Source organism: Candidatus Dependentiae bacterium, assembly GCA_018266175.1.
Taxonomy (GTDB): Bacteria; Babelota; Babeliae; order Babelales; family RVW-14; genus JAFEAY01.
Genome location: JAFEAY010000016.1, coordinates 1 through 89,888 on the forward strand (window position 1 = coordinate 1; position 89,888 = coordinate 89,888).

The following is an 89,888-nucleotide window of genomic DNA, read 5'->3' on the forward strand; positions in this document are numbered from 1 at the left end:
ACAAGCCAAGGCATCGCAATGGCGTTTGTTTTGTATAAAATTGCCAAGAATGCGCTCAAGACTATGCTGTGCTTGCGGCGCGTCAAGTAAGTGACATAACGGATTGCTAACTTCAATTGCTTGCTTAAAATCACCAAACAATTTTTTAATTATTTTAATTTTTCCTTTGATCAGATCGGTATCTTTAAGCTCCATGAATTCCAAAAGAATTGCCGGATCTTTTTCTATTTTTTTACAGAGTTTTTTGTATGCGTTGTTTATCACTTCAAAATTTGCTTGAAAATTTTCAACGCCTGGATTTTCTTGCACATTCACTGCACATGCTTTAAATACCTTGATTACAGGATTAAAGATGTTGAGCAAGCGCTCAACTCGTTGGTGCATTCCCTGCTCAAAGAAATTACTGTTCATGGCATGCATACTGCTTATAAACGGTGTTGCTAAAACGAGTGAGAAAAAAATAATGGGAATTTTCATAGTAAAAACCTTTACAGCATAATAAAAAAGATCTCGTATATCTACACTAAAAGTTTGCACACGTCAAAAAAAATTCTATGTAGAAATCACAAAATCCTATACCGCTATGCCGTACTTTATGCTATCTTAAAAAAGAAGGAGCCAAGTCAGTATGAAGAAAATAAAAATAATTGAGACCAGGTATTATTTAAGTCAACTATCAAAAATAATTCATAAGGGGCAAAATGAGGAAACATTACGCAATGAAATTAGAGAATTGATTAGCCAAGACCCATCAGAGGGTGACCTGATTCCAGGAACAGGTGGTTTACGAAAAATTCGCTATCCAATACCTGGAAAAGGAAAAAGCGGTGGATGCCGAATAATCTATTACTTCTATAACGAAAAAAACCCGGTTAGCCTCCTTACAATATATGCAAAAAATAGAGCGGACGATTTAAGTCCTCAAGAAAAAAAAGCGTTTTCTAAGATTGCTCAAGAGCTTAAAGCGATCTATAAATAGGAGTTGATGATGAAAAAACTAGCAAAAGAAATTCTCTCCGGCCTTGAAGATGCTTTAGCATATGCTCAAGGCGATAAAACTAGAGGTGTTGAAACAATCGTCACTGTGTCAAAAATTAACGTTAAAGCCATTAGACAAAAGACGGGTCTCACTCAAGAAGCATTTTCTCAACTTTTTGCTATAAAAGTTAGAACGCTTCAGGATTGGGAACAGCACAGAAGAAATCCAAGCATTGCAGCGCGTATCTTTTTATCATTAATTGATCAACATCCATCAACAGTCAAAAAAACGTTAAAGTCTCTGGGCTATCCCCTTAAATCTTCTGTCGGCAAAAGCAAAGCAATATCCAAGCCCAAAGTAAATAAATCTTCTAGAAAAATTGAGGATCCTCGACCAATTAAAAATAAATTGCGGCTTCGTTAATTACCAAAGTCGCGTTGAAAAGTTGAAATTCAGGTCACAGCATGTACTTCTGCGCTCACGCTGTGGCCTAAATTTCATTTTTTGGTCTCAGATGTATCTGAACTTAGACAGAGCCAAAAAAATTTATGCAACAATTGCACTGAAACAGCTACTCACCAATTGAAAACGTTTTTGAAAATAATCTGGCAATGTTACAAAAACATGACGCCAACCATCACCAAGATTAACAACCTCGCTTTGTTGATAACATCGCTCAAGCTGAACAACCAGTGCAATCTGTTCAAACGAAAGGTCTGGATATAAATTCCACACCTTAATCGTTCCATCAGCAGAGGCAAAAACCAGTCCACCATCATTCAGTTGCTCGATACATCTAGCCCAAACTCTATGCTCATCAAGTGGGGCAATGCATCTATTGGTATTTAAATCCCACACCTTAATCGTTCCATCACAATAATCAGAGACCAGTCGACGATCATCCAGTTGATTGATGCAACTAACAAAACGTGTATGCGCCTCAAGCGTGACAACGCACCTGTTGGTATTCAAATCCCACACCTTAATCGTTCCATCATCAGAACCAGAAGCCAGTCGACCATCATCCAGTTGCTTGATGCATTTAACCAAACGTGTATGCGCCTCAAGTGTGGCAACGCACCTGTTGGTATTTAAATCCCACACCTTAATCATTCCATCACCAAAACCACAAATCAGTCTACCATCTTTCCGTAGCTTAATGCATCTAATCCAATGTTTATGCCCCTCAAGTGTGGCAACGCACCTGCTAGTATCCAAATCCCACACCTTAATCGTTCCATCATCAGAACCAGAAACAAGTCGACCATCATCCAGTTGCGTGATGCAATTAACCCAATCTGTATGCCCCTCAAGTGTGGCAACGCATCTGTTGGTGTTTAAATCCCACACTTTAATCGTGTTATCATTTGAACAAGAAACCAGTCGACCATCATTCAGTCGCTTGATGCATTTAACCGAACTTGTATGCCCCTCAAGTATGGCAACGCATCTGTTGGTATCCAGATCCCAAATCTTAATCGTTTTATCTTTTGAACAAGAAACCAGTCGACCATCATCCAGTTGCTTGACGCAATTAACCCAATTTGTATGCCCCTCAAGTATACTCACACTCACTTCAGCTCCTTCATTATCACCTACCATTAAGCATTCTGGAAAATAGTGGGCATACGATGTCATTGATGATTCACTAAAACTGTGCTGCATCACATCATACCGGCTTGCTCTGCCGATCTCCCGATTCATGAGCATCGAAAAATTGTTCGGCACTTGCGCAGAAAGCCGATCAAAGAGTCCCTGATCCAGATCTTGGGTTATGTCGACATGATTGATTATCTGTTTGAGCTGTGCAACAAATTGCGTGTCACTGGTTGCTCCAGAAAAAATTCTTGCGCCTTTTTTGCAATGTTGATCATTAACCAAAGCTTGTGATGGAAAGTTTTCATCTGAATATTCAATCATTTCTATCTCTGAACTTTCACAAATCAGATTTTCTTTTTGCGCTTCTTGCTCACGCGCTTCGCGTTCATGCATAAGCTCAAGATTCAATTGCAGCTGCAATGCTTGCGCCAGCTTTTCATCATCTCCAACATCCGGTTGCACCGCAATTTCAATGCCGCATGCTGATAAATCTCCCATACTCTGCAACGCTTCCAAACTTTGAATATTTCCACAAGCCAAAGCATCGCAATGGCGTTTGTTCTGTATAAACTCGCAAAGAATGTGCTCAAGACTATGCTGTTCTTGCTGCACCTCAAGCAAGCGACATGACGGATTATTAACCGCAATTGCTTGCTCAAAATCCACAAAAAATCTTTGCATTATTTCAATTTTTCTTTTGATCAGATCGGTATCGTTAAGCTCCATAAATTCCAAAAGAATTGTCGGATCTTTTTCTATTTTTTTACAGAGTTCTTTGTATGCACTGTTTATCACTTCAAAATTTGCTTGAAAATTTTCAACTCCTGGATTTTCTTGCAAATTTTCAGAGCACGTTGTAAAAACCTTGATTGCAGGATTAAAGATGTTGAGCAAGCACTTAACTCGCTGGTGCACCCCTTGCTCAAAGAAATTTCCATTCATGGCCTGTGCTGTATTTGCCAATAAAACAATCGTAAGAATAAGCATCAACCGTGTAACCATAAAAAACCTTGTATTCTATAAAAGAGAAAATCAATGCCGTAAATCAACCAACAACCGATTGAAAGCGTTTTTGAAAATAGTCTGGCAATGTTACAAAAACATCTCGCCAGCCATCGCAAAGATTAACGCGGTTGTCATCTTGATAACATCGCTCAAGCTGAACTATCAGTGCAATCTGTTCGAATGAAAGGTCTGGATATAAATTCCACACCTTAATCGTTCCATCACCTGAACACGAAGCAAGTCGACCATCATCCAGTTGCTTGATGTAATTAACAAAACTTGTATGCCCCTCAAGTGTAGCGATGCACTTATTAGTATTTAAATCCCATAACTTAATCGTTTCATCATCTGAACAAGAAACAAGTCGCCCATCTTTCAGTTGCTTGATGAATAAAACCCCTTCAAGATGCCTCTTAAGTGTGGCAATACACCTAATTTCATTGAGATCCCACACCTTAATCCATCCATACCTTTGTTCATCGTCATCGAAGTACACACCGCTCTCATCTGATGAACAAGAAACAAATCGAGCATCATCCAGTTGCTTAATGCAATTAATTGTATCTGTATGCCCCTCAAGTGTAGCGATGCACTCATTAGTATTTAAATTCCAAAGCTTAATCATTCCCTCATCTGAACTACCATCAGATTCCTCATCTGGACGAAAACTAGAGCCAGAAGCTAGTCGATTCTCATTCAGTTGCTTGATACAACAAACCTCTGCAAAATGACCTTCAAGCGTGACAAAGCACTTGTTGGTATGCAAATCCCACAACTTAATCGTTCTATCATGAGAGCCAGAAGCAAGTCGACCATCACTCAGTTGTTTGATGCAACTAACTAAATCTGTATGCCCCTCAAGCGTGGCAACGGATGTATTTGTATTCAAATCCCATATCCAGATCATATTATCACTTGAACCAGAAGCAAACCGACTATTAGGCAGCAGAGTTATGCAATAAGCCACACTTCTATGCCTTTCAAGTGTGGAAACGCATGTATTTGTATTCAAATTCCATACCCTGATCGTTTTATCACTTGAGCCAGAAGCAAGACGACCATCAGGCAGCAGGGTTATGCAATAAACCCAACCTCTATGACCTTCAAGCGTGGCAACGCATGTATTTGTATTCAAATCCCATACCCTGATCGTATTATCCCGCGAAGCAGAAGCAAGGCTACCATCTGACAGTTGCGTTATGCAATAAACACAATCTTTATGCCCCTCGAACGTAGTACATGGTACATCTTTTTTAATCATGCATTCTGGAAAATAGTGTGCATAAGAAGTCATGTGCGACTCACTAAAATTATGTTGCATGATATCATAGGTGCTTGCTCTGCCAATTTCTCGATTCATCAACATTGAAAAATTGGTTGGAGCACGTGCTGCAAGCCTGTCAAAAAAATCTTGATCCAAATTTTTGGTTATATCTACTTCGTTGTAAATTATTTGTTTGAGTTGGGCAACATACTGAGCATTATTTGTTGCTCTTGAAAAAACTTCCCCAGTGCGTATCACTGGGTCTTGATCTTTATCATAAAATTCTTCATCTGAGTAAAATTCACTATCTTCAAAATCATCTTTATCAGCTACGCTATCACCTATGAAATCTTGATTTTCACACACCTCAGGTATATCTGTAGCTTGTTCATTTTGATCGCTGACAATACTCTGATCTTCATCAACTTTGACAACTTTGTTGTTGTCATTAATAAGATCTTGATTATCCCGCTCGCGCTTACCAGCATGGACACTGTTAAGCGACAGACCAAACATTAGCAAAATTAAAAAACGTTTCATCGTATAACCTCCGTACGAAAAACAGATAATTCAAATAAATTACAATAAATAATTACAAATTTATATAAATATAGTCAATTTGTCAAAAATTAATTTATCCCTGAAAAAGAGGTAAGCCCAGGGATAACGATGCCGTCCGCCCGCTTACTTGACTTACAACCTGCTCATGATAAGGTGATAGCCCAGGGGCACGTGAAACATTACAACGCTTGAAACGATCATGCTGGTAAGGAGAGTGTGTGAACAAAATCAATATTCCAGTCGTTATTCTGGCTGGAGGACTCGGAACTCGATTACGCTAAGAAACTGAATTTAGACCAAAACCGATGGTGCCAATTGGTGGTAAGCCAATTTTGTGCTGCATCACATCATACCTGCTTGCTCTGCCGATCTCCCGATTCATGAGTGCTGAACAACCAGCGCAATCTGTTCTAATGAAAGGTCTGGATACAAATCCCATAGCTTAATCGTTCTATCATCTGAACAAGAAGCAAGTCGCCCATCATTCAGTTGCGTGATGAATCTAACCCAATTTCTATGCCCTTCAAGTGTGGCAACGCACCTATTAGTATTTAAATCCAACAGCTTAATTGTTCCATCATCAGAACAAGAAGCAAGTCGCCCATCATCCAGTTGCGTGATGCAATTAACCCAATCTCTATGCCCCTCAAGTGTGGCAACGCACCTGTTGGTATCAAAATTCCACACCTTAATCGTTTTATCACGAGAACAAGAAACAAGTCGCCCATCATTCAGTTGTTTGATACATATAACCGAATTTCTATGCCCTTCAAGTGTAGCGATGCACTCATTAGTATTCAAATCCCACACCTTAATCGTTTCATCATGTGAACCAGAAACAAATCGACCATCATTCAGTTGCGTGATGCATCTAACCAAATCTCTATGCCCCTTAAGTGTGGCAACGCACCTGTTGGTATCCAAATTCCACAGCTTAATTGTTCCATCATCAGAACAAGAAGCAAGTCGACCATCATTCAGTTGCGTGATGCAATTAACCCCGCTTTTATGCCCCTCAAGTGTGGCAACGCACCTGTTAGTATTTAAATCCCATAACTTAATCGTTCTATCACAAGAACAAGAAACAAGTCGCCCATCATTCAGTTGCTTGATGCATTTAACCGAGCCTGCATGCCCCTCAAGTGTGACAAAGCACCTGTTGGTATTCAGATCCCACACCTTAATTGTTTTATCACGAGAACCAGAAGTAAGTCGCCCATCATTCAGTTGCTTGATGCAATTAACCCAACCTGTATGCCCTTCAAGTGTACTTACGTGTACTGCCGCTCCTTCATTACCACGTACCATTAAGCATTCTGGGAAATAGTGTGCATACGAAGTCATTGGTGGTTCACTAAAATTGTGCTGCATCACATCATACCTGCTTGCTCTGCCGATCTCCCGATTCATGAGCATCGAAAAATTGCTCGGCACTTGGGCAGAAATCCGATCAAACAGAACTTGATCCAGATCTTGAGTTATGTCGACATGATTGATTATCTGTTTGAGCTGTGCAACAAATTGCGTGTCACTGGGTGCTCCAGAAAAAATTCTTGCGCCTTTTTTGCGCTTTTGATCATTAACCAAAACGTCTTGTGAAAAGTTTTCATCTGAATATTCAACAATTTCTATCTCTGAACTTTCACAAATCAGATTTGCTTTTTGTGCTTCTTGCTCACGCGCTTCGCGTTCATGCATCAACTCAAGATTCAATTGCAGCTGCAATGCTTGCGCCAGCTTTTCATCATCTCCAACATCTGGCTGCACTGCAATTTCAATGCCGCATGCCGATAAATCTCCCATACCCTGCAACACTTCCAAGCTTTGAATATTTCCACAAGCCAAGACATCGCAATGGTGCTTGTTTTTTATAAACTTGCCAAGAATGCGCTCAAGACTATGCTGTGCTTGCGGCGCGTCAAGCAGGCGACATGACGGATTATTAACCTCAATTGCTTGCTCAAAACCCACAAACAGGTTTTTTATTGTTTCAATTTTTTCTTTGATCAGATCTGTATCTTTGGGCTCCATAAACTCCAAAAGAATGGTCGGATCTTTTTCTATTTCTTTACAGAGGTTTTTGTATGCACTGTTTATCACTTCAAAATTTGCTTGAAAATCTTCAACTCCTGGATTTTCTTTCAAATTTTCAGAGCACGTTGTAAAAACTTTGATTACAGGATTAAAGATGTTGAGCAAGCGCTCAACTCGCTGATGCACCCCTTGATCAAAGAAGTTGCCGTTCATCGCATGTGTATTACTCATGAACATTGTTAAAACGAGTGAGAAATAAAGAATGGGAATATTCATAGTAAAAACCTTGATTAACACAAACTTGATAATTAAAATACCCCACAAACCTTGATCAAATCGAATATATCACCACTCAAATTCTTCGATACACCTCGCTGCGCGAGGCACTCAGGACGAGCAAAATGTAAGCCTTATCCAATAGGCTTATCCCGCAAATTTGAATTATCGAATTCGCGTTGGTTAACTTCAGCTTACAAACTGTTCAAAGCGCTGCCAAAAATAGTCTGGTAGTGTTTCAAAAACATCCCACCAGCCTTCACCAAGAACAACAACTTTGGATTTTTGAAAATATTGCTCAAGATTAACAATAAGCGCAATCTGTTCAAGCAAGAGATCATCATAAAAATTGAATATCTTAATATTCCCATTTTTCAAACCCGCCACAAGTCTACCATCGAGCAGTTGTGTTACATAACAAAAACAACCTTCTTTATTTAAGGAAATTGCCTTGACAGATTTTCCTTTTTTCAAATCCCATATCACGATTCTATGATTACATACCACAGCTACATGGCCATCATGTAACTCTTTTATACAATGAATCTCTGTCATATTGTGAGATAATTGAGCAATCAACTTCTTGGTCTTTAAATTCCATACCATCATCTTTCCATCAGATGAGCACGAAACAAGATTCCCATCACGCAGTTGCTTGATAAAATAAACTATACCCTCATGCCCGTTAAACGTGAAAAGACACTCTTTTGTATTTAAATCCCATATTTTAATTGTTTTATCGTCTGAACAAGAAGCAATATGACCACTATTTAATTGTTTTATGCAATTAACAATATTAGAATGCTTGAAAGTCGCGATACACTCCTTCTTATTCAAATCCCAAATTTTAACACTTGTATCCATTCCCCCAGATGCAAGATAACCATTATCCAGTTGTTTAATACAGTTAATCCAACTATTATGCCCATAAAGATTGGCAATTACAATATTTGAATCCAAATCCAACACTTTAATTGGTTGACTATCTGAAAACAAAGCAAAGCTTCCGTCATTCAATTGTTTTAAATGTATTTGACTTCCATTAATCTTTTTTTGTATTGAAACATAACTACTTGTATTCAAATCCCACACCACTCTGGTACCATCACTTAAACAACAAGCAATTCGAGTATCATCTAACTGTTTTATAAAAAAAATCGAATCTCTTGAATTTCCAAGACTAATAGTTTGTAGAGCTTCAACTTCTCCATTTCCATTCATCATGCATTCCGGAAAATGATGCGCATAAGAAGGCATGCAAAAATTGTGCTGCATAAGATTATACGGTGTTGCTCTGCCAATCTCTCGGTTCATCACCATCGAAAAGTTGGTTGGCGCATGCGCTGCAAGCTTGTTGAATAATTCTTGATCGAGCTTTTTGGTTATATCCATTCCGTAGATTATTTTTTTGAACTCTGCAATAAATTGTGTATCATTTGTTACGCCAGAAAAAATTGATGCCCCTCTTTGTTGTGTACTCTGGCATTCAGGCAAAACTTCTTCGTTAGAAAAACATTCAACCATTTCTATGGCTTGTTCATCTACCAAATTTTCATTTCTGAGATGTCCATTAAGCACACTTCGTTCTTGTGCTTCCCGCTCATACATCAATTCAAGATTAGACTCAAGATTCAACTTCTGTTGCAGCTCCTGCGCAAGCTTTTCATCATCTGCAGTGTGCGGCTCTACAGTAATTTCAACCCAATCAAACGCTTCTTGTTTGCGCTCAAAAAATGCTTCTAACGTTTCCATATTTCCTTGAGCCAGCGCATGACAGTGACATTTATTTTTTATAAACACATTCATAATGTGCTTCAGATTTTCCTGCTGGGACCCTGCATGCTCAAGCAACGAATACTTCGGGGTGTTAGCTGAAATAACTTGATGAAAAATATCAAAATAATTTTTTATTGTTTCAATTTTTTCTTTGATTTGGGAAGTCTCTTTGAGTTCCATGAACTCGAACAGAAGGGACTGATCTTGTATTTTTTCGCACAGCGTTTTATATGCAGTGTTTATCACTGCAAAGTTTGTTTGAAAATTTTCAAGGCCAGGATTTTCTTTCAAATTTTCTGAACATGTCCTAAAAACGTTGATTGTGGGATTAAAGATGTTGAGCAAATGCTCAACGCGCTGGCAAGTTCCCTGCTCGAAAAGATTATTGTTCATGGCATGAGTGCTGCTCATAAATGTTGCTACGATGAGTGAGAAAAATAGAGCGTGTAATTTCATAGTCAAAACCTTGCGTTTTAGAAGTACAATAAGAAAATCTTTGTATGTTTACACTAAAAATTCGTAACGGTCAAAAAAACAATTTTATGCAACAATTGCACTGAAAAAGCTCCTCATCGATTGACGCTTTCTTTCTTGACTTCCCACCGACTCATGATAAGGTGATAGCCATGTAGGAGAGGCTTGAAACGTTGCCGTACAGGAACGATCATGCAGATGAGGAGAGAGTGTGGATAAGATCAATATTCCGGTCGTCATATTAGCTGGTGGGCTTGGAACACGGCTTCGCGAAGAAACTGAATTCAGACCAAAACCGATGGTCCCCATTGGCGGCAAGCCGATGTTGTGGCACATCATGAAAATCTATTCATCATACGGTTTTTACCGATTCATTATTTGCCTTGGTTACAAAGGCGAAATGGTTAAACACTATTTTTTGAACTATCGCTTTGACGGTGTAGATTTTACCCTCAACACCAAATCAGGAGCTATTACTGAACATCAAGCAAATGATGAAGAATGGGAAATAACCCTTGCAGACACAGGACAAGATTGTATGACCGGAGGCCGCATAGCTCGTGTTGCACGGTATATCGACACGCCAACTTTTTTACTCACCTATGGTGATGGCCTGAGCAATATTAACATTGCCAATACCCTTGAATATCATCGCAGCCATGGAAAATTGGTAACACTTTCTGGCGTGGCTGCACCTTCACGTTTTGGCAATCTTGAACTTGAAGAAAATAAAGTTGTCTCTTTTTTAGAGAAAAAACCGCTTACACAAGAATGGGTAAATGGTGGATTTTTTGTCTGCCAAAAAGAATTTTTAAAATATCTTTCACCCGACTCAAGCTGTGTACTTGAACAAGAACCGCTCCGCAAAGCAGCTCATGACAACCAGCTCATGATCTATAAACATCATGGCTTCTGGCAATGCATGGACACTCTGCGCGAACAACAAAAACTTGAAGAGCTCTGGTCCACAAGTGCACCATGGAAAGTTTGGGCCGATAAAAGCTTTACTCCAGCAACCAAAGATCTTTCTGAACAAGCAATAAAATCTTGCCCTGAAGCAGGAATGGCATCACATGACGCACAGGAAAAACAACTATGATGAGCACTTTAATACAACCATACTGGAGAAACCGCAACGTCTTTGTTACCGGTGCAACCGGATTACTCGGACCATGGCTGATCAAAGAGCTTCTTGCCCAGCAAGCACGTGTATTTGCGCTCGTGCGTGATCGAATTCCGGATTCATGCTTTTTCACTGAAAATCTTACTGACCATGTTAACGTTGTATACGGAGATCTTGACAATCTGCCGCTCTTACAACGAGTGCTCAACGAATTTGATATAGAAGCAGTTTTTCACTTAGGTGCTCAAGCTATTGTTGGGATTGCTAACCGAAGCCCAATTTCTACCTTTACATCCAATATTGCAGGAACCTGGAATTTACTTGAAGCTTGTCGGCTTTCACCCTGGGTAAAAAAAATTGTTGTTGCATCAAGCGACAAGGCTTATGGGCCACAAGAAATTTTGCCCTACACAGAGCACACTCCATTACAAGGGAAATTTCCGTACGATGTTTCAAAAAGTTGCGCCGACTTGATTGCACAATCATATTTTCATACCTACGGAGTGCCGGTATCAATCACTCGTTGTGGCAATTTTTTTGGTGGTGGAGACTTGCACTTTAATCGAATCATTCCAGGGACTATCAAAGCTGTTCTAAATGGACAAGCTCCTGAAATTAGGTCTAACGGACTTTTTATTCGTGATTACATTTACGTTAAAGATGTTGCTGACGCTTATTTGACGCTTGCTGAAAAAATGGATGATCCTGCAATTATTGGACAATCGTTTAATTTTAGCACTGATAAGCCATACAATGTGATTGAAATTGTCAAAGAAATCTTGCAGCTCATGAATATGCAAAATCTTGAACCAATTATACGAAACAATGCATCACATGAAATTCCCGCACAGCATTTAAATTCAAGCAAAGCAGAAGAACTTCTTGGATGGAAAGCAAAATATGGCGTCACGCGCGGCCTTAAAGAAACCATCGATTGGTATACCAATTTTCTTAGTTCATCAAGCAATACAATAGCTCCTGCACTTCATGCACCCAATGCTTTAGCGAATCTAAAATCATTATGAAAAAAATTTCAATCATCGTTGCCTGCTATAACGAAGCAAGCAATATCGAAGAAATGCATGAGCGTGTTAGCAAGGTTATGAAAAGCCTACCCACCTATGATTACGAATTAGTCTTGATCGATAATGCAAGCACCGATAACTCGCTTGTTATATTTAATAAAATAGTCGCACAAGACGATAAAGTTCATGTTCTTCTGATGTCTCGCAATTTTGGATCAAACCAACCAAGCCTCCTTGCAGGGATGCGTTATGCCCATGGTGACTGCACGATTGCCCTTGATGGCGACTTACAAGATCCTCCGGAACTCATTCCAGAGTTTATTAAAAAATGGGAAGAGGGATTTAACGTCGTCTATGGCATTCGCAAGAAGCGCAAAGGAAGCATTTTACGTCGTATTGGATACACCTGCTTTTATCGAATTTTTAAATGGCTTTCATATCTTGATATTCCACTTGATGCTGGTGATACCTGCTTAATTGATCGTAAGGTTTTAAACATCATTAACAGCTTGCCTGAAAAAGATCTCTACATTCGCGGCTTACGAACGTGGGCCGGCTTTAAGCAAACAGGACTTGAATATGTACGCGAAGACCGCGCAGGCGGCAGATCGAGCAACAGCTTTTTTGCAAATTTTTCATGGGTTAAAAAAGCAATCGTTAACTTTTCCTATAAACCACTCGAATTCATTTCTCGGTTAGCAATCATCGCGGTATGCATAACCATTATTGCAGCATTTTTTTATCTGTACTGTCACTTCAGATACGGCGCTCCGCAAGGCTTCTCAACACTCCTCATGGTTATGTTTATTTTCGGAAGCATTCAAATGCTTGCACTGAGTATTATTGGCGAATATCTTATTCGTATATTTCAAGAAGTAAAAGCTCGACCACCCTATTTAATTGGTGAAGTTTTGCATCGACCGATAAATCGCACAAGGGAGTAACTATGAAGAAAGTTCTTGTTACCGGAGGATCTGGGTTTATAGGTTCCAACCTCATACGATCACTTCTTGGGCCAGAACATGAAATATATTTGCTTGTTCAACCCAACGACACCCTGTGGAGAATTAAGGATATCGCCGACAAGCTGATTATTTTTTACATAGGGTTAACCGAATTTTCAACCATCAATACCGTTATATCGGTTATCAAGCCGGATATTATTTTTCATCTTGCCTCGTTTGGCGGTATGCCTTATGAAACAGACTCAAAAGCTATTTTTGATGTCAATTTCTATGGAACGCTCAACCTCCTCAATGCATGCAAAAAAGTAGGCTTTGAATGCTTTATTAATACCGGAAGCTCTTCAGAATATGGTAAAAAAAATATTCCGATGCATGAAGATTTAGTCCTTGAACCCATCAGTGACTATGCGGTCTCAAAAGCAGCAAGCACACAACTCTGCTTGAAAGAAGCACTCTTTAATAAACTCCCCATCTACACGGTACGACCATTTTCGGTCTACGGTGATGCAGAGTTACATACCAGACTGATTCCTACTATTGCACTCAGCATTGTCTGTAACGAACCACTTCAGCTTTCATCACCATATTTAGTGAGAGATTTTATTTATATTGATGATATGATTGCGCTCTTGCAAGCAGTCGCTGATAAAAAACCTACAAATCATTTCATTTTTAATGCAGGCAGCGGCGTTCAATCAAGCATTCAAGATGCTGTTAATGCAGCACAATTACTACGTGCATTTCCTGGAGAAGTTCAATGGGGTAAACATACACCTCGCCCTTGGGAACCCACTCATTGGGTTGCAGACATTACACGATCACAAACAGTCCTGGAATGGACTCCTCGCTTCACGCTGACAACAGGACTTGAAAAAACAATTATATGGTTTAAAAATAATCTCCATCTTTATGGCGAAAGGTTGGGGGCCTATGTACCAGCTTCAAGCACAAGCAAGCAACCTGAAACTATCTGATCCAGAGCTGCCTAAGATTATTGCAGAGCATGCACAAAACATGCGACTCAACATTCTTGATATGCTCACCAAAGCAAAAAGTTCTCACCTTGGATGTTCATTTTCGGTGGTCGATATTTTAGCCGTTGTTTATCACGCTTTTTTAAATGTTGAATCAATTAAGCAGCAACAACTTGATCGCGATTACTTTATTTTGAGCAAAGGGCACAGTGCCGCAGCACTCTACACCGCGCTTGCTAGCGCTGGCATTATTCCTGAAGAAATTTTAAAAACCCACTACCAAGATGGTAGCGTTTTGTGCGGACACCCGATGAAGGGAGCACTTCCAGGCATAGAGTCAAGCACCGGCTCACTTGGGCATGGCCTTTCACTTGCTGTTGGACTTGCACTTGCAGCAAAACATAATGGTACAAATAATAAAATTTGTGTACTTGTTGGCGATGGCGAATGCCAAGAAGGCTCAATTTGGGAAGCAATTACCATGGCTGCCCGCTTCAAGCTCAACAACCTGACCGTTATTGTTGATTACAATAATCTACAAGGGCTTGATATCACTGACGACATTATGCCAGGAACCTTTGAAGAAAAATTTAAAGCATTTGCTTGTAACCCAATCTCAGTTGATGGCCACAATATTGAAGCGTTGCTTGCTGCTTTTGCACAAACTGGAAGAACTGATAAGCCGGACATTATTGTTGCCCGTACGCACAAGGGTCATGGCGTTTCTTTTATCGAAGATAAAATTGAATGGCATTACAAATCATTTTCTCCCGAGCAATTTTCTCAAGCTCATAAGGAGTTATGTTCATGAGAAATATATTTCTTAACTACCTAACGGAACAAGCAGCAATTGACCCCAACCTTTACTTAATCGTTGGTGATGTTGGCTATTCAGTTATTGAAAAATTTCAAGAACGTTTTCCTCAACGCATGATCAATGCTGGGGTTGCTGAACAAAATATGATCGGCATGGCTGCGGGTCTTGCAATGGCAGGTAAAAATGTTTACGTCTATTCAATTGTTCCCTTTGCCTGCATGCGCAACTTTGAACAAATTCGGATCGACATTTGTTACCAAAATTTACCGGTAAAAATTGTCGGCAACGGTGGTGGATTTTCTTATGCGCAGGCAGGCGTTACGCATCATGCGCTTGAAGATGTTGCAATTATGCGCGCACTGCCAGGTATGACGGTTGTCAGCCCTGGCTCTAAAAAAGAGGTTGGCGACTTAATGCCTCAAATCAACGCTCTTCAAGGACCTGCGTATCTACGTCTTGCGAACAACGAAGAGCTCGTAACCTACGAAGATCAAACAACATGCAAACTTGGTAAAGCTATTGAACTTATTACACACGATGAGGTGATCATTGTTGGAACGGGGAACGGGCTAGACCTTGCATGGGAAACTTGTAAAGCCTTGGAAACTATTGGGATACCTGTTGGACTGGTGAGCATGCCAACCATTAAACCACTTGATAGTAAGTTTTTTCTTGCACGGCATAAAAATTTAAAAGCTGTTTTTACCATCGAAGAACACAGTGTCATTGGTGGACTTGGTGAGGCAACAGCTCGCTTTGTAGCAGAAACAATGCCGAACAAAATTATTTTCAAATCATTTGGTGTTCAAGATTTTTACTACCACACTGTTGGCTCACGTGCATATCTTAAAAAACATGCCGGGCTTGAAGGCGAACAGATTGCAACACAGATCAAAAAGCTCCTTGTCGATTATGCATCTTCTACGGTCATGCAATCATCGAATACTGGGCCAGCGATAACACATAACCACATTTAAAAATAGAAAAAACAAACCATGAGTGCTCAAAAAATATGTTTAGTCACTGGCGGAGCTGGGTTTCTTGGGAGTCATTTATGTGCAAAACTCTTGCAGCTTGGCCATATCGTTATTGCACTTGATAACTTTTATACCGGCCGTGAAAAAAATATTGCTGTGCTTCGTCAAAACAAAAATTTTTCTCTTATTACGCATGACATCATCAATCCAATTCAACTTAACCATGTTGACTGGATTTTTAATCTTGCTTGCCCTGCGTCACCGCCCCACTATCAAAAGGATCCCATCTACACAACTAAAATTAGTGTGCTTGGCGCTTTAAATATGCTTGAACTTGCACGCACGCACAATGCACGTATTCTGCAGGCATCAACCAGCGAGGTGTATGGCGACCCCGATGTACATCCTCAGCCAGAAAGTTATAGAGGGGCAGTTAATCCAATTGGGGTTCGTGCGTGCTATGATGAAGGCAAGCGGTGCGCAGAATCACTTTTTTTTGATTATCATCGCATGTACAAAACTGATATCAAAGTAATTCGAATTTTTAATACCTATGGCCCAAACATGGACCCTGATGATGGACGCGTGGTCAGCAATTTTATTATTCAAGCACTTAAGCAAGAGCTCATCACCATGTACGGTGATGGAACGCAAACGCGCTCATTTTGTTATGTTGATGATTTGATTGCAGGCATAGTTACAATGATGAATACCAACCACACGGTCACAGGCCCATTAAATTTAGGTAATGATACTGAATTTAATTTGCTGCAACTCGCAGACATGGTAATTAAATTAACAGGCAGTTCATCGACGTGTGCATTTAAGCAACTTCCGTCTGACGACCCACGTCAACGAAAACCTGATTTGACGTTAACCAAAGCAACCCTTGGATGGGCGCCGCAAGTTCAACTTGAAGATGGTTTAAAGAAAACGATTGTGTATTTTCATGAAGCGTTAGCACTTCAAAATTTGACAGACAAAAGTTATGAAAAAAATATAAGCATCGAGTAATATGAAAAAAATTCCCGCAAAACATTTACTCGCACTTCTTTCGTTCCTTGTAGTCTTCCTTATTTTAGGAATTCCCTACACAACGATTGGCTTTGACTCTGATTGTTTTGGATTGGTATTTTTTAGCGCACAGATAAAAAATTTTTATGATCTTGTACTTCAGCTCTTTAAACCAATTCAATCATCCTACGTAGCGCTCAATGAACTCACAACACATGCGCCCGAGGGTTTTTTAACCTACTTTCGCCCCTTCATGACACTTGCTCATTACATATGCTACCAAGTTTTTGGATTTAATCCTTATGCGTATCATTTAGTAAATGTAGGACTGCATGCTTTAACAACAAGCACTTTGGTTTATTTATTTTCAGAGTTTTTAAACTGTTGGATTGCCTTTTTACTTGGACTGGCATTTGCGTTTCATCCTGCACTCACACCCGCGTATGTTGGTGTTACCTCGCATGTTGTTCCAGGATATTTATTCTGGGCTCTCATGCTGCTTGCATACCTAAAATTTTTAAAAACTGACCAACAACGCTGGCACCTTTTGGCGGCCTTTCTCTTTTTATTGTCACTGCTTTGTTACGAAATAGTTATTGTTTTTCCCGTTGTTTTGCTGTTGTTTTTGGTAATTTTTAAATATGACAACATCATCAAAAAATCATACTTATTTCTTATCGCAATACTCAGCTATCTTACCACACGCTATTTCCTGCTTGGACCTGCAGCAGCTCACGAACAAAAAGCATTAGCGCTAACATCTTTGCCTCATAAAATAATATTGAATTGGCATCAAGCAATAAAGCCATTTTGGGGGCTTCAAAACGCTTCTAAAGTTACAACAATCACAGTAATGACAACATTTTTTTACTTCTTTTTTATGATTTTTTTTCAAACTCCAGAGCGAAGAAGACGGTTTATTTTTTACGTACTTTCATTTTTCTTACTTGCATGGCCAATAAGCTTAGTAAGCCCTGATGGTCGTTATTTTTATCCAGCAATTCCAGTATTTACGCTAATCCTTTACGAGATGATTTCGCACCTTGCAATGCTCATAGACAAAAGTTCACGTAAAGATCTTTTCAACCTAGCTCTTTATTTAAAAAATGGTATTGCTTTACCATTTTTATTAATGCATTTTATCGGATGGGGAATTTTTCACGATAGACAAGCACTTGCAACGCGTACTTTTGTTACACACCAACGAGATCAAGCATTTCAAAGTATTGCCGACCATTATAAAAACATTCCAGATCTGCGTTTGATTATGATTGGAACACTTCATTGCTATAACAGCGACACCTTGCTCATGCAACAAGGCATGACGCAAGCTGCACGCCTTTTTTTCAAAAACCCAGAGCTTGAAGCATACCACGTTACGCAAGCAAAAATTTATAGTATTCAAAGCACAAATTGTTCGTTTCACATTCAACAACTTGCAAACGGCTTTCGCTTCACGTCACCCCTACCAGAGAAATTATTTTTTATGATTCCTCACGCTTGGCAGCAAGAGACACCTATTCCTTTTTCAATGGGGACAATTATTGTGCATAAAAAGTCTGCTCCCTGGAAAGCAAGTGATATCTCTTTTATTTTTGATGAAACGTGGCTGGCGGCAAGCGATTTGGTAAGAACCAAATTTGTTACCTTTGATCTCAACCTCTGGAGCTTTGTTCAACTTGAACTTGGTGAAAAAGTATGAAGGTTACCGTTGCCGCAGGCGGACGATTTCACGCGCTTCACCTTGCAGCACAACTGGTTAAGCGTAATTGCCTAGAAAAGCTGATAACGTTTAGCTACACATCAACCGATAAGAAAGTTATCCCAGAAAATCTGGTAGCTCAAAGCAAGCTCTGCAACTTTATTGATCAAAGTTATTGTCGACTCAGACTTGGACGCATCATACAACCTTCAACGCTCAATGTTTTTAAAGATAATTTATTTGACCGCTTTATCGCCAAACAACTCCGCTCAAGCAAGCCGATTGATCTTTTTGTTGGATGGGCCCACTACGTTTTGAACAGCATTCCACTCATTAAAAAAAAGTCGGGACACTTAATTATCGAATCTGGGTCGTGCCACATTCTTGAACAACAAGAAATTTTGCAAACGGCATACACAGAGCTTGGGCTTTTGTATCCTCCCATTCATCCAGCAAATGCCGCTAAAATGGTCAAAGAATATGAGCTAGCAGACTACATTGTTACGCCATCTTCGTTTGCACGTGCAAGTTTTATCAAGCACGGCGTAGCTGCAGAAAAAATTATTGTCGTCCCTTGCGGTGTTGATACGCAGTTTTTTAGAATCGAAAATAAAATTGAACCTGCAAAGTTTACGGTCATTTTTGTTGGCCTTCTGAGCGTACGCAAAGGTGTTCATCACTTGCTTGAAGCATGGCAAAAGCTTGCACTGCCAGAATCGCAGGCTCAACTTATTCTTGTAGGCTCACTTCAAAAAGATTTATATCAACTACTACCCAACTACAAGTTGGCAAACAATGTCATTATAAACGGACCAACCGACAAGCACAGTTTAAAAAAACTATATACTCAATCCAGTGTGCTTGTGCTTCCCTCGCTGGAAGATGGCTTTGGCATGGTTATTGGTGAAGCAATGGCAAGCGGATTACCGGTCATTACCACAACACATTGCGCCGGACCGGATTTGATTGAAGCTGGCAAAAATGGATTTGTTGTACCAGCTGCAAACAGCAATGCACTCGCTGAAAAAATTTCTTGGTGTTATCATAATCGTACAACTACACATGAAATGGGAAAAGATGCCCAACAAAAGAGCTCTCAGCTCAGCTGGGACATCTATGGAAACACCATTTATGAGGTCTACCAAAAAATTGTGGGTGAAGAATGAGTAATGAACTTCGAGCAAAAGTTGTTAAAAACTTTATCTCACTCAGCCTTGGTCAGTACGGCGGCATGCTTTGTAATATAGGTTTTTCTATTTGGTTATCAAGACTTCTTGCTCCACGTGATTTTGGACTTTTGGCGATCACACTTTTTTATCTAACATTTTTTAACTGGTTTGTTGAATGGGGCTGGGAACAGGGATTTATGGCGCACAAAGAGATCCCGCTCAACACTGCAGCAAGCACACATTTTTGGATTCGCTGCACACTTGGGCTTCTTCCTCTTTTAACTTTTTCAGTTGCTTACCCAATGCTTAGAATTATTTGTACGAGCGATAAAATTACGCTTTTATTAATGCTTGCAGCGATCTATTGGCTTGAAAAAATTGGGCTTACCTATCGCACAATTCTAGAAAAAAATTATCAACTTCACACACTTGCAGGGCTTGAGTTTTGCACCGTAGTAAGTAGCTACATTGTTGCAATTATTGCAGCACTTAATGGACTTGGCATCTACAGCTTAGTTCTTCAGCGTCTTGTTGAAAAAGGGCTTATTTCACTTGCCTATTTTTTGGTCAGCCCTTGGAAAATTGGTTTTGATTTTGATTTAAATGTTGCGAAAACTTTTTTCAAAACATTTGGTATTGCAACCTGGCTTGGTGGCATTTTTAGCTTAACAATCTACGACTTCATGTCGTTTCTCATAGGCATGCTCAGCACAACAGATCAGGCAGGCTTTTACACAAAAGCATTTTCAATGGCAACATTTCCCGTCATGCTCACCGGAATTTTTGGACGGCTCACGGTACCGCTCTACACACAATACCAATTTAATGTTCCAGAAATACGGAATATATTTGTTAAAACTCAAGCAATAAAAATGATTCTTCTTTTTCCCATACAATTTCTTATGGCCTTTTACGCACATATTTGGATTCCTCTCCTCATAGGAAGTCAATGGGTTCCTATGGTACCGGTCTATCAAGTAATGACCGTTTATGGCATTGCACGAGCATTTTTTGATGATGTACCAGCGGTATATTTATACGGATTTAAAAACCCTTGGATGCTCACCAGAAACCAAATACTACAATCAGTTGTGATTGTCACGTTAGGACCTCTTTTGGTTTATTTTTTTCAAGCATTTGGAGGAGCAATAGCCATCAGTTGCATGCTTGTTATTGCTGCAACCCTTTTCTGGAAAAATATCTGCACAACACTTGAATGCAAGACAAGTAATTTTATGGAATTTTTTATAGCCCTACCAGCACTTACAAAGTCGTATCTTACAGAACTTATTTTAAAACCAAAAACATAGTGTACTATTATGGAAACCATAATGCTTATCGGCATGTTCAGCGAAAATAATGCTCAGTACGCCTATGCATCGTCATTTGCTCGAACATTTTGCATACTGGGTTTTCGTGTTATCACTTTTAATAATCGACATCAATTTTTTTCATGGATTCCTAAGCGGTTCACAAATTGGCTTAATAATTACCTCATTAATCAATCGCTGCTCAAGCAAGTTCAAAAATATAAACCAAGCTTATTGTTCTTGATCAAGGCCGAAAATATTTTTCCAACGACACTCAAAACCATCAAAGCAAAATATAACCCAACAATTGTTAATTTTTATCCAGATAATCCGTTTGCAGTATGGAATGGAAATTCAACACATCACGTACTTGCGTCATTACCATTCTATGATCATTTTCTTATCTGGTCCCAAATGCTCATTCCCGTGCTCTATACCGCAGGATGCAAAAAGGTCCACTACTTCCCATTCGGATTTGAAGAAGAACTTTTTAATCAAATTCCTAAAATAGTTGATTCTGAATATCAATCTGAGGTCTGCTTTGTAGGCACATGGGAACCTGGACGTGAAGAATGGCTTACCAACCTTCTTGCACGATTACCACATTTGAATCTTGCTATCTGGGGCGACTTATGGGGAAAAAACATATCACCTAAACATATCTTGCATACAAAAATACGTGGCCAAGCACTTTATGGAGAAAAAATGTTAGCTGCAACACAAGGAGCTGATATCGTTCTCAATTTCATTCGCGAACAAAATGCAACAGCACACAACATGCGCACCTTCGAAGTGCCGGCAAGTGGTGCATTTTTACTGACACAACGTACATACGAACAAGCTGTATTATTGTTTACAGAAGATGAATCCATCGCTTGTTTTGAAAACTTAAGCGAACTAGTAGATCAAGTAACATTTTATTTAAATAATGCTGATCGACGAAAAAAAATTGCACAAAAAGGACATGAAGTCGTTCAGCAATACACCTTAAAAAAACAACTCTCTCTCTTTATATCTTCTCTTGAAAGGTTAACGTGATTAATCCGGAACAAAAACCACAACTGAATTCTCAGATCACTCGGCAAGATCGTGATAAAAAACTTTCAGATGTAAAGCTCTCATACCTTAAAAAATACCTTCAACAATATGATATCCTTGATGTAGGTGCTGGCCGTTGTTACTATAGCGATTGGATAGCTGAACATTATCCGGCAGCTCACATTACAGCACTTGATCACATTCCACTTGATGTAAGCAACCTGCCAAAAGAAATCTCCTATCACGTTACAGATCTTGAAAAGCCTCTTTATCTTGCCGATAAAACATTTAACTCAATTCTTGCTTTTGACATCATAGAACACATTTCACACGAAGAGCAGCTCGTTTTAGATCTTTTTAGACTGTGCAAACCAGGAGGTGTTTTGATTGGCTCAGTCCCTCACGATAATGATAAATTTTTACCAGCGTATAATCTCACGTTTAACCATCGTCGTGACATGACGCATAAACGCTATTATATCCCTGAAACCCTACGCCAAGCACTTACACGTGCTGGTTTTTCAGATATTACCATCGAACTGCAAGGAGGAGCTTCGCCTCACGTTATTGCAGAATTTTTTCCTCAAGCATCGCAACTGCTTGTCAAAAAATGTATCGGACTTTTACGCAAGATTGGTATTATCAACACAAAAATTCTTGCCTCTGACCTTTTTTTCGTTGCACACAAGGCCCTTTGAGTGAGAAAAGGAGAACTGATGAAGTTGCCTACCCAAAAACCTAAAATTGCTATTTTATCAATTCGTAATACTTATGATTACGGCGGAGTTCTGACCTCGCTTAAAATTATTTATAAATTTTGTTCAACATATTTTGAACCAACTGTTTTTTTTCTTGGATTTGATAAAGAAATTGCCGCAAGTTTACGTTCATTTAAATTTGTTTCTACCACCCAACCACTCACCTACTTTGGGATGAATTGTATTGAAATTGGTGCTCGGTGGGCATTTTGGGAACCAGGTCATTATAAATTTACAAGCGCGGAATGGAAAAAGCAGTTAGAAGGTTTTGACTATTTTTTTGCGGTAAGTGGAACTTGTATTGCTGCTCATCCCCTGATTCAACTTGATAAAAATTTTGCGATGTGGGTCTCAACGCCCTATGATGATGACCGCTCTGAGCGGGTCAAAAAGCTCACGGGGGTTTATTCATTACTCGATAAAATAGCCTCTCCTTTTATGCATAGAATTGAAAAAAAAGTTCTTGCTCGATCAACATTTATTTTTGCCTTGAGCAATTACTCAAAAGTTCAATTTGAACGGATTCTTGGAAAACCACGCCAAAATATGGTGCTCTGCGGGTTTCCCATGGATCCAAAAATAAAAGAGCTGCGAACACCGCCAACTGAACATGTTATTATCGCAGTTGGACGATTTAGTGATCCACGAAAAAATATTGATATGCTCATGCGAGCCTTCGAAAGAATTTTCACGACACTTCCGAGCTCAAAACTCTATGTGATTGGACAAAAGCCAAGTGATGAAAAATTACGCTCATGCGCACAACAATACAAAAGCTTTAAAAGTATCACGTTTACAGGGCAAGTAAGCCAAGCCGATCTCAACAAGTTATATCGCAACGCATCACTCATGCTTATTACCTCTCATCAAGAAGGACTTGGGATTGTAGGACTTGAGGCGCTTTCGCACGGAATTCCAATTGTTGCAACCAACTGCGGCGGTCCTCGTGATTACGTTATCGAAAACCATACCGGCTACTTGGCGTCAATTGACAATGATACCTGTATGGCACAAAAGGCGATTAAGATTTTAAAAAATCCAGAGCTCCATGCAAAAATGATGCGGAACGCTGTTCAATTTATTGCAGAAAATTTAGCAACTGAAAAGATTCATTCCATTTTCAAGCATGGCCTGACAACAACGTATCCCTCTCTTGAATCATGGTTTGCAACGTGCGATCAACAAATGAGTCAAAAGATTCATGGTGCTCAAAAAGATCCTGACGCTCAAACATACCCGCAAAGCAAGTCTCAAAAAACAACCTCTCCTGAGCAAAGCGTTTAGTCCCATGAAAGTTTTGATCATCAGCCATACCTATATCTCTGCAATAAATCGAGATAAGTGGAAAGTTCTTGCACAAAGACATCCAGATATTACATTGACGGTTGTCTTCCCAACACAATGGGAAAATATCTTGTTTTCATATGACATCAAACAACCCGAACTCGACCAAGAAAAGATGAGCAATTGCTCATTTCTTGCAATTCCAGCATACAACATTGGAAATGAAGTTCGCTACTGTTATCACACAAAAAAGCTTTTAACTCTCTTAAAAGATTGTAAGCCAGATTTAGTGCATGTTGAACAGGGAGCAACAGCGCTCAGCTTTGCTCAAGTCATCCTGTGTTGCAAGTTTTTACGCCTCAAACCCCGATTTACCTTTTTTACCTGGATTAACTGGCGTCCCCAAAAAAGTTTGGGTGACCTTGTATTCTGGAATTTTGTCAGACGCTGGAATCTGCGTAACGTGCACGGTGGCTTTACCGGAAATCATGACGCTGCAAAAATCTTACAAGAAGATGGTTTTACCAAACCAATATGCGTACTTCCGCAACTGGGCATCAGTTTAAAAAAATTTCATCCAGCACCACCAACGGAAAAAAATAACTCAAAGCGGATTGGTTACGTTGGTCGTTTGGTACCTGAAAAAGGGGTACACCTGTTACTGAAGGCATTTGACCAAGTTTCTCGGTCACATCCAGACTGGGAACTCGTGTTTGTTGGTAGAGGTCCAGAGCAAGCAATGCTTCATGAATCAATTCATGATTTAGGTCTTTCCAAGCGTGTTACGATTATCAACCCTGTTCCACATGAGGAAGTAGCAAATCTCATGCGCTCATTCTCGCTGTTTGTACTTCCACCATGCGATACACCGGGATGGAAAGAACAATTTGGCCATGTACTTATTGAGGCGATGGCATGCGGAATTCCAATTCTTGCAAGTAATGCGGGAGAGATCCCCAATGTTGTTGGTGATGCTGGTATAATTTTTGAACAGAAAAATCTTGAGGATTTAACACAAAAATTAGCGCACCTCATCAAAGATTCTGCACTTAGAGAAACACTAGCTCAAGCAGGGCTCAAGCGTGTTGAAAAATTTTATTCGCATGAAGCAATTGCGGATGCAACGTATAATTTCTGGAAAACGATAAATTCGCTGGGTTAACAGGTCTAAAAAACTTATGTTACAATAGTGCTATAAATTTGACTGATACCTGTTAAGCGTGAGGATTTTTAAAATGAAAAACCAAACGGTTACACGTTTTAAAGATGAGTTGCTTAAAATTATTCATAAGCACCTTCCCGGATGCCAAGTCTATCTCTTTGGTTCTCGCGCACGAGCAAGCCACCAAGAAGGTGCCGACATGGATATTGCTCTTGATACTGGAGAAAAAATAGATTTCAGAATACTCTTCAAAATCAAAGATGAAATAGAAGAAACCACTATTCCAGTATTTGTTGATATCATCGATCTCAATTCAGTCTCTAACAGCTTTAAAAATGAGATAAAGCAGGATATGATCCCATGGCAAAACTTGAAATAAAATATCAAGAACTTATCAAGGCTCTTGAATCACTCGACAGAGCAATTGAACTATTTAAGCGAGCTTCTGTGAAGAGGGAACAGATGCTACTCAGATCTCTTGATGAAGATCTTGCAGAGCTATACGGATATGATGAGATCATAAAAAGCTTTAGAGATTCGCTCATCCAGCGTTTTGAATACTCCGTTGATTCTTTTTGGAAACAAATCAAAGATTATTTAGAAATTGTTCTAGGAGAACAACTTGAAATGAAAGGACCTAAGCACATTGTTAGGGCTGCTGGAAAAGATGGTATTTTAAGCGAAGAAGAAGTAACTCAAGCCCTTGAAATGCTTAATCATAGAAACCTTACATCTCATATGTATCGTGAAGAAATTGCTCAAGAAATCAGTGCAATAATCGATAGATACCATCAACTTATGGTGCGTGTCACTCAAAAAATAAAACCTTAATTAAAGACTACTAGATAATACAATTCAATAAAACTCTTGTATGACTGCCTACTTTTTCAGATATAATAATATTTGAAAGGGGGGCTTTTCTTATGAAATTATTATATTTTTTTGCTACAACAAGTCTATTATTATGTTTCAATCAACTTTTTTCTGTTCCCACTTTTGAAGATTTCATCAAAGACATACGCTATCTTTATGCCAACTCAGAAGCTACAATTTCTGAAGATGAAAAAGAAGACTCACAATCAGTTCTCATACGGGGAATGGAACAAGTGTGCAAACAATACATGCAAAAATTCCAACGCATCATGTCAGCAAGAGATTTTAAAGAGATATCTGATTGGTCGCTCACGTTCTTCTTATTCAAATACGCAAAAGAGGGCAAAATTAATGATTTACAAGAACTTATTACAAAATTTCCCAACCTCAAACGAGACCCACAAGATGGTAATGGAAAAATTCCAGCGGATTATGCCCGAGAAAATGGCCATACCGAATGTGAAAATCTTTTGATAATTCAAACATAGACAAACCTTGAACAAATCAAAGCATTGACTTCAATTTCATGAGAAGCATACTTATTTTTATAAGGTAACATACTCATAAAATATTTTTGGAGAGATGTAATGATTCGATCTATACTACTGGTTATAACTTTTTTCTTTGTTTCCTATGCCCAACCAATGAATAAGTTCGAAACAAGTAATTTTAGCGTAAATTTTACCGTAGAACATGAAGAAGAAGATACTTCAGCTATTGATATTAAATGTTCGCAATGCAAAGAAAGCCTTGTTCATTATAATGAAGCTACACTAACCCAGCTTGCAAACATGTTAAAAAATGATGATGAATGGAAGAGCTTTTTACATGAGATTATTACAACAATCAAAGATAACCATTATATTCAAGGTATTTTAGAAAACTTAGAATGGAGATATGGCTTTAAGCTCAAAACGCACGTGACATTTAGAGAAGAAGACCTTGATACTGTTCAAGAAATCATCAACACACTTGTAGCCAACTGCTATTTTTGTCACGAATCAAATGAACCCCAATTTCATAGCTTCTGCCTTAACAAATTAGAGAAATGTACTCAATGTAAGGAAAAAATAGATCGAGATTTTTTATTGCTCCTTCGTCCACCAACAGATATTAACTTTGGTAAAAAATCCATTAAAAATGATATCCATCAACATAAGTGGCTCAAAACTAAAACTATAAAAGAATTCAATGCTTCACTTTTATCTGCAGAGAAAAATGTGCGGCTATATACTCTTTGTATAATCTATCTTTGTTGTATAACGGCGCCTGTTATACTTTTTGGCTCTCTTAATAATCATAAGGGCTTAATAGGTTTAGTTGGTTTTGGTAGCATTCTTTTTGTCTATTTCATGATGTTTACAATTGGTGCAACAGGTAACGATCGCCCCGAAGACAGCGTTACAGAAAGAGCTCTTTTAACCGCAAAAGATTTGAATGTACCCCTTAGATGGTATTTCGCTCAACTTCGAAATAATCATAGATTAAATTTTTATAGTATCGAAACCGAATCATCAAAGCAAGATGATGAAGAAGCGATGAGCATTGAAGAAGAATAGCCAGCTGGCAAGGCTCAGATTCTATCAAGTTGAGTGTCTGGCACTATTACAAAACACTCAACTTGTTCAGTTTAATTTTACAGCAAAATAAATGAATCACTGCTTGCAGAAATACCCGGTTCAAGGGTAAATGTGCTGCTCACGACTCCTAACTCAGCAGGAGTTAGCTTGATTTTATAGTTTTTAAAAATTGACGGGTGCGCGGCTTCAAGTGTTGTAAGAACCGGCAAGTGCGTTGCAACAAATGCAATTGCGTTATCAAACTGAGCAAGTTGCTCAATAAAATCATACGCTGCACGCTGACCAAGCTCAGGATTTGTTCCACTAAACAACGAATCATCAATCAGCACAAAAGCTGATTGCTCTCGATTCAAAGACTTAAGACGCGCTATGCACTGGTCTGCTCGCATAATTTCAGCAACAAACTTTGATTGATTATTGGCAATATCATCAGCAATGTTAATGTAGGTAATAACTTGATCAAATGGCTTGAGCTTAAGCTTTTGAGCTGAACAAATTCCTAGAGTTTGCGCCATCAAAATATTAAGTGCAATCCCCTTCATAAACGTTGACTTACCGGATTTATTTGGTCCAGTCAAAATCATTTTAGAAACAGTTCCTGTAGGTCCACAAGTGATAGAACAGGGAACGGCGCTTGCTCCATCAAGCATCATATTCCAACTATCAACCACTTCAAGGTAGGGCTCTTGTTGTTCAACAAATTCTGCAAAGCAACATTGGCCTTGGGGTACTAATTCTTGATACAATGTGGCGCATGAACTGCAGACATCAAGTTGCGCAAGCGAATGAATTGCTGGCTTAATTTGATCAAGCGCAGTGCTCATGAGCTGATGCGCACGTAATGTTGTACCAACTGATGAAAAATATCCAAGTTCATCATGAATTGAAAAACTTCCATCAGAAATTAAGTTAATAAATTCATGAAGCTCATCATTCTGATGACATTCATAAATTTCCTGAATTTTTTCAAATCCATAACACTGTTGCGCAAGCTCTGGATGTCCTTGAACCAATTCATAAACAGTCCGTAAGGCTCTGAGGGAATATGCACACGCAGCTATTTTTTTATACAAACAATTAACAACATTAAGTCGAGCCATAATATGCTCAATCATCTCTTTAATGCTAAAAAGATGAATACCCAAATGAGCAGCACGTATGCCCCAAAATAAACCTTTTACAAAAGTCGAAGCATCATGATCAGCCTCTAGATGTCCTAAACAAAAATGATGATCATGCCCATGATGATCATCATGATGGTGATCGTGACCGTGATTGCAGTGATGATCGTCGTGATGGTGATTACAATGATGACCATGTTCGTGATGGTCATGTGATTTTTTTGTAATTTTATCCTGCAAATACTCAAGCGCAAAGTGCAAAATTAAATGCTCCACAACCGGACTAAGCAAGCTTGCTCCATGCATAAGATTAAGAATATCTAAGGCTAGAGGACTTTTATTAAGTGATTCAACTAACGAGAAATTAAAATAAAAGCCCTTGAGAATTTCTTGAGTCAAAGTATCAATTTGTTGGTGATCGGCAAAGCCATATGCAAAAAGCTCAAAGTCTTTGAGCGCAGCACAGAGCTTTTCATGCTGTTCTGGATGCTCACAAAACCATTGTATAAGCAGCTGTCGCCCTTGAAGAGCTTTGATATCTGTTGTTGGACTTGCAATCTGATTTTTAAGCTGCTGCTTTCCGACAGAAGTACAAGTACGATCAAGCTTGCTATAAAAGCCATCATGCGAAGCATTAGGCGACCCAAAGAGCTCTAAATCTTTTTCTTCAAACGATGTGATAACTGTTGCTCCTGATTGTCCTTGTAAGTCACCAGATACACCAAATAAGAATCCAAATAAAACTATTCCAAAAACTACACGCATATTTTTTACAATTAATTTAATCACGATATTCCTGCCTACACGTTTTTTACGCTTAATTCGACCTAAATAATAAATCCTAATTGAATAAATAATTTACTTTATTTGATCCCAAAAGAAAAGTATCATCCTATTCTATCGTTCTTAAAAGAGCAAGTCCACAGCCATAATTTCTTTCTAGAAGAACCCTGTATTGCATGCTATGCTTACCTGCAAGCTCACCATTTATTCAAAAAAGGAGATGAACGTGAGAACAATTGCTGTCATTGGAGCCGGCTATGTCGGCCTTGTAACCGGCGCATGCTTTGCTCAAAAGGGCAATCGCGTCATTGTTGTGGAGAACAATCAGTCAAAAATTGATCAACTTCTTCAAGGATCTATACCCTTTTACGAACCGGGACTCGATGTTCTAGTAAGTAATTGCATCAAAGAAAAAACCCTTCAATTTGTTAAAAATATTTATGTTGCACTCCAGCATAAGCCTGAACTCATTTTTTCATGCGTTGGAACACCGCCACTTGCAAGCGGTGCGGCTGATCTTTCGTACGTTTGGAATGTAGCACGCGAAATCGGCAGAACAATCACCGATTACTGTGTCGTTATTAACAAGTCTACTGTTCCAGTTGGAACAGCGCTTCAAGTCAAACATATTATTCAAGAAGAGCTTCAAGCTCGTGGAGTATCAGTTAATTTTGATGTCGCATCAAACCCTGAATTTTTAAAAGAAGGCGATGCGCTCAGTGACTTCTTACAACCTGACCGAGTTGTTATTGGTACTGAATCTGAACGCGCACGAACAGCTCTTGAAGCACTCTATAAACCATTTCTGCATACCGAGGGACAGCTTGTTTGCATGAACATTCCTTCTGCAGAACTCACCAAGTATGCTTCAAATGCCATGCTTGCAACACGCATTAGCTTCATGAACCAAATTGCACTGCTCGCCGATAAAGTTGGCGCTGACATTGACCAGATAAAACAGGGAATGGCAAAAGACCGTCGCATCGGCCCTCACTTCTTGAATGCAGGTATTGGTTATGGCGGAAGCTGCTTTCCAAAAGATGTTAAAGCGCTTCTCCATACGGGGACAGAGAACGAACAGGAAATGTCACTGGTTAAAGAAGTTGATGCCGTGAATGAGTTGCAGCGTAAACAATTTATTCAAACCATTATCAACCACTACGACTCAAGCATTGGTCAAAAAAAAGTTGGTATCTGGGGGCTTGCATTCAAGCCTGAAACCGATGACATTCGCTGTGCTCCATCACTTGATGTAATTAATGCACTTCTTGAACACGGCGCAAAGGTTTATGCATACGACCCGGTTGCAATGCCCAATATTAAAGCACAATTTGAAAAGGCTATCACCTATACTCGAACAGCAGATGAAATTCTTGAGCTTGCTGATTTTCTTATCGTTCTTACAGAATGGAAAGAATTTATACGTCATGAGCCAGCACATTTCACCAAGCTTACTGATAAAACTGTTTTTGATGGACGCAATTGCTTTGATCCAACGCTAATGACCGCAGCAGGGCTCACGTACTTTTGTATTGGTCGAAATCAATCAACAAATACTTCCTATGCTCTTTTAAAATTTGATAGAAGTTTATCTCGTGCTCATCAATAAAAATTGCTTAAGCTCACCATAAACTTTTAAATTTTTTTATCTGAATAGGAGATCGAAGGTATGAGATTATATCAATCTATCAGAGCACTCTTCTTATTGAGTGCTCTTTTTTTTAAGCATGCAGATGGCTCGAACCTAAACGGCACAGCAGCCGTCGTCTATAAAAATCAACATCATGTTTTTTCAAACGGAGAAAGCGCACTCGGGTATGTCCGCATGAACGGCGGCTTTACCGTCAAGCCTGGTGCCACCGCAACACTTGATACGGTTGTTTCCGTTTCTGGCAGTATTGATTTGCGTGAAACAGGAGTTCTTCAACTGCTCAAAGATCTAAATCTTGATGCAGGTGTAACATGGTCCAGTGGTGGTTACATCAAAGGACGTAGCCGAGCGTTGATTCTAAACGACACACTCTCAATCCCCGCTTCAAAAATTATCCACATTTCAGATGATACGATTATTGACGGTAACGGGAATACACTCTTATTAAACGATTATGCGCAAATTTTTGTTGATAACAATGTAACGCTTACGCTACGAAACTTGGTTGTATGCAACACCAAAAACAACGTGAATAACCCCTGCCTCAGAATTAGCGGTAACCGTGGCAAGCTTGCGCTTGATAACGTTGAACTCGCCATGGCAAATGATATGGCATTAGCGCAAGGACAACTTTACTTCCACAACGAAGTTATTTTTACCGGAAGCTCTACATTCATTTATAATTCCCCTGAAGCAAGTTTCATTACACGCTCTGGAGTTGTAAAGTTTGATAAAGGAACAACGTTTTCATTTGCTCCAACGAGCACTGCAGATCATCTGTTCAAACTTCAAGACAAAACATCAACACTCTATTTAAATGGTTGCACACTGAAGACAACAAGTTCTGGTATGCGATTAACCAAAGGCAATTTAATTCTTGATAACAAAATTGTTTTAGAGAGCAATCCAGGAAATGGTTCAATGCCTGCAACTTTAACCTTACTTGATGACGCCGATTACACAACAACATCTGGAGGTTTAAATATTTCCGCATGGCATCCAAACGGAAATGTGCTCGCCATTGGAGGACAAAGAGTTCTCAGCACTCCAGGCTTTGCAAATCACAACGAACTACGACTTTTTTCATTTGATGGAGCAATCCTAACAGCTCTAACCAGCCAAGACTATGGAACCAATTTTAATAACCAAGTGCAAGCACTTGCATGGACTCCAGATGGACGATTTCTTGCTGTTGGGGGAACACTTGCAGATACCGTTGGGGGCTTTGCAAATACTGATGAGCTACGAATTTACAGTTTTAACGGGTCAACACTTACGGCTGTTACCAGCCAACCATACGGCACTGCAGGAGCTGGGCAAATTTATGATCTTTCATGGAATCCTGATGGAAAAACAATTGCTCTTGTTGGACGAATTCAAGCAGCTGTTGGTGGATTTCCTTCAACAGACTCTATTCGGCTGTATAGCTTTAATGGAACGTCACTCACTGCACTAACCAGCCAGCCATACGGCCCAGGAAGTCAAACGCTTAGAGTCGCCTGGTCACCCGATGGTAAGACACTTGCAATTGGTGGTGGGTCACCCACTGCCGTGGGTGGTTTTGCAAATACCGATCAACTTCGTTTGTATAGTTTTAATGGATCTACGCTTACGGCATTAACAAGTAGCTCTTATGGCTCAAGTTCAGCCTTCAATGTTTATGCACTTGCATGGTCACCTGACGGAAAATCCCTAGCATTTGGCGGAGACCTTGGTGGTGGTCCAGTACCAAACCAATTGAGAGTGTGCTCTTTTACAGGAAATACATTGAAATTAACAGCAGGCCAACCATATGGAATTCAAATAACATGGATTGATTGGTCACCGGACGGAAAGACTCTTGCTGTTACTGGACAAAGCACAGGAACTGAACTATTTGACTTTTCAAGCACAACAACTCTTAATGCTATAACAACGGTTTCGATTGCTTCATACACACCAACAGTACGATGGGCACCTAATGGCAAAACGCTTTCGCTCAGTGCATATAGCCCAACAAGTGGAAATGAATTGCAATTGTACAGCGTAGGTTTTTCTCAGGAATCGTTTCCTCAATCTTATTCCCGCTCGATTATTTTTGGCAACAGTGCTTTGGGTAGCTCAAGTAATTTGAATGCCGAAGTGCTGGGCGCTGCGCACGTAACAATTAACGGCATTGTCAATGACGACTCGGTGTAAATTTTTTAGAATAGAGCATGAAAAAAATATTATTCATACATCATGGAAAAGGACTGGGCGGTGCGCCGCTCAGTCTCCTATACTTGGTTGAATCGCTTGATACAACCAAGTATACGCCAATTGTTTTGTTTTTGCATCACTCTGAAGTGATTGAACTTTTTAAAGAACGGGGCATCCAAACAGTTGGACCGGTCAACGTCTACGACTTTGCACATACTAAAATTTGGTGGTTTGGGTGGCGACACGCGCATCACCTTGCACGAGCAATTAAAGACACCATTAAAACAATGTTGTTTATCGCACCAAAAATACTTGCTCATATCAAGCCGGATCTTGTACACCTGAACACCAGTTCATTACTGGGCTGGGGCATTACTGCGCGGAAAAAAAATATCCCACTTGTCTGGCACATTCGTGAGCCGCTTGCTTCTGGGTATTTTGGCATTCGCAAAAAAATTGTACAACAAACCGTTAAGCGCTACGCTGACGCAATTGTGCCTATTTGTAAGCACGATGCAACGCCATGGGCTCATAACAAAAAAACACACGTTGTCTACAACGCCGTACACGAAAAATATTTTAATGAAAAATCTGATGTAACATCGTTTTTCGCATCGCACGGAGTGCCAAAAGATGACCCCAAAATTCTTTTTGTTGGTGGCCTTTCCAAAGAAAAAGGAACGCTTGAAATTTTAAAAATTTTTCAAAAAGTTCTTATAAAAATTCCAAATGCAAAACTGTTGCTCGCAGGCTACCTGCACAAGCAAGCACTCAGTTGGAAACAATTAATCCATCGAATTTATCCGGCAAGCAATTATGCTCATCAGATTCATGTGCTACTTGAGGAGCTTGGTTCATCAGTCATTCAACTCGGCTCCATTCGCAACATTCCTGCAGCAATGACTGCAAGCAATGTTATAGTATTTCCTGCAACCGTTGGCCACTTTGCACGACCAATTATCGAGGCCGGATTTATGAAGAGACCGGTCGTAGTATCAGCCCTTGCACCGCTTGATGAGCTCGTTATTGATGATAAAACAGGTTTTTTAGTTGCTATTAATAATCATCAATTATGGGCAGAAAAGTTGTGCTTATTGTTGACTGACAAGCTCTTAGCACAGAGAATGGGTAATGCTGCGTATGCTTTTTGTAGAGAAAAATTTAGCCTGCCTGAGCAGGTACAAAAGATAGAAAAAATTTATACTGAGCTCTTGACCAAGGAGTCGCATGAATAAGCAAACACTCAAAGATTCCGTTAAAAACTACTGGAATCAAGCAAGCTGTGGAACAGAATTTATTAATAAGCAAAAGTTCTCACCCGAATACTTTCAGGCAATCGAAGAATTCAGGTATCGCATAGAACCTGAAATTTTCTCCTTTGCACAGTTCACCCGATTTCATGGTAAAAAAATGCTGGAGGTTGGGGTTGGTGCAGGAAGTGACTTTTTGCAATGGGTCCGCGCTGGCACACAGGCGCATGGCATTGATTTGACCGCTGAAGCAATTGAAAATGTTAAACAACGCTTAGCTGTTTATAATCTGCAAGCAACAGATCTACAAGTAGCTGATGCTGAACAACTGCCATACGCTGATAACTCATTTGATCTGGTTTACTCATGGGGCGTCATTCACCACTCACCCGACACAGAAAAGTGTTTGGCTGAAATTGTGCGCGTTACCAAACCAGGCGGCACAATTAAGATTATGATTTATAACCGCTACTCACTCTTTGCTTTTTATCGCTATCTTGCATGCGCACTTTTCAAGGGCAAGCCGTTCAAAAGTTTTAAATCGGTCTTGTTTGATCATCAAGAAAGCCCAGGAACTAAAGCTTACACGTTTGCTGAAGCAAAAAAGATGATTGCTGCGCATCCTGTAAAAACTGTCTCACTGAACGCTCAAGTTTCAGCGCATGATCTGCTCTACTACAAAGGACGCTTTGTTCAATTTTTTGCATACGTTGCAGCATGCCTTTTTGGCTGGCGTCGTGTGGGATGGTTTATGACTCTTGAATTACAAAAAAAATAAGGGCTGAAATTTCCAGCCCTTATAAATTCGTATAACTTTTATACTTTATTTATTACGTTCAGTTATCAACTGATACGAGGTTTTAATGCCAACGGCGTTATAAAGTTTTTTGTATTTATTAAATGTTGCAGTTGGATCATTAACTTGTACCAATTGCTTTTTAAGCATTGTTTTATCAAGTGAACCAATAAGCGTTTTTATATCTGCATCAGAACAGTTATTCATAAATGCTTGATGAGGTGTCAACACACTGTTCACAGCTCCAGACCGAGCATCTTCTCGATTCATAACAACAACATGCGCCAATGCATTTTGAAAGTCGATTGCTTCAAGAGATGTAAGATTTACTGTCGGTTTTGGTGTTGTCACTACAACAGGCTTTGTTACCGCAACTGCCGGTTTGGGCGTATAAGCTGGTGGTAAAGGCGGAGGCGTTGGTATCGATGACGACTGCTTTGCAGGAGGAAGCGGTGGTGGCACAGGTATCGTTACTTTGCTTCCAGGAAGCGGTGGAGGTACCGGAATCTTGCTACCAGGCAACGGTGGCGCTGGAGGCGGTGGAGGTGGCGTACCTGACAATGGTGATGGCATTGCAAACGGTTCTACCGGTTGATCATGTTTTTCTGTTGCAGTTGCATTGGCTCCCTGTTTTTTCCCAAAAAAAGCTTCTAGTGCTGCCTTGCGATCATCACCAAGCTTACCTGGAACCTCTTCTTGAGCTGTAGCCGAGGAACCTGAAGAAGCCGCTTGTTTTTTCGCAAAAAAATCTTCTAGTGCTTTCTTGCGATCAGCGCTCAACTTTCCTGGAGTTCCTTCTGAATCTTTTAATTTTTCAGAAACTGGGTCAACTTTTTTTCCACCGTAACGCTCCTCGAGCTTTGCTTTGAGAGCATCAAGTTTGGGGCTTAATTTCCCAGGAGCAGTTTTTTGCTCTTTTTGAAATTCCAAAGTATTAAGCAACTCTTTTTTCCGTTGATCAGAAATTTTGCTCGGCTTAATTTGAGGCTCATCTTCAGAAGAAAGCTCTTGGCCTTTACGAATTTTTTCTTCTCTGATTTGACGCTGAAGCTCAAGCGCTTCAAGAGCACTAAGCCCTGCTTTTTGATCTTCTTTTTCAATTACAGATTGCTTAGATTCACCTGGCAAAGCATCTTTAAGAACACCTAGTTCCTCATCAATACTTATTGGACTCTCTTGAACTCGACATTCAAGATTAGCAACAAGCAGGATCGAAATCGCTATGATTCCCGAAATAAATTTATTCTTCATCATACTCTCTCTTTTTTATTTGTTTCGTTCAGTTATCAATTGATAAGAAGTTTTAATACCAACGGCGTTATAAAGTTTCTTATATTTATTGAATGTTGTAGTTGGATCACTCACCTGGACTAATTGCTTTTTAAGCATTACTTGATCAAGTGAACCAATAATCGTTTTTAGATCTTCATCAGAACACTTATTCATAAATGCTTGATGAGGTGTCAATAGACTATTCACAGCACCTGAACGAGCATCTTCTCTATTCATTATAGAAATCTGCATTAATGCATTTTTAAAATTAATTGCTTCAAATGATGTATAATTCAAAACAGGTTTTTCAGCTCGAGCTGCACGCTGAATTTCAAGCGCCTCAAGAGCCTTAACCTGAGCAACTTCTGCACCTTGAGCCGCTTTTTCCTGCTCCCACAAATCTTTAAGATGAGCTTTGCGCTTTGCCTCTAGCTCTTGCTCCAATTTTGCAATCTTATCTTGCGCTTGATTTTTATCAGTCGACGCTTGACGCTCTTTAAGCTCCTGCAATGTTTTAATATGCCCAAGTACATCAGCCCCAGTGGGCACTTGCTCTTGGCTTGTAAAATCACGTCCTTGCTTCATAAGTACGAGTAAATTTTTCACCCTACTTAATTCATCACCTGACAGCGTTGTTGTTTCTGGATTGGAGTTACGGTCAAGCCAATCAACTAAGATTTGATCAACAACCTTGGAAAGACGTATTTCATAATCACGCATTTTCTCTTCAGGAACAGTAGTATATCGATATACAAGAATACCCGAATCAGGATTCAGCAACATATCATTGGTAAAAAGCAAGCGTGCCTGCACCATGTTTGGTTCTTTAAATTGATCAGGAAGAACTTTGAATCGCTCCAAAAAAGTTGAAACTTTAAAACGCCCATCGTTTACTGCTTTAAAAAGAAGATCTATTTGAGCCCTAAACGTTTGCTCACCTCTCATATGCGCATCTTGTACTCTTTCAAGGTAAGCACGTATTTCATCCATTTTTCCACCGTAGATACTTCCAAACATTTCCACAATAAATTCAGGATTGTCTGGATCATTTGGAATACCGTGCCGCCAAGAAAGATATGCTATTTTATCAGCCATATTTTTTGGAATAAAAATTTGATACAGCGTCCCTTCTGGCGTTGCAATAATTTCATAAATTTCTCGCAACTCATCAATAAACCTTTTGTTCAAACCTGCTTTTTCAAAAAAACCGGGTAAAATTTTTGCCAATGGATCGAAATGAGATAACCCGGTAACAAAATAATTCCACGTTGTTTCGCCTCCAATACCAATACCACCAAAAGGTGAAAGATTAACCGACATGATAAAAGTCTTCACATCCGAAATATTATCATCAATCAATCCGCGCGCTTCAATTTCTTTTTTTAAAAATTCATCGGCAGTACTGTAGGTATCAAATATTGGGTCATTCCATCGAAAGAATACAAAATTTTTAATGTTTGCTTTTAATGCAAAAAACTCATAAAACTTTTTATAAAGATCTTGAACTAAGCGAAACCGAGGGTCACAAGAATGATAAAAAGTATAATAATTTTGGTGTGCACGCTCTTGTTTTATGAGATCTTGAACAAGCTCATTTTTATCATCAACTTGAAACTGTTCTTTTACTTTATCTAGAAGCGTTCCCCTTCTATTAGGAATGGCAAAGTGAGCCTCTATTTGAGTCATTTTTTTTTTAGGTTTTTGAGTTGTTTTTTTTGATTCTTGCTTGGTTTGTTTTTTTATAACTTGCGCTTTAAGAGATTTAACGCCTATCAAAGTAACCAATCCAAAAGAACAAACAATAAAGCTTAAGATCCCTGATAATCGTAAAATTCCCCTCATAGCTCCCCCCCCCACTTTATATTTGTAGAGCAATCGGGCTAGAATACTCCAGCCCGTTACCCCTCAAGTATTAACGTTTTTTCTATTTATTTCGCTCATCGATCAGTTTAAGTGTATTTGAAATACCAATAGCTTTATAAAGGTTTTTGTATCTATTGAAAGTTGATGTTGGATCACTCACCTGCACCAATACTTTTTTAAGTACTGATTGATTGAGCGAACTCATTATATTTTTCATATCAACATCAGAAGATTGTGCAATAAAAGTTTGATGTGGCGCTAATAGATTATTAATCGCACCTGAACGAGCATCTTCTATTGTCATTCCCATCACCTGTTTCAACGTAGCTTTCAAACTCATCGATTCTTGGGATAATGATTCTACTTCAGATTTCCCAGCCTGAGCTATACGCTGAATTTCAAGCGCTTCAAGAGCCTTAGCTTGAGCAGCCTCTGCAGCTTGAGCCGCTTTCTCTTGCTCCCAGAGCTCTTTAAGCTGAGCCTTGCGCTTTGCTTCAAGGTTCTGTTCAAGCTTAGAAACTTCAGATTTTGCTTTTGCTTGAGCTTCTTGATCAACTGATGCCTGCCGCTCCTTGAGTTCTTGCAATGCTTTAATATGTGCCAAGGTATCAGCTCCAGATGGGGCCTCTGTTTGTCCGGTAAACTCTCTCCCTTGCTTCATAAGGCTCATCAGGTTTCGAGCTCTACCAAGCTCTTCGCTGGATAGCTTTGAGCTTGCAGAATTTGAATTTCGATCTAACCAATCAATTAAAATTTCATCAATAAGTCGAGCTAGTTTTTCTCGATACTCCTGCATTTTCCCAGCAAGAACATCTTCATATCGGTAGATAATAATTCCAGAATCAGGATTAAGAAGCTCATTATTGGTAAAAACTAATCGAGCTTGAACATAATTCATAACTTTTGTTGGATTGGTTCGATATGAATCAAGAAAAGTTGATAACCTATACTTGCCTGTAGTCATTGACTTAAGCATGTCATTGAGGGCGTCACTATAAATTTTCTCACCTCGAGCAGAAGCTGCTTGAATTTCATCAACTTTTTGCTGCAAATCGGCATACCGTGTAAATATTCCCGCTTTGCCGAAAATCTCCTGAAGTTTTTCTTCATTGAGCGGAATACCAAGCCTCCACGATAAATAACCTATTTTATCAGCCATACCCTTAGGAATAAAAATCTGAAAAAAACTTCCAGTTGGCGTGTCAATTGAAGCCCCAAGCTCCTGAAGCCGTGGTATAAACTTTTCGTCAAGTCCAAAAGTTTTAAAAATACCCGCTAAAAAACCTGCTTGTCGTGCAGGGTCCATGATACCTGTACCTGTTGCATAAAAGTTATATGTCGACTCTCCAGGAATACCTGTGTTTCCAAATGGTGATAAATTAGCTGATAAAAGAAAAAAATTTACCTTGTTGTCGTCAATAATGCCTTTTTCTGCAAATTGTTTTTTTATAAAATTTTCGGCAGTATCAATGTCGCTAAAAACAGGGTCTTGGCAACGGAGGAAAGTAAAATTCTTTATTTTTGCCTTGAGAGCAAAAAATTCATAAAATGCCTTGTAGGCATCTTGATTTATACGTAGTGATGGAGTTTGAGCATGGTAAAAATCATAGTGGGTGTCCCAATGCTCATGGGCTCGAGCATTCATTTGCTGAACCATTTCTGGTAAATCATCAATACCAAAATTCTTTTTTACTATATCTTGAAAAAATGCTGCTTTAATTTTTTTTTTCACACTCGGAAGGCTTAAGTGTGCCTCGATTTGAGTCATTTTCTTCTTCTGAGCAGAAGGCTTTTTTGGTTTATAAATTGATTGCTTAGCCTCTTGAACTCGTGCCTCAAGCGATGCTTTAAAAAAGAAGGTCCCTAATCCAAAAAATAAAAGTGCTACACTAAACGTTCCCCAAATAAGTCGATTCTCCTTCATGTTTTCTCCCCATTTTCTTTATGATATGATCAAGTTTGTATTAAAAAATATAAACACTTCTAACTTACTTTAATTTACTATTAGAAATGATATCAATGGTTTTACAACAAAACCTAAAAACATATAGCCCAAGCTTATTTTTGTTTTTTAAACTCAAGAGCAATTTTTTTAAGTTTTAGTTTCAAAACCTCTAGATGTGATAACAGACCCCTCCAAGCACATTACCCTTTTTGACAATCGGTTTTTATGCTAACCTAGAGAGCATTACTCAAGTAGCGAAAGGGAAATACTTATGAATATTCATGACGAAACAGACAATAAATCAACAACTCATGGCCAACCAGAGTCTCAAACTGATGCACCATTCACCAATGAAAATAGCATTGAAGAAACCGCAAACGACTATAGAGCACAGTTCTTGCGAGCTTCTGCAGATTTTGCTAACTACAAACGCCGGGTAGAAAAAGAGCGACTTGAATGGATGCAAACAGCACAAAGTTCAATTTTGCAAAAAGTTCTTCCGATTATTGACGATCTTGAACGTGCACTTGCTCATACTCAAAACAATGTATCAACAGAACAAAACCCTTGGGTAGAAGGCTTCATTCTTATTCAAAAGAATGCACAAAAATTGCTCGCCGACCTTGGAGTTGAGCTGATTGATGCTTCAGGAACATTTGATCCCGAGCTCCACGAAGCTCTTGTCAGCGTTCAAGTTGATAACAAGCAAGAAGGACAAATTGTCGACGTACTCCGTAAAGGATACCTCTTTAAAGGCAAAGTTCTTCGGCACACACAGGTAACTGTGGCAAAATAAAAAAAACTTCGACTTTTCCAGGATCATTACGGCAAGGAAAATCATGGCTGATTCAAAGCTTATACAAGAATCCTCTCTTCCGCGCGTACGCTGGTATAAAAAAGGTCGCCGTTTTAAATTGCCCAAATTAAGGCTGAGGAATAAGATTCATCTGGTTCCTCACCTTTTTACACTGGGAAATGCTTTTTTTGGTTTTTGCTCGATTATTTTTGCCGCTCATGACCATTTAGTAGCAGCGGGCTATCTTATTTTGCTCGGTGCACTTATGGACGCACTCGATGGACGCGTTGCTCGCTTTCTTGGCCAAGCAAGTGATTTTGGGATGCAGCTTGATTCACTGTGCGATGCTATCTCATTTTGCTGCGCGCCGGCCCTTTTAATCTATTTTTGGCAGCTCAAAAAGATTGGTTTTTTTGGGTTGGTTATCTGCTCGATCTTCCTCCTAGCGGGACTTCTACGACTTGCTCGGTTTAACCTGAGCCATGTACAGCAATCCCACACCTTTATTGGACTTCCTTCAACTATTGCCGGATGTTTTTTGGCAACAATGCTCATCAACAGCCAATACATTGTTTTTAGCGCATTTTTAAGCACCGTACTTGGAGCGCTCGTTCTGAGTCTTTCAGTGCTTATGATCAGCAAGGTTCCATTTCCCGCATTTAAAAAAGTTACACGTAACGTCTATGCGCTGGGTGCGCTCTCTCTGCTTGCGTTCACCATCATTATGGGTTTTACCAAAGTTTTACTCGCTATTTTCGTCGCCTATTTTGCATATGCTTTTACATTTGCACTGATAACTAAACGCTGAGCTTGGCTTGGTCATTTAACTGAATGTTTGGTAGAATTTCTAGACAGTACTTTTTATCACAAAGCTTTAATACAAAAGTAGAAGGAAGGTAATCAATGAAGGCAGGAATAAAAATTGCACTGGTACTCCTGATTGGGGGGATTGTTCTTGGTGGTGGTATTTTCGGCTATAAGCTCTACCAAAAATATCTTGCTATTTCTGGTGCCGTTGAGCTGCTCGAAATGGCCCACAGCAAAACAAAGTCACTCAAGAGTAAAAAGAAACAATCAAAAAAAATTGCCGAAACGAAATCATCAAAAAGCCCATCAAACTGGTTAGAAGTTCAGCAAAAGGTTAAGGATACCGTTGTCCAAGTTTTTGCAAACATCTCTGAATTTAACTGGCTTGAACCCTATAAAACTCCTGAACAAAGCAAAAGTGCAGGAAGTGGTTTTTTCATTAATGAAGAAGGTGACATTGTCACTAACTACCATGTTGTTGCTCAAGCTGCATGTGTACAAATTCAGATTCCATCATTTGGCATGGAGCGCTTTGATGCCAGCATTGTTGGAGTAAGCCCTGATCGAGATATAGCATTACTTAAGCTTACCGATGCAGCACGTGCAAAAATTTCACAACGCATTAATCCAATCCCCTATTTAGAACTTGATGATTCTGACAATATTTTACGCTCTCAAGAGGTACTCGCATTGGGTTATCCACTAGGACAAGCTCGCGTAAAAAGCACACTTGGTATTGTGAGCGGACGCGAACGACTTGGCTACTTTGGTTATATTCAAATTACCGCAGCGCTCAACCCAGGAAACTCTGGCGGCCCAGCGCTCAACTCGGTTGGAAAAGTAATCGGCATCAATAATTGTGGCGTTATGGAAGCTCAAAATGTTGGGTATATTATCCCGATTAACGAAGTAAAAAGCGCTCTGCAAGATTTGTATAAAGTTCCATTGCTGCGCAAACCAACACTGGGCTGTATTTTTACCGTTGCAACTCCTGAGATGGTCAGCTTTTTGGGCAACCCCGGAAGTGGCGGCTGGTACATTGCTAAAGTATTTGAAGACACCTTGCTTGAAGCGGTAGGCATTAAAGAAGATGATATGCTTTATGCGGTCAATGATAACCGCGTTGATATTTATGGTGAAATGAATGTTGACTGGAGCGAAGATAAAGTTTCTCTTTTTGAATACCTCAATCGACTTACTATCGGCGATACCATCAATTTCTTGATTTATCGCAAAGGTGAACGTAAAGAATTTACCTTCAAGCTCGAGCACAAGTACTTGCCCTCAGTCAGATCTATCTATCCAGAATTTGAACCTGAAGCGGTCGATTATGAGGTTATCGGTGGTATGGTTGTGATGCAATTGACCCTCAATCATATCGGCAGAATGATTCAGCGCTGCCCAGATTTAGTTCGTTTTGGACGTGTTGAAGCGCAGCATGAACCATCACTGGTCATTACCTATATTCAACAAAACTCTCAGGCCGATAAAGCACGTGTACTGCGACCAGGAGAAATTATTGAAGCAATCAATGGTGAAAAGGTAAAAACACTTGATGAATTTAGAAAAGCGGCTCTTAAGAGTGCTGATAACAACTACCTCACCATTCGTACCGAAGATAAGCTGTATGGCGTTCTTGCTCTTGATAAAATTATCAAAGATGAAGACTCACTCTGTTCTCAATATTTCTTCAGAAAATCGAACTTGGTTCGAAGACTTGCAGATTTATCAAGCACCGGAACAGCCACACTGAGTGCATAAAAACGATATCAAAACAAACATTTTCTTCATTATGCTCAACATATCGTGTTATATGTTTTTTACGAGTAAAAAACATATAACACGATAGAAAAACCCAAATACCCTCTTGCTCTTGTTCAAATTGGGTTTTTTTATAAAATTTGATGAGACCTATGAATAAATTATTTTTTTTAACCTTATTTCTACTCAATGTTAATACTGCTACAGGATCCCTAGAAATGTCTTTGAACAAGCTACATAATAGCCTGCAAGACTTAAGGAACCGACTCACAACGCTAAGAGATAACCTCAACAAATTAAAAAGTACGCTATCTGGGAAGCAAGTTGACCAACCTGAGGAAGTAAAAAAAATTGTATACGATAAAATTGACTACCTAGAGATCCCTGAAGACGACCTTGATCTTCCTTTTCCAGAAAATATTAGGCAAAATTTTCCCAACACAAGTGTTTTTGAAAAATTTTATCAGTACTTTAAACAAAAATATTTAAGCACAGCGGTTTTGGATAATAAATGCCAAGCCTGGATTAAATATCCAGAGCACTACAAAATTCACATTTCTGATGAAGAATTTGAAGAGTCTCGTCTTCATGACGAACTCAATTTATTGGGCGTTCTTGAATCTGAAAAAAAATTCGAAGAACTCAAAAAAACCGCAACACCTGAGATGCTCAAGAAATTAAACAAACAGCTAATGGATACAAATTATTTTATGAAAATAGCTGAGCTCAAAGATAGAGCAACAAACAACGTTATCCTAGCTCAGAAACAAAGAGCCCGCGGAATAAATTTATTCAATCACCTTCCAATAGCATTAGATACCATTGGTCGAGCTTGTTTTGAAAAGTATGTTCTTGATGCATGCCTTGCATACATTAATCAGCATGACCCAAACCGCATGGCTTCTGCAAACGATGAGCTTTGGGTTTATACTAATTTTTTAAAAAAATTTATTACTCAAAACCTGTCTAGTTCAGCCGAAAATCTTGTATTAAATAATGCAGCCGAACTTACCATACAATCTCTGGATGATATGTACTTTCATGCAGAAAGAGACCCCGACTCGGACTATCCATCCAGCTCAAAAAATTTTGTCTGGTGCCATTGTTTATTAGGAAGACTACTTGAATGTAATGATATCCATCCTGATATCAGAAAATCGCTTCAGAGTAATTCCTTAAAGTATCCACTATGCTATCTTATCTATGAGACAATGCACATAACGCTTAATCACAATTACTTCCTCATCAATAAATTGGCACATCTTTTTAACTGGGATAAAAATGTTGAAATTCCCAAAAAAGTTTCATTTCATATCGGATTCGAACAGGCTTTTGGTGAAATAATAAACCTTTTTGTCGACAATGAAAAAATGGTTGAAAGTAAATTGCTCATACAAACTCAAAAAAAAGAATTTGCTGATAAAGGAGAAATCCTACTAAGAGACGGTCACCCTCGGAATATTATTTACGGAAAAAAGCGAGAAATACCACTCGCTTCTGATCCAGTAATAGATGCCAATACAAAAAATTTACCGTACAACGACAACAAAAATGAATTTCAATGGTCACAAATAACAGCAACGAATGATCATCCCTCTGCTGTAACAGACAATGATCTTCGTTATGCGATAAAGCTTCATCTCTCTCGCCATTCTTGTTACAGCGTAGGACTCATTCCTCGAGACCTCGTTGAAGTGATAAAACTTCCAATAGAAAAAGAAATAGAAAAAGCAAAAATTATACGTAAGTACATAATAAATCCTAAAGAACAAGATCGATTAGATAATGAATTTAAAAAACTACGCCGCATTGTAGCTATTGGCACAGTCCTTTCTGGTGTTGGAGATTTTACAAAATCAAATGACATAAATACTCGTTTCAAGGACATTCTTAACGAAAAAACCAGTGAGATTATTCTTAAGAATAAGGCCACTCAAATCAGTCAGCTCTTCACTGAACAAATTAAAGTTAATAGTTATTACATCAAGGAGGATAATACAAAAGAGCAAGATGCTCATATTACACTTCATTCAATTAATCAAGAAGAATGGCTTGGTGTATTTTCCTACCTTAAATCAATTCTCAATCGTTCACTTGACGGCGACGCTAACCTAGAAAAACAGCACAAAAATATAAACGCTTTCATAAAAGCACTCAAAGAAAATTCTATGCAAGAAAGACTTGAGAAAATCATGACTGATAAAAAAGATAAAGACTGTCTTGAACCGATTTATAAAGCACTTTATAAGATTTTTCCAAGCTGATGCTTACGAATTAGTTTTCAGAAAAATTAGTTATTTACTGCTCGGTTTGGTAAAATTCCTAAACAATACTTTCACTGGTTGTTGTATCGCAAAGAATGAACTCAATAACAGCACACAAGAACGATATATTTATTATGAAAAACCCAAAAGAACGTCTTGACGCTCGCGTATTACGCGAACACCCTCACCTAACCCGTAACCAAGTACAAGGCTTTATTATACAAGGCAAAGTATTGGTTGACGGCAAAGCAATGACTAAATCTGGAACACAAATCACCGCTGAAAATGTTGTTGAGTTGACCATACAAGACCCTAAGTTTGTCAGCCGAGCTGGGTTTAAACTTGAAGAGGCGCTCAAGCAGTTTGGCGTTGACGTAACTGGCCTCACGGTTGTTGACGCAGGTATTTCCACAGGCGGCTTTACCGATTGCCTTTTGCAGCAAGGCGCCAAGCGAGTGTATGGCGTTGATGTTGGCTATGGCCAAGTGCACGAAAAGATTCGTACCGACCCACGCGTTGTTTTGCTTGAAAAAACCAATCTGCGACTTCTTGAACGACTTCCGGAGCAGGTTGACTTAGCAACGCTTGATTTGTCATTTATCTCACTCCTTAAAGTAATCCCTGCTATAAAAAACTTACTTAAACCGGATGGTAGAATTGTTGCACTCATCAAGCCTCAATTTGAAGCTGAGCGACACGAAGTAAGCCGTGGTGGAGTTATTAAAGAAGATGCCATTCACCAACGCATTATTCAGCAAATCAAGACTGGCATGGAAGAATTTGGATTTACCTTGGTCCACGTTATTGAGTCACCTATTGTTGGTGCAACATCAGGGAATAAAGAATTTCTTGGATACTTTGTTTCAAAACAATAAGAAAATTATCTGAACAAATCAAAAGCCCCTCGACCTAAAATCGAGGGGCTTTTTAAATTACTTAGTTTAAAGCTTAGTTAGCTGGATTAACAATTACAACTCTCATTGGAGCTGGATCCGCTGTAGCGCTCCATAAACCGGCATTTATACCAGCATTATTAACAATCTTATCAGCTTTTTTCTGAAGAGGATTACCAACATAATCCATAAACAACTTACAAATGATAAGAGTAGTCACCGTTGCGCATGCAGTTTTCACGCCTGACTCAAGAATGCTTGCAGACCACTCTGGAAGTTTAAAATCGCTGCAATCTTTTTCAATCAGACGCATAAACTTAATCCCAAAACCTTCAGCTGCATTACCAAAATCAACACCACAGGTTGTAATGTCGGTCATGATAGCAGTTGCTTTGTTATAGAATTCCATTGTTGATTCATCGGTTGGAGAAACCAAGGTAAAGTAAGCATTCAAAAATGCATAGTCACTTGCATCCAAATTTGCTCCGCCCTTACGAATATCAATGAGCAAGCTTGGCTTTTTAGCAAAGGTCAAACCTTTTTCAGCAATCTTATTTTCAAGGTATTGTCGTACCGACTTAAATTCTTCAGCATTGCGAAGAACCCACTTCATTGCAACACCATCGGTCATTTCATCAACAAGAAATGTTCCAGGATATGTTTCTTGAGGCAAGATACCGGTTAAGGTCAAAGCACCTGCAATCATGCAACCAATGTAAGACTCTCTAAAGCCATCGTATTTACGATCAATTTGAATACCCGCATCAAGCGCTTTAACTGTTCTTCTGACAGGAATAAGTGCCTCTAAATCTTGAGCTGTTTTTGCAAGACGAGGACTGCCGTCGATTTCAGTACCACACATAACCGATGTAAAGGTATTTTCTGCGGGATCAAAACGAAGCATGTACGGATATTTTGCGCCAACCGATTTAAAAACTACAAACGGTTCTGCAATAGTTAACGGAAAGCTTGTAAACCCAGCTTTTTTTTCAACTAATTCAGCTTCTGGACTTACAAAATCTGCATGCAGATTTACTGCTGTAGCACATGCAAGAGCAAGAACGCCACTTGCAATAAATTTTCTCAACATCATGGTAACTCCACCATAAAAACACCTAAACCGACTGGCATGCCCGAAGCACACACATTTTTTACTCGTATGGCCATTGTATAATAATGAGCACTTTTTTCAAGAAAATAGTCGCTACCTCATGCTAGCAATAAAGCCGATGGGATCATTCTTTTATTAATTTATTCAGACAGAATATAAGAGGTGTTATTTAATTAAATATTTGCCCGCCAGAATAGCAAAGAGCGCAACCAGGGCAATTGGAGCAAGTGCAATCCAAGCAGAACAACCATACGCAACCAAAAAATCAAGGAGTGCTTGGCTCGTCAAAAACAGTGGATAAGCTGCACATAATGCAATCCAGCGCAATCTGTTATGCCCATACCAAACCGTAAATAATAGTATTGTTATCAACGAATACAAAAGAACGTAAAAATATGATGTTATTATTTTAAGCAACTGATACAAAAGCTTATTAACAACGGAATTTGGCAGCTGTTTATAGGCATGCACAATAATTGGATACAAATTAAGAGCTGTTGGCACTTGATCTTCAAGTGAAAGCTGCGAAAATAATTCAGGGAAAGTCATAACCTTTTGACTAATTGGTAGACACTGATGCGCCATTGCGTCAAAGCTACTTCCCTGTTCAATAGAGAGCTGATTTGCCTCAAGATCAACTGAAAAATTTGAACCTATAAGCGCCTGCTCAATTGAGAAATCTGGAGACATGGTAAGCACTGTTATGTTTTGCCCACTGTTAGTACCCATATCAAGCATACCAATATGACAAAAGCGACTATCACTTAATTGAATCCAGCGATGAACAAGTAACTGTGGTGCTTTTTGTTTAAAATGCTTTACTTTAAATTGCTCAGCTTTGAACGCAAGCTTACAAACAAACAATTCTTTACTCACCATAACAACGCCTGCAAACAAGCATCCTGCCAGCACAAATAACCGAATGAGCTCTTTGTTGTTGATATTAAGCATCATCATGAGTTCCCACTCATGATGCACATAAAACTCTCTGAGTAATAACCCTGTTGCAAGCCAACACCCCACCGCACAGTTATCAACAAGCACTGGAAGGGCATTAAGCCCTAAGAACATTCCAATATGCGCAAACGATGCATGCGATACACGCATAAGCTTTTCAAAAAGCTCAATAAGCGTCAACAGAGCTGTAAGTAAAAGAGTTATCGTACCAACATAATAACAATAGCGTTTAAAAAAATACCGGATAAAAACCATAAAGAGTAAGCGCTATGTTAATTTTTTTGCTCGATCGAGCAAAGATTTTGGAGTCACTAAGCCGCAAGAAACAATAGCCTTAATCGCCTCTTCAAATGAAATGTCGGTATGCGTGATATCATATTCTGACATAATAAAGAAATATCCGCTTGAAGGATTTGGAGAGTTGGGCATAAAAACCTTATAATACTTTTCTCCAGGCTTTCCGCGCTCAGTTTCAGGAAGAAGTTGTTGATAGGTAAATTCTGCTGATTCAAGTAAAAATGCAAGATGATATTGTCCTTTTTGTGGATAGGGAATCAAAACAACTTTTTTTCCTGAATAATCGCTTTCGGAAAGCTTGAAAAAATCCACCAATGTTTTTACCGCTGAATAAATAATACGAATAAGCGGAATGCGAATAATGAGCGATTCAAAATAATGAACAATACTGTTAACAATAAAAACTTTAAGGACAACCCCAATAAACAAAATAATTATCGTTACAATAATGAACTGTGATCCGGGAATTTGCTTGAGAAATTGAGGCTCAATCTGGTGCAATGGCTGCAAAATTCTTACTAAAAAGTTATACGCAAATCCAATAAAAAATACAGTGGCCGCTAAGGGAATTATGGTAAAAAGACCACTTAAAAAAAGCGTCTGAAATGCTTGTGTAATTCTGTTCGTAAAACTTTGTTCTTTTTCGTTCATCATATATCTCCCAATAATTTTAATTAAATATCAAGATTTAACGCCTGCTGCAACCGTGCTGCAAGTACCTGCGCAATATGTCGTGCATAGTCATGATTTGGCGCCTCAGTCATAACACGGAGTAAATTTTCAGTCCCTGAATAACGCACCAGCACTCTACCATGCTCTAGAAGTTGTTCATACTCCTGAATAATATTTTGGAAAGGATCTACAGCCAAATCTTTTTTCTGAGCAACGGGAACATTAATAAGAACCTGGGGGAATTTTTCAAACGTTATAAAGTCCCAATTTTTTTGATGCATCAAACTCATAAGTACCATCAGTGCGGTAAAAATTGCATCACATGTTGGCAGATAATTTTTCAGGATAATGTGCCCAGAGTTTTCACCACCTAACAAGAGCTGCTCCTGCTCCAAGCTTGCAAAAACATACTTATCGCCAACAGCAGCACGCACAAGATCCCTATTTTGTGCTTCTAGTGCGCACTCAAGCGCTTGGTTCGTCATGACAGTGCCAACAACTGCACGCTCCTGTGCATATTCAGGCAACGCGAGCAACTGATACAAAATATCATCACCATCTTTAATTTGGCCATATTTGTTTACTGCAATAACGCGGTCTCCATCCCCATCAAAAGCAAAACCGATATCAGCACCCCAACGGACCACTTCATAAGCAAGATTTTCTGGGTAAAGTGCTCCGCAACGATCATTAATATTAAAACCGTTGGGCTGATCGTTAAGAGTAATAACACGAGCTTTAAGCGCTTTAAAAATAGCTGGGGCTACTGCTGATGTCGCACCATTCGAACAATCGAGAACTACGGTAAGACCTTCTAAAAAATTTTCAGTAAAATGAGCCCCTACCAAATCTTGGTAGGTACTAGCGGCCGTTTGCCATCGATAAATTTGAGCCTTGTCATGCGGCACAAGCTGTTCACTATTTTTTGAAAAATGCTCATAAAGAGCAACAATACGCGCTTCTTCTTGAGCGTTAAGCTTGCAATTGTCTTTGCCAAAAAATTTAATACCATTATCAACATATGGATTATGTGAAGCAGAAATGACAAGCCCGGCATCAATACTTTTATCATGCATCATAAGTTGACACAGTGCCGGAGTTGGAAGAACACCTGCATCAATGATGGTAACTGGAAATTTTGATAGACCAGTAATCAGATCATTTTTAATGCGGTCGAAAGAAATACGAGTGTCACCACATATTAAAAGCTTTGGTGAGGATATTTGATACTGCTCCTGAGCCCAATATGCAAAAGCACAGCCCAAATAAAAAAGCGCCTGAGGTGTAAATGGGTATAAATCGGCTCGGCCTCGAATGCCATCAGTACCAAATGAAATGGTATCTTTCACAAAATCCCTATCGTTGCATGTCCATTGTGGACTAATAAAAAAATGCCAGCTCTAAAGTCTTTCTATTATTTTACCCGGTATGGTAAAATAATACAAAAATATCAACCCTAAGCCTGAGCATGCCTAGCCCAGATGTTGTGGAGAATGAATATGAAAATGTTATTTTTACTCAAATGTTTTGCACTTGGTATATCTGCAGTTGCTGGGGTTGGACCTATTTTCATTTTAACGTTTAATCGAGGCGCGCTCAAAGGTTTTGGTCGTGGACTTGCAACTGCGCTGGGAGCTGCTCTTGGCGACATGCTTCTTTTTTTTCTCGGATTAGTTGGACTATTGAGTATTCTTGAAGGCTCAAAGAATATGGTTCTTCTGCTTGATCTTATCGGCGGCGTTGCATTGGTTATTATGGGAACAAAAATGCTTCACAGCACACCAACTTACATTCACGAACGATTGGGTGGAAATGAACCATATCTTGGCACAGTCATCAGATCATTCTTATTAACCGTTATCAACCCACTGGCAATCATCTTTTTTTTAATCGTCAGCGTACAACTACTTCCTGCGGGACAAATTCGCTTGCCCTTTAACCAAATTATCGCTGCAAGTTTAACGGTTGGTCTTGGATCGCTTACCGCTTTAACTGCTATCGCTTTTGTTGCAAGTAAGCTTGGCAAGTCATTGAGCATTGCCTATCTTCTAAAAGTTTCTTACATAACCGGTGTTATTTTTATCGGAATTGGTATTTATTTTTTCAGCGATGTCGTAAGAGCAGCTTTTCATCTTTTTAGATAAAAAAAATGCGCCGAACTTTTTGAACTCAGCGCATTTTTTATTGAGAAATTTTTAGAACTAACCAAGTCGTTGGTAACGATGCGTTACTTTACCAATAACACGGAAGTTGTCTTTTCCTCGAATCAACGCAACCGGTGGGGTCTTGTGATTTACCGATTCAAGAACAATAAAATCTTCCATATAGGTAATTTGCATGATTGCTTTGATTGGATTGTCGTTTCCATATTCAACAGCTGCAACATCACCTGAGCGAGTCCATGTTTCAGGAGATACAATTAAGTAATCGCCTTTAACAAAATTTGGAGCCATGCTGTTGTTTTCTACACAAAAGCAAAACATTGATTCATCGGTGCTGTTAAAAACAGGAACAAAAATATCTTTGTATCCTGTTGTTACTTGCATCAATTGATTGTTGTATGGCGAAGGATTCGACGGAATGTCACCCATAACCGGTACAATTTTCAACTGAAGATCAACAACCGCATTTTCAGGCATTTTAACTGAATTATCAACGTTATCGGTACGGCTTCTACGCTGAGCAAAAAGATCCACTGGATGTGTTCCAAATGCATTTGCAAGCTTTTTAAGCGCGTCTTCATTCCAACGACGAGTTCCATTCTTGATATGCGTCAGATAGCTTTCAGACATTCCTGTCTTTTCAGCAAGGACCTTGGTTGTCCAACCACGTTCTCTGAGCAATTCTTTTACACGCAATTCTGTTGATGACATAAAAAAACTCCTTCCCAAACTTTCTGCTTTCACATAACAAGCACATGTGTCGTCACTAATATAGACTATGCCAAATTGAAAAGCTACAAAAAAATGCTAGATGTATCTATAAAAAAAATCTTTCATTATGACAAATTCTTATACCCATTTTTTAAAGAACTATTTCCCATGTACGGCCACAAAGAATCATGTTAAGATACGGCGTAATTTGACTATTAACCCAAGCTCAACTCATTGCAGATGATGACACAATGAAAAGAAAAAATATTTCATTTCCGCTCAATTACTTTGAAAAAAAAGCATGGAACGATCAATTGTATGTTTGTGGAATTGATGAGGTTGGACGTGGATGCCTTGCAGGACCAGTTGTTGTTGCAGCGGTAATTATACCTTTGAATAAATCATATCACTTACTTAAAGATTCAAAGCTTATGAGCCACGATGAGCGCGAACTTGCTTATAAATGGATAACAAAACACTGCACCTATTCAATTGCAATTGCTTGTCATAAAACAGTTGATCAACATAACATTTATCAAACAACACTTCGAACCATGAAAAAAGCATATATCTCTTTAATTGAAAAACTCCCTTTTGCTTTTAAGCAATTAAAATATGTTGTTGTTGATGCTATGCCGCTTGTCATTGAAAAATCGTATACACACACTGATCTTGAAGTTCATCATTTTAATTATGGTGAATCTATTTCGCATTCAATTGCTGCAGCATCGATTATTGCAAAAGTTACACGAGACCGATTATTGGAAAAAATAGATTGTTTATTTCCGGCCTACTCTTTTGGTAAACATAAAGGATACGCCACCAAGGTTCACATCCAGGCCCTTGAACAGCATGGCCCATCACTCCTGCACCGTATTTCTTTTCTTTCTAACTTTGGGAAAAAGGAGTCCGATGACAATCATCAACAATCACTTTTCTGATACCTCATCACCATTAATCACTCCTGTAATCGAAGAAAAAAGTTTTGCTGAAATCATTGCAAGTACGCTGGACCACTTTGTTGCTCAAAGCTGGAAGTGGGACCATTTTCCAAATTTTGGCTCGTTAATTCAGGTAACCAATAATCAAACAACAATCATCGGTTGTGTTACTCATGTTGAAACAGGATCGATGGATCCACTACGCTCGCCATTTCCTTACCAAAAAACTGAGCTTGAACTCTTAGCTGAGCAGCCACAAATATTTGAATTTTTGCGAACAACCTTTAAAGTTCAAATATTAGGTTATTTTGAAAACCAAAATCTCCAGAGCATAACGTACCAGTTAGCCCCAAAACCCTGTAAAATCCATAGCTTTGTTGCTCAAAGCTCCCCCGATGTCATCAGGATTTTTTTTGGAAAAGCTGATTATTTACATTTGCTTTTTGCGTTTGCTCACCAGATACCCAATATCGATGAACTCTTACTTGCTATTATCCATCAACTCACCGATCAAAAGCTTTTTTCTCAAGAACACTTTGAATCACTTTGTGAAATGTACTCACTGCTCACCGCAAATGACTATCGACGTATGAAACTATTCTTGCAACGTATCGAACAACTCATCTAATCTCAATCTATTATAAGCCAAGGAGGAAATCATGAACTATGCCACAACAGTAAATTTTTTTTACACAGTAGTCATTTCATTCACGCTTTTGACATTAAATTGCCGGGCAAATATTACGTATATAAAAAATAAATCTGAAAATCCCATTACAGTCACACTGATGTCGCATAATGGTGACGAATTTAAAAACTCACCTATCGAAGTATTTGATAGTACCGAAGAACGTTATGAATTAGTTGATATCCCATTAATAATTGAATCAGGTTCTTCACTCAAGGTAAATATGGAAATTCCCCAATCTTTAGATGAATTTACCGAAAAAACGCCTTTTCAAGAAATCCCAACAATCGTCCCAACATACCTTAAAGTAACAACTAAGCGCTTTTTGAGAGATAAAAATCGATATCAAGACGCAACATTCAATATAGTCTATGGTAAGCACGCTTCATCATCAGCCATATGGTCACAAAAAATCGTCGCAACACAAGTAACGGCTATAGCTATCTTGGGCCAAATAAGCCCTTGCATGAACCTAGTCATCGACGAAAACGGCTCTCCATCAATTAAAATTGTTCTCCATCGAGAATTACCATAAAACCCCTGGGTAATTCAAACTGAATATATTTAAAATATTTAAAAATTTTGATTGATAAAACTATTATGCGCGCTATATTTCTAATGAAAAATCTAGAATAACAGCAACTGACATCTGGACAAAAGGTAACCGACATGACAACAGACAGCGCGCATAAGGTTGAACAATCCTCCTTGCATTGTTCATACGATTTCATGTATGAACCAATTTACACACCAAGCTATAATATTTCGTTTATCTTTTATGATGAAAACGAAATTGAAGATGATAGTGAAAACTATGAAGAAGAGTTCTGCCCTCCTATTCATTAAAATATAGTATAACTATCAGCTTTAAATCCAACACAAATCAACAGCCCAAAGGGCACCTTCCCCGCCATGGCCTTGAGGCTTTGCTCCTTAGGCCAATAGAATACTCATTTTTAGCCAAAGCAGCCCCATTTGACAATTTTCAATTATTTTGACAATCTGAATTAATAATTAAAATTTATAAAAATTTTTAAACCTGAACATTGCATAAATTATGTAATAACAATAAAAAACAAAATGGAGTTTACCATGAAAAAGAATCGTTTACTCGCTGCGCTTTGTGCTGCAGCATACCTGCTCACACAACCAGCGCTGCTGAATGCAAACATTCCAAAATTGGAAAAATTGGCTTTTAATGAAGTCGTAGATAAAGCTCTGAGCATGAAAGTTGACTTAAGCAAGCCAATCAACAAAAACGATGCTGCATTCAAGAGAATTTGGGCACTCACCAGACCAACCATGCCCGCCATGAATAATGACCTTTACCTGCAACTCATTGACCCACTGGCCAATCCAAGCCATCAAACACTCAGCGGTCATACGAATGCGGTCAAATCCGTCATTCAGCTGCGCAATGGCAACCTTGCTTCTGCCTCATCGGACCACTCCATCAAAATCTGGAACCCTGTAAACGAGCAATGCATCCACACACTCAGCGGCCATACCAATTCAATCACTTCAGTGATTCAGCTGCGCAATGGCAACCTTGCTTCTACTTCATGGGACCGAACCATCAAAATCTGGGACCCTGTAAACGGGCAATGTATCAACACACTCCAGGGCCATACCGGTGTGGTCAGCTCCGTCATTGAGCTACGCAATAGCAACCTTGCTTCTGCCTCATCGGACCACACCATCAAAATCTGGAACCCTGTAAACGGGCAATGTCTCCACACACTAACGGGTCATACCGATTCGGTCAATTCAGTCATTGAGCTACGCAATGGCAACCTTATTTCTGCTTCAGACGACGAAACCATCAAAATCTGGAACCCTGTAAACGGGCAATGTATCCACACACTCAGCGGACATACCCATCGCGTTAATTCAGTTATTGAGCTGGGCAATGGCAACCTTGCTTCTATTTCATGGGACGACACCATCAAAACTTGGAACCCTGTAAACGGGCAATGTATCAACACACTCAGCGGCCATACCAATTTAATCACTTCAGTGATTCAGCTGGGCAATAGCAACCTTGCTTCTACTTCATGGGACCGAACCATCAAAATCTGGAACCCCGTAAACGGGCAATGTATCAACACACTCAGCGGCCATACCAATTGGATCTTGTCAGTCATTGAGCTGCGCAATGGTAACCTTGCCTCTACTTCATGGGACCACACCATCAAAATCTGGAACCCTGCAAACAAGCAATGCCTCCACACACTCAGCGGTCATACCGATTCGGTCATTTCAGTCATTCAGCTGCGCAATGGTAACCTTGCTTCTACTTCATTGGACGGTACCATCAAAATCTGGAATATCTATCCAAACGAAATCAGATCAATTTTCGAACAGGCAGAAGAAGATCAAGAGTCTGCTGTGCAAAAAATAGTTCTCTTGATGCAACTCCAGCACCACTTTAAAAGCAATAAACTCGCATTACTTCATCAAGACTGGATGAGTTTGTTTAATCTCCTGCCAAGATGCTACCAAGATATTTATCGCAACATTGTCCAGGCATGTAATGACAATGAAAGCACTTGCGTTGTTTATGACAACCAGGACATCATCGATGATAACGATTTTAATTTCGAGCCGATGAACATTGACAACACAAACCATGGTAAAAAGAGAAAACGGAATGAGTCGAATGACTTAGAGCGGCAAAATGATGAACTCAAAAAGATTAAAGATACCAGCGATGATGATAACACTGATAATGAAGAGCAAAACAGTCACACAACAGGATCATTTTTTAACCCCTGTTCAATTATGTAATAAGGAATCGGTTAGAAGGAGGTGAGCAAAATCACCTCTGACGTCCCATGCTGAGCGAAAAAAAAGGGATGGATTGTAAGGTCCATCCCTTTTAGTTTTTAGATTATGAAAACTATCGGCGATTCAATGGAATCTGAGAAATAAAGTATTTCAAATCATCATCACTAAATCTAAACCCACCACCAATAAATGGATTTGCGGTTCGCTTGCTTACAAAGTCATCAATACCAAATGTTGTATATAAATTCTTCATAAAGAATGCTTTATTAAGCCATTTTATATGCGGTCTTGCATCATCAAAGCGATTAACACCATTAAGATCATATGCTTCTAATGAAGTAATCCAATGAACCAATTTGGTGTTAAGTGGAACATAGAAATCGCAACCAACACCAAAAGTGTTTTCAAATAATCCGATACGGAAAATCATTCGGTCAAAACGCTTACCAAATTGCAGTCCAAACAAAATATCATTTTTCTTTTGAACCGTGCGTTCAACAACTTCAGCAAATTCAACTTTACGCTCAAGCGGGATATCAAGATCACTTGGATTCAAAAGAGCACCTTTGTTATCACGGCGCACCGTATGTCGCACATGACGTTCGATGCTTCCTCGCTCATCACTCACGAGTTGAATCATGTAGAAACAATCCGAGTTTGGGCGAAGCTTTAACTCAAAATACCCTTTTGAATTGCTATCACGGAGCATTGTTTCAGAATGCATATCAACACTCAGCGTAAGCGCTTGCGTGCGAGTAACATAATCCTTTAATCCACGAAGCGTCTTTTTTAAGTCCGCATAGGTCTCTTCTTCATTAATCAATTTACCAACAACGCCTTTGCCCGTGTTAATCTTTTCCATAACCTGGCCGGCTTCTTTAAAAGTGTCTCTGGCTTGAATTGAAGCATCTTCAACATGAACAAATGCATTACCAACTCGCTCAGATGCTGAACCAAAATCTCCAACAACTTTATCTGCATGAGTTTGTAATTTTTGAGAAAGTTCAGGAATGCTCTTTCTCATCTCTTTAGCTGTTTCTTTAAAGTCTTGCAGCATGGTGTTAACAGTCTCTTCGTTATTTTTCATGGTACGTTGAAGAACCTCTGAAAAATCTGCAATACGATCAGATGCGTTTGCAATCGAGCTGAGTGCGGTACGCATGTTATCTTCGCCTTGTCTGGTTGCAAAAGTACCTTTAAATGAAGATGCGATATCATGAATTGCTGTTGCAATGTCTCTAAACTGATCGAGCAACTCGCCCACACTTGCGGGAGTTTTGCCGGGCATAGAGAGCGTGCTTCCTGGTAACAAAAGGCCCGTTGATGGATCGCCCGGATCAATTTCAAGACTCTTTGCTCCAATTAAACCGTCCTGATGAATCATTGCATAGGCATTTTTTGCAAGCTTGTTGTATTTATTGACGCGCATCATTACTTCAGCTTTTCCGCCATCCAACAATTCAATGGATTCAACCCATCCAACTTCAACACCAGCAATTTTCACAGGGGCCTTAAACGTCAATCCACCAGTATCATCAAAGTATGCTTTGTATGAGTAGTATTGATTTCTATCAAGCCGAATTTCGCGAATATTAATACTAAGGTAGAGGAAAATGCCGATGGCTGTAAGAATAAATATACCAACTCGTGTTTCTAACTTCACGAAATGTAACCTTCTTTTAAAGCCAATAAATTTTATCTATTTTGAACATTGTTTTCGATTGAGAAGTTTTGTCTTGCTTCTCGCTCTCCTGAACCTGCCCTTGCGCAGGAACCTTTTCTTGCTGGCCAGAAACTTTTTCAGGCGCTTGTGCCTTCTTTGCAGTTTCTCGTACAAGAGCAAGCACTCGTTGCTCTACATGACCAACTTTTCCACACGATAACACAGAATAAACCTTGGGCCCAAATTCTTTACTAAAAACTGGCTGCATTTCTTTCAAAAATTTAGGCTTTTCTCCGTACAAAGGCTCAACCGAAGGCCAATTTTTATCCCAGTCACTCAACCATTGAGCACTAAACGACTGCGCTATTTTTTTAAACGCTTCTTTCATTTCTGAAGAGTCGGATGCTGTCGGTCGTCGTATTCCAAAAACTGCACACAGTGCATCGGAAAAAAGCAATGGTTCAATGGTATCACGGCAAGACCAAATCGTAAAGATATCCTGCAACATGATTTCTGTGTTTGCTTCGCTCTTCTTTTTTTTTGTCCCACGCACCGGCGGCTCATAAAACATATTAAGCTGTTCGAATCCAGGAATCAATGAAAGTTCAGAAATATCATCAAGCTTACGCTGGCGCTTTTTTAAAAACTCAGTTATTTGTTTGAGCATTTCACCTGCAGCCATTTTACCAGGAATTTCTAGCCCCTTAAGTAGAGCCTGATATTCCTTTTTGAATTCCTGCTTTTTAAAATCAAAAGCTTCATTAATATTTATTTTACCATGTTCACTGGTAATGCAAATTTTCATTTCACCATCAATTCCGTCAATTGATTCTTTGAGCGCAAAGGTTCGCCAACGGTTCAAGTGCGGAAGAAGTTTACCAAGTAATCGGCGATTTTTTTTTGCTTTATCTGATCCTGCTTTTTTTTCTGGATCCTGCTCATCCTGCCCATCTTTTTTTTCATCCTTCTCAGGAATCGAAAGTGATGCAATCGCAACCTGAATACCCCCAAGCGCAAGAATTTCGGCATGTTCTCGATCAACCATTGTTTTGGTAAACAATGAACCAATCAACACATTGCGTAGAAGTTGTTCGGTAAAAACAACGATGACGGAGAGAACGAGTAAACAGATAATGACGATTGAGCCTGGGCGCTTTTTTTTCATGAAGCACCTTTCACCGAATTATAAACTCCTGGAGCTGTTTGATTGACCCCTGTTATTTGCATCCCTGTCTTTGGTTGCTCATTCGGTTTTTTATCGGACTGAGCTGCAGGCACTTTGAGATCTTGCGCATGAAGCTTTGGATGCTCGGTTGGATATGAAAAAACAGGAACAAATAGCTGAAAATCTTGTGTTCGTTTAAGCTGATCATCCCAAATAACAATACGCACTTCAAGCGATTTTGGCACAACACCAACGGTAAAATCTTTTTCACCCCAAACAAACAAGCGAACCTCTTCAATCTCTTGCTTATTATCTTTGCCTTTTTCTTCTTTAACTTTTTCGGTAATCAATTCAAGGTACATTTCTTTGACATTATCGGTAACCAAATGGGTACGAATAGATGCATGCTTATTTTTTGCCTGAGCATCGTCATCTTGTTTCATTTTAAAGTTCATGAGATCAGTTGTTTCTTTACGAAATAAATTATAACAAACCTGATCTCGAGTACTTTTTTCTTTATTTCGTACAAGCTCATACACCACACGCACCAAGCGTAAGCGTTTATCCCCATAAACCTGAAGCGGATGTGTGGTAATAAAATTAATCGACTTGAATAAGGTAAATTTTTTACCACCAATACGTCGATATTCATCTTCATAAATTTGTACATGCAAGGGATTTTTTAATGCTTCTTGCTGCTCATCTTGCCCGAGGGTATCTTTTGAGCCATCAGGTTTTTTATCACCTTGCTCTTTATTTTCAGAAGCTTTTATCTCAGAATCTTTTTTGTCTGGAATTTGTTTGTTCTGATCTTTATCTTTATCTGGCACAATTTCTTTATTCAAATAGGGAACAAGCATCGAAGAAAAATCTCGCTCAAGTTCATTAAAAAGCAGACACCCTTTTCTGGTGGTTGCCATCTTAGCCCTCACTGCTCCGAGTGATGTAATGGCATTGCGATATGCCTGCATCATGCCCAGCATAATAAAACTCGAAAGAAAGAGTGCAATAAGCAACTCAATAATGGTAAATGCTCGGGAGCTGTTCATTATTTTTTCTCTTTCTCATCTTCGAACTCTTTGTACACAAAGCTAATCATCTTTTCTTTGCGCACACGTCCAGCATCTTTCCAATCAGCTTCAGATTGAACAATTCTTAAATTATCTTTAAAGGTATGGAGGCTGGATTTTTTTGGAATTTCTAGCATGTTTGATGTAATGCGCAAGGAAGGCTCTTCAAGTTTTAGAACAACCGGTTTCTCCGATTTTGGTGGTGCCATTAAAAGTTGATATAACTCTTTTTTAATCAAATAAACCCGTTCAACATTTTTACGATTGCTTTCAACGCGCAAGTACGAACGCATTTGAACACTGGATAAAACAAACCCTGTTGTTGCCAAGATAAACAAAGCAATCATAACTTCAATCAAAGTAAATGCTGGAGCCTGCTTCATGAATCACCGCTCTGGTCGAATTAAGCCATCAGAAAATTCAAACTTCCCAAAAAATGGAGCCATTCGTAATGTTGCCTCCTGCTCCTTTTTGTCTTTCTTTTCTTTTTTCTTAGTCAGATGAATCATAACATCTTGCACAAGACCATCAGGAATAACGTAGCAATATCCTTGGCCCTTATTTTCTTCAAATTCTTCATCTTTGCCATGATAAAGCGCTTTAAATTTTATCTGTTCAGGCAGCTCATAACGCGTCTGAATATAGCCAGAGGTAACGGGGTTATAAATTTTTTGGAGAGGTTTTTCAGGGTCGCGGCCCTCGCGCTGAACCAGCACAAGATCGCGACCCTTATTTTGTTTTTTGAAAACAAGCCTATAAATAGCCTGATTTGAGATTGCTTCTTGCCGAGCAAAGATTACAAGGTTGTTAATATCATCCAAAATTGTTGGCCATTCCGCTTTGGGCGACTGTTGCATAAAGCGTGGAAGACCAATAGTCCCGATAATTCCTATCAAGAACAAAACAACTAAGATTTCAATTAAGGTGAAACCCTTGCTTTGACAACGCACGACGCATCAACCTCCTGAATGAAGTTCTTTACCACCACCATCTTCTCCGTTTTCTCCATAGGAGATTACTTCAAAGTAGCGATAAATATCTTTATGCTTTTCTGGTGGGCAGTTATAAACTATTTCATTACCCCATTTATCATTCAATTTTTCTTCATCAATGTATGGACCATCCCATTTTGCAGCAACTGCTTGAACGGTTGGACGATCAACAAGCGCGCGCAGCCCACCCTCTTGCTTAGTAGGATAATGACCAATATGCATCTCATACAACGCAAGAGCACTCTTAAGTTCATTGAGATATGCAGTAGTTCCGGTCTCTTTGCCCATACTCATAAAGCGAAGAATTCGTGGTCCCCCAAGCGTTGCCATCATACCAATAATAAAAAGCACCACCATAATTTCAATCATGGTAAATGCCTCATTTTTACGAACAATCATCATAAGCTCCTCTGTATATTATTTACCGATATTTACATGCCCGATATATCACTCATACTCATAATTGGTAAGAAAATTGCAATCACAATAAATCCTACAATTAAACCCATCACAATGGTCATAATTGGCGTTATCTTTGCAGTGAGCCCATCAGCAAGCTCTGAAAGCTCCGCATCATAATCATCGCCAACCGTAACTAACATGTGTCCTAATTTGCCCGACTGCTCGCCCGTGCTAATCATGTAACTTGCTATCTTGGGGAATATTTTTGTTTCTTGCAAGTAGCGTGAAATTTTACCTTCTTTGATAATTTTGTCGCGCGCTTCTTTTAAGCGTTTAACCAGTACGGTATTTTCTACAATATTACAAACAATATCAAGCGCCTCAGAAAGATTGACCCCACTTTCCAAAAGCATACCGAGCGTCTTACTAAATTGTACCACCGCTTTTGTTCTAGAAAAATATGAAGTCATGGGTAATTTTAATAACCACTCATCCCATTTGTATTTCCCCGCAGGTGTCGACTTCCAGTAGGTGAAGAGCATAACAATCCCAACTAAACCACCCGTTAAAAGAGTAAAATTATGAGTAACTAGATTTGAAGCGGCAATCAAAAATTGCGTTGGCCCTGGAAGCTCTTTACCCATTTTGGTAAACATATCACTCAATTTGGGCACAACAACCGTCAACATACCAACAACTACAAGCCCTGCAAATGAGAGCATCATAATTGGATAGGACATCGCCTTTTTCATTTTCTTTCTCATTTCTTCGGCACGTTCAAGATACGAAGTTAAGCGCTCCAAAATCATATCCAACTTGCCACTAGCCTCACCGGCTTTAACCAGCTGCACATAGACATTAGAAAAAACGCGTGGGTATTTACCCATTTCACTGGCAAGCGATTCACCCGATTTGATGCCATCTTTAATTGAAATCAGAATGCGCGAAAAGCGGCCTTCAAATTGTTCAGTCAAGAGCTCAATTGCTTGCAAAAGTGGAACACCTGAGCGAAGAAGGACTGCAAGCTGCTTAGTAAATAAAACTATTGTTTTAGTTTCGATTGGTCGTTCGAAGAGCGTTGCAAGAAATGATTGCCCACCACCACTCTTTACTTCAGCAATTTTAGTTGGCATGAGCCCTTGCCCACGCAATACCTCTTTTGCTACTTGCAATGAAGAAGCATCAAGAGTGCCTGAAGTTTTTGATCCTTTGCGATTAAACGCTTCGTAATGATAAAGGGGCATCTGATAACTCTCCTTCTAAGCAAAAATCTTTATTCATGATTCCTCTTATGCCAATCATAAAAAATTCTTGCCAATCAAAAGCCTAACCTGATATCTTGAAGTATATTTCTATGCGTACATAAAAGGATGTGTGGTTTTTTAACGATAACCAGTACATTAAAATTAATGCGATCGAATATTGGTACTGTATCAGAAAGGATTAGAGAATGAAAATGAAAAGATCGCTGCTGTTACTTTTTATGCTCTCAAACATCTCTTTGACCATACTTGAGTCGAAAACTCAAGGCATCAAAAATAAAAAAATAGCAGCAACTCAAGCGCTGTCACAAGATAAAGCACAAGAAATGGTTAAACATGCTGATATCGATCATTTCTTGTCGCAAGAAGCAACACCCTCCGTTTTTAGCGTCAGAAGTTTGCGTAACTTTTTTACTCAACATTCTCCACAACCATTTGAAAATATTCCAAACCTGGGACAACCAAAAACAAGCATTTCAGACTTTCAATCTTCTTTTTTGCGCTTCATTAAAGAAGAATACAACAAACCAACGTATGCTGAAGAATTTTCACAAGATGCAACCCATGTAGTTGAGTTTCTTGAAATTAGTGATGAAATGAATTTAACGGTTGATCACATTTACGTCTGCTTACGGCTTTTTTATAACAAACTCAAAGCTGCAGAAGCGCTTGATGACACGGTCACAACACAGCTTTTAAATAATTTGCCTATTCTCCTCAAAAGACACTTTGATAACGATGATGACGAAAATGATACTAAAATGGACCTTACCTTTATTAAAAAGAGCAGTGAAAATTTAATTTTATCGCGGCTAACCGATCATCATACGCAATTTAGAGCAACACCAGATCTATTCATATCAAACCTGGCTCACGATCTTTGTTCCATTTTTAACCAAGAACAAGAACGATTAAAAAAAGAGGTTGAACTCAATGAATATCGCGAACGACTTCGTCAAACAGTTATTCGTTTTTTTGAAACAGCACTGAGCAAGGTAGTCTGGAACCCTAAAGCACCTGAAGGTATTTGGAGTTCTTTTATTGGTATTGGAAACGGGCTCCGATCACTGGCTACCAATAACGTTATCAAACATATGGACGACTTAGATGATATGTTCAAGTCACTGACGCTCCGTTTTTGCTACAACGTTGATCTGTTTGGTGGCGCTTTACCACTCCAATTTTTTGATGAAGTTGACCATGATTTAAATAATGGCCTGGTACTCTTTTTAGAAGCCGAAGAACAGGACGCTGGAATTAAGTCGAAGAAAGATGAAATTAGAGATCATCTCATGCAAGCAAAAACCAAAGCGTTGGCTTACGTTAAAAATGGAATCATTTCTCAGCCGGTCTAAGGCTTTATCGCTTTAAAAAACCAAATGAAAGTCGAACGTATTAAATGTAGGTTCGACTCTCATTTGCTATTAAGTTTTTCTAAAATGCTGGCACAAATTCTTGTGTAGCAATAGGAGTAGAATGTTCAATTTGGCTAGCAGCACCTCGTACCGATGAACGAGGATTTTCGCCAGAAGAAACCTGCGTATTCAAAGCGTTATGATAATCTTTGGCATCTTTTTTTAAATCTTTATCTGTTAAAACCACTTCATTAAAAAATTTATTCTTCACATCGGAGCCATATTTTTTCTCGAGTACTTCAACAAAATTATGCTTATTCCCTTCTTTATCAGTAATTTCTAATCCCTTTTCTTGCCCATACTTGTGCATTGCTTGCAATCCATATGTTTTCACGTCTTTCATGATATCTTTGATCTCATTTTGAGGCACTCCTTTTTCGTGAAGCATAGATTCAAACAAAGGATTATATCCCTTAGGCCATTTCTCTCCACGTTGGAGTGATGACGCCTTAATGACTTCAGGCTCTCCAATCGGATGATTTTTAGCAGCTATTTCAAGCTCTTGATTTGCAATTGCATTGTGCTCAGGATGCTTTATTTCTCCAGTATTAAAAAGCTGCTGAATCGATTTTTCTTTCTGCTCGTCAGTTCCCTTAAATTTTGCTTTAAGCTTAGGAATAAGATCTTTTATCAAAAAGCCTTCTGCATGGGCCAAAAACTCCTGTTTTCCTAATCCATATTGCTCAAATTTTACAAAAACTCTGCCATCTTCTAACTGTCCTACATGAAGATGCGTCTTATAACTCAGCTTTCCTTTTGCATCAGGGCGCGTGATAATTGGCGCATCCAAATCGATACCATAACTTGTTTTTCGACAGTTATTAAAATGGCTGGATTCTCTTTCATAAGCTCCACTCCCAGACTTATCAAGCCCTATCAATTTCCCTTGGGGATATGGACTTACGGCTTCAACGTAATTCTTAATATAGTTATGATAATGTGCAGCTTGTGGGCCATCGAGAAGAATCATTCCTGATGACATGCCCTTATCACCCTTTCCTTTATCCTGTTTTGCTGCAGCATTAAAAAGAAACCAAGACATATCGTGAAGAGATTCTTTGTACGCCTGTTTTTCTTCTTTTGTTGGCTTCGCACTAAGCTGAGGAAGAGCAGCCAGATCACCCTGAAGAATTTTATGAAAATGAGCTCCGCCTTGAATCGTTGCCGCTGTAGCTAAATCTTTTTCTTTCCCCTGCAGGTATGTATTATGCGCAACTGTAGGCTTTATATTTGGGTTTTGTTCTATTAATTCTTTTATCTTATCGATAAGAGGGCTTCTTTTATCTGCAAGAGCCCTTGTTCTTTCGAGTTTTTTTCGATTAATGTTATCAAGCTTTTTTTCCTGAGCTAATCGATTTGCTTCATCTTCAGTCAGTGGTTTTTTCTCTTTAGATATCAGCTTTGCTTTTTTCGATTTTGATTTGCCTTCTTCATCATCACCCTCAACTCGCTTTCTTTTACGGTCAAGATTAGATGCTTGTCCATCGATTCCTTGTCCCCTCGGAATAAATTCAAACGGCAATGGTCGTACACCACCTGCTAAGCCGCTTCGTGAAACAGAATGTCGTTCAACTGCGTTCTCACCTCCTGATTCTGAAACCTCTTTTGATTTTGGACTTTTACCATATCCTATCAATTTACCAAACATTGTTTGCTCTTTAGCTGATAACACATTCAGGCAGTAAAAAATCCCTAAGCTTAGCAATGCAACCCTACGCAGCAAAAACTTTCTCATACCGTTTCTCCTCTTTAAATATGGTTTTAACCCTTCCGACAATTATTAATTTAATTTCGAACTCAATGCTTAATTATTCAATGAACGTATTTTCGTCTACAAGTTCTCGATGCTTTGTTCCAACAAAAAATGCTGCCACAATCCAAACTCCAATAATCCCCAAAGAGATAACTGAGCCATAGGTTATTAAGTCTGAAACCAACGGAAATGCTGCAACAACAAGTCCACCAGCACCCTTTGCACTACGCGCCCCAAAAGTATCAATCCAGCTTTTTGTTTTAAAACGTATGTCTTTACTGGTAGGAATATACATCATCTCTTTGCATGGGTTGTTGAGTGCATAGCTCAAACCCTTAATCGCAACAATAGCACCAACCAAAACCCAAAGCGTTGGCTGAGCCCAAACACCGCATACAGCAAGAGCAACCGTCAAAGGATAGAGTACAAGACAAGCAGTAAGGCCAAATTTACGAATAAAAAAACTTGTACCAATTACAGAAAAAGCGAGCGATAGAAGATTCGCACAAAGCCCATAAAAGGCGCTAAATTCGGTGACTTTTTCAGGTGACAAATATACCTGATTCGCAAGACTATACATTTGGAGATCAAGAATTGTTTCAATAACGGTATAAAGCGTTGAAAGCGCTAAGATTCCTATTAAATAGGGACGAGTACACAACAAACGCAATCCCTCAATTGGTCCTGTCCCCCGTGAAGGAACTGTCTGCTGTGAAGTAAGATCATGATTGGTTATTGAATAAATTTTTACAAAAAATGCAATAAGAACTGGTACTGTAAAGATTGCAAATATTGCAATGCTAAAGAGAATCGGAATGCCAACATATCCAACCTGCAAATCCATGATTGTGCCAAGAACTGCACCAAGCTGTGCGCCAAAAACAATAATTGGGTATCCCTTTTTTGCAGAATCTGAATTCACTGAGCTGGCTACAAATGACCAGAACAAGGCAACAACAATTGAACCAAAGCTCTCAATAATTACGTAGATAAACCATCCGAAAAATCGCTTACTATTTGGAGCTGTATTGGCAAGCCCAATAGTTGGATGCATTAACAAATAGGTAATCCCTATGAATAAAAATCCATATATTGAAGTAATAAGATAAACTAATTTTTGTTTTTCAAACAAATCAACCAGCTTGCTATACGCCAAGACAAGTATGATTAAAAATATAATCGATCCAAATTTTGCATGCCCTAAATAACTCCCTCCCACAATTTTTAAAAAAAGCGCCGTTTTCATTGCACGCAGCATCCAGTAAGCGCCGATGATAAAGAAAAAAACAGTAGAAAGTAAGCCAAATTGCTTAAATTCTTGCCGAGAAACATTTCCCCATAAAATTTTTGCAATTTTAAAAAACACGTTACTCCTCTGGTATAAATAAACAAATAACAAACTTTTTTAGTATACATGGGGCCAACCTAAAATGGCATTAATTCACTTACTCTTTGCCGAAAACATATAGAATAGCTATGACAACATAAGCCATCTTATAAATTGTCTTTGCATTTATAAATCTTTTTTGTTAACTTAATTTTAAGTTTAAATTTTATGGTAATCATCCAAAGCATATGCAAAGGAAATCATAATGATCGCTGGATTGCCAAAGACTGATATCTACACAAACATGTGTGCCGCATGTTTTATCAAGAGCTTTACGCTTAAAACATTTTCAATTCTTTCTATGTTACAAGTTACGCATCTTTGGCGTTGGCACGCCTAATCTTTTTTATTTCTCAAATATCTCATCATATTTTTTCTCATTACTGCAAGTATGTGGTATGTTTGAAAGCTATGCATTGCATAGATAAATACGAAATTAATTATTTATTCTGTAGAATATTACATTAATATCACTTGATTTTAGGAAGCAAAATATGCTTGCTTTCTAACAAGAAACTACAGAACATATTCGCTAAAACTCTCTTAACTTTAGTAAGGATTGTTATGAAAAATTTAACAAAAGTTATTTTATTAGGACTCATTTGCTGCATTACATCAAATCTTTATGGTGATATCGTATACCGGTTAGCAAGAAAAGCTGATATTGATCAGCTCCTCAGGCTTCAGGCTGCTATTGCCGAATCTGCTGAAGACAGCGCAAAACTTGTTGTATTTCCTGAACACGTACGATATACAATTCTTGAAGAAGCAATATCACGCGGTCGACTTTTTGTAGCAACAGAAAATTTCGATATTATCTCTTTTTTAAAACTCTACATTATTGAAAGCCAAAAAGAATTACACGAACTTTTGATCAACGAGCTACGATGTTATCAGCAAGATGGAGCAGCTATAACACAATCTTCGCTTCAAACGTGTATCAGCCAAACCGATGACCCTACCTTTTCACCGATGCATAATGCCGATGGATCAGATATAGAAGTCACCCCTTTCAAAATTCATCATCGACAAACATTCCTTTATTATGGCGGCGCATATACAATGCCAGATAAACGTGGGCAGCGACACGGAAGTCTTCTTTTAAGAAATGCATTTGGATTGATTAGAGATAATGTCAGCGCTCATATTACAAAAAATAAATCAACCCAACTTATTCTGACCTACGGACAAGTTCTTGCAAATCAAAGAAACACCCTCATGCGAAGAGAATTTGTAAAAGAAATTCCACAGATTCATAATAAGCTCTTTACACCAGCACCTCGAGCAGTTGTAGTTTCTCAATATGTTTACGAAGCCTGTATGCCAGCCTTTACCGAAGAAATGGAAACGCTCCCTGATTCTGAAGAGCGAGAAGGGTGCGGTAATTTAATTGTCTATAACCTACCGATACGAGATTTGACTGTTTCGCAGTAAGTTTGACTTGCATTGAAATTTGCTTGTAGTCACTAGCAAAACATGGTAACTTTCACTGACGAATAAGCTGACTACAAGCAAAATCTGACCTTTTTAAGGAAACTATGAAACGGATTATTTATACAACAAGTGTCATATTCAATATATTGTGCGTGGTTCTTATTGGTTACGTCTACCTAGACAGATCATCAACGCCACATGTTGCACCTGTTCACATTGCAGCACAAGAACAGCAATCTGCTGCTGATGGCAAACCATTTAGAGTTGCAGTTTTTACACCATCAACTCACCCTTCGCTTGAAAAAATTCAAGAAGGATTTTGTGATGGCCTTGTTAAAAAATATGGACTCAATTGTTCATTTGACGTCTACAATGCTAATGGTAATCGCACACTGATGCATGCCCAAGCAGAAGAAATTGTTCAAAATTCGTACGATTTGATTTTTACGATCGGAGCAATGACCACACAAATGGCAAAAGAAGTCTCTCTTAAAAAACATAATTATACACCGATTGTTTTTGGTTTAGTTGCTCGTCCTGAAAAACTTAATCTTGTTGAGTCACGTGAACAATCAGGTAATCACCTCACCGGCCTTACTGCCGATCCGGATTACCATTTCCAAATGAACATGCTCCATTTCTTAAAGCCTGATATTAAAAAAATCCTGCTTGTTTATGATCCAACACAGTCCTCCGGCCTTGAATACGATAAAAATGTTGTAGAAGAAATATTAACCAATCTTGGAATCACGTTAACCGCTGTTGAAGTTTATAAGACCAACGAAGTCTATTCAAAAATTTCGGCATTGGTTGACACCGTTGATGCGGTACTTATCTTCAAAGACAATACTGTTGTTTCAAGTATTGATAGCTTGATTAAATTGTGTAATCGAGCAGGAGTTCCGTTGTGCACTACCGACCTTGATTCTGTTCCTAAAGGAGCTACCATAGGTTTTAGCGTTACATCTTATGATGCTGGCGTTGAAACTTCAGAAAAAGCTTATGCTATTTTGGCGGAAGGAAAATCCCCTCATCAGGTACCGATTACCCAAGCAGAATGCTTTAAAACTATGATTAACGAAAAAGCAATGGAGCTTCAAAAATTTACTTTAGACACGCACCTTAAACAGCTCATTACCTCAATAGAAGTTATTCGCTAGGGTCAAAAAACTATGATGATTGAATTTTTACAACGCTATCTTCAAATTGATACAACATTCCCTAATCCACGTTACCATGATGCTGTCCAACTATTTGCTCAGCAAGCAGCTCGTGATGGCTTTGATGTAAACGTTGTAGAACTTTCATCTGGCTTCCCTTTTCTCATTATCAGCTATGAAGGTACCGATAAAGGGCTTCCATCTCTTGCGCTCAACCATCACATGGATGTTGCACTTGCAGACCCTACCTTGTGGAATAGTAACCCTTTTTCAGGAACTCTTAAAAATCAAGTTCTTTATGGACGCGGAGTTCAGGATATGAAGGGTGTTGGAGTGGTTCATTATTTCGCACTTCAGCAACTCAAGCGAGAAGGGATAAAACCTCGTCGCTCAATTCATCTATTTGTTGCCCCAGACGAAGAACGCGGTGGCTTCAAAGGAACCAAGTTGTTCATTGAAACCCCTCAATTTAAAAAGCTTAATGTTGGGTTTGTTCTTGACGAAGCAATACCATCGGGAACTGAAGGAATGCTGCTTTTAAAAGTTTCTGAACGAAAACCAATTCATGCTCGCTTTACCGCAACAGGCGTTATGAGCCATGGATCACGCTTAGACAGCAAAAATCCAATTCATGATCTAACACGATTTTTAGCCAAACTTGTTCAAATGCATCAAGAGCAAAATGCTCGCATGCATGATGAACCTGCAGGATTATTGCTTTCAGTTAATATCACATCAATACAATCGGGTGTTATGAAAAATGGTCAGGTTGCACTCAACGTTGTTCCCGATGTTGCTACAGCAACGATTGATATGCGTATACCTCCTCAAATACTCTTGAGTCAGGCACTTGAAAAACTTAACTCAGTTCTTACAGATTTTCCGACAATCACCATGAATGTTGAGGCAATTGCCAGCGACCGTGATGTAACAATTGATTATAAAACTTCGTTTTATCATGCTGTAAACGCTGCCATTCAAGATTGTGGCTTAACAACGGTACCATTATTTGCTGAGTTTGCTTCAGACTTGCGTTTCTATTTCGATCAAGGAATAGAAGGAATAGGGTTAACCCCGTTTACTACCGAAAACAACATCCACGGAAATAATGAGTCGGTTCCAGTTTCCGATATTGAGCTCGGAAAGTCGGTAATTTATCAAATTCTTAAAAGTTTTTGTGAGTAAAAACTATGCAAGCCCTTGGAATCATATTTGAACAAACACTTATTTATCTCCCTCTTGTACTGGGAGCTTATTGTTCAATTTCGTTGGTTAAAGTACCCGATTTGAGCATAGAAGCTGCCTATGTTTTTGGTGCAATATTAGGAGCAAAAACACTTTCTTTTACTCACCACTTGCAAGGATGGATCTGCATGCTTGCAGTTGTTTGTGCAAGCCTTATTGGAGGACTTGCTGTTGGACTTGTTTCGGCGATGCTTACAAAAGTTGCACGACTTCCTCATCTTCTTTCCGCTATCTTAACCGTAGGGCTTTTTCACGGTATTAATCAATTTGTTTTAGGCACCGCAAACTTTTCGCTGAGCTCTTTTAAAAATCCACTCATCATGAGTTCGATTCCTTCAATAAACCCAGAGCTCTTGATGCTCTGTCTTATTGGGTCGTTGCTCATGCTAATTATGTTTTTCTTTTTAAAAACTCAACTTGGCCTGTCTCTTGCAGTCTATGGTAATAACCCACGATTCTTTGATCACTACCACGTCTCAGGGTCTTTTGTATTTTTTGTTGGACTTGGCCTTGGCAATGCGCTCGCTGGACTTTCTGGATATTTCTTTGCACAAACCAGCAGCTTTACCGATGTAGGATCGGGTTTTGGAATTATTCTTTTTTGCGTTACAGCACTCATTTTAGGCAGAACATTTATTCCAAGTAAAAAGCCAATACATTTAGCTATTCCGCTTGTTGGGGTATTTAGCTACTGCGCGCTCCAGCAACTGCTTCTTAAAGTTGGATTCAACCTCAAGTATTTTACGATGATTCAATCACTGATTGTGCTGTGCATTTTGATTAACAAATATCGTTCGAAATCAACAACCGAACAGACAACTGATAACCTGGGGGTTTAAGTCATGAGCTATAAAAACAGTTCTTTGCAGTTAAACCAGGTTTCATTTCAATTCACTCCACAATCATCATTTTTCTTTAACGATTTATCGGTAACTTTTTCACCACGAGCTGTCCATTTTATTCAAGGACAAAATGGTGTTGGTAAATCGACATTTTTTAGAATTTTGCAGGGGAAAATAGATCATACAGAACAAGCATCTGGCTCTATTATACTCAATGGCATTTCATACAATCTTGCAAACTCATCCGCTTATGAATTAGCTCAGCACATTAAATTTGTACAGCAAAAGTTTGATACAATGCTTGCTGACCAATTTACATTTGAAGAAAATTTACGCTGCGCTGCATTGCCAAAATATCCAATACTTGCAGGCTTACCAAATCACGCTCCAATTCCACCGTTTATCTCTCGTTTTGGCATCGATCCAAAACAACCAGTTAAATCTCTTTCTGGTGGGCAGCGCCAGATTCTTGCAATCTTAATGGCACTCCAAAAGCCAACACACATCTTGCTGCTCGATGAACCGACAGCGGCACTTGATATGAAAAATGCGCACATGGTTATGGAGTTTTTACATGAACTTGTAAGCGCAACAGGAATTACTGTTTTGATTATTTGCCACAACCCAGAACTTGTTAAAGCCTATGCTAAACACGGACATTTTTATATGACCGTTGACAGCAATCAATTACGCAGCATAGAGTTTGACCAAGAATAGTTTATCTTTCTTAGACGCACTTCCGCAAAGAAATTTCTCAAACTTATTAGTGCGCTACATTCAGAAAGGTTGTATGTTTTTTTCTTCCGTATTGCAAAGAATACTTTTCATTTCGTTAATAGGGTCGTCAAGTCTACACGGAGTGGTAAATCAGAATAATAAAGATTATTTTATTGAGGTTTCAGGTAGTAAGAAGCGCAAAAAGTTAGCCTTAATACGCAATATACTCAGCACAGCATCTCTGGAAGAAAAAATAGAACTTTTACATCATCAAAATAAATTTGGTGACACACCACTCCACAACGCGGCGCTCTATAAAAATGTCAACGCCGTAATTTTATTTATCAAAAATGGAGCACAAGTTAATCAACAGAATTTATACGGAGATACCCCCCTCCACCACACTGCATTCTATGGGAACATACAAATAGCTCATCTGCTCGTTGAAAATGGAGCGAATGTCAACCTACAAAACAGGCTTGGATATACCCCCCTTCATAACGCTATAATCAGTAAAAATTTAAATATTGTAATATTACTCATTAAACTGAACGCTGATCTTCATATTAAAAATTGTAACAACAAATCATCTTTTGATTTATTAACTGAATATGGCATAGACAGCAATAAGCATTAAAGCCCACCCATCCAGTTGTACAAAGCATCAGGGCATATAGCTAAAGCCCATGCAACAAGCTGCTGACGCTTGGCAACATAGCGCACTTTTTCTTTATTTTTAATTGCATCAACAATATCACGTGCTGCTTGCTCTGCTGGGATTACCCAATAAGTTCCTGGCACTTCGCTGAATTTTTTTTGCTCAGTATCAACCCAACCGGGCAAGATATCGGTTACGTAAATTGGTAGATTATTTTGAATAAACTTGTTACGCATACTTTCTAGATAACACGAAACAAATGCTTTTGCGGCACAATAAACAGGGCAACGTGCATCGCCTCGTAAAGCAGCAATTGATGAAATACCAACTAAGTGCCCTGATTTTTGTTGCTCAAAAAAATCCAGCGCAACTGTTGCTGCTGTATAAAATCCTGCAGCTTCAACACTAATCGTTTTTAAGTCGGCCTCCCATGTTTGGGGTCGACCATCTTGCACAGAGTTTGAAACATCATTAAACGAGCTAACACTCACGACCATCAAATCAAGACCTCCCATCTGAGCTATTAATTGCTTAAGCTGATCAGCTGCAATTTCGTGATCTGCAACATCAATACTGGCTTGGTATGTTTTTGTTACAATTTCTTCTGAAAGCGACTTGAGCAGATGCTCCCGCCTGCCAACAAGACCAACCTGATACCCTTCAAGAGCAAGCTGTTTGGCTACTTGTCGGCCAATACCCGATGTTGCCCCAACAACAATTGCTCGTTTTAGAGCCTGTTGCGGTGAAGCTTGATCTGGATATACGCTAGACATAGAAGCTGCTAACAAATTTGAGACAAGAAAGAGTAATATTAAATTGATGAACAGAGGCTTCATACGAATCTCCTTCTTATTTTAATAACTACTGCTCAGTAAGCGCTTGAACTGGATTAAGCAATGATGCCCGGCGAGCAGGATAATACCCAAAAAATAAACCTATAAAAATAGTGATCAGAAAGCCAAGAATAATCGGCATTGTTTCAATAATCGCGGGCAATGAGGAAAAGTGTTCAAGCGCGTAAGCAACTCCTACCCCTGAGCCGACACCAAGAACTCCTCCAACCATACACAGCGCAACAGACTCAAGTAAAAATTGACGCAGAATTGTTTTGCTTGGAGCACCCAATGCCATTTTGATACCAATTTCTTTAGTTCGCTCTTGCACTGCAACAAGCATAATATTCATGACGCCAATGCCACCAACCAATAACGCAATTGATGCTGCAATCAGCGCAAACAATCCAATAATTTTTGATCCACCCTCTGCAGCATCAGCCATGCCTTGCGTATCCCACACCATAAAATCGTTAGGATCATTATCCTCAAGTCGATGCGAAGCACGTAAAATACGCGTTACTTGCCGCTTCACTATTTCATTATCCAACTCATGATAGGTAGAAAAAGAGATTCCATGCACCGTGGTGCTTGAATATGAAAAATACTTTTGCATGGTCAAAAAGGGCATAACTACTTTAAGCTTTCCAATGTCCCAACGACGAGGAACTTTTGGTGGCATTAAAACACCTATTACTTTGAATGGAATTTTACCAACGCGAATAATTTGGCCAATTGGATACTGCCATTTGAATAAAGCATCTGAAGCTTCTTTATTGATGACAATAACGTTTTCTTTAAAAAGATCATGCTCATGCGTAAAGAAAGAACCCATCTCTATTTTTTCATCATTAATGGCGAAGCCGCTCTCACGCACACCTGCAATATCTGCTTCAAATTTATTTCCTTGAAACTCAATAATATTATGTGAACGAAGTAATGGTGAGATATGCTCAATTTTTTTACACTGCAAAGCAATAATATCGGTATCTTGAATAGTCAACGGAACATCAGGCTTAATTTTATTATGCGCAGCCCAGTTGCCAGACCATACATCAATTGAGCGCTCGCCATAAGAAAGAATTTGGTCTCGCGCTTTTTTTTGAGCACCAGAACCGATAGCGGTAGTCGCAATAATCCCAGCAATACCTATCACGATACCAAGTACTGTTAACAGCGATCGACCTTTGTGATGGCCAATTGCACGCAGCGCCATACGAATAATCAGAGCAATATTCATAGCGTTCCTTACAAACCACCGCCTAAGAATTTTTTGTATAATGCCTTCATTTCATCGGTCTGCTCAATGTCATGAACAACTTCATCGTTTTCAGAAAGGCCAGAACAAATTTCAAAGTATGCTTGATCGTCAATACCAACACCGACTGCTTTTTCAATAAACGCTTTACCCTCAACCACCCACAATGTTTTTGTTGGGCATTGACCAGTTTGTTTGAGCAGTTCTTTTTTCTTAGCTGCATCAAGTGGTTTACAGGAAAACCCAAGTTGCCCTGCTACATGCGTAAGCATTGCAGTGTTTAGCTGAAAAACGTATCCCGGAACAGCAAGGACATTTTTAGATTTACCAGCTTTGATTTTTGCATGAGCAGACATTCCAGGACGAAGTAAACGCTCATCATCTTTAATAACAACAATTGTTTTATACGCAATAAATTGCTTTTGAGAACCTTGATCAACAATTGCTGGAAAATTTCCAACACGTTCAATTATACCCTTCCAAACCTTGTACGGGTAGGTATCGACAGAAATTTTTGCCTGTTGGCCAGCTTTTACATCGCCAACACGATTTTCATCAACAAGCAAAGTTACCCTCATTGTACGTAAGTCTTTTGCAATTTGACAGATAACAGATGGAGGTGAAACGACCGGCGAAACAGTTTCACCTTCGGTAATTGGAATATCAAGAACAATACCATCATGTGGCGCACGCACTTCGGTTTGCTTAAAAATAAAGAGCTCTTTATCATAGCTTGCTTGCAATCGCTTAACCTCTTCTTGAGCATCTTTGTATTGCTGTGTAATCCGATCAAATGAATCTTGTGCAAGCTGACCAGCTTTATGCAAAGACTCTTGTCGGTTAAAATTAAGTTTTAAATAATCGCGGAGAAGTATAGCTTTTTGAAGAAGAGCTTTCTGTTGCCTAACATCTGTATCACCACCTTTGTCATTTTCAAGAATAGCGAGCAACTGATTTTCTTTTATAAGTTCATCTTCTTTAACAAAAATCTTTTTTACCGTTGCTTGGATCAGTGGGCCAATTTTTGATGTCCCCAGAGCCTCAAGTTTACCTTCGGCATTTACTAAACGGTAAACACTGCGGCGCTCCGGTTTTTGAGTACGAAACAGCTTGGCTTGCGGCTTGTTAAAAAACCGCTTATACCCAAACCAGCTAGCTCCTGCAAGAGCCGCTGCACCAATAACAAGGACAAATGCTTTAAAAACGTTCATAACATCACCAAGCTTAACTTTTTATCTTTTTTTATCTCAACTTCATGAGCTTACACGCTTTCATACCATTATAAAACGGTTAGACGGCTTTACAGAAAAACCATCATTGCTGCTGCAGGAAGAACATGCAGTAAAATGTCGGCTGCAAAATGAGCTATCATTGCTGCTTCAAGGCCGCATTGAGTAAATAAAATGCCAAACATAATACCACTTATGCCATTGAGAAAAAGAACTCTTGCCACAATACTCACCGTAAGTGGTGCGAGCTTTGCTGCTGTAGGAAGATGCATGATTCCAAATAAAAGTGAAGAAATAATAATACTTACCGAAATCCAAGAGTCTCTCTTTTTTTGCCCAAAAATTCGTATAAGAATCCAAACAAAAAGCGAAAGAAAAAAGAGACGCAAGAGCACTTCTTCGTTTATTGCTCCATAGAATGAGGCCATAAATCCTCGAAAAAGTTCGATGTAGGTTGTTTCGTTAATACGCGGCCCACCCATATGCGGTAATAAAAGGTCCAGCGATAAAATAGACATACCAACACAAACACCACAAACAATTGATCGCCATATCAAGCAAGAAACATGCTTGAGTTCAAGCTCTTCAGAGAAAAATGGTATACGAAATCCTACTTGCTCACAAAGCCATACACCAGCCCAAGTGACAACGCCGTAAAAAGCAGCATCTTGAAGTATTTTGATCATCGCCATAAGAGACATGGGCGCAGGTAACCCCTTGAGATCGGTAAGCGAAAAGATATAAGGGATGACTGCAACGCTGCCTAAAATACAAGCACCCCAAAGACGTAAAAAAACTTTTGTCCGCATAAGCATAACGACCCCTTCGTCAAGAATTATTAACCGACACTAGGGTATCATGCTTTACACGCTCATCACAAGATCAGTCGATCTATCCGCTAGAATCTATGCTACAAAAGACAGAAAAGGCGTCTGGATTTTTCAGACGCCTTTTTAAGAAACTATTTGTTCTATATTTTTTATTCTATATTAGATCTAAATCATCGTCACCATCTTCAATACGAACTTCACCATCTTGAAGAGAGCTCAGCATACTGTTTAATTGATCTCTTTGAATTCTAACAAAAACTCCTTGAGCAACTTTAACCAAAACATACTGAATACCAAATTCGGTAATTTCTATGATTGATGAATCAATATTTCCAGCAATAATACATGAGCGCTCACTTTCAGATAATTTCTTTGCCGCTTCTTGTAAGGCTTGGCGAAATGCTCTGAGTGAAAACAACACAGATTGGTACAATGGCACACCTTGATCATTATACACTAAGCCTTGATCAATATTTTCTTGACGTTGATAATCAAAAAAATTAGGGAGAAGCCTATTCAAGTACTCATCATTCTCAATTACTTCTCTGTTCAAAAGAAATCCACCGCGGTATTTATCGTAATCTAAGCAATAGACAGACATTGGATAAAGAGAGATAACTGATCTAAGAATGTTTGAATCATTTGAATCCATAAGATCGTAAGCGGTATCAAGGTCAATAACCTCTTCACGAATGATGGCAGTAACATACATAACTGAGTTTTGATCGCAAGAACAAGCACTATCTTTGCACCCAACATAATGAGGATGTTTAAAGATGACTTGTCGCTTGAAGACTCCCTCTTTTTCTTGCACACGTTTTCCAGAATCATAGCAACAAATATCTCCATCGTCTGGGTTATTTGCTAATAATCGAGAGACATAACCTGACCAAAAATTTCTGTTAAAACACGGAGGAAATACTGTTGAGCTTTTATGATCTATGCATTTACCAGTAGAATTACTCATCAACCAATCGCGAAAACTTACACCTGTTGAAGCATTTAATGCAAATGTATTAAAACGATCAATATTATATTGATTAAAATCAATCTCCAAAGTGTAGCCGACATCGCAATGCAGATGACCACCACTTATTTGATAGGATTGCTTCATTTCATGAAATTCATAAACAATACGCCCAATATGCTCATCTTTAACCAAAACCAAGCGATCAAAATTATTAATCAAATTAATTTGAAATCTATTTTTAATAAGACGAAGCATGCGAACTAAGTCTTTAATTTTATACGAATATAAGAGATTACAATCAGGTAATATCGCTTTATTGATATGCCCAACAATCATTTCAGCGGTCATTTGCAATACTCTTTGTGCATATTTTATTTTACCTATTATTTCAGCGTTATGCGTTTTTTCATACAAACCACAAGCCATTTCGTAATCGTCTAAAAGTTCTTTTATTAAGAGATTAAGTCGCTTATAGCTCCTTTGATTCCTCATTGGCTCATAGCGCTCACCGCAAATATGAATTATTTGTTGGTGAATACTCTGATAAACAGTATTAAAGCAGAGCAAATAATAAAGCGGAGAGCCTTCGATGCAATCACAAATCAATGTTTTATTATAAGAATTGCGAGCATGGCCAGGTGGTGAATACAATAAATTTTTAAAGTAATAAGAATCTGGTAACGATGAAGAACTGCTCGAGCTACCACCTGCTTGGTCAGCATTAAAATCTGAACTAAAATCTAACTTCTTACGTCCCCGATTTTGAAGATAATCAACATTAGAATCAAATCCAACAAAATAATATGCAAAAATATACTCTGCAAGTTTTCGATATCGAATACGAAGATCTCTATCTTTTTCGTCATTAAGTTTTAATAGATTCCTAATCAATTGCCTGAGCCATTGATCCTGATGAGCATCAAGCCTCTTTCTCCCACTTTTTGAGGCTACTTCTTTTATGAGAAAACCGGATACTTCGCTATAAACATCTTTCAATATCAGTCTTTTTTTACAATCTGATAATCTAACTTTTAGATCTGCCCTGATAGCTTTAATCTCTTTTTGACGAGCATCAATACGTTTAATTTCATCCTCATCGTTAACTTTATCCATCTTTTTTTTCTGATTTTGAAGATTATTATTTTCTTTTAAAAGATCACTTTCTTGCTGAGTGTACACTGCAAAATCAGCCCTAAGCTCATCGGCATCGGAAGATTGTATCCAATTATTATGAGCTTGCGTTTCATCAATTATTTTAAAAAATTGTACAAATAGATCTTCACTCAAATAAACGCATAAAGCTTGCGCAAATCGGGAATCTTCTTCAATTTTCTTGCGCTCTAATTTCTTGATGGTAACATCTTCGACGGTAACATCTTTAACAGTAAATAAAAATCGAATTAAATCTGTAAAAACTGATTGCTCTTCGTACTGACAAAAATTATTAATAAATACTTCGATAATATCGATAGTTCGAGTATTTTGAATATGCTTTTTAGGAGTCTTTAAGCCAACGGGTGAACTGCCAAGAGAGGCTTTTTGCATCTGAGGACTTAAACCACTTGAAAGTGAATCGGGCACCCTTGGAGGAGAGTCAAAAGATCCATCAACATTATTGTTATTATTATTATTGTTATTGTTATTGTTATTGTTGTTAAAATAAAAACCGACCGGTTTAGGCAATGAACCACTCATAATCGCTTGATTATCAGCATCCCAACTAAACCCAGAGCTTGTCGAGCTCCCTTCATAAACAAGCGCAGGCCTACTTGAACTTTTTTGATATTTTTTAGATTTTGTTTTTTCTGGTTTATTATAAATTTTTTGACGCTTTGATGGGCTCTTTATAGATGATGATTGAGAATCCAAAATTCTTCGGTCATCCGCATCTCTTTCTTTACGTTTAAATGAATAAAAATTACCTTGTATTTCTTGTTCACCATATCTTCGCATGAATAAATCATCTATATCATCGATAAGATCACGGGTATCTTCTTCATCGGAATAACTCAATCCTCTACTGAAATCAAAGCTTTGCTCGTGAGAATCAGAAGACGAATCTTCAGAAGATTCGTCAAAATCCATTCCATACAAATCAACAGCAAAAGATAGAAATAAAGCCGCAAAAAACATAAAACTATTTTTTAATAGCTTTTCAACAGATAAAAACATAGCAAAACCTCCATTATTGTATGAGCACAAATGAAAAACCTGTAGCCTGTAAATAAAGGCTCGTGCTTAATCATAGTACAATAATGATACCACATATATTCAATCTGTCAATTAACCTTAGTTGTAGGTTTTTTAGGAGTATTTTTTTCTTAATCCACACATCTTAGAGTTCGCTCGGCTCATAGTCTATTTTCTTAATATTTATTACTCATTACCATCCCATTCACTCAAAAATTCCTTGATAAACTGCTCCATAACATTATGCCGTTTCTGAGCAATTATCTTTGCTGTTTTAGTGTTCATGAGATCTTTAAGCAAAAAAAGCTTTTCAAAAAAATGGTTAACCGAGGTACCTTTTGATTTTTTGTAAGTTTCAAAACAGGTATGCATCACCGGTTTAATTTCTGGATCATGCAGCAGATTTCCCTTACTCCCGCCATAAGCAAAACAACGCGCAATACCAATTGCCCCTAATGCATCAAGACGATCCGCATCTTGCACAATTTTTCCTTCAAGCGTGCGCATGGGGGTTGCAACACCGGCACCCTTAAACGAAATTGTTTTGATAATTTCTTGAACCTGATCGATAACATCGCGCTGAACACCACACTGCTCAAGCCACTGACCAGCAACACGTGGTCCAACCGATTCATCACCATGATGAAACTTATAATCAGCAATATCATGAAGCAGTGCACCAAGGCTTACAACAAAAATATCCGCACCCTGCTCTTGTTGCGCAATCCGCAATGCCAAAGAATAAACACGATGTACGTGCCACCAATCATGCCCAGTTCCTTCTCCTTCAAGCTGAGAACGAACGAATTGAATAGTTTTTTCTATAATAAAATTATCGTGCGTAGCATTTTTTATTGGTTGAATAATATCATGCATAATAACTCCTCTTTATCTGAAAATGATTATCTCCAGCAACGATCGGACTTTCGCAAGTCCCAGGGAGTATCACCTTGTAGATTTTTTATTGTGATAGAAGCTCTATACTCTTCTAATAATTTTACACAGGGATGATGTATACTTGGTAAATAAAATAACGCTGCATGCAAGGGTGTCCACCCATATTTATCTTGAGCATCCACTTTTGCACCTTTTTCAAGCAATATTTGTGCACAGGCGGTATTGCCACGCGCAACTGCAAGGTGAAGCGGTGTGCTTTCTATGCTATCACATGCATTAACGAGATAGTTCTCAACTTCAATTAAACGCGTTACTTCTTGCTCAAGCCCCCACAAAACTGCAAGATGCAGGTCATTCCATTTTCTATTTTTTGCAACCTCTAAATCGCGTTGTATAAGATAATCACTTGATTGTTTTGTTCGTGATATCAAGTCAATAGCATGAGTAGGCATTTCACGGTAGACATCTAAAACACTTTGCTCTTCTACCCCCTTAAGAAGCACCTGACTACAAGTTATTACCGTAACTACAACACTCAAAATAACACTCTGTACTTTCACAAACCACCTTTATACAAATAAAAGATATGACATCAAAGCAATCTGGTTATCATACAAACTGTTGTAGACAGACACAAGCACTTTCTTCTTGCTCAAATCAAAATCATCGACTACTCTTTTATAAATTTTCAAATACCTTTCACAACAAGAATAAAGGAGCTTTCGTGAAAAAATACCTAAAAACTATTACTTTTGTTTCTCTTATGACGGTAAGCACTTCACTATTCATTAATGGTGAAACATTAACTATTAATGGCGTTGGTACATTTTCAGAAATTATCTCCAAAGAAGAAATCAACAATCGCGTGATGGAACTAGGTGCTCAAATTGATCGAGATTATGCAGAAATAGAAGACTCAATCGTCTTTATAGGTATATTAAACGGATGTTTGCCATTTCTTTCAGATCTTATGCGAAATGTGAAACATTTAAGTAAAATGGAGACCGTTCGTGTCTCAAGTTACCATGGAACATTACAGTCATCAGGAACTATCCAACTCAAGTATGATTCAATAAAAGAAAACTCTCTGCAGGGAAAACATATTATCATTGTCGATGATATTGTTGACACCGGACTTACCATGCAATGGCTCATAGAACACTTCACAAAAAAAAGCCCTGCTTCAATAAGAATCGCTTCCTTGATTTTAAAAGAAGGCTGCCAATCAAGTCAAACTCCAAACATTGACTACGTTGGATTCATCAGCTCTCCAAAATTTTTGATTGGATGTGGCCTTGATTATAACGAAGAATACAGAAATTTACCGGGTATTTGGGCACTTACGTCGTAAAAAATAAAATCTCCCCAAAATAAAAGGCGTACACATCTTTAGGTACGCCTTTCTTATTTTAATTTTTTGAGTAATCAGTTTCAATGTAACAAGTAGGAAAATAAAGCCTATCTCTTTGACAACACTTATTGATCGCTTGATATGAATCTTTTAAGGGCTTGAGCTAAAAACTCAGACGCCTGAAGCACAATTGATAGATGCGATGCATCAAAAACAAGCTGGGCAGATGATTTACTTTTTACTTCTTCACTCAAATGCTGATTAAACCCAACCAACTTTTCTGGAATAAACTGCTCATCGCGACTTCCTACAAAAAGAGCACACGGCTTTTTGAGCTTGCCAAACAACCCTTTAGCATTGTACGGCGATGTTGCAATTGCCATCGTAGTTGTATAAGAAGTAATAATATGAGAATCTTGCTTCATCAAGCGTTCTGGATAATTGAAAAAAACCGCTTTAGTGTGGCTTAATAACCAGCCGGCTGAGAGCATATGAGCTATAATTGCCCAGATTCTAACATTTTTAACAAATCGCTGATCAGGCTGCACTGTATCGGAGTCACCACCTAAAAATGGGGCAATAAGAAAATAACCATCAACTAAATTACTCGTTTCCCAGCCACTATAATTAAGTATGACACCGCCGCCTGAAGAATGACCTCCAAGAAAGAGTGGCAAGCTTGGATATTTTTCTTTCACTAAGCGCACAGTATCATCGACATCCAGCCAGACCTGTTGAGCACTGGGTGCGTCACCTCGCGGCCCACCAGAGTTTCCATGCCCTCGAAGGTCTGCCAGAAAAACTGCTACAGGAAATTTCTGTGTCAATTCTCGCGCCATATTTTGATAAAGCTGATTACTCCAAAAACCACCACCATGATAAAAAATAAGCGTAGCTTGCGGTGCTGTTTCAGATAAAAAAGAATAGTAAGCAAGATTGAGGCCATCTGAAGATTTTAAAAATTCTGGCCGCTTTAAACCATTCTCAGAATCTATGTTTTGAACCTCTTCAAAATGGAGTGAGTCTTCCATAATATCCTCTGTATTATTTTGTGTGCTGAGTAAATAAATTGGAGTGCTCGCTGACAAGGCGAATAGAGCAACAAGTAATAATGCTTTTTTCATAATCTCTTCTATCGTCAACACTTATAAACTTATTCTAATGGAATAACATAAAACAATACTCGCTCAAAAGAGATCTTTGTATTATAACAAAGCAAAAAAATACTTTACCGTTAATATAAAAGTCACCACCGTAATGCTATGCAAAATCAGATGCTCAAGATTTGGAATTGGGTGATCATTGATGGCCGGTAAAATAATAATCGTTGATTTAAACTTTTTATTATAAACAGTCTTCCAAAGCTCAGTTGGCCCAAAAAAGTATGGCTTCCACCAGGTAAAATATTCACCCATTAATAACAATATAAAAAGAACAACCGAAACTCCAGCCATAATTTTACCGCCAAATAGCGTTGCAAAAATTGGAATCCCCATAGCAAATGCACAGCTTCCACATTCCAAAAGCTGCTGCTTACGCGTATAACTTTTGATATTATTAAACGGATACAAATCAAAAATTGTCGTTACTTGATGGTATACCAGATGAAATACCTGAAAAAACAGGGCTAGCCGCCACAATGTAAACATAAAAACTCCCAATAAAAAAACCCCTAACTTTTACATTAGGGGTCAAATTTAATTCTGGCAGGACCTATTTTCCCGGGCCGTTACCAGCCAAGTATCTTGGGCGCGTGTTGCTTAACTGCTGTATTCGGAATGGGAACAGGTGTTTCCAACAAGCTATAGCCACCAGAAATTTTGCATGATTCATTTAAGAATCAAAAGTTATAATAAATTTTTAAAATCTTATGCGCTTGATAGCAATTCCAGCGTAAGAATTATAATTTTCTCGAAAAAGAAACCCTCGACTTTTACATCGAGGGTCCTAAATTAATCCTGGCAGGACCTATTTTCCCGGGCCGTTACCAGCCAAGTATCTTGGGCGCGTGTTGCTTAACTGCTGTATTCGGAATGGGAACAGGTGTTTCCAACAAGCTATAGCCACCAGGAAATTTTGTATGATTCATTTAAGAATCAAAAGTTATAATAAATTTTTAAGATCTTGAGTGTACGCGATTGCTCACGTACACTCAGATTTTTTATAGTCTAATTTGCGATATAAATTCAGAGATAGATTTACTCATTAACAATTAATAGAGTCTCAGTTTTTACTTTATCTACGTCTGCCTTACGACAAACGCAAGTTGTAGTTTTAAATTAAGCGTAGATAAAACATTCGATTTATTAGTACTGGTTAGCTTAATACATTACTGTACTTCCACACCCAGCCTATCAACCTCGTAGTCTTCGAGGAATCTTATGTACCTTACGTACGGGATATCTAATCTTGAGGTGAGTTTCCCACTTAGATGCTTTCAGCGGTTATCTCGTCCAAACCTAGCTACCCAGCTTTGCTCTTGGTGAACAACTGGAACACTAGAGGTTTGTCCATCCCGGTCCTCTCGTACTAGGGACAGCGCCTCTCAAATATCCTACGCCCACGATGGATAAGGACCGAACTGTCTTACGACGTTCTGAACCCAGCTCGCGTACCGCTTTAATTGGCGAACAGCCAAACCCTTGGGACCTTCTCCAGCCCCAGGATGCGATGAGCCGACATCGAGGTGCCAAACCTCCTCGTCGATATGGACTCTTAGAGGAGATCAGCCTGTTATCCCCGGCGTACCTTTTATCCGTTTAGCAATAGCCCTTCCATTCAGAACTACTGGATCACTAAATCCTGCTTTCGCACCTGCTCGACTTGTTTGTCTCGCAGTCAAGCCCCCTTCTGCTTTTGCGCTCTTAAGGCGATTTCTATTCGCCTTGAGGGGACCTTTGAACGCCTCCGTTACAGTTTGGGAGGCGACCACCCCAGTCAAACTACCCACCAGACAATGTTCTTCATCCGGATTACGGAAAAAAGTTAGATTTTCAAACCAGCAAGGGCGGTATTTCAACGTCGGCTCCATTGTGGCTAGCGCCACAACTTCAAAGCCTCCCGCCTATCCTACACATGATAATCCAAAAATCAATGTCAAGTTATAGTAAAGGTGCACAGGGTCTTTCCGTCCTATCGCGGGTACCCGGCATTTTCACCGGGACTACAAATTCACTGAGTCTCTCATCAAGACAGCGCTCAAGTCGTTACGCCATTCATGCAGGTCGGAACTTACCCGACAAGGGACTTCGCTACCTTAGGACCGTTATAGTTACGGCCGCCGTTTACCGGGGCTTCGATTCAGAGCTTCTCCTTACGGATGACCCCTCCTGTTAACCTTCCGGCACTGGGCAGGCGTCAGACCATATACTTCCTCTTACGAGTTCGCATGGCCCTGTGTTTTTGTTAAACAGTCGCTTGAGCCTCTTTGTTGCAACCAACAACCGCTTTTCCTGATTTCACAGAATAACGGCGTTGGCACCCCTTCTCCCGAAGTTACGGGGCCATTTTGCCGAGTTCCTGAATGAGAGTTATCTCAACGCCTTAGAATTCTCATCTCGCCCACCTGTGTCGGTTTACGGTACGATCACTTTTTTGCTCCCTAGAGGTTTTTCTGGTCAGCGTAGAATCAGCTGAACACATCTCTCACTTTGATTGATGCGCCCATTACGTTTCAGGTTTATGATTGTGCGGATTTGCCTACACAATCCCCCTACGCGCTTAGTCTGGCAATCCATTTTCCAGATCAGCTTATCTTCCTGCGTCACCCCATCGATCAACGCTAAAAGTGGTACAGGAATATTTAACCTGTTTTCCATCGCCTACTCCTATTGGCCTCGGCTTAGGTATCGACTAACCCTGAGTGGATGAACCTTTCTCGCGGAACCCTTGGGCTTACGGCGAACAGGAATTTCACCTATTTTTTCGTTACTTATACCAACATACTCACTTCTCAAGCACTCTACCTGTCCTCACGGTCAGGCGTTCAACTTGAGAACGCTCCTCTACCACTGTATATTATTCATATACAATCCATAGCTTCGGTGATTCGTTTAAGCCCCGTTCATGCTTCAGCGCAAAAACACTTGACCAGTGAGCTATTACGCTTTCTTTAAAGGATGGCTGCTTCTAAGCCAACCTCCTGGCTGTCTGTGTATTTTCACTTCTTTTCCCACTTAACGAATACTTAGGGACCTTAGCTGATGGTCTGGGCTCTTTCCCTCTCGACTATGAAGCTTATCCCCCACAGTCCGACTCCTGACTTCGGCTTTACGGCATTCAGAGTTAGCAAAGATTTGGTAAGCTCACGCCCCCTAGTCTAAACTGTGCTTTACCGCCATAAAGAATTCATCAAGGCTATACTTAAATATATTTCGAGGAGAACCAGCTATTTCCCAGTTTGATTAGTCTTTCACCCCTAACCACAGGTCATCGCAGAAGTTTTCAACCCTCACGCGTTCAGACCTCCATCTCGTATTACCGAGACTTCATCTTGCCCATGGTTAGCTCACTAGGTTTCGGGTCTACCCCACGCTACTAAATCGCCCTATTCAGACTTGCTTTCGCTACGGCTCCAGCCTTTCCAGCCTTAACCTTGCAACGTAGGAGTAACTCGTTGGCTCATTATGCAAAAGGTACGAGGTTGCGCATACGTATATATCGCTTCCTCCGATTGTAGACACTTGGTTTCAGTTTCTATTTCACTCCCCTCCCGGGGTTCTTTTCACCTTTCCCTCGCGGTACTTGTTCGCTATCGGTCATCAGGTAGTATTTAGCTTTACCCAATGGTCTGGGCAGATTCCCGCGGAATTTCACGTGCTCCGCGGTACTTGGGAGTATAATTATTACATAACTCTGATGTTTCGCTTACTGGACTATCACCATCTACGGTCGCCATTTCCATGGCGTTCAACTACATCAGTAACATAACCTTACAAAGTCATTTGCAAGATACTACATCCCACTTCCCTCATACTGCAACGAATGACTTCTTACACAGCATAAGTTTTTAGCTATATCCCATTTCGCTCACCACTACTTAGGGAATCACGTTCGTTTTCTTTTCCTCGCACTACTTAGATGTTTCAGTTCATGCGGTTCGCCTTCTTACCCTATATATTCAGATAAGAATATCGAGACTCCATCTCGATGGGTTTCCCCATTCGGACACCTTCGGGTCAATGTTTTATTGGCAACTCACCGAAGCTTTTCGCAGCCTTACGCGTCCTTCATCGCCTCCTGATACCATGGCATCCACCAAATGCCCTTTTCAATTATCTACAAACTCTCATTAACTGTCTTGAGTAAACCCAATTAATTTGTTCGCGTATTACTTATATCATTAGACTATATATTTCAAAGATCTTAAATCTTTCTTCAATTCAATTTGAATGTGCTAGATAGTATAGCGATTTTTATACCTGAGTCAAGAGAATCTCTAAATTTTTATTACACCTGTATAGGCGCTAGAAACAAGTTCTAGCATTAATCTCCCTCGAAAGGAGGTGATCCAGCCGCAGGTTCTCCTACAGCTACCTTGTTACGACTTCACCCCAGTCACTCTCCTCACCTTCATTACCCGCCTCCTGTAAAGGTTAGCTAAGATAATTTCGGGTGTAGACAGCTCCCATGGTGTGACGGGCGGTGTGTACAAGGTCCGAGAACGTATTCACCGCGCCGTTCTGATGCGCGATTACTAGCGATTTCAACTTCATGAAGTC

The 89,888-nt window shown here is 39.1% G+C and carries 75 protein-coding genes and 4 rRNA genes; 43 read left to right on the plus strand and 36 right to left on the minus strand.

Annotation, left to right across the window (positions count from 1 at the left end):
• Nucleotides 1–477 (minus strand): hypothetical protein (locus JST56_03435; protein ID MBS1988021.1); only part of this gene is annotated, 477 nt, incomplete at its 3' end.
• Nucleotides 478–628: 151 nt separating this feature from the next.
• On the opposite strand from JST56_03435, the gene JST56_03440 reads away from it, so the two are divergent.
• Nucleotides 629–979, plus strand: a complete 351-nt coding sequence (locus JST56_03440) for a type II toxin-antitoxin system RelE/ParE family toxin (protein MBS1988022.1) — start codon at nucleotides 629–631, stop codon at nucleotides 977–979.
• 6 nt (nucleotides 980–985) lie between these two features.
• Nucleotides 986–1,402: a hypothetical protein gene (locus JST56_03445; GenBank protein ID MBS1988023.1), complete on the plus strand. Its 417-nt coding sequence runs from the start codon at nucleotides 986–988 to the stop codon at nucleotides 1,400–1,402.
• Nucleotides 1,403–1,525: 123 nt separating this feature from the next.
• Here JST56_03445 and JST56_03450 read toward each other — a convergent pair whose 3' ends face one another.
• The 4 genes from JST56_03450 to JST56_03465 form a co-directional block, all read right to left on the minus strand.
• Complete coding sequence (locus JST56_03450; GenBank protein MBS1988024.1) at nucleotides 1,526–3,580, minus strand: WD40 repeat domain-containing protein; 2,055 nt, start codon at nucleotides 3,578–3,580, stop codon at nucleotides 1,526–1,528.
• Between the two features lie 43 nt (nucleotides 3,581–3,623).
• Nucleotides 3,624–5,387, minus strand: a complete 1,764-nt coding sequence (locus JST56_03455) for a hypothetical protein (GenBank protein MBS1988025.1) — start codon at nucleotides 5,385–5,387, stop codon at nucleotides 3,624–3,626.
• A 399-nt stretch (nucleotides 5,388–5,786) separates the two neighbouring features.
• Entirely contained in the window at nucleotides 5,787–7,718 is a 1,932-nt protein-coding gene (locus JST56_03460) for a WD40 repeat domain-containing protein (GenBank protein MBS1988026.1), read from the minus strand.
• Between the two features lie 189 nt (nucleotides 7,719–7,907).
• Nucleotides 7,908–9,950, minus strand: coding sequence for a WD40 repeat domain-containing protein (locus JST56_03465; GenBank protein ID MBS1988027.1), 2,043 nt, complete (start codon nucleotides 9,948–9,950; stop codon nucleotides 7,908–7,910).
• Nucleotides 9,951–10,194: 244 nt separating this feature from the next.
• Between JST56_03465 and rfbF the strand changes: the two genes are divergently transcribed.
• The 18 genes from rfbF to JST56_03555 all read left to right on the plus strand — a co-directional run bounded on the left by rfbF (nucleotide 10,195) and on the right by JST56_03555 (nucleotide 27,718).
• Entirely contained in the window at nucleotides 10,195–11,067 is an 873-nt protein-coding gene (gene rfbF, locus JST56_03470) for a glucose-1-phosphate cytidylyltransferase (protein MBS1988028.1), read from the plus strand.
• The gene (locus JST56_03475; protein MBS1988029.1) at nucleotides 11,067–12,116 is read left to right on the plus strand and encodes a GDP-mannose 4,6-dehydratase; all 1,050 of its coding nucleotides are present in this window, start codon (nucleotides 11,067–11,069) and stop codon (nucleotides 12,114–12,116) included. The genes rfbF and JST56_03475 overlap by 1 nt, the downstream gene beginning before the upstream one ends.
• A complete protein-coding gene (locus JST56_03480) occupies nucleotides 12,113–13,060 on the plus strand; it encodes a glycosyltransferase family 2 protein (protein ID MBS1988030.1) in 948 nt (315 codons plus the stop codon). The genes JST56_03475 and JST56_03480 overlap by 4 nt, the downstream gene beginning before the upstream one ends.
• Before the next feature lie 2 nt (nucleotides 13,061–13,062).
• A complete protein-coding gene (locus JST56_03485) occupies nucleotides 13,063–14,055 on the plus strand; it encodes an NAD(P)-dependent oxidoreductase (protein MBS1988031.1) in 993 nt (330 codons plus the stop codon).
• On the plus strand, nucleotides 14,012–14,866 hold the full coding sequence (locus tag JST56_03490) for a transketolase (protein MBS1988032.1): 855 nt from the start codon (nucleotides 14,012–14,014) through the stop codon (nucleotides 14,864–14,866). The genes JST56_03485 and JST56_03490 overlap by 44 nt, the downstream gene beginning before the upstream one ends.
• Nucleotides 14,863–15,849 (plus strand): 1-deoxy-D-xylulose-5-phosphate synthase, encoded by a 987-nt coding sequence (locus JST56_03495; GenBank protein MBS1988033.1) that lies wholly within the window; start codon nucleotides 14,863–14,865, stop codon nucleotides 15,847–15,849. The genes JST56_03490 and JST56_03495 overlap by 4 nt, the downstream gene beginning before the upstream one ends.
• Before the next feature lie 18 nt (nucleotides 15,850–15,867).
• On the plus strand, nucleotides 15,868–16,863 hold the full coding sequence (locus tag JST56_03500; protein MBS1988034.1) for an SDR family oxidoreductase: 996 nt from the start codon (nucleotides 15,868–15,870) through the stop codon (nucleotides 16,861–16,863).
• A gap of 1 nt (nucleotide 16,864) precedes the next feature.
• On the plus strand, nucleotides 16,865–18,565 hold the full coding sequence (locus JST56_03505) for a glycosyltransferase family 39 protein (protein MBS1988035.1): 1,701 nt from the start codon (nucleotides 16,865–16,867) through the stop codon (nucleotides 18,563–18,565).
• Nucleotides 18,562–19,731, plus strand: a complete 1,170-nt coding sequence (locus JST56_03510; GenBank protein ID MBS1988036.1) for a glycosyltransferase family 4 protein — start codon at nucleotides 18,562–18,564, stop codon at nucleotides 19,729–19,731. Before JST56_03505 ends, JST56_03510 begins: the two co-directional genes overlap by 4 nt.
• Nucleotides 19,728–21,044, plus strand: a complete 1,317-nt coding sequence (locus JST56_03515; protein ID MBS1988037.1) for an oligosaccharide flippase family protein — start codon at nucleotides 19,728–19,730, stop codon at nucleotides 21,042–21,044. The genes JST56_03510 and JST56_03515 overlap by 4 nt, the downstream gene beginning before the upstream one ends.
• Before the next feature lie 9 nt (nucleotides 21,045–21,053).
• On the plus strand, nucleotides 21,054–22,082 hold the full coding sequence (locus tag JST56_03520; protein ID MBS1988038.1) for a glycosyltransferase: 1,029 nt from the start codon (nucleotides 21,054–21,056) through the stop codon (nucleotides 22,080–22,082).
• A complete protein-coding gene (locus JST56_03525) occupies nucleotides 22,079–22,780 on the plus strand; it encodes a methyltransferase domain-containing protein (GenBank protein MBS1988039.1) in 702 nt (233 codons plus the stop codon). Before JST56_03520 ends, JST56_03525 begins: the two co-directional genes overlap by 4 nt.
• Nucleotides 22,781–22,798: 18 nt before the next feature.
• Complete coding sequence (locus JST56_03530) at nucleotides 22,799–24,124, plus strand: glycosyltransferase (protein ID MBS1988040.1); 1,326 nt, start codon at nucleotides 22,799–22,801, stop codon at nucleotides 24,122–24,124.
• Between the two features lie 4 nt (nucleotides 24,125–24,128).
• Nucleotides 24,129–25,286, plus strand: coding sequence for a glycosyltransferase family 4 protein (locus JST56_03535; GenBank protein ID MBS1988041.1), 1,158 nt, complete (start codon nucleotides 24,129–24,131; stop codon nucleotides 25,284–25,286).
• 73 nt (nucleotides 25,287–25,359) lie between these two features.
• Entirely contained in the window at nucleotides 25,360–25,665 is a 306-nt protein-coding gene (locus JST56_03540; GenBank protein MBS1988042.1) for a nucleotidyltransferase domain-containing protein, read from the plus strand.
• The gene (locus JST56_03545) at nucleotides 25,647–26,117 is read left to right on the plus strand and encodes a nucleotidyltransferase substrate binding protein (protein MBS1988043.1); all 471 of its coding nucleotides are present in this window, start codon (nucleotides 25,647–25,649) and stop codon (nucleotides 26,115–26,117) included. The genes JST56_03540 and JST56_03545 overlap by 19 nt, the downstream gene beginning before the upstream one ends.
• Before the next feature lie 92 nt (nucleotides 26,118–26,209).
• On the plus strand, nucleotides 26,210–26,647 hold the full coding sequence (locus tag JST56_03550; GenBank protein MBS1988044.1) for a hypothetical protein: 438 nt from the start codon (nucleotides 26,210–26,212) through the stop codon (nucleotides 26,645–26,647).
• A 99-nt stretch (nucleotides 26,648–26,746) separates the two neighbouring features.
• Nucleotides 26,747–27,718 carry a hypothetical protein gene (locus JST56_03555; protein MBS1988045.1) on the plus strand — a complete coding sequence of 324 codons (972 nt, stop codon included), beginning with the start codon at nucleotides 26,747–26,749 and terminating at the stop codon, nucleotides 27,716–27,718.
• 77 nt (nucleotides 27,719–27,795) lie between these two features.
• Here JST56_03555 and JST56_03560 read toward each other — a convergent pair whose 3' ends face one another.
• Nucleotides 27,796–29,649 (minus strand): hypothetical protein, encoded by a 1,854-nt coding sequence (locus tag JST56_03560; GenBank protein MBS1988046.1) that lies wholly within the window; start codon nucleotides 29,647–29,649, stop codon nucleotides 27,796–27,798.
• Between the two features lie 214 nt (nucleotides 29,650–29,863).
• Here JST56_03560 and JST56_03565 point away from each other — a divergent pair, with 214 nt between their 5' ends.
• The 4 genes from JST56_03565 to JST56_03580 are packed head-to-tail and all read left to right on the plus strand — an operon-like array spanning nucleotide 29,864 to nucleotide 35,500.
• Nucleotides 29,864–31,252, plus strand: coding sequence for a UDP-glucose/GDP-mannose dehydrogenase family protein (locus JST56_03565; GenBank protein ID MBS1988047.1), 1,389 nt, complete (start codon nucleotides 29,864–29,866; stop codon nucleotides 31,250–31,252).
• A gap of 60 nt (nucleotides 31,253–31,312) precedes the next feature.
• The gene (locus JST56_03570; GenBank protein MBS1988048.1) at nucleotides 31,313–33,472 is read left to right on the plus strand and encodes a PD40 domain-containing protein; all 2,160 of its coding nucleotides are present in this window, start codon (nucleotides 31,313–31,315) and stop codon (nucleotides 33,470–33,472) included.
• Nucleotides 33,473–33,489: 17 nt separating this feature from the next.
• Nucleotides 33,490–34,707 carry a glycosyltransferase family 4 protein gene (locus JST56_03575; protein ID MBS1988049.1) on the plus strand — a complete coding sequence of 406 codons (1,218 nt, stop codon included), beginning with the start codon at nucleotides 33,490–33,492 and terminating at the stop codon, nucleotides 34,705–34,707.
• Nucleotides 34,700–35,500 (plus strand): class I SAM-dependent methyltransferase, encoded by an 801-nt coding sequence (locus JST56_03580; GenBank protein ID MBS1988050.1) that lies wholly within the window; start codon nucleotides 34,700–34,702, stop codon nucleotides 35,498–35,500. The genes JST56_03575 and JST56_03580 overlap by 8 nt, the downstream gene beginning before the upstream one ends.
• Nucleotides 35,501–35,545: 45 nt before the next feature.
• Here the strand turns inward: JST56_03580 and JST56_03585 are convergent, their stop codons facing one another.
• The 3 genes from JST56_03585 to JST56_03595 all read right to left on the minus strand — a co-directional run bounded on the left by JST56_03585 (nucleotide 35,546) and on the right by JST56_03595 (nucleotide 40,577).
• A complete protein-coding gene (locus tag JST56_03585) occupies nucleotides 35,546–36,772 on the minus strand; it encodes a hypothetical protein (protein ID MBS1988051.1) in 1,227 nt (408 codons plus the stop codon).
• A gap of 12 nt (nucleotides 36,773–36,784) precedes the next feature.
• Nucleotides 36,785–38,632, minus strand: a complete 1,848-nt coding sequence (locus tag JST56_03590; protein ID MBS1988052.1) for a cell envelope integrity protein TolA — start codon at nucleotides 38,630–38,632, stop codon at nucleotides 36,785–36,787.
• Nucleotides 38,633–38,714: 82 nt separating this feature from the next.
• Complete coding sequence (locus JST56_03595; GenBank protein MBS1988053.1) at nucleotides 38,715–40,577, minus strand: hypothetical protein; 1,863 nt, start codon at nucleotides 40,575–40,577, stop codon at nucleotides 38,715–38,717.
• A 292-nt stretch (nucleotides 40,578–40,869) separates the two neighbouring features.
• On the opposite strand from JST56_03595, the gene JST56_03600 reads away from it, so the two are divergent.
• From JST56_03600 to JST56_03620, 5 genes are all read left to right on the plus strand, one after another.
• Nucleotides 40,870–41,394 carry a nucleotide exchange factor GrpE gene (locus JST56_03600; GenBank protein ID MBS1988054.1) on the plus strand — a complete coding sequence of 175 codons (525 nt, stop codon included), beginning with the start codon at nucleotides 40,870–40,872 and terminating at the stop codon, nucleotides 41,392–41,394.
• Between the two features lie 43 nt (nucleotides 41,395–41,437).
• Nucleotides 41,438–42,202, plus strand: a complete 765-nt coding sequence (pssA, locus tag JST56_03605) for a CDP-diacylglycerol--serine O-phosphatidyltransferase (protein ID MBS1988055.1) — start codon at nucleotides 41,438–41,440, stop codon at nucleotides 42,200–42,202.
• A 95-nt stretch (nucleotides 42,203–42,297) separates the two neighbouring features.
• The gene (locus JST56_03610) at nucleotides 42,298–43,962 is read left to right on the plus strand and encodes a trypsin-like peptidase domain-containing protein (GenBank protein MBS1988056.1); all 1,665 of its coding nucleotides are present in this window, start codon (nucleotides 42,298–42,300) and stop codon (nucleotides 43,960–43,962) included.
• Between the two features lie 152 nt (nucleotides 43,963–44,114).
• On the plus strand, nucleotides 44,115–46,226 hold the full coding sequence (locus JST56_03615) for a hypothetical protein (protein ID MBS1988057.1): 2,112 nt from the start codon (nucleotides 44,115–44,117) through the stop codon (nucleotides 46,224–46,226).
• A gap of 134 nt (nucleotides 46,227–46,360) precedes the next feature.
• Nucleotides 46,361–47,101 carry a TlyA family RNA methyltransferase gene (locus JST56_03620; protein ID MBS1988058.1) on the plus strand — a complete coding sequence of 247 codons (741 nt, stop codon included), beginning with the start codon at nucleotides 46,361–46,363 and terminating at the stop codon, nucleotides 47,099–47,101.
• Between the two features lie 73 nt (nucleotides 47,102–47,174).
• On the opposite strand, the gene JST56_03625 is transcribed toward JST56_03620, so the two are convergent.
• The 4 genes from JST56_03625 to JST56_03640 form a co-directional block, all read right to left on the minus strand.
• Nucleotides 47,175–48,212, minus strand: a complete 1,038-nt coding sequence (locus JST56_03625) for a hypothetical protein (GenBank protein ID MBS1988059.1) — start codon at nucleotides 48,210–48,212, stop codon at nucleotides 47,175–47,177.
• A 183-nt stretch (nucleotides 48,213–48,395) separates the two neighbouring features.
• A complete protein-coding gene (locus JST56_03630; protein ID MBS1988060.1) occupies nucleotides 48,396–49,442 on the minus strand; it encodes an LptF/LptG family permease in 1,047 nt (348 codons plus the stop codon).
• Nucleotides 49,443–49,454: 12 nt separating this feature from the next.
• Nucleotides 49,455–50,138, minus strand: a complete 684-nt coding sequence (locus JST56_03635; GenBank protein ID MBS1988061.1) for a DUF502 domain-containing protein — start codon at nucleotides 50,136–50,138, stop codon at nucleotides 49,455–49,457.
• Between the two features lie 20 nt (nucleotides 50,139–50,158).
• Nucleotides 50,159–51,505, minus strand: coding sequence for a phosphoglucosamine mutase (locus JST56_03640; protein MBS1988062.1), 1,347 nt, complete (start codon nucleotides 51,503–51,505; stop codon nucleotides 50,159–50,161).
• Between the two features lie 150 nt (nucleotides 51,506–51,655).
• On the opposite strand from JST56_03640, the gene JST56_03645 reads away from it, so the two are divergent.
• On the plus strand, nucleotides 51,656–52,300 hold the full coding sequence (locus JST56_03645) for a LysE family transporter (GenBank protein ID MBS1988063.1): 645 nt from the start codon (nucleotides 51,656–51,658) through the stop codon (nucleotides 52,298–52,300).
• A gap of 57 nt (nucleotides 52,301–52,357) precedes the next feature.
• Here the strand turns inward: JST56_03645 and JST56_03650 are convergent, their stop codons facing one another.
• A complete protein-coding gene (locus JST56_03650) occupies nucleotides 52,358–53,029 on the minus strand; it encodes a helix-turn-helix domain-containing protein (protein MBS1988064.1) in 672 nt (223 codons plus the stop codon).
• A gap of 251 nt (nucleotides 53,030–53,280) precedes the next feature.
• Here JST56_03650 and JST56_03655 point away from each other — a divergent pair, with 251 nt between their 5' ends.
• The 5 genes from JST56_03655 to JST56_03675 all read left to right on the plus strand — a co-directional run bounded on the left by JST56_03655 (nucleotide 53,281) and on the right by JST56_03675 (nucleotide 57,445).
• Nucleotides 53,281–53,970, plus strand: a complete 690-nt coding sequence (locus JST56_03655; protein ID MBS1988065.1) for a ribonuclease HII — start codon at nucleotides 53,281–53,283, stop codon at nucleotides 53,968–53,970.
• Nucleotides 53,942–54,598, plus strand: a complete 657-nt coding sequence (locus tag JST56_03660) for a hypothetical protein (protein MBS1988066.1) — start codon at nucleotides 53,942–53,944, stop codon at nucleotides 54,596–54,598. Before JST56_03655 ends, JST56_03660 begins: the two co-directional genes overlap by 29 nt.
• 31 nt (nucleotides 54,599–54,629) lie before the next feature.
• Nucleotides 54,630–55,193, plus strand: coding sequence for a hypothetical protein (locus JST56_03665; GenBank protein MBS1988067.1), 564 nt, complete (start codon nucleotides 54,630–54,632; stop codon nucleotides 55,191–55,193).
• A gap of 134 nt (nucleotides 55,194–55,327) precedes the next feature.
• Complete coding sequence (locus JST56_03670) at nucleotides 55,328–55,504, plus strand: hypothetical protein (protein MBS1988068.1); 177 nt, start codon at nucleotides 55,328–55,330, stop codon at nucleotides 55,502–55,504.
• Between the two features lie 246 nt (nucleotides 55,505–55,750).
• Entirely contained in the window at nucleotides 55,751–57,445 is a 1,695-nt protein-coding gene (locus JST56_03675) for a hypothetical protein (protein ID MBS1988069.1), read from the plus strand.
• A 112-nt stretch (nucleotides 57,446–57,557) separates the two neighbouring features.
• Here the strand turns inward: JST56_03675 and JST56_03680 are convergent, their stop codons facing one another.
• The 7 genes from JST56_03680 to JST56_03710 are packed head-to-tail and all read right to left on the minus strand — an operon-like array spanning nucleotide 57,558 to nucleotide 63,981.
• Entirely contained in the window at nucleotides 57,558–59,108 is a 1,551-nt protein-coding gene (locus JST56_03680; protein ID MBS1988070.1) for an MCE family protein, read from the minus strand.
• A 16-nt stretch (nucleotides 59,109–59,124) separates the two neighbouring features.
• Nucleotides 59,125–60,273: a hypothetical protein gene (locus JST56_03685; GenBank protein MBS1988071.1), complete on the minus strand. Its 1,149-nt coding sequence runs from the start codon at nucleotides 60,271–60,273 to the stop codon at nucleotides 59,125–59,127.
• Nucleotides 60,270–61,322: a prepilin-type N-terminal cleavage/methylation domain-containing protein gene (locus tag JST56_03690; GenBank protein ID MBS1988072.1), complete on the minus strand. Its 1,053-nt coding sequence runs from the start codon at nucleotides 61,320–61,322 to the stop codon at nucleotides 60,270–60,272. The genes JST56_03685 and JST56_03690 overlap by 4 nt, the downstream gene beginning before the upstream one ends.
• Entirely contained in the window at nucleotides 61,322–61,726 is a 405-nt protein-coding gene (locus JST56_03695) for a prepilin-type N-terminal cleavage/methylation domain-containing protein (protein ID MBS1988073.1), read from the minus strand. Before JST56_03695 ends, JST56_03690 begins: the two co-directional genes overlap by 1 nt.
• 3 nt (nucleotides 61,727–61,729) lie before the next feature.
• A complete protein-coding gene (locus JST56_03700) occupies nucleotides 61,730–62,293 on the minus strand; it encodes a prepilin-type N-terminal cleavage/methylation domain-containing protein (GenBank protein ID MBS1988074.1) in 564 nt (187 codons plus the stop codon).
• A gap of 6 nt (nucleotides 62,294–62,299) precedes the next feature.
• On the minus strand, nucleotides 62,300–62,737 hold the full coding sequence (gene gspG / locus JST56_03705) for a type II secretion system major pseudopilin GspG (protein ID MBS1988075.1): 438 nt from the start codon (nucleotides 62,735–62,737) through the stop codon (nucleotides 62,300–62,302).
• A gap of 29 nt (nucleotides 62,738–62,766) precedes the next feature.
• The gene (locus JST56_03710) at nucleotides 62,767–63,981 is read right to left on the minus strand and encodes a type II secretion system F family protein (protein ID MBS1988076.1); all 1,215 of its coding nucleotides are present in this window, start codon (nucleotides 63,979–63,981) and stop codon (nucleotides 62,767–62,769) included.
• A gap of 206 nt (nucleotides 63,982–64,187) precedes the next feature.
• Between JST56_03710 and JST56_03715 the strand changes: the two genes are divergently transcribed.
• Nucleotides 64,188–65,354: a hypothetical protein gene (locus tag JST56_03715; GenBank protein MBS1988077.1), complete on the plus strand. Its 1,167-nt coding sequence runs from the start codon at nucleotides 64,188–64,190 to the stop codon at nucleotides 65,352–65,354.
• A 79-nt stretch (nucleotides 65,355–65,433) separates the two neighbouring features.
• On the opposite strand, the gene JST56_03720 is transcribed toward JST56_03715, so the two are convergent.
• Together JST56_03720 and JST56_03725 are read right to left on the minus strand one after the other, a co-directional pair.
• Entirely contained in the window at nucleotides 65,434–67,149 is a 1,716-nt protein-coding gene (locus JST56_03720; GenBank protein ID MBS1988078.1) for a hypothetical protein, read from the minus strand.
• A gap of 73 nt (nucleotides 67,150–67,222) precedes the next feature.
• A complete protein-coding gene (locus JST56_03725) occupies nucleotides 67,223–68,533 on the minus strand; it encodes a hypothetical protein (GenBank protein ID MBS1988079.1) in 1,311 nt (436 codons plus the stop codon).
• A 585-nt stretch (nucleotides 68,534–69,118) separates the two neighbouring features.
• On the opposite strand from JST56_03725, the gene JST56_03730 reads away from it, so the two are divergent.
• The 6 genes from JST56_03730 to JST56_03755 all read left to right on the plus strand — a co-directional run bounded on the left by JST56_03730 (nucleotide 69,119) and on the right by JST56_03755 (nucleotide 74,589).
• Nucleotides 69,119–69,988 carry a hypothetical protein gene (locus JST56_03730; GenBank protein ID MBS1988080.1) on the plus strand — a complete coding sequence of 290 codons (870 nt, stop codon included), beginning with the start codon at nucleotides 69,119–69,121 and terminating at the stop codon, nucleotides 69,986–69,988.
• Nucleotides 69,989–70,092: 104 nt separating this feature from the next.
• A complete protein-coding gene (locus JST56_03735; GenBank protein MBS1988081.1) occupies nucleotides 70,093–71,148 on the plus strand; it encodes an ABC transporter substrate-binding protein in 1,056 nt (351 codons plus the stop codon).
• A 12-nt stretch (nucleotides 71,149–71,160) separates the two neighbouring features.
• Nucleotides 71,161–72,333 carry a M20/M25/M40 family metallo-hydrolase gene (locus JST56_03740; GenBank protein ID MBS1988082.1) on the plus strand — a complete coding sequence of 391 codons (1,173 nt, stop codon included), beginning with the start codon at nucleotides 71,161–71,163 and terminating at the stop codon, nucleotides 72,331–72,333.
• A gap of 5 nt (nucleotides 72,334–72,338) precedes the next feature.
• Nucleotides 72,339–73,232, plus strand: a complete 894-nt coding sequence (locus tag JST56_03745) for a hypothetical protein (protein ID MBS1988083.1) — start codon at nucleotides 72,339–72,341, stop codon at nucleotides 73,230–73,232.
• A 3-nt stretch (nucleotides 73,233–73,235) separates the two neighbouring features.
• The gene (locus JST56_03750) at nucleotides 73,236–73,952 is read left to right on the plus strand and encodes an ABC transporter ATP-binding protein (GenBank protein ID MBS1988084.1); all 717 of its coding nucleotides are present in this window, start codon (nucleotides 73,236–73,238) and stop codon (nucleotides 73,950–73,952) included.
• Between the two features lie 142 nt (nucleotides 73,953–74,094).
• Entirely contained in the window at nucleotides 74,095–74,589 is a 495-nt protein-coding gene (locus tag JST56_03755) for an ankyrin repeat domain-containing protein (protein ID MBS1988085.1), read from the plus strand.
• Here JST56_03755 and JST56_03760 read toward each other — a convergent pair.
• The 7 genes from JST56_03760 to JST56_03790 all read right to left on the minus strand — a co-directional run bounded on the left by JST56_03760 (nucleotide 74,586) and on the right by JST56_03790 (nucleotide 83,377).
• Nucleotides 74,586–75,446 (minus strand): SDR family NAD(P)-dependent oxidoreductase, encoded by an 861-nt coding sequence (locus JST56_03760; protein ID MBS1988086.1) that lies wholly within the window; start codon nucleotides 75,444–75,446, stop codon nucleotides 74,586–74,588. The genes JST56_03755 and JST56_03760 overlap by 4 nt on opposite strands.
• A 25-nt stretch (nucleotides 75,447–75,471) precedes the next feature.
• Nucleotides 75,472–76,683, minus strand: coding sequence for an ABC transporter permease (locus JST56_03765; GenBank protein ID MBS1988087.1), 1,212 nt, complete (start codon nucleotides 76,681–76,683; stop codon nucleotides 75,472–75,474).
• A gap of 8 nt (nucleotides 76,684–76,691) precedes the next feature.
• Nucleotides 76,692–77,912, minus strand: coding sequence for an efflux RND transporter periplasmic adaptor subunit (locus JST56_03770; GenBank protein ID MBS1988088.1), 1,221 nt, complete (start codon nucleotides 77,910–77,912; stop codon nucleotides 76,692–76,694).
• Between the two features lie 89 nt (nucleotides 77,913–78,001).
• A complete protein-coding gene (locus JST56_03775) occupies nucleotides 78,002–78,745 on the minus strand; it encodes a CPBP family intramembrane metalloprotease (protein MBS1988089.1) in 744 nt (247 codons plus the stop codon).
• 169 nt (nucleotides 78,746–78,914) lie between these two features.
• Nucleotides 78,915–81,902: a hypothetical protein gene (locus JST56_03780; GenBank protein ID MBS1988090.1), complete on the minus strand. Its 2,988-nt coding sequence runs from the start codon at nucleotides 81,900–81,902 to the stop codon at nucleotides 78,915–78,917.
• A gap of 204 nt (nucleotides 81,903–82,106) precedes the next feature.
• Nucleotides 82,107–82,796 carry an HD domain-containing protein gene (locus JST56_03785; GenBank protein MBS1988091.1) on the minus strand — a complete coding sequence of 230 codons (690 nt, stop codon included), beginning with the start codon at nucleotides 82,794–82,796 and terminating at the stop codon, nucleotides 82,107–82,109.
• Between the two features lie 26 nt (nucleotides 82,797–82,822).
• Nucleotides 82,823–83,377, minus strand: coding sequence for an ankyrin repeat domain-containing protein (locus JST56_03790; GenBank protein MBS1988092.1), 555 nt, complete (start codon nucleotides 83,375–83,377; stop codon nucleotides 82,823–82,825).
• A 164-nt stretch (nucleotides 83,378–83,541) separates the two neighbouring features.
• On the opposite strand from JST56_03790, the gene hpt reads away from it, so the two are divergent.
• The gene (gene hpt / locus JST56_03795; protein ID MBS1988093.1) at nucleotides 83,542–84,168 is read left to right on the plus strand and encodes a hypoxanthine phosphoribosyltransferase; all 627 of its coding nucleotides are present in this window, start codon (nucleotides 83,542–83,544) and stop codon (nucleotides 84,166–84,168) included.
• Between the two features lie 125 nt (nucleotides 84,169–84,293).
• On the opposite strand, the gene JST56_03800 is transcribed toward hpt, so the two are convergent.
• From JST56_03800 to JST56_03825, 6 genes are all read right to left on the minus strand, one after another.
• Entirely contained in the window at nucleotides 84,294–85,292 is a 999-nt protein-coding gene (locus JST56_03800) for an alpha/beta hydrolase (protein MBS1988094.1), read from the minus strand.
• A gap of 81 nt (nucleotides 85,293–85,373) precedes the next feature.
• Complete coding sequence (locus JST56_03805) at nucleotides 85,374–85,817, minus strand: hypothetical protein (GenBank protein ID MBS1988095.1); 444 nt, start codon at nucleotides 85,815–85,817, stop codon at nucleotides 85,374–85,376.
• A gap of 52 nt (nucleotides 85,818–85,869) precedes the next feature.
• Nucleotides 85,870–85,984, minus strand: a 5S ribosomal RNA gene (gene rrf, locus JST56_03810).
• A 140-nt stretch (nucleotides 85,985–86,124) separates the two neighbouring features.
• A 5S ribosomal RNA gene (gene rrf, locus JST56_03815) occupies nucleotides 86,125–86,239 on the minus strand.
• Nucleotides 86,240–86,453: 214 nt separating this feature from the next.
• Nucleotides 86,454–89,447 (minus strand): 23S ribosomal RNA (locus tag JST56_03820).
• A 218-nt stretch (nucleotides 89,448–89,665) separates the two neighbouring features.
• Nucleotides 89,666–89,888, minus strand: a 16S ribosomal RNA gene (locus tag JST56_03825); the annotation flags it as partial.

Coding starts and splice junctions, on each gene's coding strand:
- JST56_03630 (MBS1988060.1), bottom strand. CDS start 49,442: ATGGTTTTTATCCGGTATTTTTTTAAACGCTATTGTTATTATGTTGGT.
- JST56_03715 (MBS1988077.1), top strand. CDS start 64,188: ATGAAAATGAAAAGATCGCTGCTGTTACTTTTTATGCTCTCAAACATC.
- JST56_03515 (MBS1988037.1), top strand. CDS start 19,728: ATGAGTAATGAACTTCGAGCAAAAGTTGTTAAAAACTTTATCTCACTC.
- JST56_03655 (MBS1988065.1), top strand. CDS start 53,281: ATGAAAAGAAAAAATATTTCATTTCCGCTCAATTACTTTGAAAAAAAA.
- JST56_03565 (MBS1988047.1), top strand. CDS start 29,864: ATGAACGTGAGAACAATTGCTGTCATTGGAGCCGGCTATGTCGGCCTT.
- JST56_03720 (MBS1988078.1), bottom strand. CDS start 67,149: ATGAGAAAGTTTTTGCTGCGTAGGGTTGCATTGCTAAGCTTAGGGATT.
- JST56_03690 (MBS1988072.1), bottom strand. CDS start 61,322: ATGAACAGCTCCCGAGCATTTACCATTATTGAGTTGCTTATTGCACTC.
- JST56_03555 (MBS1988045.1), top strand. CDS start 26,747: ATGATTCGATCTATACTACTGGTTATAACTTTTTTCTTTGTTTCCTAT.
- JST56_03540 (MBS1988042.1), top strand. CDS start 25,360: ATGAAAAACCAAACGGTTACACGTTTTAAAGATGAGTTGCTTAAAATT.
- JST56_03510 (MBS1988036.1), top strand. CDS start 18,562: ATGAAGGTTACCGTTGCCGCAGGCGGACGATTTCACGCGCTTCACCTT.
- JST56_03480 (MBS1988030.1), top strand. CDS start 12,113: ATGAAAAAAATTTCAATCATCGTTGCCTGCTATAACGAAGCAAGCAAT.
- JST56_03590 (MBS1988052.1), bottom strand. CDS start 38,632: ATGAGGGGAATTTTACGATTATCAGGGATCTTAAGCTTTATTGTTTGT.
- JST56_03710 (MBS1988076.1), bottom strand. CDS start 63,981: ATGCCCCTTTATCATTACGAAGCGTTTAATCGCAAAGGATCAAAAACT.
- JST56_03750 (MBS1988084.1), top strand. CDS start 73,236: ATGAGCTATAAAAACAGTTCTTTGCAGTTAAACCAGGTTTCATTTCAA.
- JST56_03785 (MBS1988091.1), bottom strand. CDS start 82,796: ATGCATGATATTATTCAACCAATAAAAAATGCTACGCACGATAATTTT.
- JST56_03765 (MBS1988087.1), bottom strand. CDS start 76,683: ATGAATATTGCTCTGATTATTCGTATGGCGCTGCGTGCAATTGGCCAT.
- JST56_03490 (MBS1988032.1), top strand. CDS start 14,012: ATGTACCAGCTTCAAGCACAAGCAAGCAACCTGAAACTATCTGATCCA.
- JST56_03625 (MBS1988059.1), bottom strand. CDS start 48,212: ATGATGTTGAGAAAATTTATTGCAAGTGGCGTTCTTGCTCTTGCATGT.
- JST56_03805 (MBS1988095.1), bottom strand. CDS start 85,817: ATGTTTACATTGTGGCGGCTAGCCCTGTTTTTTCAGGTATTTCATCTG.
- JST56_03595 (MBS1988053.1), bottom strand. CDS start 40,577: ATGAAGGAGAATCGACTTATTTGGGGAACGTTTAGTGTAGCACTTTTA.
- JST56_03520 (MBS1988038.1), top strand. CDS start 21,054: ATGGAAACCATAATGCTTATCGGCATGTTCAGCGAAAATAATGCTCAG.
- JST56_03670 (MBS1988068.1), top strand. CDS start 55,328: ATGACAACAGACAGCGCGCATAAGGTTGAACAATCCTCCTTGCATTGT.
- pssA (MBS1988055.1), top strand. CDS start 41,438: ATGGCTGATTCAAAGCTTATACAAGAATCCTCTCTTCCGCGCGTACGC.
- JST56_03445 (MBS1988023.1), top strand. CDS start 986: ATGATGAAAAAACTAGCAAAAGAAATTCTCTCCGGCCTTGAAGATGCT.
- JST56_03485 (MBS1988031.1), top strand. CDS start 13,063: ATGAAGAAAGTTCTTGTTACCGGAGGATCTGGGTTTATAGGTTCCAAC.
- JST56_03550 (MBS1988044.1), top strand. CDS start 26,210: ATGAAATTATTATATTTTTTTGCTACAACAAGTCTATTATTATGTTTC.
- JST56_03770 (MBS1988088.1), bottom strand. CDS start 77,912: ATGAACGTTTTTAAAGCATTTGTCCTTGTTATTGGTGCAGCGGCTCTT.
- JST56_03475 (MBS1988029.1), top strand. CDS start 11,067: ATGAGCACTTTAATACAACCATACTGGAGAAACCGCAACGTCTTTGTT.
- JST56_03570 (MBS1988048.1), top strand. CDS start 31,313: ATGAGATTATATCAATCTATCAGAGCACTCTTCTTATTGAGTGCTCTT.
- JST56_03645 (MBS1988063.1), top strand. CDS start 51,656: ATGAAAATGTTATTTTTACTCAAATGTTTTGCACTTGGTATATCTGCA.
- JST56_03800 (MBS1988094.1), bottom strand. CDS start 85,292: ATGAAAAAAGCATTATTACTTGTTGCTCTATTCGCCTTGTCAGCGAGC.
- JST56_03615 (MBS1988057.1), top strand. CDS start 44,115: ATGAATAAATTATTTTTTTTAACCTTATTTCTACTCAATGTTAATACT.
- JST56_03465 (MBS1988027.1), bottom strand. CDS start 9,950: ATGAAATTACACGCTCTATTTTTCTCACTCATCGTAGCAACATTTATG.
- JST56_03575 (MBS1988049.1), top strand. CDS start 33,490: ATGAAAAAAATATTATTCATACATCATGGAAAAGGACTGGGCGGTGCG.
- JST56_03635 (MBS1988061.1), bottom strand. CDS start 50,138: ATGATGAACGAAAAAGAACAAAGTTTTACGAACAGAATTACACAAGCA.
- gspG (MBS1988075.1), bottom strand. CDS start 62,737: ATGATGATTGTTCGTAAAAATGAGGCATTTACCATGATTGAAATTATG.
- JST56_03460 (MBS1988026.1), bottom strand. CDS start 7,718: ATGAATATTCCCATTCTTTATTTCTCACTCGTTTTAACAATGTTCATG.
- JST56_03495 (MBS1988033.1), top strand. CDS start 14,863: ATGAGAAATATATTTCTTAACTACCTAACGGAACAAGCAGCAATTGAC.
- JST56_03450 (MBS1988024.1), bottom strand. CDS start 3,580: ATGGTTACACGGTTGATGCTTATTCTTACGATTGTTTTATTGGCAAAT.
- JST56_03440 (MBS1988022.1), top strand. CDS start 629: ATGAAGAAAATAAAAATAATTGAGACCAGGTATTATTTAAGTCAACTA.
- JST56_03600 (MBS1988054.1), top strand. CDS start 40,870: ATGAATATTCATGACGAAACAGACAATAAATCAACAACTCATGGCCAA.
- JST56_03740 (MBS1988082.1), top strand. CDS start 71,161: ATGATGATTGAATTTTTACAACGCTATCTTCAAATTGATACAACATTC.
- JST56_03620 (MBS1988058.1), top strand. CDS start 46,361: ATGAAAAACCCAAAAGAACGTCTTGACGCTCGCGTATTACGCGAACAC.
- JST56_03500 (MBS1988034.1), top strand. CDS start 15,868: ATGAGTGCTCAAAAAATATGTTTAGTCACTGGCGGAGCTGGGTTTCTT.
- JST56_03535 (MBS1988041.1), top strand. CDS start 24,129: ATGAAAGTTTTGATCATCAGCCATACCTATATCTCTGCAATAAATCGA.
- JST56_03695 (MBS1988073.1), bottom strand. CDS start 61,726: ATGAAGCAGGCTCCAGCATTTACTTTGATTGAAGTTATGATTGCTTTG.
- JST56_03660 (MBS1988066.1), top strand. CDS start 53,942: ATGACAATCATCAACAATCACTTTTCTGATACCTCATCACCATTAATC.
- JST56_03735 (MBS1988081.1), top strand. CDS start 70,093: ATGAAACGGATTATTTATACAACAAGTGTCATATTCAATATATTGTGC.
- JST56_03585 (MBS1988051.1), bottom strand. CDS start 36,772: ATGATGAAGAATAAATTTATTTCGGGAATCATAGCGATTTCGATCCTG.
- JST56_03530 (MBS1988040.1), top strand. CDS start 22,799: ATGAAGTTGCCTACCCAAAAACCTAAAATTGCTATTTTATCAATTCGT.
- JST56_03730 (MBS1988080.1), top strand. CDS start 69,119: ATGAAAAATTTAACAAAAGTTATTTTATTAGGACTCATTTGCTGCATT.
- JST56_03580 (MBS1988050.1), top strand. CDS start 34,700: ATGAATAAGCAAACACTCAAAGATTCCGTTAAAAACTACTGGAATCAA.
- JST56_03745 (MBS1988083.1), top strand. CDS start 72,339: ATGCAAGCCCTTGGAATCATATTTGAACAAACACTTATTTATCTCCCT.
- JST56_03545 (MBS1988043.1), top strand. CDS start 25,647: ATGGCAAAACTTGAAATAAAATATCAAGAACTTATCAAGGCTCTTGAA.
- JST56_03685 (MBS1988071.1), bottom strand. CDS start 60,273: ATGAAAAAAAAGCGCCCAGGCTCAATCGTCATTATCTGTTTACTCGTT.
- JST56_03675 (MBS1988069.1), top strand. CDS start 55,751: ATGAAAAAGAATCGTTTACTCGCTGCGCTTTGTGCTGCAGCATACCTG.
- JST56_03455 (MBS1988025.1), bottom strand. CDS start 5,387: ATGAAACGTTTTTTAATTTTGCTAATGTTTGGTCTGTCGCTTAACAGT.
- JST56_03650 (MBS1988064.1), bottom strand. CDS start 53,029: ATGTCATCAACAGAATTGCGTGTAAAAGAATTGCTCAGAGAACGTGGT.
- JST56_03505 (MBS1988035.1), top strand. CDS start 16,865: ATGAAAAAAATTCCCGCAAAACATTTACTCGCACTTCTTTCGTTCCTT.
- JST56_03775 (MBS1988089.1), bottom strand. CDS start 78,745: ATGCTTATGCGGACAAAAGTTTTTTTACGTCTTTGGGGTGCTTGTATT.
- JST56_03665 (MBS1988067.1), top strand. CDS start 54,630: ATGAACTATGCCACAACAGTAAATTTTTTTTACACAGTAGTCATTTCA.
- JST56_03780 (MBS1988090.1), bottom strand. CDS start 81,902: ATGTTTTTATCTGTTGAAAAGCTATTAAAAAATAGTTTTATGTTTTTT.
- JST56_03760 (MBS1988086.1), bottom strand. CDS start 75,446: ATGAAGCCTCTGTTCATCAATTTAATATTACTCTTTCTTGTCTCAAAT.
- JST56_03610 (MBS1988056.1), top strand. CDS start 42,298: ATGAAGGCAGGAATAAAAATTGCACTGGTACTCCTGATTGGGGGGATT.